The sequence below is a fragment of the Psychrobacter sp. 1Y1 genome, assembly GCF_051847395.2.
Lineage (GTDB): Bacteria > Pseudomonadota > Gammaproteobacteria > Pseudomonadales > Moraxellaceae > Psychrobacter.
The window spans coordinates 1,384,115-1,499,457 of the sequence record NZ_JBPYDF020000001.1; the positions used below are offsets into that span (position 1 = coordinate 1,384,115).

89 protein-coding genes and 2 pseudogenes (1 of these 91 cut by a window edge) are annotated in these 115,343 nt (G+C 43.2%); 52 read left to right on the top strand and 39 right to left on the bottom strand.

Going from position 1 to position 115,343, the window contains the following annotated elements; all coding sequences use genetic code 11:
* A protein-coding gene (locus ACS8FA_RS19870) for a DUF4377 domain-containing protein (protein WP_439264999.1) crosses the window boundary here: on the top strand, window positions 1-151 show its end. Its footprint begins 251 nt before the window's first position; only the last 151 of its 402 coding nucleotides appear in the window; its start codon lies beyond the left edge, outside the window; its stop codon occupies window positions 149-151.
* A 100-nt stretch (window positions 152-251) separates the two neighbouring features.
* Window positions 252-1,901, top strand: a complete 1,650-nt coding sequence (gene sthA / locus ACS8FA_RS19875) for a Si-specific NAD(P)(+) transhydrogenase (protein ID WP_057759390.1) — start codon at window positions 252-254, stop codon at window positions 1,899-1,901.
* Between the two features lie 93 nt (window positions 1,902-1,994).
* Here sthA and ACS8FA_RS19880 read toward each other — a convergent pair whose 3' ends face one another.
* The 5 genes from ACS8FA_RS19880 to ACS8FA_RS19900 form a co-directional block, all read right to left on the bottom strand.
* On the bottom strand, window positions 1,995-3,185 hold the full coding sequence (locus ACS8FA_RS19880) for an ABC transporter permease (RefSeq protein ID WP_439264997.1): 1,191 nt from the start codon (window positions 3,183-3,185) through the stop codon (window positions 1,995-1,997).
* The gene (locus tag ACS8FA_RS19885) at window positions 3,185-4,492 is read right to left on the bottom strand and encodes an ABC transporter permease (RefSeq protein WP_439264995.1); all 1,308 of its coding nucleotides are present in this window, start codon (window positions 4,490-4,492) and stop codon (window positions 3,185-3,187) included. The genes ACS8FA_RS19880 and ACS8FA_RS19885 overlap by 1 nt, the downstream gene beginning before the upstream one ends.
* 3 nt (window positions 4,493-4,495) lie before the next feature.
* A complete protein-coding gene (locus ACS8FA_RS19890; RefSeq protein ID WP_439264993.1) occupies window positions 4,496-5,695 on the bottom strand; it encodes an HlyD family secretion protein in 1,200 nt (399 codons plus the stop codon).
* Window positions 5,696-5,743: 48 nt separating this feature from the next.
* Window positions 5,744-6,610, bottom strand: coding sequence for a YihY/virulence factor BrkB family protein (locus ACS8FA_RS19895; protein WP_439264991.1), 867 nt, complete (start codon window positions 6,608-6,610; stop codon window positions 5,744-5,746).
* 102 nt (window positions 6,611-6,712) lie between these two features.
* The gene (locus tag ACS8FA_RS19900; protein WP_439264989.1) at window positions 6,713-8,371 is read right to left on the bottom strand and encodes a TolC family protein; all 1,659 of its coding nucleotides are present in this window, start codon (window positions 8,369-8,371) and stop codon (window positions 6,713-6,715) included.
* 542 nt (window positions 8,372-8,913) lie between these two features.
* Between ACS8FA_RS19900 and glpK the strand changes: the two genes are divergently transcribed.
* The 4 genes from glpK (at window position 8,914) to ACS8FA_RS19920 (ending at window position 13,510) form a co-directional block, all read left to right on the top strand.
* Window positions 8,914-10,524 carry a glycerol kinase GlpK gene (gene glpK, locus ACS8FA_RS19905; RefSeq protein WP_439264987.1) on the top strand — a complete coding sequence of 537 codons (1,611 nt, stop codon included), beginning with the start codon at window positions 8,914-8,916 and terminating at the stop codon, window positions 10,522-10,524.
* A gap of 254 nt (window positions 10,525-10,778) precedes the next feature.
* Entirely contained in the window at window positions 10,779-11,291 is a 513-nt protein-coding gene (locus tag ACS8FA_RS19910; RefSeq protein WP_057759401.1) for a hypothetical protein, read from the top strand.
* A 266-nt stretch (window positions 11,292-11,557) separates the two neighbouring features.
* Entirely contained in the window at window positions 11,558-12,580 is a 1,023-nt protein-coding gene (locus ACS8FA_RS19915; RefSeq protein WP_439264985.1) for an endonuclease/exonuclease/phosphatase family protein, read from the top strand.
* A 237-nt stretch (window positions 12,581-12,817) separates the two neighbouring features.
* On the top strand, window positions 12,818-13,510 hold the full coding sequence (locus tag ACS8FA_RS19920; protein ID WP_057759404.1) for a TetR/AcrR family transcriptional regulator: 693 nt from the start codon (window positions 12,818-12,820) through the stop codon (window positions 13,508-13,510).
* Window positions 13,511-13,626: 116 nt separating this feature from the next.
* Here the strand turns inward: ACS8FA_RS19920 and ACS8FA_RS19925 are convergent, their stop codons facing one another.
* From ACS8FA_RS19925 to ACS8FA_RS19945, 5 genes are all read right to left on the bottom strand, one after another.
* Entirely contained in the window at window positions 13,627-14,403 is a 777-nt protein-coding gene (locus ACS8FA_RS19925) for a hypothetical protein (protein WP_439264983.1), read from the bottom strand.
* Window positions 14,404-14,558: 155 nt separating this feature from the next.
* On the bottom strand, window positions 14,559-19,874 hold the full coding sequence (locus tag ACS8FA_RS19930; RefSeq protein ID WP_439264981.1) for a hypothetical protein: 5,316 nt from the start codon (window positions 19,872-19,874) through the stop codon (window positions 14,559-14,561).
* Between the two features lie 151 nt (window positions 19,875-20,025).
* Window positions 20,026-22,065, bottom strand: coding sequence for a hypothetical protein (locus ACS8FA_RS19935; protein ID WP_439264980.1), 2,040 nt, complete (start codon window positions 22,063-22,065; stop codon window positions 20,026-20,028).
* A gap of 66 nt (window positions 22,066-22,131) precedes the next feature.
* On the bottom strand, window positions 22,132-22,596 hold the full coding sequence (locus ACS8FA_RS19940) for a hypothetical protein (protein ID WP_439264978.1): 465 nt from the start codon (window positions 22,594-22,596) through the stop codon (window positions 22,132-22,134).
* Window positions 22,597-22,866: 270 nt separating this feature from the next.
* Window positions 22,867-24,858 (bottom strand): hypothetical protein, encoded by a 1,992-nt coding sequence (locus ACS8FA_RS19945; RefSeq protein WP_439264976.1) that lies wholly within the window; start codon window positions 24,856-24,858, stop codon window positions 22,867-22,869.
* Window positions 24,859-25,511: 653 nt separating this feature from the next.
* On the opposite strand from ACS8FA_RS19945, the gene aceE reads away from it, so the two are divergent.
* Complete coding sequence (aceE, locus tag ACS8FA_RS19950; RefSeq protein WP_102094735.1) at window positions 25,512-28,322, top strand: pyruvate dehydrogenase (acetyl-transferring), homodimeric type; 2,811 nt, start codon at window positions 25,512-25,514, stop codon at window positions 28,320-28,322.
* 28 nt (window positions 28,323-28,350) lie between these two features.
* Window positions 28,351-30,069 carry a 2-oxo acid dehydrogenase subunit E2 gene (locus ACS8FA_RS19955; RefSeq protein ID WP_439264973.1) on the top strand — a complete coding sequence of 573 codons (1,719 nt, stop codon included), beginning with the start codon at window positions 28,351-28,353 and terminating at the stop codon, window positions 30,067-30,069.
* A 196-nt stretch (window positions 30,070-30,265) separates the two neighbouring features.
* Here the strand turns inward: ACS8FA_RS19955 and ACS8FA_RS19960 are convergent, their stop codons facing one another.
* Window positions 30,266-30,907 carry an OmpW/AlkL family protein gene (locus ACS8FA_RS19960; RefSeq protein ID WP_341608998.1) on the bottom strand — a complete coding sequence of 214 codons (642 nt, stop codon included), beginning with the start codon at window positions 30,905-30,907 and terminating at the stop codon, window positions 30,266-30,268.
* Window positions 30,908-31,597: 690 nt separating this feature from the next.
* On the opposite strand from ACS8FA_RS19960, the gene ACS8FA_RS19965 reads away from it, so the two are divergent.
* Window positions 31,598-32,581: an ion transporter gene (locus ACS8FA_RS19965; RefSeq protein ID WP_101205420.1), complete on the top strand. Its 984-nt coding sequence runs from the start codon at window positions 31,598-31,600 to the stop codon at window positions 32,579-32,581.
* Window positions 32,582-32,708: 127 nt separating this feature from the next.
* Here the strand turns inward: ACS8FA_RS19965 and ACS8FA_RS19970 are convergent, their stop codons facing one another.
* The 3 genes from ACS8FA_RS19970 to ACS8FA_RS19980 all read right to left on the bottom strand — a co-directional run bounded on the left by ACS8FA_RS19970 (window position 32,709) and on the right by ACS8FA_RS19980 (window position 37,664).
* Window positions 32,709-33,356 carry a TerD family protein gene (locus ACS8FA_RS19970; protein ID WP_439264971.1) on the bottom strand — a complete coding sequence of 216 codons (648 nt, stop codon included), beginning with the start codon at window positions 33,354-33,356 and terminating at the stop codon, window positions 32,709-32,711.
* A gap of 97 nt (window positions 33,357-33,453) precedes the next feature.
* Complete coding sequence (locus tag ACS8FA_RS19975) at window positions 33,454-34,596, bottom strand: helix-turn-helix transcriptional regulator (RefSeq protein ID WP_439264969.1); 1,143 nt, start codon at window positions 34,594-34,596, stop codon at window positions 33,454-33,456.
* 227 nt (window positions 34,597-34,823) lie between these two features.
* Window positions 34,824-37,664, bottom strand: coding sequence for an AAA family ATPase (locus ACS8FA_RS19980; RefSeq protein ID WP_439264967.1), 2,841 nt, complete (start codon window positions 37,662-37,664; stop codon window positions 34,824-34,826).
* 357 nt (window positions 37,665-38,021) lie between these two features.
* Between ACS8FA_RS19980 and rsmG the strand changes: the two genes are divergently transcribed.
* The 10 genes from rsmG (at window position 38,022) to ACS8FA_RS20030 (ending at window position 48,023) form a co-directional block, all read left to right on the top strand.
* A complete protein-coding gene (rsmG, locus tag ACS8FA_RS19985; RefSeq protein WP_439264966.1) occupies window positions 38,022-38,738 on the top strand; it encodes a 16S rRNA (guanine(527)-N(7))-methyltransferase RsmG in 717 nt (238 codons plus the stop codon).
* 238 nt (window positions 38,739-38,976) lie between these two features.
* Window positions 38,977-39,756 (top strand): ParA family protein, encoded by a 780-nt coding sequence (locus ACS8FA_RS19990; RefSeq protein ID WP_439264964.1) that lies wholly within the window; start codon window positions 38,977-38,979, stop codon window positions 39,754-39,756.
* Between the two features lie 158 nt (window positions 39,757-39,914).
* Complete coding sequence (locus ACS8FA_RS19995; RefSeq protein WP_439264962.1) at window positions 39,915-41,084, top strand: ParB/RepB/Spo0J family partition protein; 1,170 nt, start codon at window positions 39,915-39,917, stop codon at window positions 41,082-41,084.
* A gap of 100 nt (window positions 41,085-41,184) precedes the next feature.
* Window positions 41,185-41,910: a MotA/TolQ/ExbB proton channel family protein gene (locus ACS8FA_RS20000; protein WP_439264960.1), complete on the top strand. Its 726-nt coding sequence runs from the start codon at window positions 41,185-41,187 to the stop codon at window positions 41,908-41,910.
* Window positions 41,911-41,975: 65 nt separating this feature from the next.
* Window positions 41,976-42,407, top strand: coding sequence for an ExbD/TolR family protein (locus ACS8FA_RS20005; RefSeq protein WP_057759437.1), 432 nt, complete (start codon window positions 41,976-41,978; stop codon window positions 42,405-42,407).
* A 141-nt stretch (window positions 42,408-42,548) separates the two neighbouring features.
* A complete protein-coding gene (gene msbA, locus ACS8FA_RS20010; RefSeq protein ID WP_439265014.1) occupies window positions 42,549-44,270 on the top strand; it encodes a lipid A export permease/ATP-binding protein MsbA in 1,722 nt (573 codons plus the stop codon).
* 66 nt (window positions 44,271-44,336) lie between these two features.
* A complete protein-coding gene (lpxK, locus tag ACS8FA_RS20015) occupies window positions 44,337-45,467 on the top strand; it encodes a tetraacyldisaccharide 4'-kinase (RefSeq protein WP_439264959.1) in 1,131 nt (376 codons plus the stop codon).
* 49 nt (window positions 45,468-45,516) lie between these two features.
* The gene (kdsB, locus tag ACS8FA_RS20020) at window positions 45,517-46,329 is read left to right on the top strand and encodes a 3-deoxy-manno-octulosonate cytidylyltransferase (RefSeq protein ID WP_439264957.1); all 813 of its coding nucleotides are present in this window, start codon (window positions 45,517-45,519) and stop codon (window positions 46,327-46,329) included.
* Window positions 46,330-46,433: 104 nt separating this feature from the next.
* Complete coding sequence (locus ACS8FA_RS20025) at window positions 46,434-47,564, top strand: DNA polymerase III delta subunit-related protein (protein WP_424510071.1); 1,131 nt, start codon at window positions 46,434-46,436, stop codon at window positions 47,562-47,564.
* 111 nt (window positions 47,565-47,675) lie between these two features.
* Entirely contained in the window at window positions 47,676-48,023 is a 348-nt protein-coding gene (locus tag ACS8FA_RS20030) for a PilZ domain-containing protein (protein WP_101205408.1), read from the top strand.
* A gap of 143 nt (window positions 48,024-48,166) precedes the next feature.
* On the opposite strand, the gene ppk2 is transcribed toward ACS8FA_RS20030, so the two are convergent.
* Window positions 48,167-49,246 (bottom strand): polyphosphate kinase 2, encoded by a 1,080-nt coding sequence (gene ppk2, locus ACS8FA_RS20035; RefSeq protein ID WP_404692351.1) that lies wholly within the window; start codon window positions 49,244-49,246, stop codon window positions 48,167-48,169.
* Between the two features lie 185 nt (window positions 49,247-49,431).
* On the bottom strand, window positions 49,432-50,946 hold the full coding sequence (locus ACS8FA_RS20040; protein ID WP_101205407.1) for an acetyl-CoA C-acetyltransferase: 1,515 nt from the start codon (window positions 50,944-50,946) through the stop codon (window positions 49,432-49,434).
* 548 nt (window positions 50,947-51,494) lie between these two features.
* On the opposite strand from ACS8FA_RS20040, the gene ACS8FA_RS20045 reads away from it, so the two are divergent.
* The 4 genes from ACS8FA_RS20045 (at window position 51,495) to ACS8FA_RS20060 (ending at window position 56,418) form a co-directional block, all read left to right on the top strand.
* Complete coding sequence (locus ACS8FA_RS20045) at window positions 51,495-52,895, top strand: 3-oxoacyl-ACP reductase (protein ID WP_165597289.1); 1,401 nt, start codon at window positions 51,495-51,497, stop codon at window positions 52,893-52,895.
* Window positions 52,896-53,219: 324 nt separating this feature from the next.
* Entirely contained in the window at window positions 53,220-54,128 is a 909-nt protein-coding gene (locus ACS8FA_RS20050; RefSeq protein ID WP_439264953.1) for a MaoC family dehydratase, read from the top strand.
* A 129-nt stretch (window positions 54,129-54,257) separates the two neighbouring features.
* Window positions 54,258-54,782, top strand: coding sequence for a protein tyrosine phosphatase family protein (locus ACS8FA_RS20055; RefSeq protein WP_439265012.1), 525 nt, complete (start codon window positions 54,258-54,260; stop codon window positions 54,780-54,782).
* 211 nt (window positions 54,783-54,993) lie between these two features.
* Window positions 54,994-56,418, top strand: a complete 1,425-nt coding sequence (locus ACS8FA_RS20060) for a serine hydrolase domain-containing protein (protein ID WP_439264952.1) — start codon at window positions 54,994-54,996, stop codon at window positions 56,416-56,418.
* 55 nt (window positions 56,419-56,473) lie between these two features.
* Here the strand turns inward: ACS8FA_RS20060 and ACS8FA_RS20065 are convergent, their stop codons facing one another.
* The 3 genes from ACS8FA_RS20065 to ACS8FA_RS20075 form a co-directional block, all read right to left on the bottom strand.
* Complete coding sequence (locus ACS8FA_RS20065) at window positions 56,474-57,721, bottom strand: cation:proton antiporter (RefSeq protein ID WP_296207835.1); 1,248 nt, start codon at window positions 57,719-57,721, stop codon at window positions 56,474-56,476.
* A 248-nt stretch (window positions 57,722-57,969) separates the two neighbouring features.
* Window positions 57,970-59,856 (bottom strand): dihydroxy-acid dehydratase, encoded by a 1,887-nt coding sequence (gene ilvD, locus ACS8FA_RS20070; RefSeq protein ID WP_102094755.1) that lies wholly within the window; start codon window positions 59,854-59,856, stop codon window positions 57,970-57,972.
* A 207-nt stretch (window positions 59,857-60,063) separates the two neighbouring features.
* On the bottom strand, window positions 60,064-60,819 hold the full coding sequence (locus ACS8FA_RS20075) for a hypothetical protein (protein WP_439264949.1): 756 nt from the start codon (window positions 60,817-60,819) through the stop codon (window positions 60,064-60,066).
* Between the two features lie 241 nt (window positions 60,820-61,060).
* Between ACS8FA_RS20075 and ACS8FA_RS20080 the strand changes: the two genes are divergently transcribed.
* The 3 genes from ACS8FA_RS20080 to dusB all read left to right on the top strand — a co-directional run bounded on the left by ACS8FA_RS20080 (window position 61,061) and on the right by dusB (window position 65,013).
* Window positions 61,061-61,501, top strand: a complete 441-nt coding sequence (locus tag ACS8FA_RS20080) for an HIT family protein (RefSeq protein WP_102077970.1) — start codon at window positions 61,061-61,063, stop codon at window positions 61,499-61,501.
* A 310-nt stretch (window positions 61,502-61,811) separates the two neighbouring features.
* Window positions 61,812-63,857 (top strand): BCCT family transporter, encoded by a 2,046-nt coding sequence (locus ACS8FA_RS20085; protein ID WP_101205399.1) that lies wholly within the window; start codon window positions 61,812-61,814, stop codon window positions 63,855-63,857.
* A 121-nt stretch (window positions 63,858-63,978) separates the two neighbouring features.
* On the top strand, window positions 63,979-65,013 hold the full coding sequence (gene dusB, locus ACS8FA_RS20090) for a tRNA dihydrouridine synthase DusB (RefSeq protein ID WP_439264947.1): 1,035 nt from the start codon (window positions 63,979-63,981) through the stop codon (window positions 65,011-65,013).
* 89 nt (window positions 65,014-65,102) lie between these two features.
* Here dusB and ACS8FA_RS20095 read toward each other — a convergent pair whose 3' ends face one another.
* Entirely contained in the window at window positions 65,103-65,504 is a 402-nt protein-coding gene (locus ACS8FA_RS20095) for a DUF1622 domain-containing protein (RefSeq protein ID WP_335731914.1), read from the bottom strand.
* A 235-nt stretch (window positions 65,505-65,739) separates the two neighbouring features.
* Between ACS8FA_RS20095 and ACS8FA_RS20100 the strand changes: the two genes are divergently transcribed.
* The 5 genes from ACS8FA_RS20100 (at window position 65,740) to ACS8FA_RS20120 (ending at window position 70,604) form a co-directional block, all read left to right on the top strand.
* Window positions 65,740-66,627 carry an SDR family NAD(P)-dependent oxidoreductase gene (locus ACS8FA_RS20100; RefSeq protein ID WP_057759469.1) on the top strand — a complete coding sequence of 296 codons (888 nt, stop codon included), beginning with the start codon at window positions 65,740-65,742 and terminating at the stop codon, window positions 66,625-66,627.
* Window positions 66,628-66,936: 309 nt separating this feature from the next.
* Window positions 66,937-67,974, top strand: coding sequence for a DUF1852 domain-containing protein (locus ACS8FA_RS20105; RefSeq protein ID WP_439264945.1), 1,038 nt, complete (start codon window positions 66,937-66,939; stop codon window positions 67,972-67,974).
* A gap of 54 nt (window positions 67,975-68,028) precedes the next feature.
* Window positions 68,029-69,057 carry a methionine synthase gene (locus ACS8FA_RS20110; protein ID WP_201572630.1) on the top strand — a complete coding sequence of 343 codons (1,029 nt, stop codon included), beginning with the start codon at window positions 68,029-68,031 and terminating at the stop codon, window positions 69,055-69,057.
* A 102-nt stretch (window positions 69,058-69,159) separates the two neighbouring features.
* Window positions 69,160-69,675, top strand: a complete 516-nt coding sequence (locus tag ACS8FA_RS20115; protein ID WP_439264943.1) for a flavin reductase — start codon at window positions 69,160-69,162, stop codon at window positions 69,673-69,675.
* A gap of 113 nt (window positions 69,676-69,788) precedes the next feature.
* Complete coding sequence (locus ACS8FA_RS20120) at window positions 69,789-70,604, top strand: sulfite exporter TauE/SafE family protein (protein WP_439264941.1); 816 nt, start codon at window positions 69,789-69,791, stop codon at window positions 70,602-70,604.
* Between the two features lie 147 nt (window positions 70,605-70,751).
* Here the strand turns inward: ACS8FA_RS20120 and ACS8FA_RS20125 are convergent, their stop codons facing one another.
* From ACS8FA_RS20125 to lipB, 3 genes are all read right to left on the bottom strand, one after another.
* On the bottom strand, window positions 70,752-71,216 hold the full coding sequence (locus ACS8FA_RS20125; RefSeq protein ID WP_102090957.1) for a hypothetical protein: 465 nt from the start codon (window positions 71,214-71,216) through the stop codon (window positions 70,752-70,754).
* A gap of 157 nt (window positions 71,217-71,373) precedes the next feature.
* Window positions 71,374-71,904 (bottom strand): inorganic diphosphatase, encoded by a 531-nt coding sequence (locus ACS8FA_RS20130; protein ID WP_057759479.1) that lies wholly within the window; start codon window positions 71,902-71,904, stop codon window positions 71,374-71,376.
* A gap of 194 nt (window positions 71,905-72,098) precedes the next feature.
* Complete coding sequence (gene lipB / locus ACS8FA_RS20135; RefSeq protein ID WP_439264939.1) at window positions 72,099-72,929, bottom strand: lipoyl(octanoyl) transferase LipB; 831 nt, start codon at window positions 72,927-72,929, stop codon at window positions 72,099-72,101.
* Window positions 72,930-73,335: 406 nt separating this feature from the next.
* Here lipB and ACS8FA_RS20140 point away from each other — a divergent pair, with 406 nt between their 5' ends.
* From ACS8FA_RS20140 to pncB, 4 genes are all read left to right on the top strand, one after another.
* Window positions 73,336-74,820 (top strand): coniferyl aldehyde dehydrogenase, encoded by a 1,485-nt coding sequence (locus ACS8FA_RS20140; protein WP_439264937.1) that lies wholly within the window; start codon window positions 73,336-73,338, stop codon window positions 74,818-74,820.
* A 452-nt stretch (window positions 74,821-75,272) separates the two neighbouring features.
* On the top strand, window positions 75,273-77,201 hold the full coding sequence (locus ACS8FA_RS20145) for a glycine betaine ABC transporter substrate-binding protein (RefSeq protein ID WP_439264935.1): 1,929 nt from the start codon (window positions 75,273-75,275) through the stop codon (window positions 77,199-77,201).
* A gap of 85 nt (window positions 77,202-77,286) precedes the next feature.
* Window positions 77,287-78,198, top strand: a complete 912-nt coding sequence (locus ACS8FA_RS20150; RefSeq protein WP_439264934.1) for an ATP-binding cassette domain-containing protein — start codon at window positions 77,287-77,289, stop codon at window positions 78,196-78,198.
* A gap of 271 nt (window positions 78,199-78,469) precedes the next feature.
* A complete protein-coding gene (gene pncB, locus ACS8FA_RS20155) occupies window positions 78,470-79,696 on the top strand; it encodes a nicotinate phosphoribosyltransferase (RefSeq protein WP_439264932.1) in 1,227 nt (408 codons plus the stop codon).
* Window positions 79,697-79,790: 94 nt separating this feature from the next.
* Here pncB and xseB read toward each other — a convergent pair whose 3' ends face one another.
* From xseB to ACS8FA_RS20170, 3 genes are all read right to left on the bottom strand, one after another.
* On the bottom strand, window positions 79,791-80,036 hold the full coding sequence (gene xseB / locus ACS8FA_RS20160; protein ID WP_101205385.1) for an exodeoxyribonuclease VII small subunit: 246 nt from the start codon (window positions 80,034-80,036) through the stop codon (window positions 79,791-79,793).
* A 58-nt stretch (window positions 80,037-80,094) separates the two neighbouring features.
* Window positions 80,095-81,627 (bottom strand): exodeoxyribonuclease VII large subunit, encoded by a 1,533-nt coding sequence (xseA, locus tag ACS8FA_RS20165; RefSeq protein ID WP_439264931.1) that lies wholly within the window; start codon window positions 81,625-81,627, stop codon window positions 80,095-80,097.
* A gap of 370 nt (window positions 81,628-81,997) precedes the next feature.
* Window positions 81,998-82,366, bottom strand: coding sequence for a hypothetical protein (locus ACS8FA_RS20170; RefSeq protein ID WP_165597309.1), 369 nt, complete (start codon window positions 82,364-82,366; stop codon window positions 81,998-82,000).
* Window positions 82,367-82,668: 302 nt separating this feature from the next.
* Here ACS8FA_RS20170 and ACS8FA_RS20175 point away from each other — a divergent pair, with 302 nt between their 5' ends.
* The 11 genes from ACS8FA_RS20175 to purF all read left to right on the top strand — a co-directional run bounded on the left by ACS8FA_RS20175 (window position 82,669) and on the right by purF (window position 93,503).
* Complete coding sequence (locus ACS8FA_RS20175; RefSeq protein ID WP_439264928.1) at window positions 82,669-83,319, top strand: alpha/beta hydrolase; 651 nt, start codon at window positions 82,669-82,671, stop codon at window positions 83,317-83,319.
* 142 nt (window positions 83,320-83,461) lie between these two features.
* Complete coding sequence (zapE, locus tag ACS8FA_RS20180; protein ID WP_439264926.1) at window positions 83,462-84,562, top strand: cell division protein ZapE; 1,101 nt, start codon at window positions 83,462-83,464, stop codon at window positions 84,560-84,562.
* A gap of 121 nt (window positions 84,563-84,683) precedes the next feature.
* A complete protein-coding gene (locus tag ACS8FA_RS20185) occupies window positions 84,684-85,352 on the top strand; it encodes a nitroreductase family protein (RefSeq protein ID WP_439264924.1) in 669 nt (222 codons plus the stop codon).
* Between the two features lie 126 nt (window positions 85,353-85,478).
* Window positions 85,479-86,771 carry an NAD(P)H-dependent glycerol-3-phosphate dehydrogenase gene (locus tag ACS8FA_RS20190; protein ID WP_439264922.1) on the top strand — a complete coding sequence of 431 codons (1,293 nt, stop codon included), beginning with the start codon at window positions 85,479-85,481 and terminating at the stop codon, window positions 86,769-86,771.
* A gap of 57 nt (window positions 86,772-86,828) precedes the next feature.
* A complete protein-coding gene (locus tag ACS8FA_RS20195) occupies window positions 86,829-87,287 on the top strand; it encodes a SixA phosphatase family protein (protein WP_379544112.1) in 459 nt (152 codons plus the stop codon).
* A 189-nt stretch (window positions 87,288-87,476) separates the two neighbouring features.
* Complete coding sequence (gspL, locus tag ACS8FA_RS20200) at window positions 87,477-88,748, top strand: type II secretion system protein GspL (protein ID WP_439264920.1); 1,272 nt, start codon at window positions 87,477-87,479, stop codon at window positions 88,746-88,748.
* A gap of 32 nt (window positions 88,749-88,780) precedes the next feature.
* Complete coding sequence (locus ACS8FA_RS20205; RefSeq protein ID WP_439264918.1) at window positions 88,781-89,350, top strand: type II secretion system protein M; 570 nt, start codon at window positions 88,781-88,783, stop codon at window positions 89,348-89,350.
* A gap of 255 nt (window positions 89,351-89,605) precedes the next feature.
* Entirely contained in the window at window positions 89,606-90,019 is a 414-nt protein-coding gene (locus tag ACS8FA_RS20210; RefSeq protein ID WP_439264917.1) for a DUF4870 family protein, read from the top strand.
* Window positions 90,020-90,168: 149 nt separating this feature from the next.
* A complete protein-coding gene (locus ACS8FA_RS20215; protein ID WP_201572601.1) occupies window positions 90,169-91,203 on the top strand; it encodes a quinone-dependent dihydroorotate dehydrogenase in 1,035 nt (344 codons plus the stop codon).
* Window positions 91,204-91,233: 30 nt separating this feature from the next.
* Window positions 91,234-91,731 carry a CvpA family protein gene (locus ACS8FA_RS20220; protein WP_057759516.1) on the top strand — a complete coding sequence of 166 codons (498 nt, stop codon included), beginning with the start codon at window positions 91,234-91,236 and terminating at the stop codon, window positions 91,729-91,731.
* Between the two features lie 236 nt (window positions 91,732-91,967).
* A complete protein-coding gene (gene purF / locus ACS8FA_RS20225; protein ID WP_201566719.1) occupies window positions 91,968-93,503 on the top strand; it encodes an amidophosphoribosyltransferase in 1,536 nt (511 codons plus the stop codon).
* A 119-nt stretch (window positions 93,504-93,622) separates the two neighbouring features.
* Here the strand turns inward: purF and ACS8FA_RS20230 are convergent, their stop codons facing one another.
* The 6 genes from ACS8FA_RS20230 to yajC all read right to left on the bottom strand — a co-directional run bounded on the left by ACS8FA_RS20230 (window position 93,623) and on the right by yajC (window position 100,368).
* Window positions 93,623-93,982 (bottom strand): AzlD domain-containing protein, encoded by a 360-nt coding sequence (locus tag ACS8FA_RS20230; RefSeq protein ID WP_420230446.1) that lies wholly within the window; start codon window positions 93,980-93,982, stop codon window positions 93,623-93,625.
* On the bottom strand, window positions 93,972-94,703 hold the full coding sequence (locus ACS8FA_RS20235; protein WP_439264913.1) for an AzlC family ABC transporter permease: 732 nt from the start codon (window positions 94,701-94,703) through the stop codon (window positions 93,972-93,974). The genes ACS8FA_RS20230 and ACS8FA_RS20235 overlap by 11 nt, the downstream gene beginning before the upstream one ends.
* Window positions 94,704-94,858: 155 nt before the next feature.
* Complete coding sequence (locus tag ACS8FA_RS20240) at window positions 94,859-96,265, bottom strand: MATE family efflux transporter (protein ID WP_439264911.1); 1,407 nt, start codon at window positions 96,263-96,265, stop codon at window positions 94,859-94,861.
* A 231-nt stretch (window positions 96,266-96,496) separates the two neighbouring features.
* Window positions 96,497-97,759: a protein translocase subunit SecF gene (gene secF / locus ACS8FA_RS20245; RefSeq protein WP_439264909.1), complete on the bottom strand. Its 1,263-nt coding sequence runs from the start codon at window positions 97,757-97,759 to the stop codon at window positions 96,497-96,499.
* Window positions 97,760-97,768: 9 nt separating this feature from the next.
* Window positions 97,769-99,646 (bottom strand): protein translocase subunit SecD, encoded by a 1,878-nt coding sequence (secD, locus tag ACS8FA_RS20250; protein WP_101205370.1) that lies wholly within the window; start codon window positions 99,644-99,646, stop codon window positions 97,769-97,771.
* A gap of 392 nt (window positions 99,647-100,038) precedes the next feature.
* A complete protein-coding gene (gene yajC / locus ACS8FA_RS20255; protein ID WP_057759529.1) occupies window positions 100,039-100,368 on the bottom strand; it encodes a preprotein translocase subunit YajC in 330 nt (109 codons plus the stop codon).
* A 547-nt stretch (window positions 100,369-100,915) separates the two neighbouring features.
* Between yajC and ACS8FA_RS20260 the strand changes: the two genes are divergently transcribed.
* From ACS8FA_RS20260 to ACS8FA_RS20270, 3 genes are all read left to right on the top strand, one after another.
* Entirely contained in the window at window positions 100,916-102,214 is a 1,299-nt protein-coding gene (locus tag ACS8FA_RS20260) for a CNNM domain-containing protein (protein WP_439265010.1), read from the top strand.
* Window positions 102,215-102,592: 378 nt separating this feature from the next.
* Window positions 102,593-103,087 carry a hypothetical protein gene (locus tag ACS8FA_RS20265; RefSeq protein WP_101205368.1) on the top strand — a complete coding sequence of 165 codons (495 nt, stop codon included), beginning with the start codon at window positions 102,593-102,595 and terminating at the stop codon, window positions 103,085-103,087.
* A 246-nt stretch (window positions 103,088-103,333) separates the two neighbouring features.
* Window positions 103,334-106,324, top strand: coding sequence for a LysM peptidoglycan-binding domain-containing protein (locus ACS8FA_RS20270; RefSeq protein WP_439264906.1), 2,991 nt, complete (start codon window positions 103,334-103,336; stop codon window positions 106,322-106,324).
* A 164-nt stretch (window positions 106,325-106,488) separates the two neighbouring features.
* On the opposite strand, the gene ACS8FA_RS20275 is transcribed toward ACS8FA_RS20270, so the two are convergent.
* Window positions 106,489-107,697 carry a transglycosylase SLT domain-containing protein gene (locus ACS8FA_RS20275; protein WP_160020845.1) on the bottom strand — a complete coding sequence of 403 codons (1,209 nt, stop codon included), beginning with the start codon at window positions 107,695-107,697 and terminating at the stop codon, window positions 106,489-106,491.
* Window positions 107,698-108,640: 943 nt separating this feature from the next.
* Window positions 108,641-108,991: pseudogene (locus tag ACS8FA_RS20280) on the bottom strand (IS1595 family transposase); the annotation flags it as partial.
* A 62-nt stretch (window positions 108,992-109,053) separates the two neighbouring features.
* On the opposite strand from ACS8FA_RS20280, the gene ACS8FA_RS20285 reads away from it, so the two are divergent.
* Together ACS8FA_RS20285 and ACS8FA_RS20290 are read left to right on the top strand one after the other, a co-directional pair.
* Complete coding sequence (locus ACS8FA_RS20285; protein ID WP_075103765.1) at window positions 109,054-109,359, top strand: IS630 transposase-related protein; 306 nt, start codon at window positions 109,054-109,056, stop codon at window positions 109,357-109,359.
* Window positions 109,334-109,897: a transposase gene (locus ACS8FA_RS20290; protein ID WP_522901989.1), complete on the top strand. Its 564-nt coding sequence runs from the start codon at window positions 109,334-109,336 to the stop codon at window positions 109,895-109,897. Before ACS8FA_RS20285 ends, ACS8FA_RS20290 begins: the two co-directional genes overlap by 26 nt.
* A 4-nt stretch (window positions 109,898-109,901) precedes the next feature.
* Here the strand turns inward: ACS8FA_RS20290 and ACS8FA_RS20295 are convergent.
* Both ACS8FA_RS20295 and ACS8FA_RS20300 read right to left on the bottom strand, forming a co-directional pair.
* Window positions 109,902-110,210 (bottom strand): annotated as a pseudogene (locus ACS8FA_RS20295) (transposase); the annotation flags it as partial.
* Between the two features lie 216 nt (window positions 110,211-110,426).
* The gene (locus ACS8FA_RS20300) at window positions 110,427-111,251 is read right to left on the bottom strand and encodes a Nif3-like dinuclear metal center hexameric protein (protein WP_439267242.1); all 825 of its coding nucleotides are present in this window, start codon (window positions 111,249-111,251) and stop codon (window positions 110,427-110,429) included.
* Between the two features lie 380 nt (window positions 111,252-111,631).
* Here ACS8FA_RS20300 and ACS8FA_RS20305 point away from each other — a divergent pair, with 380 nt between their 5' ends.
* The gene (locus ACS8FA_RS20305; RefSeq protein WP_439267240.1) at window positions 111,632-112,957 is read left to right on the top strand and encodes a S1C family serine protease; all 1,326 of its coding nucleotides are present in this window, start codon (window positions 111,632-111,634) and stop codon (window positions 112,955-112,957) included.
* 187 nt (window positions 112,958-113,144) lie between these two features.
* Here ACS8FA_RS20305 and yfaE read toward each other — a convergent pair whose 3' ends face one another.
* The 3 genes from yfaE to ACS8FA_RS20320 all read right to left on the bottom strand — a co-directional run bounded on the left by yfaE (window position 113,145) and on the right by ACS8FA_RS20320 (window position 115,173).
* The gene (yfaE, locus tag ACS8FA_RS20310; RefSeq protein ID WP_057759542.1) at window positions 113,145-113,414 is read right to left on the bottom strand and encodes a class I ribonucleotide reductase maintenance protein YfaE; all 270 of its coding nucleotides are present in this window, start codon (window positions 113,412-113,414) and stop codon (window positions 113,145-113,147) included.
* A 156-nt stretch (window positions 113,415-113,570) separates the two neighbouring features.
* Window positions 113,571-114,704 carry a class Ia ribonucleoside-diphosphate reductase subunit beta gene (nrdB, locus tag ACS8FA_RS20315; RefSeq protein ID WP_439267238.1) on the bottom strand — a complete coding sequence of 378 codons (1,134 nt, stop codon included), beginning with the start codon at window positions 114,702-114,704 and terminating at the stop codon, window positions 113,571-113,573.
* Window positions 114,705-114,801: 97 nt separating this feature from the next.
* A complete protein-coding gene (locus ACS8FA_RS20320; RefSeq protein WP_439267236.1) occupies window positions 114,802-115,173 on the bottom strand; it encodes a hypothetical protein in 372 nt (123 codons plus the stop codon).
* Window positions 115,174-115,343: the final 170 nt, after the last annotated feature.

Genomic DNA, 115,343 nt, shown 5'->3' on the forward strand with positions numbered 1-115,343 from the left:
TCCTTATGACTGGATCGACGATTTCAAACCAACCCTTGGTACAGAGTACATTATTAGCGCCCGCCCGCAGATTGATGAAGGACAACAGAGCACCACTGGTCACTGGACATTGCAAAACATACTGTCACAACGTATGGTGGGCATGCCTTAGTAGGGCGGTATTCATTTATCTACATGATACAAACTCATCTACATATTGATTCATTTATATCTCAAACATTTACTCGATAAATAAATATAAAGAGGACATCATGGTAAGTAAAAGTGCAAGCGACGAGACCAACGATACTGGTAAAGATATTCATACCGAAGTATCAAATAAATCTAGCGGACACGTGCCAAGCCCTGAACATACCGAAGGTAAGAACAAAAAAGAAAAGATAGAGCAGACTCACGAGCAAGTGACTGATGATGTCATGCATCATCCTGACTTAGTGAATCCGCTTGATGACACACGAATCGATATTAAATCTGGTTTTACCAAAGACTCTCGCCGTCTAAAAAGTGACGATCACGAATATGAGTATGATGCCGTTGTTTTGGGGGCGGGACCTGCTGGTGAAGCCGCTGCTATGAAATTGACTAAGTCTGGTAAAAGAGTTGTCGTCGTCGATCCGCGTGATCAAGTAGGGGGTAACTCTACTCACGTCGGTACGATTCCAAGTAAAGCACTGCGCCAATCTGTATTCAACTTGATTAACTTCCGCCGCGATCCAATGTTTACCAAGGCGATGGAATATAAGCAAGTACCGCTAAATGAAGTACTGGCCAAGGCGCGTCAAGTTATCCGTCGTCAAGTCAGTACCCACACACGTTTTTATGAGCGCAACCGTATCGAAGTCATCCAAGGCTGGGCAAGTTTCATTGACGCTCATACGCTACGTATTGAAGTCGATGAAAATGTGTACGAAACCATCACTTTCAATAAAGCCATCATTACTGTCGGTAGTCGTCCTTACCGTCCTGAGATTTTAGACTTTAACCATCCACGCGTTTTTGACTCTGACAAAATCTTGCAAATGGATTATGTGGTCAAAAAAATCATCATTTATGGTGCAGGGGTTATTGGCTGTGAGTATGCGTCTATCTTTACTGGTCTTGGCTACAAAGTTGATCTAATCAATAACCAAGATCAATTGCTTAATTACTTAGACAGCGAAATCAGTGATGCCATCGCGCATGACTTTAGACAGTTCGGTGTGCTTATCCGTAGTAACGAAGAGATTGATCATCTTGAGACTCATGATGATTATGTAGTCTTGCACCTAAAGAGCGGCAAGCGCATCAAATCTGATGCCATTCTTTGGTCAAATGGTCGCTCAGGTAATACAGAAGGCCTGAATTTAGAAGCTATTGGGCTAAAAGCAAACGGCCGTGGTCAGCTAAAAGTAGATGATACTTACTGTACGGACGTCGACAATATCTATGCTGCTGGCGACGTAATCGGTTGGCCGTCACTAGCCTCTGCCGCCTACGACCAAGGTCGCTGTGCCGCTGCCTTTATGGTTGGTGATAGTGATGCTGAGCCAGTATCTAGTGTACCGACGGGTATCTATACAATTCCTGAAATCTCTTGTATCGGTAAGACAGAGCAAGAGCTCACGGATGAAAAAGTTCCGTATGAAGTGGGTCAGGCGTTCTTTAAGCATTTGGCACGTGCCCAAATTATCGGTGAACGTTCGGGCGTATTAAAGATATTGTTCCATCGTGATACCTTAGAAATTCTAGGCATCCATTGCTACGGTAACCACGCTTCAGAGATTATCCATATCGGTCAAGCCGTGATGAAGTGTAAGAGCAACAATACGCTTGAGTACTTTGTAAATACGACTTTCAACTATCCAACGATGGCAGAAGCATATCGTGTGGCGGCATTGAATGGTTTGAACCGAGTGTTTTAAACCATTGTCTATTTATATCGTATAAATAAAAAGAGCGCCTACTATTATTAGTAGGCGTTTTTTTATGCTCATAGACTTCATTAATTTGAAGATTTATAAGTAGGCTTTTCGCTGCGGAATACGCTTGCGTAAAAATAGCAATAAAACAAAATAGAGCAACCATAAGCCAGCCAACGCATAAAATCCTACAGCGACTTGAGAAACACTGGCACCCATTTGGTTAAGCTGCACAGAGGTATTGATTGCAGGCGTGGTCGGTACCAGCCAACGTATGACTTGTAGTACTTGAGGCAATTGGTCAGCTGGCCAGGGATAGCCGCTTAAGAAGAATATCGGTAAGGAGATAAAAATTAATATCTGCATACTGCGCTCACGCTGCCGGAACCATAATCCGAGCACGCAGCCGAGCGTTGCGACTGTCGGACAAAATAGTGCCAAAAACAGCAGCGTACCAAGCATGTTTTGTCCACGTGGATAATGATGTAGCTCAAACGCCCACCCATAATAAAAGCAGCCAACGATAAAACTAAGTGAGCTTAGCGCTCCGATACGTCCTAGCCAGCCACGTATACTGGTACTGTGACGGCGCTGCTCATACCATGTGCCAATCAGCATCGCAGTCGCCATTAAAAGTGTCTGCTGTAAAATGATAACAGAGACAGCTGGTACGACATAAGCACCATAGCCTTCGGTTTGGTTATACAATGGCATAATCCGTAGCGGTACAGCTTGCGTGTTCTGCGCTGCGGTAGATGCATAAGCGCCTTTCGCAATGCTTTTCTTTACCTTGATGCCTGCCGATACCGTACCTACTGCTTGAGAGAATCCTAATTGGACGTTTTTATTTAAAATAAAATAACCACCATTACCCAGTACACTGACGTGTGCTTGCTCTCCGGACTGAACTTGTTCTTCAAGACCAGTTGGAATCACCATATAGCCTGCAATTTGATCTGACCATATGGCTTCTTCGGCAGCCTGCTCATTGATAAATCGTTCAGTATCTAGGTATGGGCTAGCACTCGCATAGCGTACGAGAGTACGCGATAAGTTGCTGTTGTCATGATCAATGATACCTACTGGCACATGATTGACTACCTCAGAAGAGTAAGGCCAAGGATAGAAAAACCCATAGATAATAGGGGCAATAATTAACATCAAAAGTACGCCTTTGTCGCCAAAGACGTCTTTGAAGGTTTGAATAAAACTGTTCCAAAAACTTTGTGATGCCGGAGTGTCGGTTAAATTAGCTTCTGAGTGTGTATTATTTGATTGTGCAGACATTAGCGTGCTCCCCAACGTTCAGGATGCGCCAATGCGCGTTTGGTTAATAGTGCCGCAAGTAATAGCGCTATTATGACCGCAAGCATGAGGCCATAAACGATAGGTAGAGAGATGGCGATCGGTGCTTGCATTTGTAACTGTGCAATATGGAGCTTTAAATAATGCGTTAGCGGCAGGGCATTCGACCAATATTGCGCGCTATCACTAATCGCAATATAAGGAAAAGTAACACCGGCAAAGGCGTAAGAAGGTGCTGAAATAAATCCAGTAGTCGATAGACCCATACGTAATGAGAAAGAATTCAAAGTAAAAATAGCACCCAGCCAAAACGACAATACCATTAGGCACAGAAACCCAGCATAGACTGCCATAAGAGACATGATGTTGATATTCTGATTGGACGTTGCCAGCCACAATATCAACGCTGACCACAAGCTATAAGCCAGTATTGGCCAAAGGTATTTACCCAATAGACCAAATACCAAAACTGATAGGCTGACCGAATGGGGCATTTTTGCATTCGATGATGTTTTGTTATTGCTGCTATCTTGTTTGGTTGATAGCGAAGATGACGTTTTTGAGGCTTTAGATAAGGTTAGATTAGGCTTTCCTGTATCAATAAAACGGTACCAGCGACCGATATTCTTATCACGTAACTCGCGGCCAATCGTGGTTGCGCCAATGACCATTGCCAGTATATGTAATAAGGCAGGTATGACGGTCGATGCCAAAAACTGCTGATAATTGGTCGCAGCATTGAATAAGCTAATACGCTGCACACTGATAGGCGCGTAAGCCGTCATCGCTTGTGATGGTGCTACGCCTTGTTTGACCAATCGTTTGATCTCTACACCTGCGGATAATGTACTAGCGACCGCTTGGACACCTGCCTGAATAATACCAGAGTGCGTACCGTACTGTGCATTGACTTGTAGAGTCAACGGAGCAGGCTGGCTCGATAATATATTACGAGAAAAGTCCTCTGGGATAATGACGACAGCGTAAATATCGCGCTGTAAAATCGCAGCCTCTGCATCCGCTTGGGAGTAATAAAGCTGTCTGACCGTCAAAGTAGGACTGGCCTCTAAGTAACGGACGGCCGTATTGGCAACAGCGCTGTTGTCTTGATCGATGACTCCGATAGGCAAATCGGTAATTTGAGTCTGTGAAAATATCCACCATATTAGCAGCACCGTTGCCAGTGGTATCCATACCACCATGCTAAAGTCCCAATGATTTTTTGCCAAAAAACGGCGCTCGTAGGCTGCACTGCGTAAAAAAGCCTCACTTAACTTAGTCAAGTGCATGGCTTACTCTTGGTTCTGATTGACAGGGGTAGGGTTGATACGTACGACCACACTCATGCCTGAGCGGATACGAGCGTCAGGCTTAGATGGTCGTGCCTTTACCTCAAAAGTACGCACATCAAAACCATCATCGTTATTGGTCGGACGCCAAGTGGCAAAGTCTGATAAGGTCGATGTCGCATAGACGGTAAACTGTTTTGTATAAGGCTTATCCGCTGATGACAGCGCTGGAATAGTACCGGTAAATGTTTGACCAATAGCAAATTGATTTAAATAAGACTCAGTGACGTTAAGTACTACCCATTGGTCGTTGGTATCCACCAACGTCAGGAGCGGAACCCCTTGACCGATGACTTCTCCAGCACTCACGATGACATTGTCAACGATACCAGCGATAGGACTTCTTAGGTTCGCTTCCTCTTTTGCTACTAGCGCTTCATCGAGTTTTGCATCGACCTGTGCGACTTGTGCAGTGGCCGCTGACTTATCTTCAGTACGTGCGCCTTCTAATGCCAGATCATACTGTAAGCGGGCTGCTTCAGTTTGGTCTTGAGTAGCAAGATATTGCGCATACGCCTCATCGCGCTTTTGTCGCGCCATCAATCCTTCTTCGTAAAGGCGATTGACACGTTGGTAAGTATTTTCTGCCAAGTCAGACGCGGCTTTATTGGCTTGCCAAGCGGCTTTTGCTTGGGCGATTTCTTGCGGGCGCGCACCATTTTCTGCTTTATCTAATTGGCTTTGCGCGATTTGCTTACCAGCACGTGCTTGATTAATCTTGGCATTAATCTCAGGCGAATCCATCTCAACCAGTTGCTGACCTGCCGTTACCGTATCACCCTCTGTTACCATAATCTGGGCAATACGCCCTGGTACTTTTGCAGCGATAGACGTTTGCTGCATCTGCATTTGTCCTTGCAGCGTAATAACTTCTGGCTCGCTATGCGCGTTACTTTTGTATAAGCCGTACGCAATCGTACCAAGGACAATCAGTATGAATAGTGCAAGTAATCCTTTTTTCATACGTGCAGATTTGTCAGTTTTAGAGGCGTCACGATTATAAGCAGGTGTCGGTTGCTCTGGTTCAATATCAGACGCGTCTTCTACAGGATCGACTGAATTTTGTGTATCTTGAGAGGTCACTGACTCGGTTGCATCAGCTGATTTATTTGAGTCGTCTGATTCGCGTGGTAATTCTGTCATGACAATGAGATTCCTAAAGCAACAAAGTTGAAAATAAAGGGTTTATTACTAGTACACTCGAAACGCATAAGGCTTGGCGTTGTCTATGGTTTCAGAATTAAAAATAGCACCAAGGGCGACGATAAATGCTGAATAATAGAGCCATAGCATAATGACCACGGCAGCTGAAAGCGCGCCAAACTCAGCACTATAATTATTAAAATTTTGCACATAAATTGAAAACAAGATGGACAATATAATCCATAAAACCGTTGCTAACGCAGCGCCCGGCATCAATTTTTTGAGGGCAACAGCATCACGATTTGGGGCTAGACGATAAAGACCTAAAAAGCTTAAGAATATGATACCCGTCAATATTGGCCACCTGCTCCAAAGCGCAATCGTCTTAGCTATCTGAGGGAAAGGAAAGTAGGCGGCTCCCAAAGGAATAATCGCGATAGAAGAGACCGCGATAATCAATACGACTACTGCTGCAAAGGTCAAACCAACTGCGCGAATCGTGCTTTGTACAAAACTACGCTCCTGAGTTATATGAAACGCAAGATTAATAAGAATAATTAAAGATTTGATACCTTTGGAGCCCGCATAAAGTGCGAGCAAGGACGATATAAGCAAGCTGAAAGTCAGGGCAGACGTAGTCGTAGAAACCAATTCGCTCAGACGGGAGTTGAGCACTTCATATACTGTATCAGGTATAAATTGACTCAGAAGCGAGATTTGCTCTTGCATCTCGGCAGGAGAAAACGCAAGACCATAAAGTAGGACAAACACAGCCATCACTGGAAAAATTGATAAGAATCCAAAGAAACCTACGCTTGCGCAATGCGCCCAAACATTAGAGTTATTGGCAATACGCCACGTTTCTAGTAACGTCTGTAGCCAGTTTTTTATCAATTTAGAGGTCAATTTTTTCATAAAAGCAGCTGTTCATAAGAGGGTTGGTAATAGTATTTTCGATGTCGGCTTTATGGTAATACAAAGCGTTTATCAGCACGACTTATGGTTTATCACATCACATCATTGCTCAGTATATAAAGTAGGCAATTGAATGTCAGCGGCGTTGAGATAAGCATTAAAAGCAAGTGGCGTACCACAGCTTTGCATAAGGGCAGCCAGTGACTGTACATAGTCATTAGCAGCTTGTGCTTGTTCAGTACGTGCTTTGAGCGATTGCGTCTGTGCCTGCACCACGTCAACGGTAGTATTTACACCTTCTTGTAATCCTAAGCGACGTAGTCGTAATACTTCTGCTGCCAAATCAACATTACTTTGTAATGCTTGATAGCGTGATTGAGCATTATTGACATCGTGCCAGTTTTTTTCTACCAGTAGCAATAAATTGTCACTAACTTCAATCTCAGAGAGATCGGCCTGACGTATTTTGGCACTACTGGATGCTAGCGATGCGGCTTTATCGAGTCCGCCCCATAGTTTCCAACTGGCAGATATACCAGCGACCCAGCTTGGATCTTTCTCTACCTGACCATAACCGTATAGTAATACCGTAGGTTTGTAGCCCGTATCTGATAGCGCATGTAACTGCTGAGCCTGTGCCCGCTTGGCTGCAACTTTTTGCAGTCCGGGATGGTTGTTTAGTGCCAAGTCCTGAAAATAGCTCACATCTGGTAGAGGGCGACTAGAGACAAACAATGGCGTGGTCGGTTTAATACGGTAGTCGGTACGTAGTAGACGCTGTAGCGCAATCATGGCTAGGCGCGCGTCATTATTCGCATTGACGGATTCACTCTTGGCATCCGCAAGCGCTGACTGTGCTTCTAGTCTATCGACACGTGAGATAAAACCTTCTTCAAACAGACGCTCGGCCATATGGTCGGTTTGCTGCAATGTATCGTAAGCGTCTTCTCGTAAGTAAGCGGCGATAATCGCTAACTGTGCCTTAAAATAACGCTCAATTAACGTATTATAAAGCTCATTTTTATCCAGTACGCTATCAGCCATCGCTTCTTGCGTACGTGCATCCGAGGCGCCAGTCAATGCGTCTGTACGCCCAGCAGTATAAATAGGCCAAACGACACCAAGACCTGCGCCCGACGTAGAGCCTGATCGCTTGAGATTGTAAGAGTCGGGAATACGCTCACCGACCAGCTCACCAAAGTCTGGTAAGTCTGCTGTAGGAGGGACTATGTTATCTACGCCATTGTTTACTTCGTTGACGATACCGCTTCTGAGAGAAGATAAATCTATATCCTCATCTAAATGATAGGCACTGGCAGATACTCGAGCAAATACGAGTGGATTGTCGATAGTTCTGAGTGCGTCAGTTTGGTATTCGCTAGCAGCAATCGCTGCTTGATTGGCAGCAATTTTAGGTGATACTTGTACCAGAAGCTTCTGCGCTTGCTCTAAGCTCAAAAAGCTTGAGACGTCTAGTGCGTAGCTGTTATCTACTGCTTTATGTGTAATAGGGTCAACAAGCGTAGACAATGCCTGCGACTCAACGTTTTGAGGGTTTGGTACTGTATGAAAAGGCGCCACAGTTGGTTTATCATTATCAGTTGGACTATCAGCATCTATGATTTGTGTCACAGCCACTGGTGTAACATCATCTGACACTTCTATACTGTCAGCGTCAGTGCTCGCGTAAGTCATGACAGGCACGCTCATGACTGCAGCTGTCATCATAGCAGTCGGTAGCGCTGATAAAATGAATTTCATAAGTCACATAAGCCATTAATTAGAATGTAAGGTATTATAAAATAAGGAACAGCACCGATAGGTTTCATTGCTCAGGATATAAAGTTGCTGAACTATTATAGACTATTTGCCAGCTAGCGAAAAAATGATGCTTAAATAAATCATTCATACTCTAATATAAAAATATGTCTATATTAAAAGCGCTAACAAGCGGTCATTCGTCATAAGAGGTACACTGTAGAGCCACAATGGTGACGGGTCAATGCTCAGTATTTTGCCGTTTTCTATTGTGCGACCAGTAGCGGTATGATAGAGGTTGGATTTAATTTTTAAATATCTGTTTATAAATAACAACATAGCCAACAAGACGTTTTCAATTCAAGCAATTTATTTTTAGTTAGATTTTGTTTTTAATCTCATTATGAAAGCATTTAGGCAGTAATTAACAAATAAAAAATGCTCAATAAGCCTCAGTCAATCAGTAGCAATTAATAAGTAGCCGTCAATGAATAGTCACTAAATGGCTATTAAGTAGAATAAATAATATTAGTAGAGGGTGTGTCATGGCAGGGTATATTTTAGCGTTGGATCAAGGGACCACGTCAAGTCGAGCGATATTGTACGATGATCATGCGCGTCCTATCAAAATGGTACAACAGCCAACGACGCTGCAAACACCAAGAGCTGGATTCGTTGAACAAGATGCACAGCAGATCTGGCAAACTCAGATTAGCTGTGCACACGATGTTATTAATCGGGCAGGACTGCTTGCCACTGACGTTACCAGTATCGCGATTACCAATCAGCGCGAGTCTATTGTGATGTGGGATAAGCAAACTGGCAAGCCACTGGCTCCCGCCATCATTTGGCAAGACAGGCGTACCGCAAATTACTGTAAGACGCTCGCTGCTGAAAGCGCTAGCAATAGTATGAATGACCCTGTGCATCAAGGCGTTGATAGCGTCAACATGGCACATGAAGTTCAGCGTATTACAGGCCTGCGTTTAGATCCGTATTTTAGTGCCAGTAAGATTGCTTGGTTGCTCGAAAATAATCCTAAGCTGAGTGTGCGAGCCAGCAAAGGTGAGATAGCAGTCGGTACGATTGATAGTTGGCTGATTTATAAGCTCACAGGTGGGGAGCATGTCATTGATGTGACCAATGCTTCTCGCACATTGTTATTTGATATCCATAAGCTGGCGTGGTCAGAGGCACTCTGTGACCGATTTGCTATACCTATGCATATATTGCCTAAAGTACTATCGTCCGACGGTGATTTTGGCAAAACCAAAAAAGGTCTGTTTGCAAAGCAAATACCCATTCAAGCAGTATTGGGTGATCAGCAAGCAGCGCTCTTTGGACAAGGTTGCCTTGATGCAGGTATGGCCAAAAACACTTACGGTACAGGCTGTTTTATGCTAATGAATATTGGCCAACAGCCAAAGTTGAGTGAGCATAAGCTACTAACCACCATCGCATGGCAACGTAAAACGTCACCAATTCGTCCAGACAATTTATCATTTGACCAAATCGTACAGTCAGGCAAACGCATGCTACAGCCGCCCAAAAAGGAAGTCACTTATGCCCTAGAGGGCAGTGTATTTATGGCAGGGGCTATCGTTCAATGGCTGCGTGATAATTTGGGTATGATTCAGCAGAGTAGTGATGTCGAGGACCTAGCCCGTCAAGTAGACAGTAGCGAAGATGTCGTTCTATTACCTGCTTTTACTGGACTGGGCGCGCCTTACTGGCGTTCGGATATCAGTGCTAGCATTACTGGTATGAGCCGCGGCACTACTAAGGCACATATTGCACGCGCTGCATTGGAGGCCGTTGCTTATCAAACCTATGATGTGCTTATCGCTATGCAAAAGGACAGCCCTCATCCTTTGACTGAGCTGAGAGTAGATGGCGGCGCTGCAAATAATGATTTACTCATGCAGTTCCAAGCAGATTTGTTAGGTGTTCCAGTATTACGTCCTAGAGATACAGAGATTACGGCAAAGGGCGCAGCACTCCTCGCAGGACTGAAAACTGGGCTATATGACGAATCGACCATGAAAGCTTCATGGCAGGTAGATCGCGTGTTTGAACCAAGTATGTCGACTGATACTCGTGAGCGACATCTTGTTAAATGGCAACAGGCTATCAAAAGGTCCCTGATGCCGTTATAAAATTGATTTACTTAGTAAATTTATTGTGATCGTACATTTATAATTACTCAAAGTATGAGGCTGCCGTACACAAGTGTGATAAAGATACAGGCTGTAACGCAAGATAATCGCAACACGGACACAGTTTACAAAATCGGCCTATCTGTCTTTACCTATAAATTTTTATACTTCAATTGGATTTAGTAAGACCGCTAGTTTTTAGCAGATAAATAATTCAATAAATAATAAATAATAAATAATTTAAGGACAATACTATGAGTAACCATGATGCTATCGATCGCAGTGAAGTAAAACATATGTCAAAAGAGACAAAAGAAGATTTAAACGCAGACATTATTACCGGTGAGCCAGGCTCGCATCCAGTAGGTACAGGTATCGGCGGTGTAGGCGGTGCAGCAGCAGGTGCAGCTATCGGCACAATGGCAGGTCCACTAGGTACGCTAATTGGTGGTGCTATCGGTGCTATCGTTGGTGGCGGCGCAGGTCATGCAGCAGCTGAAGCCATTGATCCAACTCACGAAGAAGCGTACTGGCGTGCAGAGTACGCAAATGCAGATTATCATAGAGAAGAATACGATTTCGACCGTGACTTGCATCCAGCATATGCAGTTGGTTATGCGAACCGTGCTCGTTATCCAGTAGATGCTCGTTTTGAAGATCATGAAGCAGATTTAGAGCGTTCATGGCACGAAGTAAAAGGCGAGTCTCGTATGGAATGGAACGAAGCGCGTCAAGCATCACGTGATGCATGGAACCGCGTATCATAAGAAATTTTAGGTAACTAATAGAATGGTTAGGCAAACATCTTGGCAGCCAATGCATTTAGTAATTAGCTAACATTAGAGGTTGCTATACCATTACCTAAAATAGATTGATTGTATGTCTAGTTCTATTACTAAATCTACTTATCAACATTTATGCTATTTTAAAACTTCCAAGGCTTAACTTTGGGAGTTTTTTTAGGCATAAAATTTGCAGCGTATACACATACGTGAATATTATGTACTATAATAATGAGAACGATGGGGAATATATGAGTAATAACACTGAAGGCAATAAACAGTTTTATATCGCAACGGCAAACTTGCTGAACTTTGCGAACCCTAATCGAACTTATTATGAAAATGCGCCAGCTTATAACGATAAAGCCTATGAACATAAGCTGCGAGGTCTTACAGATTTATTGGCTAAAGCGCATGCTGACATTATCGCAGTACAAGAGGTTTGGGATAGTGATGCATTAGAAGCGCTGGCTGTTTCACTAGGTTTCAAGCCCGAGCATGCGGTCATTCCACTTGCTAGTAATGATAGCGCTAGTATATACACCAAAGGCATGGGTGCACAGAATACACCTGCTGTCGGTATTATCAGCCGATTTGAGCAGTTAGAAACCAGTTTGCTAAAAGATATAGCACCAAAAGCCATTATTGATGTACCTGATATTGGTCCTTATCAACGCTTCAACCGTCCTCCATTAGTGTTACGTGTTGACGCGTACGGGCAGCCCATTACAATTATTACAGCGCACCTAAAAAGCAAACGTGCTTTTTTCTTACGCGACGAAAATGGTGACCTATTAGAAGACATGGACGATCCGAATATTCGAGTTCGCGCCAAGCTTCGTAGTTTATGTATGCGCGCGGCAGAAGCGGCCTCTATCCGTATGTCTATTATAGAGCGATTGCAACATACCCGTGAACCATTGATTCTATTGGGCGATATGAATGATGTTACAGGTAGCGTGACTACTCAGTTGATGACAGAAACTGGGGAGGTTAATTACGATAAAAGTATGCGTGATGTTGCACTTTTTGATGCTGCTCGTATTCAAGCACGGTATGGTTGGATGAAAGATGTCGCATACACCCATATATATCAAGGTATTCCAGAAGTTATCGATCAGCTATTTGTCTCTGAAGAGTTTTTGCCTGATAGTAAGTTTTCACTTGGTCATGTTGAACGAGTCGATTATTTTAATGATCATTTGAAATGGGACTATGACGATAGAGTGACCGATCATGGTATTATAAGGGCGAAAATAAAACTCAATGATTAACTTTATAAAATTAGACGGTTAGCTCTATTAAATTGCTGATCGTAGTATTATTTTTTAACCTATTCATGTCCCTTGCTTGATAATGTGCAAGCGTTTATGATGCCTCTGCATTGAACATAGTAGTGACCATACAGGCTTTATATTTTAGCCAACAGTTAACCATTCTTTATCTAAGGATAATTACTATTCAATGAAGATGTTATTTATAAAATAGGGCGTAACATTAAGAGATTCACAATGAGTGATAACAAAGACGAAAAGATTGAAGATGTGTTGGTAGATTCGGAATTGGCAAAAAAGCTTGTACCTAATAAGTTTAAGTTTACTAGCCAACAAGGCCGTGCACGTCGTCAAAAACTATTGGCTGGTGCCAAAAAATTGAGCGAAACACATGCTATTAACGATATTACGTTAGCAGCTGTGTGTGAAGAAGCAGGCATACCAAGAGCGTCTGCTTACCATTTTTTCCCTAATATTGAAGCAATATTTTTAGCATTGCGTTTTTTGAATGCGATTGAAATATTAGAGATGGTAGAGACGGTCGATATTGGCAACTATGATAGATGGCAAGGGTATCTAACGGCGCTTATCGATCGTTGTATTACGATATTCCATAACGATGAGACAAAAGCCAAGCTTATCTATGACACTAATACACCTGATTTTGAAGGTGACAGCTTTGGTGAAGATATGGATCATCAAATCGTTGATCTGGTCTATAAGCGCTTGTCAGAGCGTTATGAGATGCCAAACTTCCATGATATTCAAGATACCTTGCTGATTGCTTATAGCATCGTAAATGCTATCTTTACGTTGTCTTATCGCCGTCATCAGAGTATTACTGAAGAGTATATCCAAGAAGCAAATACAGCATTTATTGCTTATTTACGTTGTTACCTACCAGAAAAGTTGCCACGTAAAAACCGCTAATTGAGCTTACTTTAAACATAAAAAAGCCGACAAATAGGTCGGCTTTTTTATGTTTAGTTTTTAGTATAGGACTGGAAATAATACAGATTAATATCTCTAATAAAACAGCGACTATTCTAACGGTTAGACGTCAAATCTTGTCCACGGCAAGTATCATCGCTCGCATCTAAAGGCGAGTACTGCTTATGATAACTGACTATTGACTTCTCTAGCGCTACATTGGTCTGTGAGTCATTTGCATTGACGTAAGCTTCGCGGGCTTGTTCAAGCCAGCGATCGGCCATACGAAAATGCATACCAGATTCGCGCCAGCCTCGCGCACATTGATTGGTTGCTGCCCAAATTAAAGCCACTTCACTAAATGCCATCTCACGTGGTGCTGATGTTATGCCATCGCCGTCTTTAAGCGCGCTTAAAGTTGCCCATAGATCAGGACGCATTAAAGCAGAGGTAGACGGAATATCTTGATACAGGCTCAAGTCTTGTACCGTATCATTATCTAGCGCTTGCAATATAGGCTCTGCCATTTCTAACGCAACTTGACCCGCGGATGAGCGGCTATTCATACTGTCTTGATGAATGGCATAGTTCAACCACGCTTGCGCTTTATAAGCGAAATACTGTTGATCTGCTGTCTTGTCTTTCTGTTGATAAGGTTTTGACTGCGTGACCATGCAATTTAACAGGCGCTGTTGTTCGCTTTGATATCTATAAGAGCGTGCTTGAGTCTGACTATCATCGCGGCAATATTCACCCATGCTAGTTGAGTGAGCCACTTGGACAGTCTCACTCTTAGCTAAAGCTGGCTGCATAAAGGTTAACGAAAATAAAGCTGATAATGTAACGCATACTGAGCGCTTGAAAGGTGCTGCATTGATGGCTGAATCAAACATGGTGTAAACCTTATGTTAAGGTAATAAACGTTGGTATTATTTACCATTACTAGGGCTGACTTAGTTGTTTATCGAATGACAAAATAACTCATCATAAGACAAGCATGATACTGTCATAAGATTGTACTTACGACAGTATCATTAGTATCAAATAATTAAAATGCAGAATTGCTGCTTAGACGTTGGTTCTTACGTGGGTCTTCACGTTTAAATAAGTCTTCATCGAACTTAAAGCGCAATCTAAAGTAAGCACCTTGCTGAGTACTGTCGTCATAAGCAATATCTTCATCTTCAAAGCCCATGAAGTTATAACCAAGTGATAACCAAAGGTTGGTCATTGGGCTATAACCCACTTCTGCACCAAGCATATAAGCTAAGTCATTTGCCTGATCATTCCAGTAAGTACCTGCTTGCAATCCAATATCCCAGCGCTCACTAATATCATAAAGACCGCGGCCATAAACAGCGTGAGCCGTGTTATTGCTGGTTAAGCTGTCTGCTTCGTATTCTGTATACTTACCAGCATAACGTCCAGACAACGTCAACGGACGCGTAGGATGGTAATTACCATTCCATGACCAAACCATGGTGTCTTTTTGATAAGCGTCATCGCCAGTATTATTATCATCCAAACGATATTCGAATTTTGCAAGCATATCTAACTGATTGCTATCGTAGTCACGATACGCAGCACCTAGCTGAAAACGATTGATAGTGCGATCACCGTCACTATAGTCAGTGCGTGAATAGATGTCTTTAGCTAAGAAGGTAACCTCATCGGTATAGCGATAGGCGATACCAGCACTACCAAGTAGCGTATCACTTGTTTCACCCCAACGTTTTTCAAAACGTCCTGATGCCTTATAGTTCTCTTTGGCAAGATATTCAACACCGATACCTGCCGCTGTTGCAGTGTTGCTTTCTTCACCTTCCAGAGACTCGACACGCTCAAATAAAGTATTTAAAGTTAGACCTTCTTGAACATACCACTTGTTTTTTAGACCAATGGCTGCTTCTGCTTCGCGTGCACTGATGGCATCGCGCATACGGTATTCGCTATAAACCTTACCATCTTTCATGTAAGTCGCGTCAAAACCAACAGTGGTACGTTGACGCTCATCTGTATCATCAAGACCATAAGTGCCAGATAGGCTATTAATCAAATCATGACGTGCGTATAGTCGTCCTAGATTTCCGAGCGGTGTCTCACCACCAATAGAAGTCGCATTACGTGAGCTGTTTTCGATATCTTGCTCATACTCTGCAAATACCAAGCTATCATTCAACTTAGGTAGACGAGAGGTAATACGAGCACGAACAGTCGTGCCTTCAATATCTTCTTCAGCGTTACTAACACTGCTTAACGCTGACTGATTGATAATGTCATCATTAAACAAAGTGTCGTCTGTAATATCTACAACGTCTGTCGCGGCTTGAGTATTACGTGAGGCAGCAGTCGCATCTTGTTTGTAATAACGAACCCCAATTTCACCAACGATGTTTTCGCTTAAACGATGCTCAACGCTTGCTTGCACGCCTTCGCGGCTAGCGTCAGTAGTATGCTCTTCTGTGCGTATACCTTCTAACTTAAGAGCAGTTTTCTTATCATTTAGAGTATGAGTAACCTCTACACCAGATTCAGTACGTCCAGCAGTAAGCGGTGATGCACCAGTGACAAAACCTTCATCAGCATCATTATAATAAGCTTTGGCAAGCGTATTTTTCTTATTATCAAAATCAAGCTCAATACGTAGTGCGTTACCTTCAACATCACTATCAGTCAATTCTGTCGCGTTGATTTGATTACTTGACTGAAAATTTGGATTCTCAGCTTTGTTCATCGCATATTCTGCGACTAGCTTTAGCTTATCATTGAATTTAACAACACTATTAACACTAACCAACTCTTCTTTGTTCAGTGGGTCATCGCTATTTACATAGCTACCACCGATGGCGACTTTATCCGTCAGTTGCTGCTTCGCGGCAATACCACCGACGAAGTAATCTTCACCGCCTTCATCTACCTCTACCGTGACACGGATATAGATAGGATTGCCCTCGATGTCTTGACTAGCAATCGGTGCCGTCAAGAATAAGCTGCGGCTGATAGGGTCAATCTCATAATCAGCAAAGCGAGTAAGCGTCTCACGATTGATAATCAACCCAGGGTTGTTGGCGTCACGAGTAATAACTTCAACCGTTTCAGAGTTTTCTAATACCGCATCGAAGTTCTCAGCCAATGGATATGGGCCTGAAATACCCAAACCGCGAGTCTCATTTACACGTTGGCTAGTACTGGTCTCTGCTAAAAAGGCAGTAACACGAGTATTGCTATCTTCAAATTGAGCTTTTAGACCAGTTAATGTACGGTTATATTGACCAAGTTTGATACCTTCGTCATCATCAATCTGAGTTTTCAAATCACCATACATAGCGAACGAGCGACCTTTATCAAGGCGCACATAGAGCTTGCTGGTTGACTGCGCGTCAAAACCTTTGGCTGAAGAGTCGCCGTAGACCGGATAGTACTCACCAGGCTCGATATCACGGAACAGGCGCTCGCCTTTTTTATCGCTGTCATAAGCGAGCGTTAATAAATAATCACCACGTACTTTGCCTTTTAGGAACATAGCGGCGCGGCCTGAAGCGGCATAATCGTCATTACCTGATATCTCATGAAGCTCTTCTTCAAAAGCGCCTTGAGCGTCAGTGATTTGACCGCCATCAAAGTCTTTAAGCGAGATCGCACCTTCGACAATACCGACCGCGATCAGCGGACGTAGCTGCGCGGTAAACTGTAGCGGAATCACTTGTTTTCTGCTACCGGTATCGATGACCAGCTCGCCTTTACCCGGTACGCTTGGCGCGGTGACGGGTATCAGTAGCTCACCACCATTGACGGTAATCTGGGTGCCTGCCGCTTCTTTACTACCGTCTTTTAGGTTGATACGGCCGATATTGGTATCGATAGTAATCGGCGTAGAGGCGACATAAGGACGACCATCACGATCCTTTAGGCTGATGACGATTTGATATTCACTCATGCCATCGGCTGGGACTAAGCTATCTTGAGTACGATAGTCAATCGCTTGCAAGCTATCTGGCGTCAAGACGTTGATCGTCTGCTCAGAGATGACTTTGCCATTGACGTCAGTCGCCACGCCGCGCAAGGTGTTGCTGCCGCGCTTCAAATCAACCGCGTAATAGTCAAAAGCAGTTACTTTTTGCTTTTCTTGCTCGGCGGTTTTACCGATTTGCTGCTCTGATACGGCTTTGCCATTAGCATAAAGGGTAAAGCTGCTGCCTAGTGGCGCTTGTACTTGTACCATTTGCTTATAGCTGCTGAGCTGCTGGCCTTCGCTTAGATTAATAAAGGCAACATCGTTAGTCGCAACCTCTTTTAGAAACTCTTCGAGTACTTTTTCTTTCGGTTGGGCGATAGTATTGACTTTTAGGTCGATACGTTCGTTAGCTGGACTGACCATCTCATTGACGATAGCTGAATCACATTGGATACCTTGATCTAGCGCGTCGTTAGACTTACAGCCGCTGGCATCGACGTTGTCATCGTAATCGCGATCGTAGATAGGCTCTAGATCTAGCTTGCTCTTAATCGCTTGCTCAAGCGCGTTATTTTTTGCGCTGATAGACTTACTACGAGCGATGAGCTCTTCGTTTAGACGATCAGTGCTATCACCCATACCGCCGACGATACCGAAATCGGCACGGTGTAGCTCACCGTATTTTAAGTCAACAAAACGGCTACCGGCGTCACCTGCATTGCGATTGCTTTGGGTGACGAGTTCGGTGTCTCTAGGTATGGTTGTGCGGTCGACTTTTAACACGTGCGTCTTAGCACTGACGCCATAGAAGTTATATTTACCTTCAGGGTCGGTGACGATGAAGTTACCGTTTTCCATATAGATGCGCACGCCTGCGACGCCAAGCTCGCCGTCTTCTTTTTGCTGGATGCCGTCACGGTTGATATCGTGGTAGACCTTACCGATGATGATACCATCAGTATTCATAACACCGCGGCTGACTTCGATGGGCCACTGTGCCTCTATTGAAGTCAGTACTGATCCACCAGTTTCAGAGTTGAGACCCTGTGCGATGGCGCGGTTAATACCGTCGCCACCTAAGGCAGAAGAGCCAATCAAGACACGATAGGTGACTGTTTTGCTTTCATTAACTGCCAGATCACCCAAACCTAAGATTTGATACTTGCCTTCTGCTGTGAAGTCATCTGTTTTAGCGTTATCAACACGCAAGCTACCAGCCACATAGTCAAAGCCACGTGGCATCGCGTCTTTTAACTCAACATCATAAGCAGTAGATTTACCATCGTTCTTGATATTAATCGTATAGTTGACATAGTCACCTAGCTCAGCAGTTTTCACATCACCTTCTTTGGTGACCTGTAGCGTAGGGGAGGTATCGTTTATGACGATGGTTGTGCTGAGATCTCGGTCAATTTTATTGAGATCAGACGCGCTAGGTTGCTCATCCAATCCGACAGAGGGGGCAATACATGCGTCTAGGGTAGCCGTCAGCGTGTCGCCTTCTAGCGTCTGAATAATGGCATCATTAATTGCATTTGCATTATTTTGCGTAGGGGCGTCTAAGCGATATTTACCCGTGTTCACACCGGTTTCGATAGCTTTTAGTGAATAAGTGTCACCAGTTCCAACTGGTGGATTGGCTGACTTGATGGTGACCCATACTTGGTCTTTCTCATCGCTTTGCAGGTTACATTGTGCAAAGCTGGTTTCGAGATAGACGTTTTTGCCAATTTGTGAAGAGGTTGGCTCACTATCGAAAGCTTCGTTTTTGAAACCGATATCTGGTTTGACAATGACCAAGCTGTCAGTGGCTATGACTTCTTTTAGTGATGGATCCTCGGTGACCACAGCACCAAGCTGAATCTCGGCAGTATCACCGTCCTGAGCGTTGGCGTCAGACAGTGCTTGGACAATGAGCTGAATGCTCTCACTCTGTCCTAGCTTGATTTGGGTGCTTAAGTTATCAAGTAACAACTGCTGATCATCACCATCGACGATACCGTTATTATTTAGGTCTTGATAGACTTTGATATTGGACAATGTGTCAGGCACGGTCAAAGTCAAATCGATAGTCTGATCGCTATAACTGGTATTCTTTAGGACGTTGACCCAGTTTACGGTGGTACTAGGCTCTACCGTTTGAGTGGCAGGCTGAGTCAGTTCGATGCCATACTCAGGTAGTGCAGATGCTTTGACTTGGACTTTATTAGAGTCAGACTTTAGAGTGAGATTTGTTTGGTTGTTGACGGTGTAGCTGGCATTTGCGACGTTGTCGATCAGCCGTAGCACTGATTGAGAGGCTGCTTGTGCAGTATTCGATTGCATAAGCAACATGGCCAATGTCAGCGTAGAAATCTTCGCTGTACATCCTGCAGTACGTTTGAACGCTGTCATAGTAGGCTTAGTCATAAGTTGCTTATCCAATAAAACATAAATGATGGACTAAATGGAATGCCTCTAACTTAACCAAGATAAATAGCGTTAAGTTAGAGGATGTCTATAAGCGTCAAGTGACACTTATAGAGTTCAAAAAGGTAGAATTTGAGCTACTTTTGAGCTACTAAGGGTTCACTTTAACCGCAAAGGTCAAGTTGGCTGAAGCACCAGATGCAAGAGTACCCAGATTCGTGGTGACTGCTGCATCGCCTTCAGAGTCAGTACCTAGACCTGCAGTAGAATTTGTTGAGCTTGTAGCATCAGTGTCGCCAGTATAGGTCGCTTGAGTGCCCCAATTACTGGTTTTATCCGATACCACAACATTATTTATAGCCGTATTGCTGACATTGGTAAACGTATTGGTTGCGGTGATTTGATAGTAGATACAATCGCCTGGTTGAGCTGTAAAGGTAGCAGTCGTACTTGAGCCTAATGCACCTTCATAAGTACCGATATTGCCTGTACACTGAATTTGTAAGGCGGCTTGCTTAAGTAGCGTAAGGCCTTTAATAGTTGTAGTATTTTGAGCCGTATCACTAGAAGCGTCTGTACCTGTAGAGGTCACTGTCAACACGTTAGTATCTGAGTCATCAAGATTGGTGTTGTCACCAACAGAGTCAACAGTGTAACGAATTACAACCGCCTCGTTTGGTGCTAGAATCACGGTATCAGGAAGTTTATATTGACCCGTTTTAGCATCAACAACCTCTAGAGGCTGTTCAACGTTATTGCTATCGACATAGACGGGATTAATAACATCAAGTGGCGTATCACCATTAGGATCGGTAATGGTGATGTTTATTGGACGAGTAGTACCGCCTTCGTTTGCATTACCTGCGTTCTCGATAGTATGACTGTATCCTACAGAACCTTCGACAGGGACTTCTTTAGTAACACCAGGGGTGATCGTCAAGCTACGGTCAACGAAGGTAATGGTTGATGAAGTATCTTGTCCATCAGTACCTGCTCCATTAGCATCATCAGGGACTTTAGGCGTATCAATATCGTCATCAGTACTATCAGAGATATCAAAGTTGCCTTCAGGATTTGGAATTGAAGCATCAAAGTTATCATAAAGAGTGACATTGTTAGTTGCAGTACCCGCTGTGCTTAAGATATCTTCATCAACAGTAACCTCAAATACAACAGAAATACTTTCGCCAACATTTAGTTGAGGTAGAGTACCTTGAAGAGTCTGACGCCCAACTGCTTCAGTTATTGTAAGAGCGCTATCAGGGATAGCAGCACCGCCAAACCTAACTGTTCCTGGCTTGAGCGTCATACCAGCAGGTAAAATATCTCTAAAGACAACATTGGTTGCATTTGCGCTATAGTCAGTATCAACGTTTTCTACAGTAATAGTATAGGTAATGTCATTATTATCAGCATTTAGATTTAAACTAGTACAAGGAGTATTACCTTCACACGTTGCTGATTTCGTAATAGCAAACACTGGTAGTCTAACTAGGGTTTGGTTTTGGTTTGTTAGGGTTGGTGTACCTGTTATCACGCTACTAGTGGCAGTAATATTACCTTCACCAGTATCACCGCCATCTTGATCTGCGTCTGTTGGTGCGTTATAGCTCAGCTCAGCTACCAAACCTGGCAGTAGAGTTAATTCATCATTAGTGGTGGTCAATGTACCAGTCGCCGTAGTACCGGAAACACTATAATTGGTATTCGGGTTCAGGGTTTGTAGTTCTGCTAGCTGCTCAGTAGTCAGTCCACTAACATCGATTGAGTAGCTAACATTTGCAGAATCAAATGTATAATCAGGAGTACCACCAATACTAGTGTCAGTTGCATTTGTGGCGATAGTATAAGTATCGGTAATATTACCCTCGTTGGTCAATAAGTGAGTAAATAGCGTCGAACCACCTGGTGTCGCTTCTTGATTGATCGCAGTGTCAGGACCACTATCACCATCAGTAATATTTACTAGTGAGAAGTTAGGCGTTTCGTTAACATTAACGATAACTTCATTAGATTTTACTGGAAGCTGGGTAACACCACCAACGCTATAGTTTGCTGTTGCAGTGTTAGTGATAGCGACACCATTCTGAACTCCATTATCTGTTTTAGCCGCCATAGCGCCAGTCGAGACGCCCATCAGCGCAGCCACACCGACAGCAAGCAAACTATAATTAAAAGTATTTGATTTCATGTAATGCTCCAGAATTAAGATTAGAAATTGAAACGTTAAAAGCGTGAAGGTTTAATGTCTATTGAACTAATTAACGGTGGTATTAAGAGCAACGGCAGCTGACTTCTTAGCTGGTAGCAACTTAATATTCCAACGCAGAGTGCGGTATTCAGAATATGGAATCTTGACCATATTGCCATCGACTTTACGCATCAGCGGCATATCAGCATAATTCTTACCATCAGTGCTAGCTTGTGCGCTTGCAGGCATCGCATCACCAGTAAATGTCATGTTGGCAGGGATAGGTAACGTTACCATCAAATCATTAATATCTTTATTAATAGTATTGGTATAATTCGCTTTATACTGAATCACAGTACCTGCTGGTGCAGTACGTACTGGTGTATAGACCGTTTTACCTTCCGCATTCTTTATGACTTGATTAGCTGTTAGTTCCATTTTTAGGGCGTCTTCAGCATGTGCTATATTTAGTAAAGAGCTAGAAGCTATAGTGGCCAATAGAACATTGCGTAGAATTTTGAAACGTTTCATATAAAATCCTTTCTTATATCATTGCTATCATTGGGATGTTGATGCTTTGGGCTACAGTGAAACTGTCTATAATTTGATATCAGGATCGTCTGTAAAAAGCGCACATCTTCCCTTTAAGCTATTGTCACGTAACCGATACAAATATTCATTATAAAGACGACAAATGGTAATTCGAGGTAGCTAAACGGTAAAAGGCCCTGTCTAGGTAGACAGGGCCTTTTCTGGTTAGAAAGAAGATTAGTAATACTTTAGAGATGCAAGAAATAATAGCTACTGAGTGTCCATAGTCGTGCCATATTTAGTATTAAAATATAGCGTGGCTTTGGTAGGAGTTGATCCAGTAGGTTTGTTTAAGTTAAACAGCTCAGAGGTAATAGTACCTGTCGGTAGAGTTGTGCCAGTATAGAGAGAAGTAGGATCTCCTTTAGGAACTGGCAAAGCGAAAACAGAGGTTACCAAGTTGGTTTGCGACTTTACCTGTAATTGATCGTTGATTTGAATATCTTTCAAATCAACATGACCTCGATTATAAGCTTCAATTCTATAAGCAATACATTTTCCGGGTTCTATGTCTTTTATTTCTGCAATACTAAATGCAGGGGTTTGAGAAGGTGTACCAGTAGTACCGTTAAAGTTTGTATTGATATTACAATTATGGACATATTGCGATTTAATAAGCACTAAAGAGGCGTTATTCGCTTTCACCTCACCAAAATCTAAATTGTCATATATGTATGTGCCATTAGTAAGTGTTACTTCTCTAGTATTAGCAGTGCTATCTACACTATAATCCCATGAGGTTGGCTCGGTTTCCACTAAGCAGGCTCTGGTTGGCAATGCATCTGGTTGAACAGTAAAACTGTATTTACCTGCACTTGATACTGTTTGTGGGTTAGCTGAGCTTGTAACAACTTTAGTGCCGTTACAGTTTGTTAAAGTAACTTGTAACGCACTGTCAGATATTCCAGACTCATTGCTATCTAAGATGCCATTAAAGTAAGCACTATTTGCAGTAAAAGTGCTAGTAATATTCCGTTCAGTAGACTCTGCAGCAGTAATGCCGCCATTATCGTTGAAGACGATGCCTGAGAATGTATATTGAGACGGTGTGTTAGTAACGTTACAAGTGATTTCATCACCGTAGCTTACATTATTTATCGCAAACGTGCGACGCGTACCAGCCTCGTTAATTGACATCTCGCCACTGCTAAAGACCACATCAGTACCAGTGGTTGCGTTTGAACAAACATAAGTGGTCTGGTAGTCAAGTAAGTTACCATTTATGATGTGCTCAGAGACCGTATAGTTAACGCCCTCGGTCAGGGTAGTGACTGTGGTTGTGTTGTCAGTGACTACATCATTAGATCCAGTCGTTGTAAAAGCTTCTACAAAGTCATTATTATCCGTGCGCCGCAGTTCGATACGGAACTGATCATCACCTTCCACGCGGCTACCATCTAACAGTTTGTTCACGATAATCTTCGGTGGTGCAAGGCAAAAATAGAAATCTGAATAGCCAACAGAGTGTGTACTAGTTAGACCCCTATCACTTCTAGTATTGCGATGCTTGAGAACTACAGGAGAATTGGCTGTACTGTAGGGCCATGTTGCGTCAATATTACATTCATTCACAGAACAGTTTCTTCCTGCGCGGCCTGTCACTTTACTATTATTAGTAATTTCATGAAAGTAAGGAAAATATGTTAACCGACCGTTATTAAATGCTTCAGCTTCTTCTATATAAGGAATTTGGTTAGAACTTCCAGTTGAGTCTAAGTCCTGTATTTTGTAACCAATCTTACTCACAGAACGATCTACTTGAACTGTTAAACTGTGATTGGTTTTAACGGTCGTAGAAATATGCGATAAGGTGATGGCTGAAGACGTAACACCATTTAAAGAATCATAAAAGGGTGATTTACTTCGCCCATTACCAAGATATATATCTTCTATATCTGAAAATGAAATCGTAAATACTTTACTGCCTGAGTTTTCATTAAAGGTAAAAGTACGTAATTCCTCTCCACTCTTCCAAGATGATAAACTTGGAGCTGTACTAGCATTATTTGCGATATTGTATTTTTTATGACCCGAAGGGCAGCTTTCCGCACTAAAATCATTAGGTGTAGCAAAAGGGTTAGCAACTGCAAAATTGCTAACCAATAACAGTATCACAAAGCCCATCAGGCTCAGTAGTTGGTATAGATAGCTACCAGAGGTACGTGAACTGACTAAATCTAAAAAGTGTTGAGCTTTATGCATGGCACCATTTCCAATAATTAGAATGTGTGAAAAAGTATGAAAAAAAACGTTACCAAAAAATACTTCTCCTACAATATTATTACAGATTGACTACATATTAGCATCCAATAGACGACAGTCGGTAGTTTTCACGGTTCCGATGGCAACACCTTAGTGATATTTAAATAGGGATTTCACAAAACACTTAAAATTTTTTCATTAGAAAGAGTAAGGCACGCCAGAATTATGTGCATCTGTGCCTAAGAGGTGTTATCGATAGCGTATATGTGTCCAATGGCGTATTAAGTTTACGGCAAGCCTATAATTATTTACCTAACAACTAATCATTATTTATTTAAAAAATACTTGTTATTTCATCATTTCTCTACAGCCATAAACAACTTAACCGTAAACGCTTATAATGGAATGTCATAGTCAAATAATGATTAAACGAATAGCTATAGCATTATGACGATTTGGCAGGTGTGTTGATTTGATACACTTGTCGATATGAGTAATACTATTTTTATAATCAAGCTGTATATCATCGCATAAATCAAAGGAATGCTTGGACATAGCAGGGACGTGGCAAGTAAACCAATACCTCATCACATATTATTTAACAAAGCTCTGCCTGATAGACAGGCATGACTGATATAAAAGGACTAACAAGAATGAATTATTATAAGGATGCTGATAGCACCGAAACCCAAGAGTGGCTGGCAGCCTTTGAATCTGTGGTCAAACACGCAGACAAGGATCGTGCTCAGTTTCTCCTAAAAGCCTTATACAATATGGCAGTTCAAGAAGGACTGCCGTTCAACAGACTAGACACTGCGTACGTCAATAGTATCGCTGTTGAAGACGAGCCAATGTACCCAGGCGATCTAGGCATGGAGCGTAAGATACGTGCGCTAATTCGTTATAACGCACTTGCCATGGTCATGCGTGCCAATAAAAACGACGATGATCTAGGTGGTCACTTAGCGACATTCGCCTCTAGTGCAACACTTTATGAAACAGGTTTTAACCATTTCTTCCGCGCCGCTAGCGATCATTTCGGTGGCGACATGATTTATTATCAAGGTCACTCAGCCCCAGGTATCTATGCACGTTCTTATCTAGAAGGTCGTTTGACCGAAGATCAGCTCGATAACTTCCGCCGTGAAGTAGGCGGCAAAGGTCTATCAAGCTATCCGCATCCATATCTCATGCCGGATTATTGGCAGTTCCCAACCGTATCAATGGGACTTGGTCCAATCATGTCTATCTATCACGCCCATGTACATCGTTATATGGAAAACCGTGGCTTGCTAGAAAAAGAAGGCCGTAAGATTTGGACATTCTTGGGTGATGGTGAGACTGATGAGCCAGAAAGCTTAGGTGCAATTTCTCTCGCTGGCCGTGAGAAGTTGGACAATCTAATATGGGTAGTTAACTGTAACTTGCAGCGTCTTGATGGTCCAGTCCGTGGTAACGGTAAAATCATTCAAGAGCTAGAGTCAGTATTCCGCGGCGCAGGCTGGCGAGTCATCAAAGTCATTTGGGGCGGTAACTGGGATTCATTACTTGGTAAAGATCATACAGGCGTGCTTAAACAACGTATGGAAGAAGTGGTGGATGGCGAGTATCAGTTATACGAAGCGCGTACGCCTGAATTTACTCGCAAAGAATTCTTTGGTAAATATCCAGAGTTAGAAGAAATGGCAGATGCGTTGACTGACGAAGAAATCTCACGTCTAAACCGTGGTGGCCATGATCCAGTTAAAGTTTACGCTGCCTTTAGCGAAGCGATGAAAACCAAAGGCCAACCAACGGTTATTTTAGTCAAAACCGTTAAAGGTTATGGTTTGTCTACCCAAACGCAAGCCGTTAATAAATCGCATCAGGTCAAAAAGCTTGATCAAGAAGCGTTGATGTATTTCCGTGATCGTTTTGATTTGCCATTTACTGATGAGCAGTTAGAGACTCTACCGTTCTACCGACCTGAAGAAGGTTCGGCGGAGATGAAGTATCTTAAAGGTCGTCGTGAGTCGTTAGGTGGTCATCTGCCAAACCGTCGTAGTGGTCACATCCCACTGAATATCCCTGAACTATCAATGTTTGATCGGGTATTAAAAGGCAGCAATGGTAAAGAGCAGTCTACGACGATGGTATTTGTACGCTTACTATCTGCGATGCTTAAAAACAAAGACATCCAAGATCGCGTCGTACCAATTGTACCTGATGAAGCGCGTACGTTTGGTCTAGAAGGTATGTTCCGTCAATTGGGTATTTACTCGGCTGTTGGTCAAAAATATACGCCAGAAGACAGTGAAGCGTTGATGGGCTATAAAGAGGCTATCGATGGTCACATGTTAGAAGAAGGTATCAACGAAGCAGGCGCAATGAGTACTTGGATTGCATTGGCAACCAGTTATTCTGTGAACGCATTACCGATGATTCCGATGTATATCTATTACTCAATGTTTGGTTTCCAACGTGTGGGTGATTTGGCTTGGGCGGCAGGTGATTGTCAAGCACAAGGCTTCTTATTAGGCGCAACTGCTGGTCGTACGACACTTAATGGCGAAGGCTTACAGCATCAAGATGGTCATTCACAAATTCTGTTCAATGTCGTGCCAAACTGTGTCAGCTATGATCCTTGCTTTGGTTATGAGCTAGCTGTGGTCATGCATGACGGTTTACGCCGTATGTATGGTGAAGGCGAGCGCGTTTACTATTACTTGACGTTGATGAACGAAAACTACGAGCAACCTGCTATGCCAGAAGGTGCCGAAGAAGGTATCAAACGTGGTATGTACTTGCTTGAAGACAATGGTTCAACACAGGTACAGCTATTAGGCTCTGGTGTTATCTTACGCGAAGTACAAAAAGCGTCACAGATACTAAAAGACGAGTTCAATATTACGTCTAACGTCTGGAGCGTAACCAGCTTTAACGAGCTGACTCGTGACGGTATGGTTTGTGATGACTACAATCGTCTACATCCAATGGACGAAGAGAAAGTGCCTTGGGTTACTGAGCAATTAGCACCGCACGAAGGTATCGTGGTTGCAGCGACAGATTATATGCGTAACTACTCAGAGCAGATTCGTGCTTGGTTACCAGACAACCGTCCTTACACGACTCTAGGTACCGATGGCTATGGCCGTTCTGATACGCGCGAAAACCTACGTAGTTTCTTCAACGTTGATGCTGCGCATATCGTTGTGGCAACGCTTAAACGTCTAGCCGATGAAGGCGAAGTTGAGATGCGTTTGGTTAAAGACGCGATTTCAAGCTTAGGTATCGATGTGGATCATCCACCTGCATGGCAACAGCAGTCTTACTATGATCAGTCTCCAGATGCACCAGCGCCAGGTAACGTAAATCCAAATCCTGTACCTGAATTTATCGCTGAAGACGATGATGAAATCAGTAATGAAGGCCGTGCTGAAGATCAAGCAGATGCAAACGTACTTGATGATAAAGATGTCAAATAATAATAACCATAAGACGAGGAAATAAATCATGGACATTAAAGCCCCCGATTTAGGTGTTGATAGCGCCGAAGTCAGCGAGATTATGGTAGAAGTTGGTGATGTCATCGCAAAAGACGACAACATCGTATTATTAGAATCTGACAAAGCATCAGTTGAAGTACCAAGCTCTGCTGCTGGTAAAGTGACTAAGATTAGTATTGCTATCGGTGATCAAGTCAGCGAAGGTATGGTACTAATTGAGCTTGAAAGCGCAGATGACAGCGCAGAAAGCAATGATAATGCTGCTGCTGAAGAGCAAGAAGCGAACAGCACAGAAGATGTTAAACCAGAATCGAAACCTGAGCCTGCTGCAACTGAGTCAAAGCAATCAGAGTCTACTGCCAAGCCAGCCACTAATGCTGGTAAAGCAACTACTCATGCGCTACCTGATTTAGGTGTCGATGAAGCACAAGTTTCTGAAATCATGGTTAGCGTTGGTGATACTGTTAGCGCTGAGCAGTCGATTTTGCTAATCGAATCAGATAAAGCATCGGTTGAAGTACCAGCGCCAGTTGCCGGCAAGATTGAGAAAATCTTGGTCGAAGCAGGTGATATGGTTGCTAATGGTCAGGACTTTATCGTTATCATGGCAAGTGGTACAGGTGATGCTAGTGATAGTGAACCTGAAGCGCCTAAGCCACAAGAGTCAGCCCCTGCCAAAACAGAAGATAAACCAGCTACTAAAACCACTGGTGAGCCAAAACAAGCTGCCAAACCGACCAATACTGATACAGCTGCTAGCAAAACAGAGGGTAAGTTAACTGAAGCACAGGTCAATGAAAAATTGGTTGATGTGTATGCAGGTCCTGCCGTTCGCAAACTAGCGCGTCAGTTAGGCGTTGATATCACAAAAGTGAATGGTTCAGCTCTAAACGATCGCATTCTAAAAGAAGACTTGTTTGCACATGTTAAGAGCAGTCTAACCAAGCAGAAAGCGGCACCTGTGAGCAGTAATCCTGTTAGCTCAGGTCTACCGAAACTGCCTGACATGAGTAACGCGGAGATCTGGGGTGAGACAGAAACACAAGACCTCAGCCGCTTGCAGAAAGTCTCGATACCACAGCTCAACTACAATACTTTGCTACCGCAAGTAACGCAGTTCGATTTGTCTGATATCACTGAGACTGAAAAACTACGCGGTGAGCTAAAAGGTGGTATGAAAGCTGAAGGTGTTGGCTTCACTATCTTGGCATTTGTGGTTAAAGCTACTGCTTATGCGTTGACCCAACATCCACGATTCAATAGTCATTTGAGCGATGACAATACTCAGGTTATATTGCGCAAAAGCGTCAATATGGGTATTGCTGTGGCAACAGATGATGGTCTTATCGTACCGGTTATCAAAAACGTACAAGATAAAGGTCTGAAGCAAATTGCGATTGAGATCGGCGAGCTTGCTGTAAAAGCTCGTGATAAGAAGCTCAGTACCAAAGATTTGCAAGGGGCAAGCTTTACTATATCGAGCCAAGGTAACTTGGGTGGTACGGCATTTACGCCATTAGTTAACTGGCCACAGGTTGGTATTTTAGGTGTCTCTGAAGCAAGTATGCAGCCACGTTGGGATGCTAAAAAACAAAGCTTTGAGCCACGTTTGATGCTGCCACTGTCTTTGTCTTATGACCACCGTGTGATTAATGGCGCAGACGCTGCTGTATTTACTCGTTATATCGCAACGCTATTGGCAGATCCACGTCGTATCTTGATCTAAAGCTAGCTAGCAATTAGAAAAGACTGCCTACGGGTGGTCTTTTTTTATGGAGATTATTTGTTCTTACAGGTTATTAGCTATTTTTATAAGTAATTGCCTAGTAGTTAGAGTAGAAAAACGGTAGTAGCCGTAATTAATAAGCACAAAAAAGCCAGCTATTAAGCTGGCTCTTATTACGCATGGTATCTTTACTAATTTAGAACTGTTTAACGAATGCTACGCCATATACCCAAGGGCTGATATCAACTTCACCAATATCATCACCGTTTAGGCTTGCATCTGTTTTAATGTCCATATAACGGGCATCAATACGGAAAGATTCGGTAGGAGCAAAAGGAATATCAATACCAACATGACCAGCTACACCAACGCTATCATCAAGTTCTAAATCATAGTCACCAGCGAGAGGAATATAAACCTTTTCTTCAAAGAAAGTAGTGTAGTTCACACCAACACCAACAAAAGGCTTCACATTCATAGGCAGATCATAGCCATCGAAGTGATACTGTACAGATAGAGTAGGTGGTAGATGCTGTGTTTTCGCATCAATAGTAGTGTCACCAGCTTTTAGGGTAATGTCATGATGGAACGGAATAGCAGCTAGTAACTCAACACCAACGTTGTTAGCGATAAAGTACTCACCACTGATAGTTGGACGTACATCGCCATCAACATCAACTTCAAAGTTGCCTAAGCCAGTAGATACTGTACCGTTGTCACTTTTAGGATCAACATAATGTGCGCCAGCAGCAACAGACCAAGTACCAGCAGGGACTGCAAAAGCAGTTGTCATTGTAAGTGCAGTAGCAGTTGCTAAAACTAGGGATTGTAGTTTCATCATTTCATTCCTTAACGTAATAAAAAATTATCAGCAGTTTGCTAATGAGGGATGGCATTAGCTACTGATACATAATGTTATGATTAAAGTTTAATCTGTAACATTTAATGTCTATTATAATACGAAAATCATTATTACTGGTAAGGTTTTGAATGTAAATTAGCAATGTTTCTGCAATAAATTACATTTACGTGTAATTCAATTGTCTACAGTCTATAATTAAACACAGCAAAAGCTGCTTTTTAAGTAAGTGTCATTGACGTAAGTCGGTATCTCTTATTTACGATTCAACAAGAGGTGCAATATATAATGCTTGGTTATTGCAGTAATTCGCCTCTACGCTGTCAAAATGCGCGCAATACAAAGTTATTGAACCAAGTGGATTCTTGTTGTCCGAAATGTCACTTACATTTAATACCAGCTCAAGATATAAGTCAGCAGCTTCGTAGTTACGAGCAATTCTTGAGGTTCTCTATGCTATTGATTGTGTTTATACTGTTGGTATCAATCTATATTTATTATTTATATTTTGTTTAGTCAGCTGATAATATCAATACCCAATACACCAGTGTTTATCAGAAAATCTATTAAGTGAGAATGCGGATTATTGTGAATAAGCCTTGCAAGTAGTTTATGATAGTTGCTTAATTTTATTAATACTAAATCGGTATACCACTATATAGGGCTGGCATGTTATTCCAATCTATACGGCGCTTGCGTCATTTTGTTTATGATATTTTACAAAATGAAGAACATGACACGTTATTTAGCCGTTACGTCGATTACTTTCTCATATTTTTGATCATGACTAACGTAGCCGCTGTGATAGCGGAGTCTGTCGATCAATGGTATTACCCTTATCAAGATTACTTCACCTTATTTGAAAACTTTTCTATCGTTGTTTTTTCTGTTGAGTACTTATTGCGTTTGTGGAGTGTCGCTGAAGCCAAGCCTGACAATACGACGTGGAAACAGCGTTGGGATTGGATTAGAAGCCCATCAGCGTTGATTGATTTAGTAGCCATCGTGCCAGCATTTTTGAATTTCTTTGTCAACATTGATTTGCGTTTCTTACGTATTTTACGCTTGTTTCGAATCCTAAAATTAACTCGTTATTTTGCTTCCATGCGTATTTTGCTAGTCGTGATTAGTAAAGAGAGAGGCTCATTTCAGGCTGTTATCTTTATTCTTATCATTATGATTGTGACCGCCTCTAGCGGTATTTATCTGGTAGAGAACCACGCACAGCCAGACGAGTTTGAGTCCATACCTAAAGCGATGTGGTGGGCTGTGGTGACACTGACAACAGTAGGCTACGGAGATGTCACGCCAATTACTAATGCGGGCAAAATATTGGGGGCGGTCATTACGATATTGGGCGTTGGTCTCGCAGCCCTACCGGCTGGTATTCTAGCGACAGGACTAGCAAATGAGTTGGCCCAGCGCCGTGAAGAGCTTGAACAGCATTTTCGTGAGCAGCTCATTGATAGCGATTTTGATCTGGTACAGAATCAGATGATGATTGATAAAATTCGTCGAGAGCTGGGTTTAGATAAAGAGCAGGCACAAAATATCGTCTTACAGGTACTTCGAGAGCAAGAGCTTGAACGGCGTGAGAAAGAAGTTGAGACGCGCCAAAAGAACTTCTGTCCGCATTGCGGTGAAGTTTTATAGGCCAGTGTAAAATGTTTTAGAACAGATAGGTTTTTAGCAATTAATTACAATTAATATTTTGACCATAAAAAGAAGTCTTATGTTTGGATAGCATAAGACCTCTTTTATATGCGATGACCAGTTGCTCTTATATTCCCTGAGGAATAGGCAATGCACGTGCTAACTCATGAGCTACTTCTTGTGCTGCATCTGCTAGACTTTCTGCAGTGAGTGGTAAGTTTTGCAATGTTAAGTGCCAATCATCAACAGATCGACGCAAATGGGCTACCCATAGCGTGGTGCAGTCGCGTGGGAGCTGCTTAAGGTTGACTTCGAAACAACGGTTTCCTTCATCGTCACTTAGATGAATTTCGCCTTTCTTGACTCTAGAAAACGAATGGCCATGGTATGAGTTAGCAATTAAGCCAATATGAGTAATATGAGCAGGAATTTTTTCGAGTTCCAATCTGATTTGCTCTTGATCAAGCGGAGCAAGATACATGGCTTGTTCGCCGCGATCCTTACCATTTAAGCTGTCTCCTTGATGCTTGACCGACTCAGCTCTATCTCGTAATTGCTTAAACCAAACGATGTCACTGATGACACAATTATCATCATATAATACGCAAGCCAAATCAATATCCATCGCGCTTTGATTCTTTTTGAAGCGCTTAAACATGCCTTTCGGCTCAATTTTGGTAAATTCATAATTGAGCGCAAAGAACAATGTTCCTGCGTCTAGTCCCAGTCCTCGTAAATTATCTGACAACAGTGGTGATGGGGCAGTGGTCGACATAACTTTCCTTTTTTATTCTTAGTTTTTAACCGTTATCTAGATCTGGTGCTTGCTTACATAAGGTGTGCGGATGTTAGCCTATCTCAGGTCAGTGATGTCACTCACTGATTGCTGCCGAAGACTTATCTAATACTGCTTGATAGAGTAGCTCAGGCTTAGCGTCTAATAACCCGTTACCAAATCCACGTAGCCACCAGACCAGCTGTGAGGTTAAGTTAATAGTGGCTCTTACAGTAAGGGTGTTATCTTCATTTAGCGTCACGGTTTGATCGTCATTAAGCTTACTTTCAGTCATACTTTTACCTGCTTGCCTAGTAAACCTAAGCTCAACAGCAGTATTTTTGCCACGCTCGTCCAATTCGCCAAATAGTGGGTGGCTAAAGCCCATGCTACCTTCATCTAAGTACGTATCAAGTTGAAAATTCTCCGGTGTTTTTGCAGCGGTTTCGAGAATTTCAACACTATCAAAACGATGTAAGGCAAAGGTGCGAATGGTGGCTTCTGGATCGTCGGTACGAGTTGCCAGTAGATAGATAATCACGCCACGCTGGATAATTGCGATTGGATTTAGGATGTATTCGCTGGCTTGTAATTTGTTGCTACGAGTATAACAAGCATGAATCTGCAACTGATAAAATAGCGCGTGGTAAATATTGTCTTTACTATCCAAATCTATATCTGGTGCAATAAGCGGCTGGGTGGCAGGCTCGATACGCACTCTGTCTATCCAAGAGTGGGTTACTTTGCTGTTTTTCAGCTGTCGCCGTGCTAAGTCAAACCAAGGAAATAATTCATCTAAAATAACAGGTGGCAGTAACTGGGTCAGATTGGCCTCGACCATATTAAAAGCAACCGCTTGTGATAAATTCATATGCGGCAAACTTTGTAATGGTGCGTCCTCTTTCCAGCGCCAACCTTGGGGGTTGGCATTGTTTTTTTCGATAGGGAAGCGTTTGGCAAGGGCATTCAAATCACGTTGGACAGTACGTAGGCTGATATCAAAGCCTGCCATCATCAGCTGCTCATAAATATGCGTGGTGCCTACCCAGCGATTGCGCTGTAGTTGTGATAGTACCTGCCATTGACGTGCAGTCGTTGCCGCACCATGCCGATTGTCACTAATATTGGCGGCATTGGCCTCTTTTGAGGTGCCAGTGTCTACAGCTGCAAGCGCACCTGCCTGCTCACTAGGATTGGACTGAGCTTGGATGTTATCAGCATCAGTAGGATGTACAGTCATTAAGAGATACCCTTTATGAAGTTACAAGTCGGTTTCTGGCACGATATTGCTCGATCAGGAACCGTTAATCATCGCAGAAAAGCAGCGTAGCGTCTAGCGACGTTCATGCATGCGTATGTTTATTTGAAGGTTGCTATTCGATGGTTACTGTTCGATCTAGCCATAGATATAACAATGAATCTAGTCGAACAGCAATGTGCGTACGTATCGGTAGTACCGTTTAAATTTTAATTGCCATCCTCATCGACAGCTGTTGTCTCGCTATCGTTTAGGGTGTCATCAATAGGCTTAGCATCGCTTTGCTTGTTACTTTCCTCGCTGCATTTCTCATTACTTCTCTCATCTTTACGCTTTTCTTTTATTCTCTTACCTTCTTTCTTTTGACGTTTTTCTTTACGCTTTTTCTTCGCTTTCTTTTTGGACTTTTCATCATCGATGTCATCAGTGTTTTCCTGGTTTTCATCCCACAGCATCAGACGGCTTAATACTTTGCCAAATAAAGTATCTTTACGATAACGGCCTTTCTTATTCATGGTGTCGATGGGCAAGCCAGTCATCAGCGTCAGGGCCTCACTTAGAGTATAGACGCCATAGATATGAAATTTGCCTCTATTTACCGCATCGATAATGTCGTCACGTAGCATCAGTTGTTTGACATTGGCCATCGGAATGACAACGCCTTGATCGCCTGTTAGCTCTTGCTCGCGGCAAGCGTCGAAGAAACCTGCGATTTTGGCATTGATGCCACCAACTGCTTGTACTTCGCCTAGCTGGTTCATAGATCCAGTAATCGCGAGAGACTGATTGATGGGGACGTTTGCTAATGCGGATAGCAATGCACAGCCTTCGCTCACAGTAGCACTATCGCCATCGATTTGTGCGTAGCTTTGCTCGAACGCCAGTGAGGCACTAAAATTCAGTGCATGATGCTGACTAAATAACGCTCGCAAATAGCTGGTCATAATCAGCATGCCTTTGGCGTGTAAACTACCGCCCAAGTCTACATCACGCTCAATATCAAGAATTTCACCTGTGCCAATATTGGGCTGAATGACCGCAGTAAGCCGTGCTGGCATGCCAAACTCACTATCAGCATAACTGACCACAGTAAGCGCATTAACTTGTCCGATAGCATTGCCTTGCGTCTGGATCAGCTGTTGGCCGTTTTTCAGCTCATCCCAGTACAGATCGCGCAAATATCCTGAACGCTCATCCATATCATCGATTGCTTGAGTGACATGATCTGCCGTTACCATATCATCGCTATTTAAACGCGCGTGACGGTTTGATTCATGCAATAGTTTAATCAATAAGTCACTGTGTAGGCTCAAACGGTCTTGCTCTTCAGCTTGCAAGCTTAAATGCTCAAGTAGCGTGGCCTGCGCACTACTATCAAACGGGTAAAGGTTGGCGTAGTCAATGATATCAGCCATTTTTGCGACCAATGCCAATTCATGCTCAATGGTACGAGGCACATCGTCATGAAAGTCAGCTCGGACTTTGAATACCGCATCAAATTCAGGCTCAAGCTCTAGCAGCTCGTAATATAAATCTGCTTCACCTAACAAGATAACTTTGATATCTAAATCAATAGGCGCTGGTGAGAGAGATAAGCTACCGGTTAGCGTCAGCATTTGCTCTAGACTAGACAGTTTTATTTTTCGTGATTGTAATGCGCGCTTTAAGCCCTGCCATGCATAAGGATGCTCAAGGACGTGGCTGGCTTCTAACAGTAAATAGCCGCCATTGGCGCGATGTAGAGCACCTGCACGAATCATACTCACGTCAGTGGTTACTGTGCCTAATTGGGTGATTTGCTCGACATGCCCCAATAAATTGAGATGGGTTGGCAAATCTTCAAAAACCACGGGTGCGCCACTGTCAGGTGTGTGACTGACAATAACATTGACCGCATAACGACTGGGCGTCGTAGCCAATACTGCCGTCACAAACTCTTCATCATCGCCATTAACGATACGCTCTACGTGAGTGACCATGTCATCAAATACAGCCTTGAGATATGCCACGACAAGTGGATGAGTCGCAAACTGCTCATAAATAGGAGTAAATAATGGCTGTAAAGCACGTTGGGCAATACTACGATGTAATGCCTCTATCTCATCGTTGGCTTCGTCTTCTAATTGCTCTAAAGCAATAGTCAATTGACTCAGGCGCTTTTGCATATGGTTTTTTTGTACAAAGTTATTCAGCTCAGCTTCATACTCATTATTGCCATATGTAGAATCTTGGTTTTCCTTACGCTCATTATTTTTTTCGCTCAAAATATTAACTTTTTCGCTATCATCGAGCTTTTCTGATTTTTTTTGATTGTTAGGTGTTTCTACCTGTTGGTTATCATCACTGTTGCTTTCTGTAGGCAGTTGACTAGGATGAACAAATACGGCTTTATTATCAAACGAGCGAAACGTCAATGCTAGGTCATATTGCTTGCCTTCAGCATTAAGCGCGTCATAGGCATGACTTTCTTTTTGATGAGTACTGTTTTTGATGGCTTCGATTTTGCTCTGGTATTGATCGCTACGAAAGCGTTGGCTTAAACGCTTTTTTGCTTGCTGCCATAAGTTATTAACTTGCTGTTGTAATAGCGAGGCTTGACCAGCTGGTAGACGTAGCGCCAATGGTGTGCGTGGATCGGTAAAGTTATGCACGTATACCCAATCATCAGGCGTCGGCGCGTCAGCAGCGATACGCGTCAAAAGACGACTAATCACAGTACGCTTACCCAAACCGTTCTCACCAGCGGCAAATACATGGTAGCCACTGGCTTTGATATCTAGCGCTGTATGTAATGCTTTAAGCGCGCGTTGTTGACCGAAGCCTACATCTAAGTCAGGCGCAGTGCGAGTATCTGTAGGCAATTCATCAGGGTCGCTATAGCGTTTTAATTGCTCAGCGGAAATGCGACAATTTTGCTGAACTTCTGTGAAGATAGGGTTTGGGGTATCAGGTGCTGTTTGCTTAGTATTTTTTGTATCGGTAGTAGGTACTACCATATTGTTAGCGTCTTTTGATACTTGCGATATAGGGGTGTAGGGTTGTTCTGTCATAGGCGTTTGAAAAATCATCTTAAAAAGTATTAAAGGAATATGAGAAGTGATTGGTTTTATCTAGTCATGCGTATTCTGAGTTTTTTATAATCAATCATGACATCTTACAAGATATAGTCACCTATTAGCGAAGTCATTAAGCGCAGTTTTGTATCATATTTAGACAAATGCCTGAGTAAAACTGGTAAAAAACGAATGAATTAATCAGCGAATTGGAGGCAATCAAAGCAGAATAACGCCTCATGATAAGCGTAGATAGTATAAGATGTCCCACATTGGCGCAATCTGCAACTATTCAATGGGCAGACTGCATGATAAAATAAACGGTTCACAAGTCAAAACTGGATAACTCGTTGTATGTCAGCTTCCGCTAAAAACTTTTCATCGTCTGCTAGTATGGGTAATATCAATATTGATCCGGCTGGTTTCGTAAAGCTTGGTTCGCAATTGCCAAAGTTGGCCAATATCTTGGCGCAAGCGATAAATGAGCTGGGTCTGTCGTTAAGTGAAACGCAGCAGCGCACGTTATTATTGTACTTAGACCAGCTTTTACTATGGAATAAGGCGTATAATCTGACCGCGATCACTGATCCAGAAGAAGCGCTGATCAAGCATGTGATAGATTGTCTGTCTATTATAACGCATTTACCTGCCGGATCGTTGCTAGATATCGGCACGGGAGCAGGGTTGCCGGCAGTTATTATTGCCATTTGTCAGCCTGAGCGTCAGTGTACTGCGCTTGATAGCAATCAGAAGAAAATTCGCTTTATTAAGCAAATCAGCAGCGAGCTTGGTTTGAGTAATATGCAGCCGATTGCATCGCGTATTGAAGCGCATGAAGCAAGCTATGCGGTGGTGACATCGCGAGCGTTCGCCAGTTTGATAGATTTTGTAGAAGTAGCGCAGCCGAGATTGGCAGATGGCGGCTTCTTATGTGCTATGAAAGGCAAAGTGCCGAGTGAGGAAGAGCTGCAAGCACTCGATAGTGATTGGCATATTAAAACTATTAAACTGACAGTGCCACGTTTGCACGACAGTCGTCATTTAATTGAAATGTCTGCCAAAGATAGCTAAGGTATAAACACTTCGCAGTCATGAAACAGGCACTGTTTTTTGTGAAACACAGTTTACGTCTGTATCTAAATGACATAGTATTTAAAAGCATTTAAAATGCTCGACCGCAAACTGAGCATTTTAGATCATAAATGGCTGATTTCTAAATACTGAGCGAGTGTCGCTGCACAAGATTGAACAAAAATAATCGTACCAACCGAGTCAAAAGTAATAGACCCTAATAAAATTGAGTGAGTGTATGGAAATCATAGCCATTGCGAATCAAAAAGGCGGTGTGGGTAAAACCACAACGGCAGTAAATTTGACCGCCAGCTTGGCCGCTAAACGCAAGCATGTACTGCTGATTGACTTAGACCCACAAGGTAATGCGACCAGTGGTACAGGTGTTGACAAAAACGAGTTAGATCTTACCATAGCGGACGTTTTGCTAGATGGTGTCGCGTTGTCTGAAGCAATTGTTACTAGTCCTGCAGGGTTCGATGTCATCGGTGCCAATCGCGATTTGGCTGGCATGGACATTACCTTAATGAGTAAGACAGATAGTCATGAGCTGTTCAAAACAGCGATGGCTGAATTGGTTAACGATCAGGTATCTACACAAAAACAGCCATACGATTATGTGATTATCGATTGTGCACCTAGTTTGAATCTACTGACGATTAATGCGTTGGTGGCTACGGACAGTGTGATTATCCCTATGCAGTGTGAGTATTATGCACTAGAAGGGTTGGCTGACTTATCACAAACGATTGATCGCCTAACAGAGTTGAACCCTAAGCTATATATTCGCGGTGTGGTCAGAACGCTATTTGATGCGCGTAACACGCTTGCCCGTGATGTCTCTACTGAGCTAGAAGCGCACTTTGGCGATATCATGTACAAGACTCATATTCCAAGAAATATTCGCTTGGCAGAAGCTCCTGCGCACGGCTTACCAGTTATTGCGTATGAGAGGTGGTCAAAAGGCGCACGCGCGTATCAAAAGCTGGCCGCTGAAGTGATGAAACAAAGCAACTAGTTTTTATCTAAAGTCTCTCACAAAGGATTTTTAGATAAAAAGCGTCACTGATCAGCACAGTGAATGAATAGCATAAGTATAGAACACTTAACATTGTATTTAGTAAGCCGCACCAGTAATCAATTGGCTTTTATTTTAGCGTTAGAGGATAGGTAATCATGGCGAAGAAAAGAGGGTTGGCTGCTAATCGGGGCTTAGATGCCTTATTAGGGTCAATCAAAAAAGAAAAGCAAATTACCGCCTCTGCCTTGCAAGACGACATGGTGGCGCGAGAAAATGCTGCGCCAGATATTAATGTGCCTGTAGAGACTAATGCGCCTGTAGATACTGTGTCTACGGATATAGCGCCTGATATCACTCCGACAAAAGCCAGTAAAAAATCATCTGCGAAGACTACTGATAACGATGCTGCTAGTGAGAATAGCACTCGCGCGCCACGTTCACCTCGTGCTACTAGCAAGGCGTCGCTCAACAAATCGCGTGGCAATAGTGCAGATACGAGCGCAACCGAAGACCAGATTAGCCTTGTGCAGATTGATGTCACACGCTTGCAAGCAGGTAAGTACCAGCCTCGTCGTGATATGAGTGAGACAGCACTTGCAGAATTGGCGTCTTCTATCGAGCAGCATGGCGTGATGCAGCCTATCGTTATCCGTCCACTGTTGGCAAATGAGGATAAGAGTGAAGCATTTGTCACTCACGAAATTATCGCTGGTGAACGCCGCTGGCGTGCAGCAAAAATGGCAGGAAAAGCGGTCATTCCCGCGATTGAGCGCGCCTTATCTGATGAGTTGGCAATTGCATTAGCACTGATTGAAAATATTCAGCGCGAAGACTTATCAGTGATTGAGCAGGCGGCAGCATTGCAGCGCTTTCATACGGAATTTGGTATGAGTCATGCCATGATCGCTGAAGTCGTCGGCAAGGCGCGTACGACAGTATCGAATCTACTCCGCTTAAATCAGCTGCATGATACAGTAAAAGACCATTTAGCCAACAGTGCGCTAGATATGGGTCATGCTCGTACACTTTTAGCATTGTCCTCTGAACAACAACCTATCATCGCGCAAAAGATTATCGATGGCGGTATGACCGTGCGAGAAGCAGAAAAATTGGTCAAATCCATCTTGCAGCCAGCGCCCAAAATCAATCGTGCTGAACAAGCGCAATCTCGTGATGTAGAGCGTTTAACCCAGAGATTAACAGACATGCTTGGTGCTGAAGTCAAACTAAAACATAAAAAAGATGGTCAAGGTAGTGTTGAGATATTTTTCCACAATCAAGACCAATTAGCTGCGTTGATCAAACATATAGAAGCTCAGGCTTAATAACGTTTGCGAGTTAGCTGTATCTATCCAAACGCTAAATCGCCTCTGTAATAATTATTTTGTAGTGATCGTTTTTGCAAAAATACGGAAGAGAGTGAGTATGTGGGAATTGGTAAAAGCAGGTGGCTGGCTAATGACACCTATCGTTGTTTGCTCTGTATTGGCTTTGGTTATTATCATTGAGCGTAGTCATACGCTGCAGTTTAACAAAGTCGCTCCTAGCAGGTTACGCGAACAGCTAATAACTCGTTTACGTGAAAATGGCGATATTGGCCGCACACAATTGATGAATGTAAAAGAAAAGACGGCGCTTGGCGATATCTTGGCAACGGGGTTGCTATATCGTCAGTATGGGCTAGAGTCGATGACGATGCACATGCAAAATCGTGCCAGCGTCCAAGTTCATCAGTTGGAAAAAAACATCAATATGTTAGGCACTATCGGTGCGATAGCTCCGTTACTTGGTCTATTAGGTACGGTACTAGGAATCATCTCTTCATTCTTAGCGATTACCGATGGCGCAATGCAAGATCCGACGATGCTAGCCGCTGGTGTATCACAGGCACTAATAACTACCGCTGCAGGTATGATTGTTGCTATCCCTGCGCTGGTTGCTTATCGTTATTTTCAGCGCCGTATCATTGATATTAATGCTCAGTTTGAGACTCAAGCAGGTCTTATGATTCAAGAGCTGTATGATTATCACTTGCTTGCTAGTACGCAGCCATCTACATCTTCTAGCCGTCTGTCAATAGAAGATAGTATTGTGCAAGAGCGTTCATTCGGTGCGTTGGATTCGGATAAGACTAGCATAGCGGCAGTGTAGTCAATGCGGTTTTAAAGAATAGATGTCTTGAGCCTATAAATGGTAGCTGAATTAAAGAGATTGATATGCGTTTTAGAAAACCAACGGTTGAACCACTTGAAATTAATCTAACACCGATGATTGATTGTTTACTGTTTTTGATTGTGTTTTTATTACTTGCTACCTCATTTAATCACTTTAGTCGTTTAAATATTATCCTTCCTGAAGCGGAAGGTGTCGCACTGACAGAACAAAACAACAGTATCGAAGTAGCTGTGCAAGAAGATGGTAGCTATTTGGTCAACGGCATTACACTTGCTAGTAGCAATGAGGCTGAACTGACCAGTATGTTGCAGCAAGAGGCGGGCAGCAATCGCGATATGCTATTTGTCATTGCAGCGGATGCCAATGCGACTCATCAGTCTGTGGTACGAGTGATGGATATCGCTGGAAAGCTCGGGTTTTTGAATTTAAACATTAGTACAGTGGTACCACTTGGCCAAACGCTGCCGCAATAACAGATATAGTCTTATCATCATAAAACTGTGTGACACACAGCCCATTCATACCATGATACCCAAATTGAGGCTTTTATGAGCCAAGCTTATTTACCTGACTCTAAAAAATCTTCTGCTAAAAATGCATCGGCAGTATCGCCCATTACGCCTAAGAGTAAGACACTATTACGCTTATTAAGGTATTTAAAGCCTTACTGGTGGGCATTGCTATTGACGGCTTTAGGTTTTGCGATTAATGCAGGGACAGAGATTTGGACTGCCAAGCTTCTGCAATATATTACTGATGCTATCAATCAGAATGATCGAAGCAAACAAACCTTATTTCCACTATTGATTATATTGCTATTCTTTGTGCGCGGGGTTGGTAGTTTTTTGGGTAACTATTACTCTGCATTGGTCTCACGCAACTTAGTCTATGAGCTACGTGTAGAAGTTTTCAATAAATTACTGCGCTTGCCTAGTTCATTTTATTTGGCCAATCCAGCCGGTACGATTTCATCGAAATTGATATTTGATGTTGAGCAAGTCACGGCTGCCAGTACAGACTCAATGAAGACCTTGCTGCGTGATGGTTTGACCGTTGTCGCGTTGATTGGTTTTTTGTTTTATAGCAATTGGCGTCTAACGCTTATTCTATTTGTGGTACTGCCACCAATACTATGGCTGGTGCGCATTGCATCAAAGCGCTATCTTAAGCTCTCAAAAGGTATCCAAGAGACGATGGGTAATGTCAGTCACATTACCAATGAAGTCATCGGCGGCTATCAAGTGGTCAAAAACTACGGTGGTCAATCATACGAGTCAGCACGTTTTGACAAAACATCCAAGAAAAACTTACGCCAAGGTATGAAGGTGGTTGTTACCAATAGTATTAATACGCCAGCCGTACAGCTGTTGATGGCGGTTGCGATGGCCGTTGTCGTCTGGCTTGCGTTGCGACCTGCAGTAATAGATGATATTTCAGCAGGTGAGTTCATCTCTTACATTGCAGCAGCAGGTTTATTGAGTAAGCCAGTACGTTCACTAACCGATATTAATCAGAAGCTGCAAAAAGGTCTGGCTGCCGGTGAGTCGATTTTTGCGCTACTTGATGAGCCAGAAGAAGAAGACACGGGCACAATCAGCAAAGCGCTATCAGGGCAAATGTCGTTAGATAATATCAGCTTGGTATATCCAGATTCGACGGTGGCTCTACGTGACTTTACCTTGAATATTAAAGCAGGCGAGACAGTTGCACTAGTAGGGCGAAGTGGCGCGGGCAAGTCCTCACTAGTCAATTTATTAACACGTACTCTAGAGACGTCTTCAGGGCAAATCACATTGGATGGTATGCCTATTGAAGATATTAAGTTAGAGAGTTTGCGTGCCCAGATTGCAATGGTGAACCAACAAGTAGTATTGTTTAATACTACCGTACTTAATAATATTGCTTACGGCAGCCTAGCTGACAAGACTCAAGCTGAAGTTGAGCGAGCAGCGAAAGAAGCTTTTGCTCATGATTTTATTATGAAAATGCCAAACGGCTATCAAAGCGAAATTGGTGCTGAAGGGTTGCAGTTATCTGGTGGTCAGCGTCAGCGATTATCTATTGCTCGTGCGCTGTTAAAGGATGCGCCGATTCTAATTTTAGATGAAGCCACTAGCGCGCTTGATAATGAGTCTGAGTATTATATCCAGCAAGCGCTCGATAATGTGATGAAAGACCGCACCACATTGGTTATTGCCCATCGACTGACGACTATCGAATCAGCGGATCGTATTGCTGTGATGGATGGCGGCCAGATTGTTGAGTTAGGAACGCACAATGAGCTAATGAAACTGCAAGGCCACTATGCGCAAATGTATGCTCGAGATTTCGAGTAGTCAATTTAGAAGTTTCCAGCCAATTTTCATGCAGCCATGAGCCAATAAGATAAGCGACATTGATTAATGAGTATTGAGACGACAATCACCCGCGCATGGCAACGTCAAGCTGTTTGGTTGTGGTTGTTGCTACCTATTAGTTGGTTATACGGTTTCATCACCTTCTTGCGTCGTCAAGCTTATAACGTCGGCCTATTATCAAGCTATCGGGCACCTATTCCCGTGATGGTCATTGGTAATATCAGTGTCGGCGGTAGTGGTAAGACGCCGCTGATTATTGCTCTGGTCAGCTATCTGCAAAAGAAAGGTATAAAAGTAGGGGTGATCAGTCGCGGGTATGGCGGTGATACGAGTCAAATGCCTGCATTGGTTAGTGCTACCAGTTTACCCCATGTAGTAGGGGATGAGCCGTGCTTGATTGCTCATATGACAGGCGCTGCTATGGCAGTGTGCCCCAATCGTCAGCAAGCGATTGCCATTCTGTTAAATGCAGCGCCTGATTTGCAATTGATTATTGCAGATGATGGTTTGCAGCATTATGCACTACAGCGTGATATCGAATGGATTGTGGTAGATGCCGCCCGTGGGTTTGGTAATAAGCAACTATTACCAACGGGTTTTTTGCGTGAGCCAGTGTCACGGTTAGAGGGTGCAAATGTTATCTATCATGAAAAACCAAATACGGATTTAACTCTGACTTCTAAAAGTGGTAGTAAGATACGGTCTGCTGATCGTTTGACCATGCATTTGCAAGCTGGTGAGTTACAGCGCCTATGGAATCCTACATTGAGCGCAGCAAAACTAAATAGTGTAAAGCCTCCTAATAACAGCCGCGTCCATGCTGTTAGTGGTATCGGCTATCCGCAGCGGTTTTTTGATACCTTAGAGTCCATTGGCTTTGAGGTCATAGGGCATCCTTACCCTGACCATTATGATTTTAGTTTGGCTGAGCTTTTGCAGTATGGTGATTATCCTATCATCGTAACCAGTAAAGATGCGGTAAAAATCAGCGCATTATTGGCAGACTATACAGCGACACAAGCACTCAGTGATGAGTATGTAGAACTTGTCAGTAGACTATGGATGTTGCCAGTGACGGCTGTATTATCAGAGAATAGTTATCATAATCTAGATGCGCAGCTAAAGGCGCTAGGGATTCGTAACGACCATGATATGAACACGTCAGCCTCATTATAAATATCAGCTAATATTTTAAATCGCCGTACCACTTTTATAGGAATACGCCATGTCGTTCGCCACCACACCTACCAAAACCCATATCGTGATTCCTGCACGTTTTAAGAGTACACGGCTACCTGGTAAGCCATTGCTAACTATTCATGGTAAGCCAATGATACTTTGGGTAGCAGAAAAAGCGCAGACAGCAAGTTTTGCCGATGACATGTGTATAGCGACTGATGATGAGCAAATCGCAAAAGTTTGCACCGATGCAGGTTTTGATGTGGTTATGACCAGTAGCGAGCATGCTTCAGGTACGGATCGTTTGGCAGAGGTAGCAGCTATCAAAGGTTGGGCTGACCACGATATTGTGGTGAATATGCAAGGCGATGAACCCCTTGTACCGCCCTTGCTTTTGGAGCAAGTACAGGCGCTTTTGGTAGCGGATGAGGATAGCGTGATGGCCACACTTTGTGAGCCTATCGATGACTATGATACGTTCCAGCGGCCATCGGTAGTAAAAGTGGTCAACCAATTTGCGAACAACTTACAGCGTGCGCTTTACTTTAGCCGCGCACCGATTCCTTGTGATCGTGATGTTGTATTGGCTGATAATAATCAGATGCAACCACCAAAGAACGCCTATCGCCATTTGGGTTTATACGCTTATCGTGTCAGTCTACTACAGCAGTTCGTAAACTGGCCACAAACGCCACTTGAGATACTTGAAAGCTTAGAGCAATTACGTGTTTTAGAAAACGGTCAGCATATCGCCATCGCAGAAGCTGGCTGTCAGTTACCAGCTGGCGTCGATACACAAGAAGATTTAGACCGTCTAAACGCGATGAGCTTAGATAACTTTCATAACTCTACTAAGTAATAGTCTGAGCAAAGTTGCGTGTGATTCTAAGTTTTCTACAACGCTAAAGTATTGTTGTCGTGGCTATACCTAAAGTACCTAATCAATGTGACAGAGCCATAACCATGAATAATTTGACAGGAAATATGGACGCACTAGATAACACAGACCGTATGTATTTTGCGCCACTATTGCCATGGCAAAAAGTATTGTGGTTACAGTTGACCGAGCGCGTACTTAAGCAGCAGTCTTTGCCGCATGCATTGCTCGCTGCTGGTATGCAAGGTATGGGTAAACGCGCCTTTGTATGGCGATTGGTCGCTTGGCTATTATGCCGTGAGCGTGGTACACACCCACTAGGTGCTTGTGAAGTATGTGAGAGCTGTCAATGGCTCAAGTCGGGAACTCATCCGAGCCTACAAGTATTACCACTCGTTAGTATGCCTATCAGTGCCGAGAGCGATGCGCTTCAAGAAAAATCAAGCAGTACAAAAGATAAAAAAGGCGCTAAAGCTACTAGCAATAGCGCTCTTAAAATCAAAGTAGATGATATTCGTGCCTTGCAGCCTTTTATTTATCAAGGCGGGCAAGGGATGCGCATCTGTGTATTAGATCACGCTGAAAAAATGACGGTGGCCGCTGCTAATGCGCTGCTTAAGACATTGGAAGAACCACAAGCGCAGGTGCATCTATTTTTGATTAGTGATACGCCTGCTCAACTATTGCCAACAATTAAGAGTCGTGTGCAACAGTTGGCACTACAGACAATTGAGCCGACTGTTGCTGTCGATTACGTGACGCAGGCGTTAGGTCATACGATTAATCGCGAAGCCGTCGGTACCGCTGCGATTGAGCAGTTGATACAACTGGCCAATGGTGCGCCGTTAGCTGCTATCGCTTTGGCGCAAGCATCATGGTATAGCAAGCGCAGCCTATGGCTGACCACATGGCAGGCGCTACGTAGTGGTAAACGTAGTGGTGTGGCGGCAAGTGATTATTGGCAAGGTCAGCTCAATATTAAAGAGTTTATACAGCTGTCTGAGCTGATGCTTCTTGATATACGCCGTGTCTGTTTGGGCCTTGTTGAACTACAAAAGGATGTCAATCTATCAACGATATTGGCGACTTATCAGCCTACTGATAGCGGGTTAGAGGCATTTGCCAACAGCGTACAGCAGACCAAAATTGCACTGCAACAAAATGTGCAAGAAAAATTTGCCTATGATAAGCTAATGCAAGAGTTGGCAAGCTTATAGAGCCATGCTTGAGCATTTAATTAGTGCTCGAAAATTCGCAATTGTTCTTAACTATATACTATCGATTATTTATATAAACATATTAAACCCAGTTGATGAAGGAAGCTGACTATGGCAATGCCAGGACGTGGCGGGATTTTAACCTGTCATTATGAAAGTATCGAAATGTTATATGCCAGCTATTTGTCATTTGTCAGTAATGGCGCTTTGTTTGTACCGTCTGACAAACCTCAGCAATTGGGTGATGAGGTGTTTATTGCTATCACCCTACCTAACTCTAGTGAACGCCTACCAATGAATGGTAAGGTGGTTTGGATTAACTCTAAGAGTCAAGGCAGTCGCCCAGCAGGGTTTGCTGTGCAAATTGGTAGTGATGTCTCTGGCCAAAGAATCAAGAATGAAGTTGAGCGCCTACTAGCAGGAAAAATAGATAGCTTGCAATCGACTTATACTATGTAGTATCTAGAAATCACACCTGTATCTTTGATGAGTTTGGCTGTGATTTTTAACTTATTAATATAAAAAAGCAGCCTTATTATTTAGTAAGGCTGCTTTTTTAGATCAAGTTTCTTTAAATTTTTATAGTAGTAGGCGCTAGTCGCTTAATAACGAGGCGGCACATACATATCATCGGGAATAGGTTCGCGGTAGTACTCATCATCGCGTTTGCGATTGGGTAACTCAATTTCGTCACGAGGCACTTCTTTGTAAGGGATTTGGTCGAGCAAATGGGCAATACAGTTCAGCCTAGCACGTTTTTTATTATTGCCTTCGACAACCCACCAGGGTGCTTCAGGAATATGAGTGCGCTCAAACATGGTTTCTTTCGCTTTGGTGTAATCTTCCCAGCGTCTGCGCGACTGTAGGTCCATTGGTGAGAGTTTCCACTGCTTAAGCGGATCATATATTCGGCTCATAAATCGTGCATGTTGCTCATCATCAGTGATAGAAAACCAGTATTTTACTAAGCGAATGCCTGAGCGTACGAGCATACGCTCAAACTCTGGTACTGATTGAAAAAATTCTTCATATTGCGCGTCAGTACAAAACCCCATAACACGCTCAACGCCTCCGCGGTTGTACCAACTACGGTCAAACAATACGATTTCGCCTGCTGCAGGCAAGTGGGCCACGTAACGTTGGAAGTACCACTGTGTTTGCTCACGCTCAGTGGGAGCCGGCAGGGCAGCTACCCTGCACACGCGTGGGTTTAATCGTTGGGTAATGCGTTTAATGGCACCACCTTTACCAGCAGAATCCCGCCCTTCAAAGATAACGACGATACGCTCACCGCGATCAACGACCCAATCTTGTAGTTTTATCAGTTCTCGCTGTAGTCGTACCAACTCTTGAAAGTAGGTGCGTCGATCCAGTTTTTCTTGCTCGCTCATCTCACGTCCGTTAAAACGAAAGTCACGTGCATAGTCATCTATTTCATTTTCTAGTTCTTCATCATATGTATCGATTAAGTCTTGGTGCATTTTTCGACGTAAATCATCATCAAGAATGTCTTTTTCGATGCGTTCAGTAAGAATGGCTTGTTCCTGATGGTACCGATCTATATCCTCCTCAGTCGTTAGAGATTGAAAATCAGCGGTTGCAAGCGGTTCTGTCATCACCAGTTTTTCAGAGCCAAAAATGACTTGCCTCATTTTTCTTAATAAAATTTTTGTCTTACCCATAAATATTACCTTTGTTTTGCGTATCGGCTTTTTTAAGAGGCTACTATCTAGGTCGTTTCTATCATAGCAAAGTACAGACAATAAAAAATGCCCTTTAAATAAATTAAAGGGCATTTTTTATTAATAGATATGTACTGATTAAAATAATAAGTCAGCGTATCTTTTTCACTTAAAAGTAACCAAGCTTATTTTTCTAGGATACAAGTCACACCTTGACCACCTGCTGCGCAGATAGAGATAAGTGCCCGGCCCGAACCTTTTTGATCCAATAATTTAGCAGCAGTAGCTAAAATACGACCACCAGTTGCTGCAAATGGATGACCTGCCGCTAGTGATGAACCGTTTACGTTTAATTTGCTGCGATCGATAGAACCTAGTGGTGCATCTAAGCCTAAGCGCTCTTCACAGAATTTCTCATCTTCCCAAGCAGCTAAGGTTGATAGTACTTGTGAAGCGAAGGCTTCATGAATCTCATAAAAGTCAAAGTCTTGTAGAGTCAGACCAGCGCGCTCAAGCATACGTGGTACCGCATAAGCTGGTGCCATTAGTAAGCCTTCTGTAGTGCCAGATTTACCGATAAAGTCTACTGCTGCGGTTTCTTGATGGACAATATAAGCCAATGGTTTTAGCCCGTGCTCTTTTGCCCACTCATCAGTACCTAGTAGTACACAAGAAGCACCATCAGTAAGCGGCGTAGAGTTGGCAGCTGTCATCGTTGGATTGGCATTTTTTCTACCAAATACTGGCTTTAACTTACCCAGTTTTTCTAATGTAGTATCTGGACGCAAGTTGTTATCACGAGTCAGGCCTTTATACGGCGTGATCAAGTCGTCAAAGAAACCTTCGTCATAAGCGCGTGCTAGGTTTTGATGGCTGTTAAATGCAAGCTCATCCTGCGCTTCACGGCTGATATTCCACTCAAGCGTGGTAATCGCTTGATGATCGCCCATTGATAAACCAGTGCGCGGCTCACCGTTTTGCGGTGAATCGATTAAGTCTTTTGGATTTAGACCCATTAACGCTTTTAGACGTTGTTTATTGTCTTTTGCTGCACCAAGTTTGATCAGTACTTTACGTAAGCCATCGCCGACAGCGATAGGAGCGTCAGAAGTAGTATCTACACCACCAGTGATTGCCGAATCGATCAGACCAAGTGCAATCTTGTTAGCAGAAGCAAAGGTCGCTTGTAAGCCAGTACCGCAAGCTTGTGAGATATCATAAGTTGGCGTATGTGGGTTTAGCGCGGTATTTAATGTGGCTTCACGAGTAAGGTTGATATCACGGCTAAGTTTCATGACTGCGCCAGATACCACTTCACCTACTGTTTCGCCTTGCAGGTTATAACGCTCAACTAAACCGTCCAATGCAGCTGTTAGCATATCTGTGTTGCTAACATCAGCGTATGATCCATTTGAGCGCGCGAATGGAATACGGTTACCACCTAAAATAGCAACACGGTTTAGGTTTGAAGCTGGTTTGCTCGCGCTGGCTTTTTTAGCTGGAGCAGGTTTTTTAGCAGCAGTGGTTTCCACTTTTTCATCGACCGCTTTTTTGCTAGCAGTTTCTTTAGCGCTAGTATCTTTAGTCGAGGTGCTTTTTGCAGCGTTTTCTTTTTTTGCTGTATCTGATTTTGTATCCGTTGCTTTAACAACTGTACTTTCAACAACAGGGCTATCTGGATGATTGTTTTTATTACTCATAATATTATCCTTAAAAAGTATGGGTAGAAGTAAAAAGTGATAGGTAATAATAAAAAATAGTTAAGTTATTTTATACAAGCAAATATTATCATTTATTACGCAGTACAGCTGTTTATCATAAGGCGTTTTTATTCACTTAATGTATCTCTTTAGCAAACTATGTGACGCTTGTATGAGGTCGGTAGTAGATTCATGACCATGACGCATCGCTCTAATAGACTGGCTAGTAAGAAATATTAGCATTGCATAACAGTACGTTTGATAATATATTGTTATCAATAATTAAGTATGCCATAACCTATAGGTCAGATTTTAACATGTTATAGTGGCGCTTAACGCTGCTAAAAACGACTGGCTTGTATACTGACTTGTTTACAGATTGTTGTAGACATTATCTGTTTTTGGACTTGTTTATAAGGGAAGTGTATAGTTAGGCTAGTTTTGAGGCGATTTACTAAATTTAAATAATTACGATGTCAATGTCTCTATATAATAGATTCATTGCATTTTTTATTATTATACGAATCATTAATTATAAGGATTATATTATGTCAGACCGTTATGGTGATTTTGTTCAATCTTCTATTGGCAAAAAAGTAGCAAAAAACTTAGGTTTGCCGATGCCAACGACGCTTGATCGTTTCGAAAGCGGTGAGCGTCTAGTGCGTGGTAGCGTATTGGTTGGCCGTGCTACTGGTGATGACAAGAGTGTCAGTGAGTCTGTTGCCCGTATCCTGTCAGACGTCCATGCCGAAGTATATGTAAACAGCAGTGATGATATCAAAGACGCACTTGCTGATGCAGGCGTTGAGGCAAAAGCTAACACGGGCGGCGATGATCAATTCAAAGTACTGCTTTTTGATGCCAGCAACATCAGCAATGCTGAACAGCTAAAAGAGCTTTATGAGTTTTTCCATACAGTTGCACGCCGCGTAGAAAAATCAGGTCGTGTGGTCGTGGTTGGTCGTACGCCAGAGAACATCACTGATATTGAATCTGCAATGGCTCAACGCTCGCTTGAAGGTTTTGTGAAATCAGTGGGTAAAGAGTTTAAGCGCGGTATCACAGCGCAGCTGATTTATGTTGAAGAAGGCGCAGAGCAAAACCTAGATTCAACCTTACGCTTTTTTACCTCAGCTCGTTCAGCTTATGTATCAGGACAAGTAGTACGTGTCAGTAAAGGCAGTTCAGTTGATGTCGACTGGAACCAGCCTTTGGGCGGCAAGACGATGCTAGTGACTGGCGCAAGTCGCGGTATTGGCGAAGCTATCGCTCGCGTATTGGCTCGTGAAGGGGCGCATGTTATCTGTCTAGATGTACCACAGCAGCAAGCTGACCTACAAAAAGTTGCTAGCGAAATCAGTGGTTCTGCTTTGACGGTAGATATCACTAGTGAAAACGCTGGTGCAGAAATCGCTGACGCTGCCCAAAAACGTGGTGGCCTAGATTCAATCATCCATAATGCTGGCGTGACTCGTGATAAGACATTGGCTAAGATGGATGAGAAAAAATGGAACATGGTCATTGATATCAACTTAGGCAGTATCGCTAGATTGAACCGCTACTTGTTGGACAATGACGTACTGAAAGAAAACGCACGTATCGTATGTGTGTCTTCAATTTCAGGTATCGCGGGCAACATGGGTCAGACCAACTATGCCACTTCTAAAGCTGGGGTAATTGGTTTGGTTAACGCAACTGCCAAGCAATTAGAAGACAATGCTAAAGGCATGACGATCAATGCAGTCGCTCCTGGTTTCATCGAAACCCAAATGACAGAAGCCATTCCATTTGCTATTCGTGAAGCTGGTCGCCGCATGAACTCAATGAGCCAAGGCGGCTTACCAGTAGATGTGGCTGAGACTATCGCATGGTTTGCTTCACCTGCGTCTGGCGGTCTAAATGGCAACACGGTTCGCGTCTGTGGTCAAAGCTTACTTGGTGCATAATGTTGATTAATTGACAGGTATATGTGAGAAATAAGGTACAGATAGAGACAGTAGTTGTATCATATGAGCTATTATTCCTCGTTTGTATCACATATGCTTACGAAATAATCTCTGATAAAGTGTAATAAAGCTGCCCAAGGGTGGCTTTTTTATGATAAAAACACAAGAACCAATAGCCAAACTATTTTTTGCTATTAAAGATACTCATGAGGTTGATTAAATTTAATGCTTATTAGATGATTTAATAGTAGGCTTTAGTCAATGACTGCAGATTGTCTTTATATACGTTAAAGAACTTGTTCAAGCCACACTTAGGATGTACTTATGTCAGACAAACATTATGATGCGTTGCCAAAAGCGCACACCACTTACGCCAATATTGTCAAAAGCTTATTGCCTATCGGTAATGGTGGCAAGGTCAGTAGAGACCAGTTGCCACAATCTACTTACTATGTAGATGACTTGCATATCGATCAAGAAAACCTAGACGACTATCGCAAAATTTGCGGTTTTGCTGATGATGGTAAAGTGCCAGCGACTTACTTCTCGGTATTGTCACAGACGCTGCAGATGAACATGATGGTCAAAGAGCCATTCCCATTTGCCATGCTAGGTCTTGTTCACGTTGATAATAGTGTTACCCAGTATCGCCCGATTGGAGAGCGTGAAACGGTAGCAATGTCGGTCACTTTTGATAACCTGCGTGATCATGCTCAAGGTCAGCAGTTTGACTTTGTCACTATCGTAAAGTCAGAAGATGAAGTCATCTGGGAAGGTACATCGACTTATTTATCACGTAGCAAGAAACCTAGCAGTAAAGATAAGAAGAGCGCTCCGCGTCCGGTCATGGTCAAGCCTGAAGTAAACGAAGCAGGTGTTCATAGCATTTTTGAAGTGCCAGAAGATATCGGTCGTCGTTATGCTTTTGTCTCAGGCGATTTTAACTTGATTCATTTGCATCCGCTATCAGCACGTGCGTTTGGTTTTCCTAAAGCGATTGCACATGGTATGTGGTCAAAGGCTAAGTGCCTTGCTCTGATGGGTGACTTGCCTGATACTTATACAATTGACGTCTCATTTAAGCTGCCTATCTTTTTGCCAGCTGAAGTAGAGCTTATTGCGCAGCCAATCGCTCAGCTTGAAAGTGTCGGCGATACCTGTGATTTTGGCTTATATAGCTCCAAAAACAGTAAGCCACATTTGGCGGGTGTCGTGACATTAAATAGCAAGTAGCAAGTATTGTACGACGTATCAGAACCTATATCTTAATAGCCATATTTAACCAACACGTTTATCATTATGACTGCACAAAACATGAATTCACAAAATAGCGCGATAAGTACGGATCAAGCTGACAGATCAATGACTATTGATACAGTAGCTGCTAATGACAACGCTGTCACTGATATCCCAAGTGATGACCATAGCGATTCTGACAATGGTGTTGATTTGTCCGCTGTCTTTGAGCCTTATTTTCGTCCGGATGCCAATACTATTGTGTGCGGCGCGTTAAATGAGGAAAAAGTCGCCGCCTTAGCAAAAGCTGGCGTTGAATTGGTGATTAATTTGCAGCCAGAGGATGAGTTAAGTTTTAATGAATCAGCCGCTGTTGAGCGCGCAGGAATGAGCTACGAGCACCTGCCTATTAATGGCGCTGAAGAGCTAAAGCAACTTAAAATATTGGCATTTGATAATATATTGCGTCAGTATCATGGTAAAAAGATGGCCATGCACTGTGGTTCAGGCAACAGGGTAGGGGCTGCCATTGCACTACGCGCAGGCTGGTTGCGTGGTCGCAAGATGGATACTGCTATGGAGCGTGGACGTAGTCACGGCTTGACCAAGCTTGAACAAGAAGTCCATAATCGCTTGCTAGTACCGCGTTAACTAGATTTGTGGCATTGAATATTAGTGCTGTCTTAGACGTGAGTAAACTCTAAAAGTATCATCGAAATAAATAATAAAAAAGGCGACCAATAGGTGGCCTTTTTTATTGGCTCACAATTCATTTATACTGGTTCGAATATTTTATATAGCTTGTGTATTACTATCATCTTAAAAATAGAATAATTTATATCACTGGAGCAAGGTAATAATAATGGATCATAATACAGAGAATTCTAATACACCCATAAACGCTGACTTTCAAAAAAGATTACAGCAATTACTGACAGATTTACAGCTTGATGATGCACCTGCTGGCGGGGCTGTGGCCGTGTATCAAGCAGGTCAATGCATTGCGCAAGCCAGTACAGGTATGGCGCGTCCCGATATGTCGTGGCTACCCGATACGTTGGCAATTAACTTTTCTACTGGTAAAGGGGTATTGGCAACGTTGGTTCATGTGCTGGTTTCGCAGCAACTGATCGAATATGACAAACCTATTGCCCATTATTGGCCAGAATTTGCTGCAAACGGCAAAGACCAAATTACGTTGCGACAAATCATGTCACATCAGGCTGATTTGTTTTCGATTCAAAGTATCGAGGTCGATAGCGAGACGGTACTTGATTGGGATACGATGCTGCGCCACATTGCAGCGATGCCTATTACCTCTCCCGAAGATGCGCCCAAATATGATAGCGCTTATAGTGCGTTGATCTATGGCTGGGTATTGGGCGGCGTAGTAGAGGCGGTCACAGATCTATCATTCGCTGAAGCACTGCGCCAGTATCTAACAGAGCCTCTGGGTATTGCCGACAGCTGCTATTTTGGTGTGCCAGATAGCAAAGTAGATCAGGTGGCAAAATTAGCCAAAGATTTTGAAGAAACAGAGGATACAAACTCCCATTTAAAATCGAGACGCCAAAAACCAACCTTAAAAGTAGACTCTCAAGAAACTTTACGTACTTATGAAAGCTTACCTAGTTATCATTACTGGCAACAGAAAATGCTAAATGACAAACGTGCAGCTGAGACGCAAAGTAGCCTAGATGACAGCCTAGATAGCTCTGATATTGATAACGTACAACATGTATTAAATACTGCGCGTATTAATAGCTTATATTTCAATACCAGTCAGCTTAATCTAAAAAACTATAAGGCGGCGCTGATACCTGCTGGCAAACATGCCCTTGATTATCATAACCGTCAAACATTACAGGCGGTCATTCCAGCGGCAAATGGTGTCGCTTCCGCTAAAGCACTGGCAACGATTTATGCAATGCTTGCTAATGGCGGTGTATGGCAAGGGAAAACACTGATCGATAGTGCTACTTTTAAGCAGTTATCTACTCCGCAGGTTGAGGGTTTAGATGCGGTTATGCCAGCGGCTATGAAATGGCGATTGGGCTACCATAGATTATTTAGCTTGTATGCTAACAACGATGATACGGATAAGAGAATGAGTTCTGATTTATCAGGATTTGGGCATATGGGATATAACGGATCGGTTGCTTGGTGCGACCCTGAGCGCCAACTGTCATTTGCTTTTATTCATAATTTTGATACCACTATGCTCAATGACGTTCGTCAGTTTGCGCTGACAGAAGCCGTCTTGAGCTGGGTAGAAGAGATACTTTAATAACGCCAACTTCAATCGCGAATTGATTCTGTTTCAAATATAAGCAGCATTAATGTTAATGCTGCTTATTTGGTGTCATTTTGAGCAATCTTGATGCGCTGAGACCGTGGATAAAGATAGAAGTCAAAATGACAATCGAACAAACAATCCATAATTTAAGCGCATCTTCATCCGCGAAGAAACCTTGATTGAGCGCATAGGACAGATAATATAAAGTACCAATACCGCGAATACCCAAAGCCGATATTGCATATTTTTCAGTATGAGGTAAGTTCAATCCTGATAAGGCAATAAATCCACCAATCGGTCGTATAAGTAGTAGGAAGGTAAAGCTGACGATATAGACACGCCATGTCAACTCGACACCTGCCTGCAACCCTTGACCAAGGAACATACCAAAGATAACCAGCACCAATGACATCAGTAAGCCTTCTGATTGCTCAGCGAAATCATGCAGTTTTTGGTGATAGGTATGCTCACACTCCGAGCGACGAAACGCAAATGCGGCCACAAATACAGCGATAAAGCCATAACTGTGTACATACTCTGCAAGACCATAGGCTAGTAGCGTCAACGCAATAACCACATAACCTTGCGAGATGGTAGTCTCACGGGTATGTTTAGAAAACACGATTTTGGCCAATAATTTACCAACTAATACACCCACCACTACGCCTGCGCCAATCTTCCACAAGACATCATGAGTAAACCACGACCATAGCATCTCGTAAGTAAAGGCTTTGCCTTCACTGAACGCTTCTGCAATCTTAATCGCTAGATATACAAACGGAAAAGCCAAACCATCGTTCAACCCGGCCTCTGATGTTAAGGTAAAGCGCGGTGTGTCTTCTCCTCCTGTATTGGGAGGTCCCACTTGAATGCTCGAAGCTAACACGGGATCAGTAGGTGCTAACACTGCACCCAACAGAATAGCAGCACCAAGGCTTAAGCCAAACGCGTAATACCCCAAGACTGCCATCGCAAAAATACCAATAGGCATGGTGATGAGTAGTAGCCTTACCGTTGGTCGCCACAATCGCCAAGACAACTCTGTATCGATTTTAATACCAGCACCAACCAATGAGACCAATACAACAATCTCAGTCAGTTTTTCGATGAGTAAACCGTTATCAAGTGGGTCTAAAAAGGATAAAGACGTCCACCAGTAGCCCATCATCAGACCGAAGCTGACTTGGAGCATCGGTAATGAGATAGAGGTGCGCTTAAAAATAACAGGAAACAAGGCCCCGAGCAAAAAGGCAATCCCGCAGATTAATAAGAATAAGTTATATTTTTCAATCATAAGGTGTACGCACGTCGTTATGTTTTAAGGGTCGATTTTAAGAGGGTAATTTTAGATATTGATGACAATTCACAGCAATGGTTGATAGTCAGTCACTGATACTCTTTATCATGACGCCAAAATAAAATAATTACCGCAAAAAATAGTTATCAAAACGACAGCTACGTTGTTTTTTGGTGAAAAAAAAGCCTGCATTACGCAGGCTTAATATTTTTATCAGTATGTCTGGAGTATTGATAGCTTACAGACTAGCGCTCCACTTGGCTCACGTCACGTACGGCACCAGTATCAGCACTGGTAGTCATAGCCGCATAAGCACGTAATGCTGGCGAGACATGACGGTCACGGTTGACAGGCTTCCATGCATCACGACCACGCGCTTCCATGGCTTCTCGGCGAGCAGCTAGGTCTGCATCACTCACTTGCATGTTGATGGTACGATTTGGGATATCGATATGAATGCTATCGCCTTCTTCAACCAAACCAATCGCCCCGCCTTCAGCAGCTTCTGGGCTAGCATGGCCAATTGATAGACCTGATGTACCACCAGAGAAGCGACCATCAGTCAGTAGGGCGCATTCTTTACCCAATCCTTTTGACTTCAGATAAGTCGTTGGGTATAGCATCTCTTGCATACCAGGGCCGCCTTTAGGACCTTCGTAGCGAATGATGACCACATCGCCTGCAACGATTTGATCAGCCAATACCGCAGCAACCGCATCATCTTGTGATTCAAATAGACGCGCGCGACCAGTAAAGGTCAAGATGCTTTCGTCGACGCCTGCGGTTTTGACCACACAGCCGCGCTCAGCGATATTACCATATAGTACGGCTAAGCCGCCATCTGTAGAGTAGGCGTGTTTGGCACTACGGATACAGCCTGACTCACGGTTGACGTCGAGGTTTGACCACTCTTTTGATTGTGAGAATGCTTCCGTGGTACGTACGCCACCAGGTGCTGCAAGGAAGCGTGCGCGAGCTTCATGGTTGTCAGGGTTCATGATGTCCCACTTACCGATCGCTTCTTTCATCGTTGCGCTATGAATAGTCGGCACGTCAGTTTTTAGTAACTCGGCGCGATCAAGCTCAGCGAGTAATGCAAAGACACCGCCAGCACGATGCACATCTTCCATATGGTATTTCTGTGAGGCAGGGGCTACTTTTGCCAGACAAGGTACACCGCGACTTAAACGGTCAATATCAGCCATCTTAAAATCGATCTCTGCTTCATTGGCCGCAGCAAGTAGATGCAAGATGGTATTGGTTGAACCACCCATAGCGATGTCTAAGCTCATGGCATTTTCAAAAGCAGCCTTGGTAGCGATAGAGCGTGGCAGCACAGAGTCATCATCTTGCTCATAACGACGCTTAGCAAGCGACACAATGGTACGACCCGCTTCTAAAAATAGCTCGCGACGCAATGAATGAGTAGCTAGTAGTGAGCCATTACCTGGTAAGGCTAAGCCTAAAGCTTCGGTCAAGCAGTTCATCGAGTTGGCTGTAAACATACCAGAGCATGAGCCACAAGTAGGGCAGGCTGAGGCTTCGATAGCAGCGACGTCTTCATCACTGATGCTATCATCAGCAGCGTCCATCATCGCATCGACAAGGTCAAGTTTGCGAACAGCACTGCTGTCACTACTATCGGTATTGTGGCTCTTACCAACGGTACTGGCTAAGATTTTGCCCGCTTCCATTGGGCCACCTGAGATAAAAACCACTGGTATGTTAAGGCGCATGGCGGCCATCAACATACCCGGAGTGATTTTGTCACAGTTAGAAATACAAACTAGCGCATCTGCACAATGAGCATTGACCATATATTCGACAGAATCAGCGATCAAATCACGGCTTGGTAGCGAGTACAACATACCGCTATGGCCCATCGCAATACCATCATCGACCGCAATGGTATTGAACTCTTTTGCAACGCCGCCTGCTTGCTCAATCTCACGGGCGACCAGTTGTCCAAGGTCTTTTAGATGCACATGGCCGGGTACAAACTGGGTAAAAGAGTTAGCAATCGCAATGATTGGCTTGCCAAAGTCGCCGTCAGTCATGCCGGTTGCACGCCATAATGCGCGCGCGCCTGCCATATTACGACCGCCGGTAGAGGTTTTTGAACGATAATCCATGTGATATTCCTTACAAATAGGCGGGGTTGTTAAAATGTGCACCCTCAGTTTTAATAGGGATAGTGTGCTTTTTATAGAGAGTGAGTACTAGTGAATAATACTAATTCGTTACCATACCATTAGATATGAATAACTAAAAACAATATGCTAATAACAGTGAATTAATAATCACAAGCGATGAGTAAAAAAAACAATTACTCAAAATAGCTACTCGATACGTTCTAATATGGCTTTGTCAAACCAAGGAAGATCGGCTTTGTCTGCTTCTAATTTCACAATAGTTGCAAGCGCATGAGTAGCCAGTAGCTGTTGATAATCACTACTAGCTTCAATCGTCAGCAATGATTCGGCAGGTAGTGCTTGCGTATTGGGGTTTTGCTCGTCAATACTAATTAATATTTGCTTATTATTTTTATAAAGGACGTCTACACGACCAAAAAACTGCCAGTCTTTAAAAGCGGCAATAATAGCGTCGGCAGTATCTTTGGTATATATCTGCTGCGTCTCTTTACCCGTATTGGTCCAGTGTAGCCGTACAGCCAACTGCAATGCCTCACTAAAGACTACCAACGAGCCGATAATTTTTACATGCCAAGGACTGGTCAGCAGCTCCTCGTCAATGCCAATTAATTTGGCAGCTTGATGAGCCGACATGGGTGTATTGAATTGAAGCAGTAACTCAGGAGTGAGCGGGTGCGTTTGTTTGATCGCATCATCTAAACTGTCATAGTGATACAAAAAATGCAGTGGCAAATCTTGCGTGACAATCTTCTTTATAATTTTACAATTGTGTATCTGCCAGCTGATGGCTTTATCAGTCAATGCTTCTGCTAATATGATAGCGTTCGGATCAATGGTTTGAGTACCACTTTCACTCTCAATATCAGAGTGTTCTTCCTTACTATCAAGGGTTGCAGCAGTGTTATCCATATCTGTTTGAGTTGGCAAAGTAGGCAAATCCATAAACATAGCGTTATTAAAATAGAGGGTTAATATAACATTTTAAGGGCATGACTCGCCAATAAATTAGTGAGCTAGCATGGTTGGAATATGGCTTGATATTTTTCAAATTCGGTTGTCATACTGACTTGTACTAAAGTTATATTTCGTCCACTATATGACAGATGCTTTTATCTATTTTGGATAGCTATTGAGCTATTGAGCTATTAATTAACTAATAATAAAACTCTTAAAGGAAAAAATAATGACTGAAGTAAATCAAAAGACTGCTTATGACGACAATAATATTTTTGCCAAAATGTTAGATGGTGATATTCCATATCACAAAGTATATGAAGATGATAAAACGCTGGCCTTTATGGATATCATGCCACAAGCAGAAGGCCATGTATTGGTCATACCAAAACAGAAAGCCGTTGATTTGGCGGATCTTGAGCCTGAATATGCTGCTGCGGTGCTAATGACGTCTAAGAAAGTCATGCAAGCTCAGCGCCAAGTATTTGAGCGTGAAGGCGTTATCCAAATGCAGTTGAATGGCTCACAAGCAGGTCAAACGGTCTTTCATTATCATGTGCATCTCATTCCATCAAGTATCCATGAATTGGGTCGTCATGCAGTGACCCAAGCAGATAATAGTGATTTGGCAGCTATTGCGCAGAAGTTGGCGGCAGTGATTGATGCATAGTTAGAAAACAGAGTGCTTCTGTTTAGGTACAATAAATATTGGTATTTACGAATTAGCGAGTATTCAAAGATTATAAATCACTAAAAAATATATATACAATCAAAAGGCAGCTAGCAAGCTGCCTTTTTTATTTTCTTGGTAATAGTCATGTAACATTCGTTAAAGTCATGTTACGAGTTGAACGCTTGTCTAGGGTTTTGGAAAAGAGTGTGATAATTATTATAACCATTCACACACATTTTCTAATCTTTGCCTTAATTAAAACTTTTCTATAAAAAGGCATCGTCAACTTTTGAGGATATTATTTTTCATGAGTAAATTACCTCGTTCGACTATTTTATTACCAGTCTTTGTACCTGCAGCAATTATTATGCTGCTATTGGTCATTGGTACGGCTATTAATCCTGAAGCAGCGGGTGCTCTGTTTAGTGATGTGCTTAGTTTTACGACTGAGACATTCGGCTGGTTTTATATGCTGGCAGTGGCACTGTTTTTGATGTTTATTATTGTACTGGCGTTTTCGTCTTATGGCAGTATCAAGCTGGGCCCTGATCATGCTGAGGCAGAGTACGGATTCCTTGAATGGTTTGCCATGCTGTTTTCGGCAGGTTACGGGATTGCGCTACTGTTTTATGGGGTAGCGGAACCAGTGATGCACTTTTCTAGTCCGCCAATGTCGGATCCGCAGACTATCGCCGCGGCAAAAGAGGCGATGCAAATTGCGTATTTTCATTGGGGTTTTCATATTTGGGCAATTTATGGTGTCGTTGGTTTATCACTAGCGTATTTTGCGTTTCGTCATGGTCTACCACTATCGATACGCTCGACGTTGTACCCGATTATTGGTGACAGGATTCATGGCCCTATCGGTCATACGGTTGATGTGTTTGCGATATTAGGTACGATGTTTGGTATTGCGACCAGTCTTGGCTTGTCGGTGTCGCAAATCAATGCGGGACTAAATTATTTACTGCCAGATATCATTCCAGTGAATACGACCGTACAGGTGATTGCCATTGCCTTAGTGACCGCCGCGGCATTGGTATCGGTGTTGGCAGGTATGGATAAGGGTGTAAAACGCTTATCTATTTTAAATATGTTATTGGCAACTGCGTTGATGCTGTTCGTATTTGTTGTCGGTCCGACCATTTTTATCTTGAATGCCTTTATGGAAAATACGGGTAGTTATTTAGGTAACATCGTTGAACGTACCTTTAGCTTGCAGGCATACGAGAATAGCAATTGGATCGGCAGCTGGACTTTATTTATTTTTGCATGGACGATTGCATGGGCACCTTTTGTAGGTCTGTTTATCGCCAAGATTAGCCGTGGTCGTACTATTCGTGAGTTCGTTTTGGGTGTGATGCTAGTACCGACTTTCTTTACGTTCTTCTGGTTTTCGGTGTTTGGTGATACCGCGCTACACATGATTATGGTCGATGGTTATACCTCATTAATCAGTGAAGTACAAAACAACCAAGCGATTGCTTTATTTAAACTGTTAGAGAATCTACCGTTTACTGAATTTGTGTCGTCGTTGACCATTTTATTGATTATTACCTTTTTTGTGACGTCATCGGATTCTGGCTCATTGGTAATCGACTCGCTAGCGGCAGGTGGTCGCAGTGATACACCATGGTGGCAGCGTAGCTTTTGGGTAGTGACTGAAGGTGCTGTCGCAGCAGTATTGCTACTTGCAGGTGGTTTAGAAGCCCTACAAACAGCAGCTATCGTTAGTGCGTTACCATTTGCGGTTATTATTCTTATTTCAATGTTTGGTATGTGGCGTGCGCTGCGTATCGAAGGACATCGTAATCAAAGCCTTGGTAATGACAACAGACTGCCGCCGCATTTACTCAAACCGTCTGCATGGCGCGAGCGTATTGATTATATGACCGACAAGCCAACGCGTGAAAAGGTTCTTAGCTATATCAAAGAAGTGGTTATGCCTTCGATGATGGAGGTGTCGTCTAAATTTGCAGAAACCGGCTGGACGACTGAGGTCAACTATGACGCGGTCAATAACCGAGCCGTATTAGAGCTACAGCGCGGTGACGATGTCGAGTTTTGGTACGAAGTTCGCTTATCTGAGCATGATGCGCCTGATTATTATACTGAAGACAGCGCAGATACTTTGCCACAAGAGCACCATCATCGCGCTGAGGTGTATCTACGCCGTGGTGGTCAGACCTATGACTTATACGGCTACAAATCTGAATCAGTGATTAATGACATCATTGATCAGTTTGAGAAGTATTTACATTTCCTCAATGTATCACCTGATAGTCTGCCGTGGCGCATGCAAGAGCATGATGATGACATCACGCTAGAGCAGGGCAGTGTGCTTGATAAATAATGCATGGGATTTATTAAAAACGAGTAATGCTTATGCAAGCTATTCACGTTAAGCGCTTGCAATAAACGCAGGAATCCTTAGAATAACGGCTTGTTTTCCTTACAAATCAAGCCGTTTTTTTATGTCTATTGATTCTCCCGTTTTATCTTCGTCCTCGACTTTGTCTGATCATCCGCTATTACAGCCATTAAATATCGGTGGCCTGACGATTGAAAACCGTTTGATGGTCGCACCGATGGCAGGCGTGACGGACAACCCTTTTCGCCGATTGTGCAAATCATTTGGTGCAGGTCATGCGGTCAGCGAGATGATCATCGCTGATACCGCTCTTTATGCACGCAAAAAATCCTTGTACCGTGCCAATTTTGACAATGAGATTGCGCCTATTTCGGCGCAGATAGCAGGTGCTGAGCCGGACAAACTGACTGAAGCGGCCCGTTATCAAATTGATAATGGTGCACAGATTATCGATATCAATATGGGCTGTCCGGCCAAAAAGGTCTGTCGTAAGCTGGCAGGCTCTGCATTGTTGCAAGACGAAGATTTGGTTGCACGATTGCTAGATGCCACGGTCAATGCGGTAAATGCACCTGTTACGCTAAAGACACGTCTGGGTTTTGAAAACGGTCGTGAAAACATCTTACGAGTCGCCAAGCGTGCTGAGCAGGCGGGCATTGCAGCGATTGCTATTCATGGACGTACGCGTGAAGACATGTACACAGGCAATGCACGCTATGAGCTGATACGCGAAGTCAAAGAAAGCATCAGTATTCCTGTCATTGCCAATGGAGATATCGATAGCGCACAAAAAGCCCAACACGTCTATGAAATGACAGGCTGTGATGCGGTGATGATTGGGCGTGCTGCACAAGGGCAACCATGGATATTTCGCGATATTGAGCACTTTTTGCGTACTGGCGAGCGTCTAGAGGCACCGAGCGTTAGTGAGATAAAAGAGATCGTACTGGCCCATTTGCAAGAGCTTTATGATTTTTATGGCGAGTACTCAGGCTGCCGCATCGCTCGCAAACATATCGCTTGGTATACGACAGGTATTCCAAACTCTAACGCCTTTAGACAGGCGATGTATGGCGAAGAAAGTACCGTTGGGCAATTCAAAGTGGTCGAGACTTTTTTGCAGGCGCACGAGCAGTAATTGCTTAAATCTTGTTTTATAAACTCGTGCTAGTTACTTTTCATAGTACTTTTTACATCTTGCCTTTTGATAGCGCTTTTATATATCAGCTATGCTTTATCAATGGGCACAGTATGATTATCAGTATCAGACTGTTTATCAGGCACAGGCTTTCTATTTTGCCAAGGGAATCGACCTTCTAATTCAACCTGTAGCGATAAGCTTAAAAAGGTTCGAATTAGTACGATAAAACCTAGTACCAGTACGCTGCGTAGCGATGGCTCGGTGACGACAGTAGCTACGATATCAGCGGCAATCAGTACTTCTAACCCTAATAGTATAGACTTGCCTACGGTCTGTCTGATCTCTACGTAAGTATCATTGTTGAAATGGCCAGACGCTCGAAAAGCTCTATATAAAGCAAGAAATAGCCCAAAAAACATAATGAGGACGCCAATGACTTCGATCATTTTGGCAATTAAGTCGATATAGTGAGTTAGTGTGTCTATCAAAGCAGGTACCCCTCATAATAGATTAGAAAAAAGCTTAGCACTTAACACTTGGTACTTAGCACTTAGTAATTAACAATAAGCTAAAAATGTATTTATAAATATTTATGTTGACGACGAAATTTGTAAAGATCCCGTCAGCTAACGCTCACTATGGTTTTGTTCACTCCATACGACATTTTTTTGCTATGCTATAACCGAATACCAATAACTATAGAATAAACGAAAAGGACTTTTTATGGCCAATCTCTCGAAAAAAGCAATCACCAAAGCCGTCAAAGGCAAGAATATTATCATTACAGGCGCTTCAAGTGGTATCGGCGAGCGTACGGCTTTTTTGCTCAGTGAATGCGGCGCGCATGTTATTTTGCTGGCCCGTACTGAAGATAAGCTAAAAATGGTCAAGGAAAATATTGAAACACTTGGCGGCGCGGCTAGCTACTATCCATGCGACCTTACCAATATGGATGAGATTGAAAAAACCAGTGAAAAGATTTTGGCTGACTTTAAACATGTCGATGTACTAGTCAACAATGCAGGACGTTCGATTCGCCGTTCAGTGCATGAGTCGGTCAACCGTTTTCATGACTTTGAACGTACCATGGAGATTAATTATTTTGGCGCGGTCAAAATCATTCTTGGTTTCTTGCCAACGATGATTGGTCGTCAAACCGGTCAAATCGTGAATATCTCATCAATTGGGGTATTGGCAAATAGTCCTCGCTTTTCAGCGTATGTCGCGTCAAAGGCGGCCTTAGATGCATTTAGTCGCTGTTTGGCTGCTGAAGTCAAAGGCGATAACATCAAAGTAACCAATATTTTTATGCCACTTGTGCGTACCCCAATGATTGCGCCAACCAAGCTATATCGTTATATGCCAGCACTGATGCCTGACGAAGCCGCGATGATGGTCGCAAAAGCCATCGTTCATAAGCCAAATAGTATTGCTAGTAATATGGGCAAATTTGCATCGGCGACTTATTCACTGGTACCAGCCTTTAACGTTGGTGTTCAGTCCATTGGTTATCGCATTTTCCCAAGTTCGACCGCTGCGCAAACGACTGATAGCAAGCCTAACCTTGCTCAGCGTGCCTTTGCCAAAATTCTTCCTGGTGAGCATCACTAGAATCGATTTGTTATCAGGCTCGAATTTGAAAAAAAAGATACTACGGTATCCTTTTTTTATGCCTTAAAAATATGCTTAAGCAGTATAAAAGCCTCTTCGCTGCCATTGTGTGAAGGGCTTAGTTGTACGTTAAATAAATCCTTAAAAATTCCGCTGTTAAATTTCCTTTATATATCTAAGTTTCAGGAAGATGAATAAAATTCATCTTATGTTTAAATTGTATCGTTTTTATTCATGTTTAGATTTCGGTATGATTCACCTCATACACAGATTTGGTTTTATCTCAGATAAATAAGGTAGCGGATCACCATGAGTAAAGAATTCAATTGTTCAATTAAGCACATTCGTTTTGACGAAAACTATCAGCCTGCAGATAGCACGCGTTTGACGACTAACTTTGCAAATTTGGCACGCGGCGAGCACCGTCAAGAGAACTTACGCAAAACGTTAACCATGATTAATAATCGATTCAATGCATTGGCGCATTGGGACAATCTGACAGCAGATCGTTATTCTGTTGAAGTTGATATTATCTCTGTCGATCTAGATGTTAAAGGCAATGGTCAGACGTTTCCTATTATCGAAACGCTAAAAACCACGATTGTGGATCATAAAGAAAACAAGCGTATCGACGGTATGGTTGGCAACAGTTTCTCCTCTTATGTGCGTGATTATGACTTTAGTATTGTGTTACCAGAGCATCGCGACAAAAACCTAGCATCCATAACGCCAGATAATTTTGGTGAGTTGCATGGAAAATTATTTCAATACTTATTGAATTCAGAAGCTTACAACGCTCATTTTCAAAAAAAACCTGTGATTTGCCTGAGCGTGTCAACCAGCAAGACTTACTATCGTACTGTTAATCAACATCCTGTATTGGGCATTGAGTACAAGCAAGATGAATACTCGTTGACCGACGACTATTTTCATAAAATGGGCTTAACGGTACGTTATTTTAAGCCTGAAGGTAGTGCCGCGCCGCTAGCATTTTATTTTGCAGGGGACTTGCTCAGTGATTACACCGATCTTGAGCTGATTAGTGCAATCAGTACTATGGAGACCTTTCAGAAGATCTACCGTCCTGAGATTTACAACGCCAATTCAAGCGCTGGTCAAGTGTATCAACCTAGCCTGAATTACCAAGACTATTCATTGACGCAAGTGGTCTATGACCGCGCCGAACGTAGTCAAATGGCAGTGACCCAGGGCAGGTTTACTGAGACGCATTTTATTAAGCCGTATCAAACAATCCTTGAGGAATGGGCTGCAAGTTATGATGTAACAGGCGATACTGCTCAAAAAGAAGCCGCTGATAAAGAAACGGCTAGCAAGCAAGCCGCTTAACTGAGCATTACTCATCAACATAATAAAAAATAAATTAATCAGAAGATAAATCGTATGAAACTACTATTACCGACGTCTACCGCTGGCAGCTTACCAAAACCGTCTTGGCTAGCAGAACCCGAGAAAATTTGGTCACCTTGGGCTTTAGAGGGCGAGCAGTTGCTTGAAGCCAAGCAAGATGCACTGCGTGTATCATTGCAAGAGCAGCAGCATGCAGGGATTGATATTGTCAGTGATGGCGAGCAGACCCGTCAGCATTTTGTGACTACGTTCATCGAACACCTTGATGGTGTCGACTTTGAGAAGCGTGAGACGGTCAAAATTCGTAATCGCTATGATGCGAGCGTGCCATCAGTCGTTGGTGCGGTGAGCCGTCCGAAGTCCGTGTTTGTTGATGATGCCAAGTTTTTACGCCAGCAAACTGATCAGCCAATCAAATGGGCGTTGCCAGGGCCGATGACGATGATTGATACGTTATATGACGGTCATTATAAAAGCCGTGAAAAATTGGCTTGGGAATTTGCTAAAATCCTGAACCAAGAGGCAAAAGAATTAGAAGCGGCTGGCGTCGATATTATCCAGTTTGATGAGCCCGCATTTAATGTGTTCTTTGATGATGTGAACGACTGGGGTATTGCAACTTTAGAGCGCGCCATTGAAGGCCTAAAATGTGAGACAGCTGTCCATATTTGCTACGGCTATGGCATCAAAGCCAATACCGATTGGAAAAAGACACTGGGTTCAGAGTGGCGCGAATACGAAAAAGCGTTCCCTAAATTGCAACAGTCGAAAATCGATATTGTCTCACTTGAGTGTCAAAACTCACGTGTACCTATGGATCTGATTGAATTGATTCGTGGTAAAAAAGTGATGGTCGGTGCCATTGATGTGGCAACCAACACTATCGAGACACCAGAAGAGGTAGCAGATACGCTACGCAAAGCGCTACAATTTGTCGATGCTGACAAGCTGTATCCTGCGACCAACTGCGGCATGGCACCTTTGTCTCGCCAAGTCGCACGTGGTAAGCTCGCGGCATTAAGCGCTGGTGCTCAAATCGTTCGTCAAGAACTGACTGCTTAGAGTTTTGCAAGGGAAATTCTATTTAAAGAATTTCCTTTGCAAAACTAAAATTGAAGCACAATTTTTTAACGTTATTTTTTAACGTTTCTCGGGATTGAAGCAATGATTAAAGATAGGATTGACGCGACCGACTTTAGAGATGCCATGTCTTTGCTAACGACTGCGGTCAATGTGGTGACCACATCAGGGGCGACCGGCATGCATGGGTTTACAGCATCGGCAGTATGTAGTGTTACAGACACACCGCCGACTTTGCTTGTCTGTATGAATCAAACGTCTCGGTCACATAGCTACTTTCTGGAAAATAAAATTTTAAGTGTCAATGTGTTAGGCGCGCAACATGAGCAGCTGTCCAATGCTTTTGCCTCTAAGCTGTGTTCAGAAGAACGGTTTGAATATGGTTCTTGGACACAATTACAAACAGGCGCTCCTGTATTGGAGGATGCCTTGGTCAGCTTTGATTGTGAGATTGAACAAATTCAAGAAGTTGGCACGCATAGCGTCTTTATGTGCCGCGTTGTCGCCATCAATCAGGCTGAGCCACAAGGCGGAACTGATGAAGGGTTGGTTTATTTTAATCGTGCCTATTCTAGAGTGGGGCAAGTAGAGCTTATTTAATCCAATACCTATTATCCAACACCTAAGCCTATGGGCTATTGCTCGTTCAATATTGAGCAGTCGTTTAACTATAATTATCATCTCATTAAATCTAAATAAGAAGTAACTATCCTGTGGAATTAATAACTTTTTTAATAATAGGGGCGCTAGCAGGATTTGCTGCAGGGCTATTTGGAGTAGGCGGTGGCACTATTATCGTACCACTGCTATTTATTGTCTTTACGCAAATGGGTTACAGTCCTGACAGTATTATGCACTTGGCCTTGGGTACTTCACTGGCAACCATTATTGTCACGTCCATAAGCTCGCTCATGGCGCATAATAAGAAAGGCGCAGTCATGTGGCCTGTCTTTAAAAATCTGACGCCAGGCTTAGCAATAGGCTGCTTTTTAGGAGCAGGGATCGCAGGGCAGATATCTGGTTTATATCTGCAGTTGATTGTTGGTGTGTTTTTGCTTTGGGTCGCTTATAAAATGTTTATGGGTGGTAAAAAGAAAGCAAATAGCGATGCTGGTAATGTTCATATAGCTTTGCCTTCAAAACCTAAGCAATTAGCAGCAGGGGCTGGTATCGGTATTGCTTCTGCTATTTTTGGGATTGGCGGTGGTAGCTTAACCGTACCTTACCTCACGCGTTACGGTGTGGTTATGCAAAAAGCCGTTGGAACCTCAGCCGCATGTGGATTGCCTATCGCGATTGCAGGTGCGCTAGGGTTTATGTTCTTTGGCATGCAAGCTCAAGTCGACGTGCCCAATACGATTGGCTTTGTTCACATCTATGCTTTTTTAGGCATTAGCATCATGAGCTTTTTCACGGCCAAGCTAGGCGCAAAAGTCGCTCACGCATTATCGCCGCAGTTGCTGAAAAAATGCTTTGCAGTACTGTTGACCGTCGTAGGCTGTTACTTTTTATATAAAGGGTTGCTATAAGTAGTTTTAGATTAGTGGACGCTGTGAAAGGATTCAAGGGCAGGTTTTCAATGAACTATTCGACTAGCTACATTCTTAAATTGTAGCTAGTCGGTATGTAGTTTTATAGGGAATATGTCGAACCAGTTTCTTATTTAGCTAAATTACTTAACCAAATACTCGCCATAATATCCAAAACATTCCTATCATTAAGACAGCGATCACGAGCAATCGTTTTAGCCAATAAGGCAATAGAGGTTTCTTATAGCCTAAGTCATTTAGCTGACTATCGACACCGTCTTGCAGCCCCTTAAACCCTTGACTCTGTTTGGTGGTTTTGACACGATTTTTTACCAATGGCCCAGGCTCGTCTTCTTCTTGCTCTCTATCAAAGCTGATGGCTTGATTTGGAATGCCTTGTTTACTAGCGATAGTATTGAGCTTCTGTTGTTGCTTTACTTTCAGCTGGGTCTCATAAGCATCAATTCTACTTTTGGCTTCATCCATACTGATGTTTTCGTCTGCCGCCAAAGTTTTGATGGCCATTACTAGGTTGTTTTTTTCGACCATCATAATGACGTCTCTTGGCAACTTGGTATTGACCGTTTTTGCGCTAGGGTCGGGGTTAAACATGACTGTCCTTATTACGGCATATAAGTGTAAATGAGTTATATGCTCATTATAACCATGTTAGATAAGCAATATTCAAGCAAAAAAATACCGCGGCCACTATGGTGACTGCGGTATTTTATTATTTATCGTTATCGGCATTTTTACCAATATTTGATAATTATAGATCTTTCCAGCGTTGTATAGACTCTTTGATAACTTCTTTCGCTTCTGCAACATCGCCCCAAGATTCAACAACCGTCGTACCAGCTTTTTTCAGGTCTTTATAATGACTGAAATGGAACTCTAATTGGTTGATCAACTGCTTTGGTAGGTCTTCTAAGCTGTTGTAAGCATTGCCTGTGTCACGGTCATCAGCAGGGACAACAACGATTTTGTCATCTACTTCGCCATCATCAACAAACTTCATCACACCGATAACTTTTGCTTTTAAGAAAATACCAGTCGGTAGTGGCTGCTCAGTCAATAGCAATACGTCAAGCTCATCGCCGTCTTCGTCAAGTGTTTGCGGGATGAAACCATAGTTACAAGGTTTAGCAAAAATCTGTGGGTCAATACGGTCAAGCTCAAATACTGCTAATTCGCGATTCCACTCAATTTTATGGCTGCTACCAGCTGGGATTTCTACTACTACGTTGATGATGCCGCCGTCTACATCGCCTGCGTCCAAAATTTTGTTAAAATCTGCCATAAAATGCTCCAATTTGCTTTTGTTTTAAATGTTTGAATAAGGGGTTGAGCTAGGGATACAGCAAGGATAGTTGCTGCGTCCGATTTGTACTGCATGCGATTATAGCAAGTTTGTACTGAATTTTCTCTTAATGCTTAAGTCTAAGCGTGCAAGATATTATGCAAAAAAAGATTATGCAAAAATAGGCTCAAAACTTACTTAGGGGCGATAGCTCGCAACTCAATCAGTCCAGCATGGCGCTTGGCGATGTTATCGATAAGTTTTTGAGTGACTGTCTCATAGCTGAATGAATCGCTCACTTGCTGTTCGGTTTGCTCTGTTTGCTCTGAATCTGTCTGCATGGCTACAAAATCAGACAGTCGCAACATCTGCATGCCGGCATAGCCACAAGGATTGATAGCGTTAAATGAGGACAGGTCACAATTTAAATTAATCGCAATACCATGGTAGCTAAAGCCATGCTTAATCTTAAAGCCTAGCGAGGCCATTTTGCCAAGCATAATCTTATTATCAAGAGAGTTGTCATCTGTAGAGGCGCTGTCATCTGTTGCAGCAGTATCTGCATATAAGTAGACACCAGGGGCATCACGGCGCGCATGAGCACTGATATTGTCGCTACTAGATGGTGAGCTACGCAAACAGTCATTGATGACGTCTTCTATCGCTTGCTCAGCATGGGAGACAAGATTGCGCACACTCCATTTGAGGCTGTCTAAATCAAACAACCAATAGAGCACTAACTGTCCATGACCGTGCCATGTCACCTGACCACCGCGATCGGTCTTGATGATAGGTGTATCAGTACGCTGTAATATGTGCTCTTCTTTACCTGCCTGTCCAAGCGTGTAGACATCGTTATGATCGACAATCCATAATTCATCAGGCGTACGCAGCCCTTGTTGTTTTTTTAGATCGATACGTTCGAGGGTGCGTGCTAGCATCGCATCGAGAGTAGGGACATAATCGGCGGCTGATAGAGATTTGCTGACAAGCGTATCATTGAGGGGTTGTGTGTCATTTTGCATGAGAGTATCTGTCTTATTATTATCAAGTTTAAAATAAATAATGCTCATCGGTAGTGTAGCAGTTTTGGCGACTATCGCCCAAAGATATATACTGTCGCAATGTCTGTAAATGGCGTAAATGCTAATAGAAAACAGCTAGTAATTGATGACGAAATAATAGGTATAGAACAGTGGCAAGTGGTTCATAGCGGTGCTGCTAGTACAGACGCAGTAGTCAACCAAAGGTGCTGTTCATTGCTCAGTCGATGCGCTACATTAAAGTGTAATGAATGGAATCTAATGAAATTTATAGTCAGAGTAGGTTATCAAAGAGTGCACCTGACTAGAAAGATAGAGCCTCTAACCCAATATAATGTAGTGACTACAAACCTTATGACTATTACTATGATTATGACAAGGAAGACAAATGACAGATAGCAACCAAAGCGCCCATGAGCAGGCAGTGACCGAGACAGGTTTTGCGCTGCAGCGTGTGCCTGAAGCCTTAAGTACGGCGACGACTATCGATGAGATGAAAGCGCAATTTTCACGCTTGCAAATGTTAAGCCGTACCCAGCCAATCAATGATTGGGGCACTCGTACGACGCAGCTAGACAATCTAGAAGTGATGCTCAGTGATAACCAAGAGAGTTTTGCAAAGGCGATTAGTGCAGATTTTGGCTATCGTAGCCAGTCAGAGACGCAGTTTGCTGAGTTGTTTCCTAGCTTTACCGGTATCAGCCATGCCAAAAAACACGGTAAAAAGTGGATGAAAGCACATCGTGCGCCGATCTCAGCGCTGTATATGCCAGCCCATAATGAAATTCAGCCTCAGCCATTGGGTGTGGTCGGTATTATGGTGCCTTGGAACTATCCGTTATTTTTAGCAATTGGCCCGATGATTGATGCAATCACTGCAGGCAACCGCATTATGGTCAAAATGAGTGAGGCTGCGCCGCAATTTGCTCAGACGTTTGCTGACGCCATTGCTCGTTATTTTTCCCCAGATATGATCTGTGTGGTGCTCGGTGAAGTTGAGATTGCTGCCGCCTTTAGTGAGCTACCATTTGACCATTTGCTATATACCGGATCGACTGCGGTGGGCAAAAAGGTCATGGCTGCCGCTGCGCCAAATCTAACACCAGTGACGCTTGAGCTTGGTGGTAAATCACCTGTAATCGTACTAGATGATGCCAATCTAGAGTCTGTTGTCAATCGAGTGATGATGGGTAAGACACTAAATGCTGGGCAGACGTGTATTGCGCCAGATTATGTCTTGATTCAGCGTCAATACCATGACCAGTTTATCCAACTCGCAAAAGAGTGGATGACCAAGCATTATCCTGATATCGAAGAAAACCCAGATTATTCTCGCATTATTAATGGTGAGCAGTTCAAACGGGTAAAAGGCTATCTAGATGCGCTAACAGGCGGCGAGTTACATGCGTTAACTGCCGTTGAATCTAATATAGAGACCCGTTTAATGCCGCCAGTCATCGTCAGCGAGCCTGAGCCTGACAGCGACCTCATGCAAAATGAGATTTTTGCCCCGATTTTGCCGCTGATGCATTATGAGACGCTTGATGATGCCATTTACTTTGTGAACTCGCGTCCACGGCCATTGGCACTATATGTGTTTAGTGACAATTACAGCAGTATCGAAAACGTGCGTAACAATACGGTCTCGGGTGGCTTATGTATCAACGAAGTTTTGATACATGTGGCTCAGCACGACTTGCCGTTTGGTGGCGTGGGTGACTCTGGTACTGGCGCATACCATGGTAAGGCCGGCTTTGAACGCCTCAGCCATATGAAGCCGATTTTTGTCCAAACCAAGCTCAATGGCCTGAATTTATTATTGCCGCCTTATGGTGGACTGTTTAAAAAGGCAATGGCGTTGTTCTTGAAATAACTGTCTTTAAGATAACCGCTTTTAAAATGACCGTTCTTAAAATAATTGTCTTTAGAGTAACTGTTTTTGAAGTAGACGTTTTATAGTAGCTATAGAAATTAATAGTGACCTTTTTAATCGATATCATGACCAATAGCATCTATCTAGATAGGTGCTATTTTTTTGTCTAAAATATGACTTCTCAAATATAGATTTCTCAAATTAAGAGCGACTTGTCATAAGAGCTTTATCAAAATTATCGTAAATTTATATACTGCGTTAATCGACAAATAAGCGTTTGTCATCACTTCTATAAATCGCTACACTTTGTAGTAAGTCTAAACAACAGTAGATAGTAGCTGAATGGTCTATGGCTAGCCTTGGTAAACATGATATAGACCTTTCAGCTGATTTTTAGTTCTATTGTTCTAATAGTGATTTCATGCCGATACAACATAATAATAGGAAAGAGTATGCGCCAATGGATTGCATTAAGCTTACTGTGGATGAGCGCGTTACTACTGCCTTTATCGGCGTCAGCGGCGTGTGAATCACCGATTAAATTTGGGGCGCTAACCTGGGAGAGTGGGCAGTTCACCTCCGGCGTACTCAGACATATCGTAGAAGATGGATACGGCTGCATAGTAGAGGACGTACCAGGAGCAGGGCCTGCACTTGATACGGCGCTCTCACAGAATGACATTCAGGTCATCGGGGAACAGTGGGTTGGCCGTTCGCCAATCATGGAAAAAGCCATTGAGCAGAATAAAGTAGCCATCATCGGCGATACGCTAAAAGGCGGTGCAACTCAAGGCTGGTATGTCCCGCGATACGTTTTGGAAGAAAACCCAGGACTACGCAGCTATCAAGATCTGCCTAAATATACGGAGCTATTTAAAGACCCTGAAGATCCTGGTAAATCTCGCTTTATGAACTGTCCCTCTGGTTGGACGTGTGAGATTTTTAACACACGTTTGCTAAAAACCACCGGTCTAGACAGTCTTTTTAACAACGCACACCCTGGTACAGGTGCTGCTCTCGATGCCGAAATTGCCTCCGCTTTCGAGCAGCATAAGCCACTGTTGTTTTACTACTGGCAACCCACTGGGCTAATGGCAAAATATGACCTTGCGCCATTAGAGTTCCCAGCTTATGAGGATGCTTGTTGGCAAAATCTGCTGCTCGCTGATGGTAAGATGGATTGTGTGTCAGGATTCCCAGTATCGCCGTTAGGTATTGCCGTTTCTACTCCATTTATAGAATCTAATCCTGAACTAGCAGCTGTCTTTGAAAAGGTGCAATTTACCTCTGATGAGCTAAACGGTGCTATCTTGGAGATGAGCGAAAGTAAACGCACTGGCGATGAGCAGGCCATGGTTTTTTTGCGTGACAACCCAGAGGTTTGGCAAGCATGGTTATCCGATGAGGCCGCTACCAATCTCGCTACCAAGTTAGGCCTTAGCTCAACGGGTGCTATCTCTAAAGAAGCAACTGCATCTAGTATCAATGCGTCAGCGCTCGCATCAAGCTTTCCTTCATGGTCGCTTGAGACCCCACTCAATAATGCCTTAGCAAACGTCGTCCAAAACTATGGTGATGTATTTCGTACTATTAGCACGATGACCCTTACTTATCTGCTACTACCTATTGAACGATTATTAACGGTTATCCCGCCTTGGCTGATTATTGCATTTGTGACTGTGCTTGGCTGGTTTGGTGTCCGCAAGATTTGGTTCGCGCTGGCATGTGGTGCAGGGCTATTTTTGATAGGTGCTTTTGGCTTATGGGGCGCACTGATCGATACTTTAGCGCTGCTTATCGTATCGGTACTGGTCACGGTCGTGATTGGTATTCCTATTGGTATTGCCATGTCAGGTAGCAAACTGCTACGCAAGATTGTGACGCCAGTGCTAGATATCATGCAGACCATGCCAAGTTTTGTATATCTCATACCAGTGCTAATGCTGTTTGGTATTGGTAAAGTGCCTGCGTTATTCGCGACCGTGATTTATGCGTTGCCACCCTTGATTCGTCTGACGACATTAGGGATTACGCAAGTTAATCATGAAATGGTCGAAGCAGGGCGCTCCTTTGGTAGTACCCACCTACAGCTACTTCTCTGGATTAAATTGCCACAAGCGCTGCCCAGTATTATGGCAGGTATCAATCAGGCTGTGATGATGTCACTTGCCATGGTGGTATTGGCTTCAATGATTGGTGCTCCTGGGCTTGGTGAAGATGTATTGCAATCTATCCAAACGCTCAATATCGGTCAAGGTCTACAAGCAGGTACGGCCATCGTTATCGTTGCCATTATCATTGACCGTATTACGCAAGCATTTGGTCAAGGTAAGCGTACCCGTCAAAAAACCATCGAAGCAGGCAGACGTCCGATTGGATAAAAAATTATCTAGTGGCATACGACTGAACCCATGGTAATCGACCGAAGCCATAATGATAAAAACCACGTGAATAGTGAGAGCACCGATGAATCATATCCAACTAAAAAATATCAGTAAGATTTATAATGCCAATAGTACGCAAGCACAGTCTGCATTGGCATTGCTGGCTGAGGGTATGGATAGCATCAAGGTAAAAGAGCAAACGGGCTATTCAGTTGGTCTTTATGATGTCAATCTAGATATCAAGGCAGGCGAGTTGCATTGCATCATGGGTCTGTCAGGCTCAGGAAAATCAACGCTGATACGCCATATTAATCGTTTGATAGATCCAACCAGTGGCGAGATATGGGTAGATACTGCTCTGAATAGAGAACATGCGACTCACACAACAGCTGATAGGCAATCAGCGACAGATAATGTAAGTACGGTAGTAGAAGAAAGCTCTGCTACGGCTATTAATATTTTAGCGCTCAACGATAAGCAGTTGCAGCATTATCGTCAGCAGACAGTCAGTATGGTTTTTCAGCATTTCGGCTTAGTGCCGCACATGACGGTCATACAAAATGTTGCTTATGGTCTGCGTGTCCGAAAGATGAGCGCAAACGAGCGACATGAAACGGCTCGACATTGGCTTAATGAAGTCGGTCTATCAAATTTGGAGAACAGCTACCCTGATGAACTCTCAGGTGGTATGCAGCAGCGCGTTGGTCTGGCTCGTGCTTTGGCAACGGATAACCCAATTTTACTAATGGACGAAGCGTTCTCTGCGCTTGATCCGCTCATTCGCGCTCAGCTGCAAGACCAACTACTCGAATTGCAAGATCGATTGAACAAAACCATTGTATTTATTACTCATGATATTGATGAAGCTGTCAAAGTAGGTCAGCGCATCAGTATGTTAAATGGTGGTCGACTCATACAAACGGGCACACCAAGCGAGTTGCGGCATAATCCTGCTGATGACTACGTCGAGCAGTTTATGAGTGCAAAAGCGTAAGCCGTGATAACCATTTATGGATAGATTTTCTGGATAAACTTATACAATGTTCTTATAAATGGTTTAAGTAATCGCAATCGTTTTATTGGGATTCACTGTCATTTTTCAGCAATCAAAAGTGAACTCTGAAATAAATACCAAACTTCGTTATACTGAACGGCTTATCGATGGCTCATAATGAATGAGCGTGTATTGTTTATCGTCCACATATGATGTCGCTTTGTCTATCAAATGACGTTTGTTTCTTATTTTGCACTTTTAAGGCCATAGCATGACCGTTTCTTATGCACCTATTATTACTTCATTGCTTGATAATGATTTGTACAAATTTACGATGTTACAAGCCATGCTGCATCAGTTCCCGCAAACCCATGGTGTTTATCGCTTTCGCTGCCGTAATAACAAAGATGCAGCCTATCCGTTGGCTGATATCCAAAAAGATCTAGAGCAGCAACTAGACAGCTTATGCGAATTGCGCTTTTTGCCAGATGAGCTAGAGTACTTACGTAGCTTACGCTTTATTCGCTCAGATTTCGTTGACTACCTAGAGCTGTTTAAGCTAAAACGCCGCTTCATTACGGTAAGTACAGACGATAAAGGTCGCCTGTTTATCGATATCGAAGGGCCGATGATTCAAGCGATGTTTTTCGAAGTATTTGTACTGGCTATTGTTAATGAGCTGTATTTTAATGCGCTATCTAATGACAGCGTGATTGAAGAAGGACAACGTCGCCTCGATGCAAAAGTAGCGCTATTACATCAGTATGCCGAAGAGCAAACCCAGTACGATCAGGATATGCCGCCATTTATCGTCGCTGATTTTGGCACGCGTAGACGCTTTAGTCGACGCTGGCAAGCACACGTAGTGGAGACGTTACATAAAGCCGAGCCAAAGATAGTTGGTGGTACATCAAACGTATATTTGGCCAAGCAATTAGGAATGACGCCAATAGGCACCATGGCGCACGAGTTTATGCAGGCGTTTCAAGCATTAGATGTGCGTCTGCGAGATTCACAAAAGGCCGCGCTTGAAGCATGGGTGCATGAGTACCGTGGCGACTTGGGTATTGCATTGACAGACGTGGTTGGAATGGATGCATTCTTACGTGATTTCGATTTATATTTTGCCAAGCTATTCGACGGTCTGCGTCATGATAGCGGCGACCCTTATATTTGGGGCGATAAGGCGATTGCCCATTATGAGAAGCTAAAAATAGATCCAAAAACCAAGATTCTAACTTTTAGCGATGGGTTAAATTTAGAGAAGGCGTGGGAGTTGCATCAATACTTTAAAGGTCGCATTAGAACTAGCTTTGGTATCGGCACCAATTTGACCAATGATATGGGCATTACGCCGATTAATATCGTGCTTAAATTGGTAGAGTGCAATGGTCAGCCAGTCGCTAAGCTGTCTGATAGCCCAGGCAAGACCATGATCAATAACGACACGTATCTTGCCTATCTGCGCCAAGTCTTTGAGGTTGATGAACCTGAGTAAACAGAATATCAAACTGTTGCGTTGCCAAATGTGCCAAATGAGATTGATGCGCTTGGTTTGTCCAAACAGCTGCTATCTAGTGGCTGTTTTTCGTTTAACTATCAACACTGCTGGTAGATTTTTCTTCGGCAAAGGCGGCGTCTAATGCTTGCTGTACAGCATTGATACGAGTCTCGCAAACGCGATAAGCGGCAATAGACTCTTCGACCGTTGTCATTAGATTATCAATATCAGGCTCATCCTGTTGCTGTAGTTCAGCTGCATTGGTTTTTAAGATATCGTAAGCCGCCTTAAAGGTTTTTGGGGCGGCTTTTTTGCGTCGGCGAGTAGGGGTTGTCATAAAATTTCCTAATTTTTAAAGATAAGTTGATGAGTAATCGTTAGATATTATTATGTGGTTAAGTTGGAGTGCCTGAAGTTTCTGTCGCTTCTTTATCCATAGTGACATCGATAATTTGCGCTTTTGCGTTGCCATCTTTTAAAATGATATTAACGGTTTGCTCAGGATACAGTTGGGTACTACTAGTGAGGGTTTGCTTGTTTTGAGCATCCGTGAGCATGGTATAGCCCTGCTTGAGTACGCGAGACGGTCGATGTAATAGCACAATATCACGTAGATGTTCGCTATCGCGCTGTGCTTGCACAATTTGCTGCTGTGCGTTTTGCATGATTGACTCTTGATAACTTCTGCTATTAATAGCGGCTTTTGCGAGCTGTTGATACGCTAAGGTTTGCGTTTGTGTATATCGCTCAACCGTCAGTCTGACTGCTTGCTTTACTTGGCGCTGGGCACTTTGTTGAATACTGCGCCATGCATAGTCACTGTCTTTTCGTAGAGCGGTTAGTTGGCCAATCGTTTGCGACTGTATTTGGCTTAATTGGCGTGCGGTTTGTTGCTCGGCAGTATTCAATTGACGCTGTGCCGCTTGCTTGATTTGAGCTTGATATTGTAGCGTCTGAGTGACGAGCTGGGCCAAGTGGCTATGGATAGCAGCAATCACCTTTGAGGGTGTATCAAAGCTAGTATGTGCCACTTCATCTAAGATGACCTTGTCACGCTCATGACCGATGCCCACCCAGACAGGGACAGGCTGCTCAGCAACCAAAGCTGCCAGCTCATAATCATTGAGATAAGCTAAGTCGCCAACCGCACCGCCGCCGCGAATAATAACCAACAAGTCTGGTAGACGCTGATAAGTATCGTAAAATTGCTGCTGGGCGCTAACGATGGCTTGGCGTATCTCGGCGGGTGCATGATTGCCCTGAAAAGTCGCATTATGATAGTGGAAGTGACATGCACCTGTACTGGCTAAGCGATCGGCATCTGCTTGAAAATCACCCAATCCGGCTGCCTTTTCAGGGGCGATGACCAGCACATGCTCAATATCAAAAGGGGCAGGTAGCTGCTGATTGAGATGTAATAACCCTTCACCTGTTAGGCGGTCAACCATTTCTGCATATTGCCGTGCTAAGTCGCCTAGTGTATAGCTGGGATCGATATCTTCAATGGTGATTGAAAAGCCGTACTGGGCATGGAACCCTGCCGATACTTTAAGGAGTACGGTCAAATCACGCTCAAGCGGCATACCCGTTGCACGTTCAAACTTAGCTAATACACGAGCAGCTTTAAAGCGCCAGAGATTGCCACGGCAGCTGGCGACCACTTTGCCGTCGTCATCTTTTTCTGCCAGTTCAAAGTAGTAATGACCACCTTTACTCGACAGATTACGAATTTCTGCTTTGACCCACACTCTATGATCAAAAGTTTGTTTGATGACCATCTCAACCGCTGATAAATAATCACTTAGGCGTAGAACCGTATCCTCTAGATGGTCTTCTTGCTCAGCGAGTTCTGCCTCTAGAGTGGCCAAATCTTTGGCAGGTGCTAATACTTTGGCCTGTTTAATATTTGAAAGATTGGGTTTGCGCATAATATTAGACCAAAGGTAATGAAAATATAAAGACTGACGAGGATGTGCTGAATACGATAGCGGATAGTTTAACTTAAAAAGTAGAGTACAAAAAGCGAAGCCAACAAGCTTTGATTGATATATTATCTATATCGCAGTTTGTTGGCTGTTTAATCAGAGAAAGATTGTATGTCACTTAATGTTAGCGATTAGATCGTAAACCTGTTTGCGTCTAAAAGAGATTGTCGTGTAGAGAAAAGTAGATGGATATTTTTAGCTAGATATAGTCGGTTCAAGATAATTCAGATACAAGGAAGGCAAGCGAAAGTGCTACAAATAGTAGACTGAGTGAGCCTGACACTGTATCTGATTTATATGGTATTGACGATATTTATTGGCAACGGAAGTTAATGGTGTATTCGTAATCATCGCTACGTGACAAATCTGGTGTACCCGTGCCAAATATCGAGCCGACGACAGCACCTACTTGACCAACCATACGGCCAGTACGCTCGTTTAAGATGCCATTATATTTTACATTATCATCAACGATAATTACTTGCTTGCTTCGACAGGTTTTTTGAGCACTATCAATTGCGTTTTGCTGTGCCTTGACTTTGGTATCAGCGATACCTGTTGTCTCATAGATAGAGTTGGCACGCTGAATCACTGGTGAAGAAGGCGTACTTTGACAGGCGCTCAAAGCAAGTACAGCCGCTAACGTTGCCGTCAAGCTGGCAGTTTTATTAAAAGTATTCATAAGTAATTCCTGATTTATATAAACAGAACGTCTTAGCTATAGGCAAAGCTTTATGAATGTAGCTTATCTAGATATTACCTGTCTAGACAGTTATTGTGTGCTGTATTACGGGTATATTGCCGATGAACCATGCACTAGATATAAACCAGTTTAAAACTTCAAGAACAGCAATATTGCAAAACTACAGACAACCGTTATTGACAAAAAATAAAACAAGTCGCATCCGTACACAGCAAATTACTTGAAATATAAATTGTATCTAGGATAATTGAGCCATTCATTTTTTATTAATAAGTAATACTATGCAATTAATTCCTGCTCCTGCTGGTGTGCTCGAGGTTGACGCACTGTGGCAAAATGACAATCCCAATGATCCAAATACAGACACGGTGGCGATGCTGTGTCATCCCAATCCGTTGTTTGATGGTACGATGAATAACAAAGTGGTCACCACCATGTATCGCTTTGCCCGTGATAATGGTATGCATGTGGTGCGCTTTAACTTTCGCGGCGTTGGTCAATCGACAGGCGAGCATGATTATGCGGAAGGTGAAGTGGTCGATGCAATGACCGTGCTACAATGGATTGCTGAACAAACCAATGCTCGAAAGCTATGGCTGGGTGGTTTTTCTTTTGGTGGTTATGTCACGGCACGCGTGGCTGAGCAAGTGCTTGAAGCCGCGCATATATGGGGATTGGGTGACTTTGAAGTAACGAAAATTGCCCTGATCGCACCATCAGTCGAAAAAAACGACAGTACTGATATTAGTTTGCCTGCGGATAGAACTTTTGAGATTTATGGTAATGCGGATGAAGTAATTGAACCTGATAATATGCAGGCATTTGCAGACCGATTAGGCATTGAAGTCAGCGTGGTCGATGGCGCGGGTCATTTCTTCCATGGTCGCTTATCAGAGCTCAAAGGCTTATTAGACAAGCATAGCTTTGGGTAGGATAGCTAATTTATTTGCTACCTAGCTCAGCTTGATAGCTTCTGCTTTGATATGGTTTAGCATGGCTTGCTTGGCAGCACCAGCATTATGCTAAATTGCCCTATTATTTTGATATTTATTTAATCCAACGATGAGTCGTATTATGAGTTTATCTCCATTGCAACGTTACGAGAAAGCCGTCAGTACAGATGAGTTTACTCGGGATGAGCAGCAATTTCAGGCCATGAGCTATCTTGATGAGATATACCATCAGCTCATCAATAGCGCACCGCAAAAGAAAGGTTTTTTTGGCTTTTTGAAATCTAAGCCAGTCGCGCCAACAGGCCTTTATATGTGGGGCGGTGTCGGCCGTGGTAAAACGTGGATGATGGATATGTTTTATGACTCGTTGACCATCGAGCGCAAGATGCGTCTACATTTCCATCATTTTATGCAGCGTGTCCATAGAGAGCTTAACAAACTACAAGGTGAGAGCGATCCGTTAGAGAAAGTCGCTGATATTATTTATAAAGAAGCAGTTATTATCTGTTTTGATGAGTTCTTTGTTTCTAATGTCTCTGATGCCATGATACTAGGCGATTTATTCACTATGCTGTTCAATCGTGGCATTACTTTGGTTGCTACTTCAAACATTGAGCCAGCTGGACTGTATAAAGATGGCTTACATCGTGACCGTTTTATGCCTGCCATTGCGGAAGTTGAGCGTCATACCACGGTCATGAATATCGACTCGGGAATTGATTATCGTCTGCGCGTATTGCAACAAGCTGAGCTATACGAAGCGCCGCTTACTAAGGCGAACTACCATTGGTTAGCCAACCGTTTTGCGAGCTTATCGAATAATCAGAAAATCAGCAAAGAGCCCATTATTATCAATGGACGAGAAGTAAAAATCAACGCTTGTACCGAAGATATCTTATTCTGTGACTTCCGTCATCTTTGTATGGCGCCGCGATCAGCCGCTGATTTTATTGAGCTTGCCAAACGCTTTAGCACCGTTTTAGTTGACTCCGTGCCAGCACTAGATGACGACTTGCGTGATCCAACGCGCCGCTTTATTTATCTCGTCGATGAGTTTTATGATCGCCGTGTGAAATTATTGGTACGTGCAGAGCAGCCGATTCTAGACTTGTATCAAGGAGAGAAGTTGGCGTTTGAGATTGAACGTACTCGTTCACGCTTGCTTGAGATGCAGTCAGAAGACTATCTACGCATGGACCACCGAGTCGAAGATGTTACGTAGTTTATTGCTGAGTTGAGACTGCCTACGTGTAGCTCTCAACTGCTCTATAGCGGTTAAAAAATAAGAAAATGATATTATAAATAATAAGTAGTGATAGATAATAATAAATAAGGATAAAACAATGACTACAACTGACAATGCTGATAATGAAAGCCAAGAAACTGAAGACAACAAACTGTCTATTAAGAATGTAGCAGCGAATGATATCTCATCTACCAGTGAAGAGCTGATAGGTTGGATCAATTCAAGACGCAGTATGGGCAATCTAGATGAGCCAGCACCAACGCGTGCGCAGATTGAATCTGCCATTGAGTGTGCGGCAACTGCGCCAGATCATAAAAAATTGCGTCCGTGGCGCTTCATCGTGACGCAAGGTGAGGCGCGCCATGAGTTAGGCCGTGCCTTGCTCGAAGCTGCCCAAGCAAAAGCCCTACAAGATGGCGAAGAGTTGTCTGAGAAAACCATCACTAAAACTCAAAATATGCCGCTGCGAGCGCCGCTAATCATAACGGCTGTGACTCAAATGCAAGAACACAAAAAAGTGCCACCTTTTGAGCAAATGCTAAGTGCAGGTGCTGCTGTACAAAATCTAATCTTGGCATTAAAAGCTCAAGGGTTTAGTACCGTTTGGCGCACTGGGCTGCTGTGTAATGAGCCTGCAGTAAAAGCGTATTTCGGAGTGGGTGCAGATGATTATGTGACCGCTTTTGTTTATACTGGCACAAGTCCAAAGGATGAGTCCAAACGCAAACCTATCGATATCGAACCGCTAGTTCGCTTCGAGTCGTAATGTAGCTCAGTGCTGTCTATTAATAAGATTATAATTGCACAAAGTTGTAATTCAAAGATAATAAGGCCAGTCGCTGAGCACGATAGATTCTATTGATAATACGTCAGTCAACACGGATAAAAGAACATGACAAGCCCTAACAATAGTAATAAAAACAATACCAGTGCTAATAATGAGACGGACAAAGAGTCGTCTGAAAAGCAGAATGGTATGCTTGCAGGTATTCTTGAGCGAGCAACCAAGTCAGGTCTTGGCCGTAAAAAGTCAAACCCTAGTCCTGTTGAATCAGCTGTGGCAAAGGATATGGCAGACATTCATAGCAATCCTACCAAGCTACGTTTGGCGTTTTTAGGTGGTGGTAGCTTTGGTACGGCAATGGCAGATTTAGCGGCCCGTAATGGCTGTGATACCACGCTGTGGGTACGTAATAAACGTACCGTAAAAGCGATGGCGAAAACACAGACCAATAAAAAGTATCTACCAGGCTATAAGCTTGATGATCGACTGAAATACAGCCATGATTTGGCGGCAAGCGTCAAAGATAAAGATATTATTTTTATCGCTGTGCCAGGTTTGGCCTTTCGCGAAACGCTAAAAAATATCGCGCCTTTTATCAGCGGTCAGTCTATTGTGTCGTTGACTAAAGGTATGGAAAAAGATACCTTTGCGATGATGAGTGATATCATCAAAGAAGTGTTGCCAGAAGTAAATTTTGGCGTCATGTCAGGGCCGAACCTCGCTATCGAAATCATGAAAAACATGCCGTCTGCTACGGTTATCGCAAGTGAGTCGGAGCCATTGCGTCATGCCGTGCAAGCAGCGTTACACAGTGCCTTCTTTAGAGTATTTGCTAGTGATGATATACGCGGCGTCGAGCTTGGCGGCGCGCTAAAAAACATCTACGCAATTGCCATGGGTATGGCGGCAGCTTATGAAGTAGGTGAAAATACTAAAGCGATGATTCTTACTCGTGCTTTGGCAGAAATGAGTCGTTTTGGTGTTGAAGAAGGCGCCAATCCGCTCACTTTCTTGGGCTTATCTGGCGTAGGCGATTTATATGCTACTTGTAGCTCAGAGCTAAGTCGTAACTATCGTATCGGTAATATGCTCGGTCGTGGTATGAGCATTGATGCCGCGGTCAAAAAGCTTGGCCAAACTGCTGAAGGGGTAAATACTATTCAGCAAGTTCATGAAAAAGCGACCAAAGCGGGTATCTATATGCCAATTACCCATGCGCTCTATGCAGTCATTTATGAAGACAAGGCCGCTCTAGGCGTTGCGCTACATCTAATGGAAGCTGGGTTCCGTAGCGATGTTGAGTTTGTCATGGCGCATGATCATAGCAATGCAGCACTTACCGCTCATATGAAAACCTCGGGCAGTAATACCAAAAGCAAAGACAGCGATGCTGATAAGTAAGATATATTACTAGAAGACAATATCAAGAGAGTCGAACTTAGCGCTCCAAGGAAGGTTATGAAAATTATATTAGTACGTCATGGTCAAGCAGAAGACGAAACACGTCCAGATAGCGCGCGTCAGCTGACGGACTTTGGTCAGCAGCAGGCAGCACAAACGGCAGAATATGTGACCACTCACTATAGCCCAGATCGTTTTGTGGTCAGCCCTTATACGAGAGCACAGCAAACTTTATCTGCGTTCCAGTCGCGAGCGCCGCAAGTCGCCTCATCTGTGCAGGACAATATCACGCCTTCGGATGATGCGCGCCAAGCTCTGATAGATATTGCCAATATTGAAGCTGAGTGTTTGGTCGTTGTTTGTCATATGTCTATCGTCGCCTATATCGCGGGATTGCTGACAGGCGATTATCCTGAGTCGTTCTCTCTAGCAGAAGCCAGAGTGTTTGACATGGAGTTTGTGATGACTGGCATGGCAACGGAAGTTGATCGTTTTGTTCCTGACCAGCCTTATTAGACTAGACATTCTAATATTTTGCTTAGAAACGATTTGCTAGAGCAGAATTGATTAGATATGACGGATTTGAAGTGGTATTTGCGAGAAGCATGCTAGTTATTAATCGTATAAAATCATCCATTTCTTTCAAAAACCGCATAAACCTTAACGATATTTTGATAACTGCAGCAATAATTGAGGACACGTTTAGTGTTACATGTTTGGTTACGAGCGCAGCATAGCCCGCTAGCTGTTTGGCACGAAGATGTACAGCAATGGCAAATGGTTGACGGTTGGCAACAGCTGCAAACAATCTATGGTAACTATAAGTCCAATAGCCAAAAGGCACTTTGTCTATATTTTCCATCAAGTCACGCATTACAAGTGGATACGGCGCTCAATGCTGCTCAGCTTAAACAGCTGGGTAATAGCGGCAAGCAATATTTATTTGAAGAAACTTCATTAACGCCTGTTGAGCAATTAAACATCCGTCAATTGAGCCATGCTGATACGACGCAACTGTACGCACTGGTACAAAACGATATTGAGGCATGGCAACAAAGCGCGCAGCTAGCCAGTATGAATATAGTAGCGTTACTGCCAGATTTTTTATTGTTGCCACCGCCAAAAGAGGGCGCAGGTCAGCAAGTGACTCTTTATCAAGATTCGCAGACTATGCTGCTGCGCCAATCATTGCGTCAAGGTATGGCCGTCAGCTATTTACCACTAATGTTTGAGCGTTTCCCGCATTTAAGTGAGGTAATGGTGTTGCCTTCTATTGAGGCAGCTATTGACGTATCGCTTGACTCGCTAGATTCCTCATCGACGCTAGAGTTAGCGGCGCAAACTAAAGCGTTGATCGCTGATCATCAGCTATTGCTGACGACCCTGCCTACAGTACCTAAGCCAATTGACAGTCCTGAACGTCACGCGCTTAATTTCTTTATGAAATCTACTGACTCACAACTATCACCATATTTGCGAGTGGCTATGATGGTTGCGCTATCAGCGTTAGTGCTGCAAATGGCAACCGATGGTGTGCAGTGGTACAAGTATAATGAAGCAACCGCAGCAACCAAGGCTGCAATTGCGGCACAGTATCAGTCTTGGTTCGCCGATGAGCCACTGAGTACGCGCACCAAACTGCAAGTACAGCTGCAACCAAAACTGCGTAGCGATAGCCAAGCGCCTGCATCGCATATGGCCGCACTGTCACGCATATCACCATTAATTAAACAGTCTTCATTGCATGCACAGTCATTGGTAATGCAGCCATCAGCGCTCAGCTTTACCTTGATTGCTCCAGATCGCGGTAGTCTTGATAAATTCACAAGCACACTGGTAGCACAAGGCTTAAATGCCAAACTTGCGCAAGTGAATAGTAATGAGCAAGGTCAGTTTAGTGGTCAAGTCACTGTCAATGTGATAGAAAATAATATTGCAGAAAACAGCGACATGGCAAACAATGCGGCAGCGTCGTAACTCATCAAGGTATTGGTAATAAAGGTCAAAACATGAAACGATTACAACGCCGACCCAAATACAGTGCAGCTGTCTCTACAACCAGTACTAAAACACATGCATTTTCAGAGCGTGTGAGCAGTTATCAAAATGGATTAACGACGCGTTGGCATCGGCTGCCTGCACGTGATCAGTTGGCATTGGCTGTATTGTCAGTGTTTTTACTATTGTTTATCGGTGGCTACGGTGGTTATAGTGTTCATCAAGCAGCCACTGAGAGTAAGCGCGGCTATCAGGAACAAGTAGCAGACTATTTCTGGTTACGTGCTCAAGCAGGTAATATCGATAATAAGGTATCAAGTGCGGCTACCACGGTTAATGGAGAGGCTGATATGCCACCTGCCAGTCGTATTAACGCGTTGTTGAGTGGTTCTGGCATTGCAGATGCTCAAGTGGTTGCAGCTGGTGATTTAGTACAATTGAGCTTTACGCATCCGAGCCAAGCAGTGGTCAGTACGGCACTTGGCAAACTTGAACAACAAGGTTGGCAGTTCACGCAATTGTCTATGCAGCAGGATACAACTAACAAATCTATTCAGGTACAGGCGACAGTCGCTTTGTAGAATGCGTCACACAGATGCTTAACTCTCAGTCATTTTTATACCATCGCATTTTGTGCTTAATTTCAAAATAGGGCTTTATCCTTGCTATCATTGAAAAGCCACTCATCTAGCACCATTAAATGTGTATTAGCCAAACACATAACAACCATAAACAATCGCTCGATAGCCAATCCGAGCAGCAGTCACATCACTAAACTGAGTCTACCCATAGCGATTAATGAGCACAAATACGACCTGTAAGGAAAAAATAATATAATGAGTGACAGACTGAGAAACGACACGCAGCGTTCTTTGACTACTTATAATCACATCACTTATTTTCTATATGTGATCAGTTACTTTACGGCAGGTCTACTGTGGATTGTGCCGATTGTCATGAACTATGCCAAACGTCACGATGCTGATGGAACATGGCTGGCCACGCACTTTGATTGGCAGATTAAGACTTTTTGGTACAGTATTGTTTGGTTTGTCATTGGTATTATTATCATTACCTTTGCGTTGGGCGGCTTTGGCGTTAGCGTGTTGGCAGATAGTGGCAACATTGCTATCGATTCGGTATTGTTGGCAGGGGTGGGTTTACTTATTATGACCTTTACCTTTATCTGGCATTTATATCGTATCATTCGTGGCTGGATTGCGTTGACCGATGGTCGTCCTGTGCCCTAATAGCGATTAATCTGTATTTACTACAGTGCGAATATAGAAATTTACCGCATGAAACTTTGCTCTTATTTCTGTTAAGCTGATATAATCGCTGCGCCTGATTTCATTCGCATTATTCATTCACTTTTTTTCGAGCAGGGTCTGTCATTACTATGTCTTATGCCTTACTTCGTCCTTTTTTGTTTAATCTGGATCCCGAGCACGCCCATGAGATGACGCTGTCTTTATTGGATAAAGCGCACAAAGCGCGTGTGCTAGGCTTGGCATATGGTCAGTCGATGCAACCCACGGATTGCATGGGATTGCAGTTTGCTAATCCCGTTGGTTTGGCGGCAGGGCTGGACAAAAACGGTGACTATATCGATGCACTCGCAGAGCTGGGCTTTGGTTTTATCGAAGTAGGGACAGTGACACCAAGACCGCAAGTAGGCAACGATAAGCCAAGACTGTTCAGAATCAAGCAAGCAGATGCGATTATCAATCGTATGGGCTTTAACAATGAAGGTATCGATTATCTGATCGATAATGTCAAACGCTGCAAGTATAAAGGTAATATCGGTATCAACATTGGTAAAAACGCTGATACGCCAGTAGAGCAAGCTGCCGATGATTATGTCTATTGTTTAGAGCGCGCCTATCCGCATGCCTCATATATCACGGTCAATATCTCATCGCCGAATACTAAGAATTTACGTGATTTGCAAAGCGGCGAGGCCCTAACTCGTTTGATGGACACCATCAAGAACCGTCACAGTCAACTGGCCAATGAATATGGTTTTTATGTGCCACTGGTGCTGAAAGTTGCTCCTGATTTAGAGCCTCTGCAAGTGGATTATATCTCACAGCAGCTAATAGATTTTGAGATTGATGGTTTGATTGCGACCAATACAACACTAAGCCGCATAGGTGTCGAAGACTTGCGTGATGGCGACCAAATGGGCGGCTTATCTGGTCGTCCTGTGAGTCATATTAGTACCCAGATTTTGCAACAATTCTCTGATCAGTTAGATGGTAAAGTCGCTTTGATAGGCGTGGGTGGTATCGATAGTGGTGCCAAAGCCGTCAAAAAAATCGAAGCAGGCGCAGACATGGTACAGCTCTATACGGGGCTTATTTATCGTGGTCCTGGACTGGTGCAGTCTTGCATTCAGGCAATCGGTGGCTATTACGATGCCATGGAAAGTTAATCCAATAAATAAGGTAATAAGGCGTAGAGCATGAGTGGTTTAGATATTGTGATTGCTATTGTTGTCTTGATTGGCTTATGGCGCGGCTTTCAAGTAGGACTGATTAAAACAGCAATAGGCTTGGTAGGTTGGTTTATCGCCCTTATCGCTGCTACTAGGCTGGCAGGAGTAGTGTCGCCCCAATTGACGGGTATCGTACAAAATCCTGTACTACAGATGGCAATGGCTTTTTTATTGGTAGTGATTGCGATCTTGGCAATCATGCATCTGATGGCGTTTGTATTCTCAGGCGTGCTCAAAACCTTACGTTTGGGCGTCTTGGACAAAATGGCGGGAGGCGTATTGGGTGCTGCCAAAAACGTACTAATGGTCTTGGTTGTATTGAGCGTCAGTGCGCCATTGCTAGTACAGATGCCGCAGTGGCAAACCTCCGTACTAGCGCCTGAGCTAATGCCATATGCACCGATGGGTAAGGCTCTAGTATCGGACGTATTAGGCATGGCGTGGGATCAGGTCAATCAGTCGTAATTGTTTAATTGCCTATTATTTTATCTAACTGTCCATTATTTTACTTCTTTTTATACTTCTAAATGTTTGCACGTGTCACTGATAATCAAAAACAGATTATCGAAAAATCTCGTTAAGTTTCTTACAGTATCATCAGGTTAGCGGCGTGCGACAGTAAATGATTTTAGTAATATACTGTCGTTAAGTTTGCCGTTATTGTCGTACTAATGTATGAGTCAAAATAGGATATAGCTATTATGTGTGGAGTCATTGGAGTTGCAGCTCACGAACCAGTCAATCAGATTCTTTATGACGGTTTGACGATGCTACAGCATCGCGGGCAAGATGCAGCAGGTATTGTCACTTTGCAAGATGGGCGACTCTATCTACGTAAAGAAAATGGCATGGTACGTGACGTATTTATGAATCGTCATATGATGAAACTGGTTGGTAAGTTTGGTATCGGTCACGTTCGTTACCCGACAGCTGGTACTTCTAGCAGCGCTGAAGCTCAGCCGTTTTATGTTAACTCACCATATGGTATTACCCTTGCGCATAATGGTAACTTGACCAATGCTGAGAGTTTGGCCAAATCTTTGTACATCGAAGATCGTCGCCACCTTAATACTGACTCAGATTCTGAAGTACTGTTAAACGTATTGGCACATGAGATGCAGAATCTAGGCAAAACACATCCAACGGCTGATGATATTTTTGAAGCAGTAAAAGCCGTCTATAAACGCTGTGAAGGCGCTTACGGCGTTGTAGCTCTGATCACGGGTCATGGCTTACTGGCATTCCGCGATCCAAATGGTATCCGTCCACTTATCTTTGGTAAGCGTATGGCACCGAATGGCGGCACTGAGTATATGGTTGCCTCTGAATCAGTTGCATTGACAGGTTCTGGCTTTACTATCGTTCGTGACGTAAAACCAGGCGAAGCGATCTTTATCGATTTGAACCATAAGCTGCATACGCATCAGTGCGTCGAGCAAAAAGAATACACGCCTTGTATCTTTGAATATGTTTACTTTGCTCGTCCAGATTCAATTATGGACAATATCTCAGTTTATAAATCACGCCTACGTATGGGTGAAAAACTGGCAGATAAAATCCTAGCTGAATGGGGTGAGAATCATGATATCGATGTGGTCATTCCAATTCCAGATACCTCGCGTACTTCAGCGATGGAGCTGGCGCTAAAAATGAACGTCAAGTACCGTGAAGGGTTTATGAAAAACCGCTACATCGGTCGTACGTTTATTATGCCAGGTCAGCAGCAACGCAAAAAATCAGTTCGCCAGAAACTAAGTGCTGTGCCGCTAGAGTTCAAAGGCAAAAACGTGCTGTTGGTTGATGATTCTATCGTTCGTGGAACGACTTGTCATGAAATCATTCAAATGGCACGAGATGCTGGTGCTAATAAAGTGTTTTTTGCCAGTGCTGCGCCACCAGTGAAATTTCCAAACGTATACGGCATTGATATGCCCGTACGTAGCGAGCTTATTGCTTCAGGTAATAGTGTTGAAGAAGTGCGTGATATCATCGGCGCTGATCGTTTGATTTTCCAAGATTTGGATGATTTGATTGACGCAGTAAAAGACACCAAACACAGCCGAGTGGAAGGTTTTGATTGTGCGGTATTTAACGGCTGCTACATCACTGGTCAGATCAATGAAGCGTATCTTGATCACTTGCAAGAGCAGCGTAATGATACTGCCAAAACTGGTAAAAAAGGCGTACAAATAGTGGCTGATACCCCAGTTGATATGATGGGTGTAGAAGAACTTTAAGTAGTATTGAAGTCATTATTTTCAGATAACAAAAAGCTAGATTCTATTTAGAATCTAGCTTTTTTATGTTTAAGGTATAGCTAAGAGTACTGACGTTTATATAAATGGTCAAAACAGTTTTAGCCTAAGAAGCTGTTAAATAACCAAAACAGACCATTGATTGCTGCGATACCAACAACCATACTGACCAAAAGCTGACGGCTGATATGATAGATAAACAATACCAAAATAAGTGCACCGACTTGTGCCATTAATAGATGTAATTCGGTATCGCTGAAAGCAACAGTCGTCGATATGTCTTGATAGGAGAGGCTAGTCAAAATAAGCAGCACCATCACTGATAATGGCAAACTCTCATTTAATCGGTGTAGCCAAGGTGTATCGAGTAGCTTTCTAGGTATCAGTGCGGGTAGCGCACGAGTGATAAAGGTCACAGCTGCCATGGCAAGCGTGGCAAAAATAAGATAACTACTGGTCATAAGAGTCTCCCGTCTTTTGACGCTCTATCCAAAACCCACGTACCAAAATCATAAACATGCAGATAGTGATGGCTACTAGTAGCAACCAGTCACTGGTAAATAGCGAAGCAATGATTAAGCCAAGCATGGCAATACCAATCGGGAAGTAGCGTTTGATACTTTGAAATTGCTCATACGCGAGAATTGCAAACAGACAAACCAAAGCAAAATCTAAATTTGGCACCAAATCACTGAGCGTACTGCCAATCATGACGCCAACCGTACTCGCCAGTACCCACCAGCTTTGGTTAAATAGGCTGATAGGAAGTATCAGCGCTCGTCGCGACTCATTTGGCAAGCTGGTCATGATCGAAAAAGTCTCATCAGTCAAAGCGAACAGACAATACGTCTTGGCCAGCTTATTTTTCGGTAAATACTGTAATAACGGCATACCATAGAATACATGACGTAGATTAATCGCAGCAATATTGGTGGCGATATTACCAATTGGTAGGCCCGCGCTCAGCATTGGCAGACAAGCATACTGAGCTGCACCAGCATAGAGAACGATACTGAGCATAATCGTTGCCCATATCGGGATACCTGCTACCTGTGCGAGTACACCAAAGGCAATACCGGCAGGCAAATAGCCCATAGCAACTGGCAAGCTTTTCTTAAAGCCCTCAGCCCAGTGGTAACGGTTTTCATGTTGATGGCTTAATTCATTTGAATGAGTATTCACATAACATCCTAAATTTTTCTTATGATATTTTTATAAATCTATCGATATAAAAATTATTGATTCAAACGGTATTGCTGCAAAATTAAAAAGTGAAAGACGAGCTTAATAAAAACGTTCTATCGAAAATTGATAGAGCAAACATAATATAAAATTAACTAAGCTTCAGGTTGTAGTTTCTCATAACTGCCAGTCTGATTGGCACGGTACAAAAACCCGCCTAGAATGACTAGTCTTAATAGTAATAGACACCACACGCTAAGCCAAATACCAGTCATATCCCATTGCTGATAGAGCAACCAGCTCAACGGAAAGAAAATAGCAGCCAGTATCAGCGCCGCATTACGGATCACGCTACCAGCCGTTAAACCAAAAAATATTCCATCTAACCAATAGGCTCCAACGCCGACAAGAGGCAACAACACGGCATATAAATGGTAATCATAGGCGAGGGTAAACACTGACTCAATATTGGTCATAAATCCCAAATACGTAGGCATCGCAAGCCACCAGATGGCGCTTAACATGATAGCAAGACCATAACTAACCACGCCTGTACGCTTTATAATAATACGAAAACGTGGCCAGTCACGTCGCCCTGCGGCTTGCCCACTTAGCGTTTCAGCAGAGACAGCGACGCCGTCCAGAGCGAAGGCAGATATGCTTAATACTTGCAATAAAATAGCATTGGCAGCCAGTATGACATCACCGCTTTGGGCAGATAGGCGAGTAATCCAAGCAAAGCTTAGCGTTAAGATAAGCGTACGTACAAAGATATCTTTGTTTAAAGAAAATAGCCTAAGCATCTTACCTTTCGTAAAATACTGACGATCTGCTTTAAATAATACAGACCACGATATTTTTAAATGTTGGCGGCTCAACCACAGTGCCATCAGTATTCCAAACCAAAATGCAATAGTCGTTCCCAGTGCAACACCAGCTAATCCCATTTGCATTGCAAATACAAAAAACAAGGTCAGTACGATATTAAGTACGGCAATAAAGCCCTGTTGATAAAGCATATAACGGGTCTTACCTTGTCCTGCAAACCAACCAATAAATGCAAAATTCATCAGCTCTGCGATCACGCCCCAAAAGCGTACGTCTAAGTAGGTCTTCGCTGCGCGTCCACTCTCAGGATTGGCTGATAGTGCTTGTAAGCCAAAATCAATCAGCCAGGGCTTTGCCAGTAGCAATATTGCTCCGATAACAAACGCCAATAGTAACGCGCGCTGTAAGATAGACAGCAAAGGCGTGGGCACTGATACGGCCGATGTATTGCTAGTATTATTCGCCAGTTGTCCCAATGCCTGCGCAGCAAGCCCAGATGATGCATACTGCAAAAAGTTAAAGCTAACAAGCAATAACGACAGCAACTGTATGGCTAGACCCATACCAGCAAGTTTCGCCGTGTTATTCATATTGCCTACAATGGCCGTATCAATCACGCTTTGCAATGGCATAGCCAAATTAGCCAGCAGTACAGGCAATGCAATCGCGACAATACGTTTATAGCTTGTATCAATAGGTGGCATCGCGTGAGAAGTTGCGGAATTAGCTGACATGGGTAACTCGTTTATACGTGAACGATAAAGAGGTGTGTTCGTTATATGATAATAAAATTGTAAGGCAGTACATTTAATATAAGAGACAAAATAGCTATAAAGACAAAAGCACCTAGACTCATTATTCATGAGTCAGGTGCTCTTATTTAAACGTTGTAGCTGTATAATCAGTAATTATATAGAGTGTGATACCACGCTATTTCAACGTATTAATCCATCTAATATACCTTACTAAACGTTGTCTTGCTCAAACATTTTTGGATCGTTGAAAGTAACGATTTCTTCTTCAAACTCTGGTTTTACTTTTACGATAAAGTCATCACGCGATAGACCCATGCGCAGCGGAATCGAGCTGGCAATATAAGTCGATGAGTAAGTACCCGCAAGCAAACCAATAAACAGAGCTACTGAGAACCAGTATAGTCCATCACCGCCCAAGAAGAGCATAGCTAGTACGACCAATAGAACAGTTGAGATGGTCATAATCGTACGGCGTAGCGTCTCGGTCAATGACAAATCAATCGTCTGTTCTGGCGTAATTCCGCGAACACGGCGGAAGTTTTCACGGATACGGTCATAGACAACGATGGTATCGTTCAATGAATAACCAATCAATGCCAATACCGCAGCCAATACCGTCAGGTCAAATGGGAAACCGAATAGTGCAAATACACCGATGGTTACGACGGCATCATGGAACAGTGACAGTACAGCACCTAGAGACAATTTGAACTGGAATCGTAGGGCAACATAGCCGAGCATACAAACCAGTGCCAACACCAATGCCATGACTGAGTTTAGATAAACCTCATTACCAACTTGGCTACCAATGATATTTACGTTGCTAATCGTAGCGGTATTGCTAGGTAGTGCCAATGCTTGCGTCAGATTTGCGCTTAGTCCATCGACGTTATCAGACTGAGGGGGTAGACGTACCAATAGCTCTTCACGCGTACCTAGATACTGTACAACCGCATCATCAAAGCCATTGTCTGCTAGTGCTTGTACAACAGCAACTTGCTCAACAGGCTGCTCATAACGAACATCAGCAGAGACACCACCAGTAAAATCAAGACCTAAGTTCAGACCATTTACCGCGATAGCAATGATACTACCGATCACCATAAACAAAGATAGTAGTGCCATCGGCTTTTCTATCTTCATAAATGGAATGATACGTTGGTTGCCAACTGCCTTGATGCCACCTTCAGCGACAGCTGCTGCATCATCAGCGGCGTCACCTGATATTACGTCAGAATCAACAGCGGTAGACAGTGCTTGACTGTCTTTGGCATTTTGACCTTTACCACCGCGACGACTAGAGCTTTTACCTGACTTTGTGGTAATAGGGTTATTGGTTTTAGTATTGCTACCTTTACCATCACGACGCGGTTTGTTACGGCGACGCGTACTTGCATTAGTCGTCTCACCGTTTGAGCCATTTCGATCAGGATTATTCTGCTGTTCTAAAGGGTTGTTATTATCAATCGCCATAATATTCTCCTAACCGATGCTCAGACTTTTGATGGATTTACGCTTACCATAAGCAATTTGTACCAGTGCACGTGTCACCAAAATTGCAGTGAATAGCGAGCTGACAATACCAATAGCTAGCGTAATCGCAAAGCCTTTAATCGGACCAGTACCAATCGCAAATAGGATAAACGCGACCAATAAGGTTGTAATGTTGGCATCAAAAATACTGCTAAATGCGCGATCAAAACCTGCCACGATGGCTGATTTTGGCCGGACACCATTGGCAATCTCTTCTCGTATTCGCTCAAAGATCAGTACGTTGGCATCAACCGCCATACCGATGGTCAAAACGATACCTGCGATACCAGGTAGGGTAAGTGATGAACCCAAAATTGACATAATGGCAATGATAATAATAACGTTAACGGCTAGCGCAACGTTGGCAATCACACCAAACAAGCGATAGAAGATAATCATAAACGCGAAGACTAGTAGATAGCCGACCTGCGTAGAGAACAACCCTTTATCAATGTTTTCTTGACCAAGTGAAGGACCAATAGTGCGCTCTTCTACGAAGTACATCGGTGCAGCAAGTGCACCTGAGCGCAGTAGTAGCGCAAGCTCAGCTGCTTCAGCACTACTATCTAGACCAGTAATACGGAATGATGAACCCAGTACCGCTTGAATGTTGGCGCGGTTGATGACCTTTGTTTCAGCGTAAGGTGTGCGTACTTCAGTTGTCTCACCGGTTGCTGGATCTTCTTCGTAAGTGATTCTTTGTTTGTTTTCAATGAACAATACAGCCATCTGTTGACCAACAGCTGTACGTGTGGCGTTCTGCATGAGCTTGCCGCCAGCACTGTCCAAGGTAATACTTACTTCAGGTAGACCACTTTCATCCAAGCCAGTTTGCGCGTTGGTTACTTTGTCCCCAGTGACGATCGCTTGACGATCTAACAGTACAGGAGGACCATCAAGAGTTTCGAATGGGAATGCTTCTGTGCCTGCTGGAGGTATGCCGCCAGTATAGGTATCAGCATCTTCTGCTACCATACGGAACTCAAGGTTTGCAGTACGACCAAGTACACGTTTCGCTTCAGCAGTATCTTGTACACCAGGTAGCTCAACGACGATACGGCTAGCACCTTGCGACTGTACCAAAGCTTCGGTAACACCCAGCTCAGCAATACGATTACGTAAAGTCGTTAAGTTCTGGTTTACCGCGTAGCTATTGATTTCGTCAAGTGTTGCATCGTTATACGATAAGACCAATGCAGGACCTTGATCATCAATAGAAGACTGCAAGTTAAACGTATTGCTCATTGAGCCTTGTAATACGTTCTGTGCACGGTTACGAGTATCAGTATCAGCAAAATGCAATACCACGCCGCGATCTTCGGTTTTGATACCTTTGATTGCTACTCGCTCAGCACGTAGCTCACGTCGCATATCGCGACTGGCACTGGTCAAACGCTGTTCAAGCGCCTTGTCCATATCGACTTCGAGTACAAAGCGTACACCACCACGTAAATCGAGACCAAGCTTCATCGGTCTTGCACCAATATCGCGTAGCCACTGCGGGGTAGTCTGTGCTAGGTTAAGGGCAACGACATAGTCTTCGCCCAAGTTTTGACGTAGCACTTCTTGCGCTTTTAGCTGATCGACTGGGTTGTTGAGGCGTACCAGCGCGCTGTTACCCTCAAACGTACCATCGTGGTTATCTAGACCTGCCTCTTCGAGTAAGCTTTGAGACTCGGTTAAGATACCTTCAGATAGCTGAGTTCCTGCGGCTGCGCTCGTAATCTGCACAGCAGGTTCGTCAGGGTAAAGGTTGGGGGCAGCATATAGACCGGCAACGAGTAGCACGACGGCAATTAGTAAGTATTTCCAAGCGGGATATTGCATAATCACTTCTTTAAGTTGATAAACGACTGGCGACGTAGGCCACAAGTTAGCAGATGGGAAGTTAGCGATAGCAACGGTCGAGTGCTATGTTCAGCAGCCGTCATCATGCACCATTGCGATCATCCGCGATGATAGTAACGCATAAAACAGTAAAGCAAATAATACAGATGTCTGTTTATCTGGTCACCTAAAATCATAGGGCTAGATTGGATAAAGATAGGACATCTAAACAGTAAGCTTAATTTATATAGCAATTTTACCTTACTGCGTTAATAGCGAAAAATGACCGTAAATCATATACGGTCATTTTTTAGTCATTACATTCATTAATGTGACGACTATCGAATGTTCACTAATAAATTTTCACTAATAAAAGCTAGTGAACATTCTCATTAGACGCTTTCGATCGTGCCAGCAGGCAATACTGAAATAACAGAAGCACGTTGTACTTTCACGTCAGTATTGTTGTTTAGGCTCACAACGGCATAGTCGCCTTCGATTGCTTTGATACGACCCATTAAACCACCAGCGAAAATAATTTCACTACCCACGGTTAATGCGTTAACCATGGCACGGTGTTCTTTGGTACGCTTAGACTGCGGGCGAATGACCAAGAAGTAAAAAATCGCAAAAAACGCAACAGGCAGTAGAATCTGACCGAATAGACCTGCAGCACCTGCAGTCTCTGGTGCAGCATGGGCAGCTTGAATAAATAAGCTCATAATATCTCTCAGTAAGTCATAGACAATAATAAAATTAGACGCATAGTAACAAAAAATCCCAGACTTGGTAACTGTTAATCATAGGCTGAGCGTGTTTTTCTTAGCGTAAGGCATACTATCAGCCAATGGGTAGGACAACAATGTTTTTACTATATTCAGATAATCTATATAAAGCCTCAGGCTAAATAGCTGTCATGAATTGGCTAGTAAAGATGTCGTCATACAACCGTTAATAGTAGGGCAATAAAAGTCATCAAAAAACAAAAACTTAAAAATGGTGACTTATTGTGAAATGGTATCATCAATGCTACTATCAAATGGCAATGATTGCATGGATTTAGTATGCTACATATTGAACCATATTACGGCTTATTGAAGCATAGTATGGCTTTGAAATAGCGATTAAATCAGCTTTGAGTAACTATTTATACGATAGACAGATGTCTTTTATTACTTTGTTAAAGATAATCTAAAAATCAATATAAATTGCTCATGACATTATCTTCCTTTTACTCTTTTTAGGTTACCTAACTTGTTCACCACTTTTATGTTTGTACCTCGTTTATGTCGTCCGCGCGCTCATCGTAAAGACGCATCTGCAGAACCTCCCCCGAGAATGACTACTAGTTCTCGATTTGGTTATACTTCTTTTTCAGCACTATCTGCATTAGCAATCTTTATGCTACCGCAGGCAGTGTGGGCAGCTGGTGCTGTATCAACATCCAGCGAGGCGGCAGCACCAACTGCGCTTAGCGTTTCTTTATTGATATTTTTTGTCTTACTCGCTATTGGCGTTTCTTTTGTCTGTTCATTAGCAGAGTCTGTTTTGCTGAGCATGACGCCATCGTTTATTGCGGATGTACAAGAAACCAGTCCCAAAAAAGCAGAAATGCTTAAAAGCCTGAAAGTGGACAATATTGACCAGTCACTAGCCGCTATTTTAACGTTAAATACCGTTGCCCATACACTTGGCTCTATCGGTGCGGGTGCACAGGCTACGATCGTCTTTGGTAGTGCGTGGTTTGGTCTGTTTTCTGCCCTCATGACGCTTGCTATCTTATTCTTGTCTGAAATTATCCCAAAAACACTAGGTACAGTTTACTGGCGTCAGCTAAGTGGTTTGGTTGCTTATTTTGTTCGTGGCATCATCATGCTGCTATACCCATTAATCTGGTTCTCAGAGCGTCTGACAAAACTATTGGTACGTGGTAAAGAACCGCAAACATTTAGCCGCCGCGAATTTGCTGCTCTTGCTAGTATCGGTGAAGAGTCGGGACAAATTGATCCACTTGAATCGCGTATCATTCGTAACTTGCTCGCGTTTGGCGCGATTAAAGTCGAAGATATCATGACACCGCGCTCGGTGATGCTCGCATTTGAAGAGAACAAAACCGTCGCTGAGCTATTGGTTGATCGTCCAAAGCTGACGTTTTCTCGCTTGCCAATCTATGATGGTGATTTGGATAACATTACAGGCTTTGTCCTAAAAACGGACATGCTACTGGCTAAAGTTAATCATGCTATGCACAAGCCGTTGACGCAATTTCAGCGCGACATCACTTTTGTCTTCTCTAAGATGAAGCTGTTTGACTTGTTAGAGTTGATGCTAAAAAACCGTATTCATATTGCGATTACAGTCGGCGAATATGGTGAAGTTAAAGGCTTGGTCACGTTAGAAGATGTGTTTGAGACATTGTTAGGTCTTGAGATTGTTGATGAGATAGACCGCGTCGAAGACATGCAGGCCTTGGCTCGTCAGATGATGGATAGACGGGTAGAGCGTTTGGGCATGAAGCTCAGCGATGATGAGCAGTATGAAGACAGTAATAACGAACCTAAGTCTTAACGAAATCTTAACTATGCCCTAATGAAGCCAAACTCTAACGTTGATAACTTAACCATAGTATTGATGGTTCTAAAGATTGATGGTTTAACAATGGTCAGCTCATTATGGGCTGACTATCAAACTAGAGCCACGAAGCATCTAACCGTTTGAACTAGGATTTATAGCATAAAATGTTAAGAACATTTGATTTGATAGCTTGGGTTTTTATTCGCAATAATTACACAGGGTGTCACATGGCTGTGAGAATTCGATGATAGGCTCGGCATATGATATGAGTATATAGATATATCTATACAGATACACTGCCAAAATAAATGATAAAAGAGCGTTAATCGTCAATATATGACACTAACGAAAAAAATATCGCTAAGGATTATCATGAAAAAATTATTGGGAAATAGGCTATTAGCTCTATTGGTGAAAAGCGCCAGCATCACTGCAATCGTAGCAGTAGCCAGCACCATCAGTATCAATGCACAAGCAGCAACTATGACCGAAGATTTGGTACAGAACTATGCCGCCGCAATGAAAGCATCAGCGAATAGCCAGAGCATCAATCAGGTATCGCGCCTTGTGTCAGATGACGCGCTTATTTCTTTATCTAGAAAGGGAAAGTCTACCAGTCTAGACAAAGATGCCTATTTAAAGCTGCTTCAAAACAGCTGGAATGATACGTCCAATTATCGCTATGATATTTCGGTAGATAATGTGGTGATTACTGGTTCACAAGCCAAAGCCAATGTGACGACCAATGAAAGCTGGGTAAAAAATGGTCAGCAAGTATCATTTGTTACCACATCTCGTGTGACCTTGACCTTATCTACTGGTAATGCAGTGCTCTTGCGTGCAGTGTCTCAGGTGGCTATTAATTAAGTCATCATCGAGCAAGTAAGACTCAAAAATACAATAGGTAGCATAAACAATAGCTGATTGAGCTAGCTGCGATTTCGACCTATAAAAAGTCTTAGCTGGCTAACAATAGTCATTACTTAGTTTTATAGGCTACTTGAGCGTCTATGATTATCTTTTATATTAGGCTAGTCTTTGCTTTACATTGCATACTATACTATCCATCAACTTTATCTTATTAATTTCTGTCGTTAGGAAACCTCCAATATCATGTCTACTGTGCTATCACACTCTCGCTCATTTATTGCGTTGCCATTGACGCTTGCGGTATCCACTTTACTGATTAGTGCGTGTAGCAATACATCAGCGGTAAAAAACAAAGGTGCGACCAATAGCTCATCTGTCATTACCAAAAGTCCTGCCAGTCAAGGGGCTAATACAGGTAGTGCAGACTACTCAACTGCGTTTTTGGATGCAGAGAGTTTGGATGAGTTGGCTGACTTGTTAGAAGCTACTGACATGACCATGGTAGAAGGTAACCAGCTTGCTATTCAGCAATATGGTGATTTGTGGAATCGTCTACGCGCAGGCTACCGCATGAATGGTGGTAAGCCAATCTATAATCAGCGCATTGAAGGTCAAAAAAGCTGGTTTACTAGTAGACAGGATTATCTCAATCGCCTAACTGCACGTGCCAGTCGCTATATCTATCATACGGTACGAGAGGCAGAGCGTCGCAATATTCCAACAGAGCTTGCTTTGTTACCAGTTATCGAAAGCTCTTATGATCCAAGTGGTACGAGTAGTGCAGCAGCTGCGGGATTATGGCAATTTATCCCAAGTACAGGCCGTATCTATGGCTTGAACCAAAGCAGTACTTATGATGGTCGTCGCGATGTGATCGAATCGACACGTGCTGCCTATGACTTTTTGACAGCACTGCACAACCAGTTTGGTAGTTGGGAGCTAGCATTGGCTGCTTATAACGCTGGACCTGGCCGTGTACAAAAAGCAATTGATGCCAACGCAGCGCGCGGACTGCCAACAGATTACTGGTCACTTCAATTACCGACTGAAACGATGAACTATGTGCCGCGTTTCTTAGCTGTAGCCGAAATCGTCGCTAAGCCTGAGCAGTATGGTGTGTATCTACCAGCTATCGCTAACCGTCAGCATTTCCGTAGTGTACCTGTTAACTATGGTGTGAGCTTGGCAGAAGTATCGCAGTTAACTGGAGTCAGCTATGATGAGCTAGAGCGTCTAAACACTGCACTGACATCAGGCCGCGTTGATTCTTCAGGTCCACAGCGTGTCATCATTCCTAACGACGTCAGCCTCAATGCTGATGCCAAATTAAGTGGGCTCAGAGGTAACGGTACAGGCAATGTACTCGCCTCAAACAACGCAGGTAGCTCAAGCACGACAGCGACTACGCCAAGCTATAATAACAAACCCTATACTGCCTCATCACTGCCATCTACTGGTAGCGCATTGGCTGATTATGCCGCTAGCGCAAGTGTACCTCAGCAGACTACCAGCTACATCTCACCATCTGCGACGCCAACTAGCAGCTCGGTATACAGTGGCAATTCTTCAGCTCGTACTGAGCCACCACTGACCACAGCAGAGACTAACAAAATCAATGCTGAGCTTAAGAGCAGTAACAGTCTACCGACTACCTCAGCTCAGATTACTCAGAACAATACGATTGTCCAAGAGCCACCGCTTAGCAAAGAAGAGCGTGATTTCATCGCCAATCAAATCCGGAGAAATACCTCTGAGACCAATGTTATCAATGCTGATGGCAACATTAATCTATCAGCCGTACAAACACAGCAGTCTATCTTAGAAGCGAGTGGTGCAGAGAAGAAACTTAGCTTTGCTAAAACCTCGGTAAGTAAGCCAAAACCTCAAGGCACTCGTACCACTTATACGGTCAAACGTGGCGATACGCTCTCGAACATTGCGAGTCGAGCAGGGGTTAGCTGGCGTGATATCGCAGAATGGAACCAGATAGATGCCAGTGCCAATTTGCTCTCTGGCAGTACGTTATATCTATATAATGCCAAGACTATCGAGCCATTGAGTACTGCTAATAACGCCGCCGCTAGTCAGCCTGACAGTTACGTCGTACAAGGCGGTGATACGCTTATCGGTACGGCCAATCGTTTTGGCTTATCGGTCACTCAGCTAGCCAGCTACAATAATCTGAGCAGCCGTGCTGATTTGCTCAGAGGTCAAAAATTATGGCTCATACCGGGTAAAGTGACTGCACCTGCGACGACACCTGCAGCGCCTTCTACCAAGCCAAGTAAATCAAGCACTGCGACCAAAAACTATAAAGTAAAAGCAGGGGACGGATTAATTGCATTGGCACGTCAATTCAATGTGTCGACAGATACTTTAGCCAGTCTCAACGGTATCAACAGCACAAGTTCGCTATATGTTGGTCAGACGCTTAAAGTGCCAGCCAGTGTTGATTTCGATGCTACAAGTACGACAAGTGCTAGTAGTAGTAACAGCTCAAGCTCGGTCGCGACCACCAACTACAAAGTAAAATCAGGTGATACGCTGATTGGTATTGCGAACAGCATCGGAGTGAGTGCAACGGAGCTGGCTGCAGTAAATAGCAATTTTGATGCAAAGGCTCGCTTGCAACGTGGTCAAACGATTAAAGTTCCTGCTACTAAAGAGTTGGTTGACCGTCAGCTGAATGACAAAGCGGTCAGCTACAAAGTAAAATCAGGTGATACGCTAACGGGTGTCGCTAAACGTTACAATATTGGCTTAAGTGATTTGGCATCAGCGAATAACTTGAATACCAACTCGAATCTGATATTGGGCCGTACTATTACCATCCCTGCTAGCGGCAGTGTGGCAAGCGCATCTAGTAGCAGCCAAAGCAGCAGCTCTGCTAGTAGCAGCAGTAGTAGCTCAGCAAGTAGTGGTACGAAATTAGGTAATACTGAAAGCTACAAAGTTAAATCTGGCGATGGCCTAATTGCTCTAGCACGTCAGTTTGGCATATCGGTAGAGGATTTGGCAGCGACCAATGATCTAGCGACCAATGCACAACTACAACGCGGCCAAACGCTTAAAGTACCAAAAGCGACAGTAAGCTACACGGTTGGCTCGGGTGATAGCTTGATTGGTTTAGCACGCAAATATGGTGTCTCAACACAAGAGCTGGCTGATATGAACAATATCGCCGCTGATACGATGTTGCAGCGTGGTCAGCGTCTGACAGTTCCAAATCGTTAATGAATAAGATATTAATGGATACCGTTTACATAAGGCGTCATTAATATTAATCATTAATCGTATCGCACAAAAAAGCTGCTCTTTATAAGAGCAGCTTTTTTTATTTAACAAGAATAAATAACTGTGAAAGTTTAGCTTGCAAATTGCCTAGTAATATTTACAGACTAGACAGTCTGAGTTTTAATAGTCTCAAGATAGCTTCTGATGTTACTGACATAGTGCATGGCTTGACCATAGCGGCTATTCGACGCTCTATTGTCTGCTAAATAAGCATAGACATTCGCCCAGCTCTTATCATCGATACCTTGAGCTCGTAGTTCACGTTGGATTCTTTTTACCGCATTGGGACCCATGTTATAACCTGCAAGGGCAAACCAGATACGGTCAGTTTTTGGCACATCAGAGAAATCTGCTTTCACTTGCTCTAGATAGCGTGCACCGCCACCAATGCTTTGGTAAGGATCGACACGGTCTGAGACGCCCATCGCTTTTGCAGTGTTATTGGTCAGCATCATTAACCCGCGTACGCCAGTCGGCGACACAGCATTGGCATCAAGGTGTGACTCTTGATAACCCATCGCGACCAGAAGTTCCCAATCGTGATTGTAATTACGTGCTTGCTCTTCAAACGAAGACTGATAGTCCGGTAACTTTTCTGTCAACGTTCTCTGGAAGTGATCCTGACTATAGGCATCTTTAAGCAAGTTTTGATTGTAGAACGCGGCAAGTTTTTGTGTGTTTTGTAGCTTAATGCTATCGCACAAAAAGTAACTGGCCTTTCTTGATAGTGGATCATTGGATGAGCTAAACGTCCAACTTACCTTAGGATGTAGACCGTTCTTAGTCAGACTAGAATCGTAACCACAGCTGACATTGATTGACGATAAATTTAGCTGGCTCTTCAGCTTGGTGCTAGCCGTAGTCAATGCCATGTCAGCGTTGCCGGTTCTTAGTGCTTTTAGCGCGGCTTCTTCACTGGCGTAGGCTTTTAGATTGATATCGACACCGAGCTCGTCGGCATAAGTGCGCACCAGATCAAAACCAAAACCATGTTGGAAGCCATCGGTAGCAAAGTAAGTGCTATCGCCAGGCACCGCAGCAATGGTCAAGGTGTTTTCCAGCATGACGTTGTCATAAGCTGGTACCGATGTGTTCATGGTCGTCAAACTCTCAGCGGGCAACGAGAGTAGAGCGATGCTAGAGATTTGTGCCAGCTTCTTGGTTCTGGCAAAATGATTAGACGCAATAGGGGTAACGGATGAAACGATGTTACTTTTGGTGTTCAGTAGGCGTTTAGATGGACGCAGTAAATAAGAAATACGGCGTTTGGCCCCTTGCGCAGATACTTTTACACGATAAGTAATACGCTGCATGGATGTCTCCTGATTTTAGCCATCCTTCTTACCGCAAAAACACGAATAAATATATGTGCATAATATTGACATATATCGATATAGTATCTTAAATAGAGTGGCATTTTTAATAGGATAAATGCCGCTCTATCTTGTTTGACTATAGCGCCACTAGCGTACTCTCTCTAAGAGTTAGTGGGATAGTTTGTCGTCAGCCAGCTATCAATATGTCATAAAAGCGTTCTAAACAGTGTTTATAAGTACTGGTTTAAAATACTGAACGCACAACAACGCGAAGGATATAAATCAGATGATTCCTTCATCGATAACTAAATATGGCTAGTGGCCAAACAACTATATATCAAACATAGGTAAGGTCATGATTAAGTTATTGAGACAAAGACATAGCTTGAAACATTGATGTAAGGTTTTGCCAATGAGGCAAATACATTCATCTGTTTTAACTATGCTAACTTTGATGGCTGGCTATACTTTGAATCACTAATATTAAGTTACTAGTAATAGAATAGCTGGCTACTAAAGTTGTTTGTCCAGCGATGAGGGTAAGCAAAATAACCAGAAGTGATAGTTTATAGCTGTCTATCAAATTGACTATGTCATACCGTCATCGCGACACCAAAAATAAAAAAATACCATGCTGCTAACATATATAGTGCAAACATAGTATTTCAATGGGTAGCGGTTTAAAATCTTATCGCCGATATAGCATCATAAAGTCTTAAACAACTACCAGCATTATTTTGGTGCCATAACCGGAAGCTGTAATAATGGGAAGTTTCATGACAAAACGTTCTTTCTTACAGGTAGTAATATGCGGTTACTAATTGCATTATTCAAGTAGAGTTAAGAAAAAAGCGATAAAACTTAACAATTAAGATATAAACGGTTAATTTTCCAGCTATTTGGTACATAATAATCAAAAAGGGGCTGTAGTAGATAAGGATTAAATATCACACCATTTTCTCAAGGTTTTCAGCTGATTAGATGGTGAGCCATAGTTGAATCTAAACTCGCACTCTTTTAAAAACAAATGGAAGTTCTTCTTATTAATCCCATTATACTTTCTGAGTGTTCGTTTGGACTGATTCCAGAAGTTCTCAATGCCATTGATGTGATTGTTCTTACCGCAAATGAACTCTATAGAGTGATTGACTCTGAAATGTTTAAACTCACTCACATCTAATGCATTGTAACTTCGATAGCTATCCGTATAAACAAAGCTGTCAGGCTTGATTTTACGCTTAATAACAGGCATTAGGGTAGTCTGTTTGGTGTCTGCTACGACAATGGTATAGTCACCTGACCACAAAAATGTTATAAAATAAATCAACTAAACGATTACCACAATAAATAACCATGACTTACTCCCTAGATTATCGCAAACAAGTCTTAAAAAGCTTAGATGAGGGCATGACCTTTGCTGAAGCTGCTGTTTTCTATGATATCAGTCCAACGACTATCCAGAAGTGGAAAAAGCGTCTTCATAGTAAAACCACTCGATATATTAAGCCCTACAAAATAGAGGATGAAGCCTTAGCTCAAGATGTCAAAGACCACCCTGACGATTATCACTATGAGCGAGCACAGCGTTTTGATTGTAGCCCAACAGGCATCAGTAAAGCCTTAAAGCGTATTGGTGTTAGCAAAAAAAAAGACACTTGAGCATCCCAAAGCCTGTCCTGTGAAAAGAGCGACTTATCTAGCCAAGCTTAACCACTACATTGCTCAAGGCTTTGCTATTGTCTATATGGACGAAAGTGGGTTTGAGAGTGAAACGATGCGTCCTTGTGGTTATGCACCCATTGGTAGCCCCTGCATTGGCAGTTACAACTGGCAAGCCAAAGAGCGAACCAACGTCATTGGTGCGCTATATGGCAGAATGCTGTTTGCACTCGATTGCTTAAAGACCAACATCAATAAAGAGGTTTTCTATCACTGGTGCAAGTTCACGCTGATACCAAAGCTTAAGAAAAAATGTGTGATCGTTATGGATAATGCGACCTTTCATAAGCGCGTTCAAAAGCTGCTTAACAGGCATGGTCACAGGCTTCTATTTTTACCACCTTATAGTCCTGACTTAAATCCCATCGAGAAAAAATGGGCTCAAGTGAAGTTTTTGCGCCAAGGTTGGATGGAAAATGACTTATCTAAATTGTTTTATGATATTCATCCAAAACATAACTCTTTTGTAGTGCAGTGACTATATAAACCTTACCGTTTCGTTTTAGAATACCAAATACAGCGGTTTTACCAGCAGCCCCGCGACCTCTTTTGCCTTTGCGTACACCGCCAAAGTAACTTTCATCTAATTCGACCTCACCATCAAAAAGCTCATCAGCTTCTAATGAGAGATGGTAATCTATCACAAGTCTTATTTTATGATAAAAAAGTGCAGCAGTATTAGGCTGAATATCAAGCAAATCTGCGGCTGTTCTAGCAGTCACTTCAGCCGTAAAAAACTCTAACAGCCTTCGCTGTGCTTTTTTACTTAGTTTACAACGGGTTATCTTCATAAAAGTAGTCTAGCATAGTGCTTATCTACTACAGCCCCATCAAAAATAGAATAACAAAGTTCAAATAGTAGTAAAACTAGACTTTATGCTTATGCGTATGGTTTGACTGAAGCTGTTAGCAAGTCTAGTTTGACTTTTGAACTATCATTTTCTTTTTCTCTGCAAATTTTTCTCTATAAGTGACGACCGTTTAAAATAATATTTTAAGTGGCTAGTTTATGCTGGATTTTCGATATCGATAAAAGTAACTGGTAGACCAAATTTTTGAGCGACTATCTCTCCTAATGCCTGGATACCGCCACGCTCCGTTGCATGATGACCACAAGCAAAATAGTCAATTCCAAGCTCACGCGCGCTATGCGTAGTACGCTCAGATATCTCACCAGAGATAAACGCATCACAGCCCATGCTAGCCGCTTGCTCAATCATATCCTGCGCACCGCCTGTACATATACCCACACGTTCTATTAGTCTACCACTTGTCTGAGCAGAAGCGTCTGTATGATACTCAGCTGAAATATGTAATGGCGCGCGACCTAAAGCTTGAGTAATGGTGGCAATAAGATCGTCAGTACTTTGCGGTGTACAAGTAGCGATATTGCCCACAGGATGTGACTCGGAGGGATAGAGCGCACCAGTGATTGTCATGCCTAGCATGTCAGCAAGTTTTGCGTTGTTGCCAGAGATTGGGTGTGCATCAAGCGGTAGATGATAGCCAATCATAGAAATACCGTGTTGCATCAGCTTGCGCACGCGTCGACCTTTCATCCCAGTAAGAGGTGCGGGTTCGCCTTTCCAGAAGTATCCATGATGTACCATAATCGCATCGGCATTGTTAGCGATCGCAGCATCTATCAAGGCTTCACAAGCCGTGACACCAGTGACGATACGCTGAATCGGGCGTCCGCCATCGATTTGTAGACCATTTGGCGCATAGTCTTTAAACGCGCTGGTAGATAAGTAGTCGTCACAGAACTGTGTCAATGCCTGAGCGCTAATGCTTTGAGTATTGGATTCAGCTGTCGTATGATTTGCAGTCATTATGTTTTCCTGTCATCAATAAAATGTATGTCGTAAGGTGCTGTAGATTAACTAAGCAAAAATTATGTATTATCTGTCATGTTTGAGAGTGTTTGGTTTTGGACTTCTCGCTTTATGTTCAATTCTCGAAATGTTGAAGTGTCGAGCATCGTAAAAGCTATTTTAACATGCCGTTGTAAGCAAGCAGACAAGCTGGATAACTGAAATGGTACACGATACGTTACTATTTACTGGTATTGCGGTTATAATTTATATACGTGAGTCTGCCTAGCTGTATAGCATTTGACCATCTGATGAATGGGTCAACACTAGCTAAGCGGTCGCCATTATCTCACATCGTTTTTCACTGTCTGTTTGCAATAAATTTATAGAGGTTTTATATGTCGTCATCCCGGAACACCAACAACAAGGCGTCTTTATTAAAATGGTTACCTTGGGTCTTATTGCTGCTAGTGTTGGCAGCGTTTATCTGGTTGTTCACGAGTATGAAGTCGACGTCAGAGGCCACATGGGAGCCGCCAAGAACCCCGCCTGCGGAGCAGCAAGCAGCAGAGCCAGTGTCGGACACGCCAGCGCCTATCTCTTCTTATCATAATGCAGTGGCGCGTGCGTCGCAGTCTGTAGTCAATATCTATACGACGCAAACGATGACCGAGCATCCTTATATGGATGATCCCGTACTGCGCCGGTTTTTTGAGTATCATGGTGGCCCATCACAAGAGCAGGGCAATACCAATTTAGGCTCTGGTGTGATCGTATCAGAAGATGGCTATATCGTGACCAATGCCCACGTAATCGAAAAGGCCGATGAGATCACAGTCGCGTTCAATGATGGTCGTAAGAGCCGTGCCAGAATCATCGGTACAGATCCTGATAGTGATCTAGCTGTGATTAAGGTTGATATGACAGGGCTGACACCACTCGGCTTCCGCGAAGATCCAATTCGTGTGGGGGATTTGGCGCTAGCGATTGGTAATCCATTTGGTGTGGGTCAGACAGTGACGCAGGGGATTATCTCAGCGACTGGACGTACTGGACTGGGTGTTAATAAATTTGAAGACTTTATCCAGACTGATGCGGCGATTAATCCTGGTAATTCAGGCGGCGCACTGGTCGATGCTCATGGTGAGCTAGTCGGTATCAACACCGTTATATTCTCGCGCTCTGGTGGCTCGATGGGCATTGGCTTTGCGATTCCGACGGCACTGGTTGAGCAAGTAATGAATGCCTTGATTAAAGATGGCCGTGTCAGTCGTGGTTGGTTAGGTATCGAGATTCAGTCACAGCTACGTGACCCAACGCAGCTAGAGACATCAACAGGCGTAGAAGTACTAAACGTCATTGATAACAGTCCAGCGGCAAAAAGCGGTCTACGTGTCGGTGACATCGTCTTAACCATCGACGATGTCGAGATGACAGATGCCAATACCTTGATTCAGTATGTTGCTCGTAAGCCACCAAATACTGAACTGGATGCGCAGATATTACGTCAAGGTAAAAATGCCCAAGTAAAAATCACACTAGAAGAGCGTCCAGCGCAAGAGCCACTTGAGCGTCCTGTCGTACTACAAAATGACAGTATGGGCGGAATGGAGCAGCCAAACATTCAAGGTGATGAAGAAACGCCAATGATGTCAAAAGCAGAGCGTGATCGTATGCGCGAAGAGCTGATGAAACTGTTTGAACAAGATGCTGCGTCGCAGTAAGTTGTAGTTGTTCTTACCACCACTATGTGTTGGCTCATAATGTATATATGAGTCAGCACTTTTATTTAGCTGATAGCACAAAAAAGCGCGCTCCTTTAGATAAGGAGCGCGCTTTTTGTTGGAGCTGGTCTTTCTGAACTCAAAGACTAGCTTTGTTTACTGATAACCCTTCTTGCTTATAACCCTGCTATAACTTTTCAATAGGATCATGATTGATATAAATGACACCTTGCACACGGCAACAGCAGGGCAGGATTTCATCTTCTTCAATCATTGCCAGTGGGTCAAACGGATAATCGACCGTATGCGAGCTGGCAATACGTTTGACTCGGCAACTACCACAGTAGCCTTCGCGGCATTGATAGTTTACATCGTGTCCGGTGCGTAGCAGTCCATCTAGCAGACTCTCGTCATCGTGTAGATAGAACTGCTTTTTACTGGTCATTACCCAAGTCATCGTGAATCCTATTGGGATATGTCTGTGCTATTGCTATCCCTACTATTAACCCATAAGACGATTACAGCGGTAGAAATTTTATAGCTTCAAATCTCTACCGCTCAAGCCTTTATAATTCTAAGCTTTTGTAATTCAGACTTTTACAGCTCAAAGCTCTTATAATTCAAAGTCATCAAAATCACTGTCTGATAAGTCAGAGTCAATCTGACCAACCAAGTACGAGCTAATCTCAGTCTCTTGCGGTGCTACTTGCACATTGTCAGACGACAACCACGTATTAATCCACGGGATTGGGTTTGACTTTGAGTTCGGGAACGCTGCTGGCAAGCCAACAGTTTCCATACGTAAGTTAGTGATGTATTCGATATATTGGCACAGAATGTCTTTGTTTAGACCAATCATCGAGCCATCTTTGAACAGATAGCCTGCCCATTCTTTTTCTTGCTCAGCCGCCTTACGGAAGATTTCGATACTTTCTTCATAGCACTCTGCGGCAATCTCAACCATCTCAGGATCGTCACGACCGTTGCGCATGAGGTTCAGCATGTGCTGCGTGCCCGTCAAATGCAGCGCTTCATCACGAGCGATTAGCTTGATGATTTTGGCATTACCTTCCATCAATTTGCGCTCAGCAAAGGCAAACGAGCAAGCAAACGATACATAGAAACGAATAGCTTCTAAAACGTTGACCGCCATGATGCATAGGTACATTTGCTTTTTCAGTGATTTTAAATCAACCGTTACTTGCTCGCCATTGATGTTGTGCGTACCTGGACCGTACAGGCTATATAGCTGTGAGTTGCGGTACAGCTCATCATAGTACTGAGCGATATCAGAGGCACGGCCTAAGATGTGCTCGTTTTGCATAATGTCATCAAAGATAATATTTGGGTCATTGACGATATTGCGGATGATATGCGTATAGCTGCGTGAGTGAATGGTCTCAGAGAACGACCATGTCTCAATCCACGTCTCAAGCTCAGGAATAGACACCAGTGGCAATAGCACCACGTTTGGACTACGACCTTGGATCGAGTCGAGTAGGGTCTGATACTTGAGGTTGCTCAAAAATATATGCTGCTCATGCGAGGACAGATTGCTAAAGTCGATACGGTCGCGTGATACATCGACTTCTTCTGGACGCCAAAAGAACGACAGCTGCTTTTCAATCAATTGCTCAAAGATAGGGTGCTTTTGTTGGTCATAGCGCGCCACGTTGACGGGCTGACCAAAGAACATCGGCTCTTTTAGCGCATTGTTTGGCGTTTGAGAAAAAATCGAGTAAGTCATGAGACTGCCTTTATAATTGATACGGTTATTAATTTATAGGGGTTTGACTGGTTTTGATTTGATGTTATGACACTTTTTTGGATTATAGCGTTTTAGCTTAGAGGTTCTCTAGTGATATCTGTGACGACTCTTGCCCATCGTTCATATAGGCTTTGAATATTTCGCTCAGCTCACTATCATCTAGTGCTTCTAATTCATCGAGCGCGCTTTTGCGTAGGGTACTTACATCTGCATCGTCCGATAGTCTTTTTGTGTCTTTTTTGGTGGTTCTTGACGCTGGTTTTTTGGCTGCTTTTGTCACACTTTTTTTGGCGACCGTTGTCTTTGGTGCTTCATCCACACCTAACTGCTGACGCACCTCTGCAATATCAACCTCGACTTGTACGATATGCGAGCCACCATCGTTTAGGTCTGAAAATACGTTTGGGATAAACAAACCACCGTCTTTGATGATTGCGGTATATTGCACATGACCTCCGTCGTTTTAGTTCTATCTGTATGTTTTAATGATAACAGTAGCCAATCCCGCCTACCTCTTGTATCCGCCTAGTCATCGTCGTCAGCAGGATAGTTGCTACAGAATTTGCGAAAATGCAAATTCTCTTGCGCTCGGACGAAGCAGTGCTTCGTTATTTCCTC

What these genes read in the sequence shown, in the direction of transcription:
- sthA (WP_057759390.1), top strand. Translation starts at nt 252, where the DNA reads ATGGTAAGTAAAAGTGCAAGCGACGAGACCAACGATACTGGTAAAGAT.
- ACS8FA_RS19880 (WP_439264997.1), bottom strand. Translation starts at nt 3,185, where the DNA reads ATGTCTGCACAATCAAATAATACACACTCAGAAGCTAATTTAACCGAC.
- ACS8FA_RS19885 (WP_439264995.1), bottom strand. Translation starts at nt 4,492, where the DNA reads ATGCACTTGACTAAGTTAAGTGAGGCTTTTTTACGCAGTGCAGCCTAC.
- ACS8FA_RS19890 (WP_439264993.1), bottom strand. Translation starts at nt 5,695, where the DNA reads ATGACAGAATTACCACGCGAATCAGACGACTCAAATAAATCAGCTGAT.
- ACS8FA_RS19895 (WP_439264991.1), bottom strand. Translation starts at nt 6,610, where the DNA reads ATGAAAAAATTGACCTCTAAATTGATAAAAAACTGGCTACAGACGTTA.
- ACS8FA_RS19900 (WP_439264989.1), bottom strand. Translation starts at nt 8,371, where the DNA reads ATGAAATTCATTTTATCAGCGCTACCGACTGCTATGATGACAGCTGCA.
- glpK (WP_439264987.1), top strand. Translation starts at nt 8,914, where the DNA reads ATGGCAGGGTATATTTTAGCGTTGGATCAAGGGACCACGTCAAGTCGA.
- ACS8FA_RS19910 (WP_057759401.1), top strand. Translation starts at nt 10,779, where the DNA reads ATGAGTAACCATGATGCTATCGATCGCAGTGAAGTAAAACATATGTCA.
- ACS8FA_RS19915 (WP_439264985.1), top strand. Translation starts at nt 11,558, where the DNA reads ATGAGTAATAACACTGAAGGCAATAAACAGTTTTATATCGCAACGGCA.
- ACS8FA_RS19920 (WP_057759404.1), top strand. Translation starts at nt 12,818, where the DNA reads ATGAGTGATAACAAAGACGAAAAGATTGAAGATGTGTTGGTAGATTCG.
- ACS8FA_RS19925 (WP_439264983.1), bottom strand. Translation starts at nt 14,403, where the DNA reads ATGTTTGATTCAGCCATCAATGCAGCACCTTTCAAGCGCTCAGTATGC.
- ACS8FA_RS19930 (WP_439264981.1), bottom strand. Translation starts at nt 19,874, where the DNA reads ATGACTAAGCCTACTATGACAGCGTTCAAACGTACTGCAGGATGTACA.
- ACS8FA_RS19935 (WP_439264980.1), bottom strand. Translation starts at nt 22,065, where the DNA reads ATGAAATCAAATACTTTTAATTATAGTTTGCTTGCTGTCGGTGTGGCT.
- ACS8FA_RS19940 (WP_439264978.1), bottom strand. Translation starts at nt 22,596, where the DNA reads ATGAAACGTTTCAAAATTCTACGCAATGTTCTATTGGCCACTATAGCT.
- ACS8FA_RS19945 (WP_439264976.1), bottom strand. Translation starts at nt 24,858, where the DNA reads ATGCATAAAGCTCAACACTTTTTAGATTTAGTCAGTTCACGTACCTCT.
- aceE (WP_102094735.1), top strand. Translation starts at nt 25,512, where the DNA reads ATGAATTATTATAAGGATGCTGATAGCACCGAAACCCAAGAGTGGCTG.
- ACS8FA_RS19955 (WP_439264973.1), top strand. Translation starts at nt 28,351, where the DNA reads ATGGACATTAAAGCCCCCGATTTAGGTGTTGATAGCGCCGAAGTCAGC.
- ACS8FA_RS19960 (WP_341608998.1), bottom strand. Translation starts at nt 30,907, where the DNA reads ATGAAACTACAATCCCTAGTTTTAGCAACTGCTACTGCACTTACAATG.
- ACS8FA_RS19965 (WP_101205420.1), top strand. Translation starts at nt 31,598, where the DNA reads ATGTTATTCCAATCTATACGGCGCTTGCGTCATTTTGTTTATGATATT.
- ACS8FA_RS19970 (WP_439264971.1), bottom strand. Translation starts at nt 33,356, where the DNA reads ATGTCGACCACTGCCCCATCACCACTGTTGTCAGATAATTTACGAGGA.
- ACS8FA_RS19975 (WP_439264969.1), bottom strand. Translation starts at nt 34,596, where the DNA reads ATGACTGTACATCCTACTGATGCTGATAACATCCAAGCTCAGTCCAAT.
- ACS8FA_RS19980 (WP_439264967.1), bottom strand. Translation starts at nt 37,664, where the DNA reads ATGACAGAACAACCCTACACCCCTATATCGCAAGTATCAAAAGACGCT.
- rsmG (WP_439264966.1), top strand. Translation starts at nt 38,022, where the DNA reads ATGTCAGCTTCCGCTAAAAACTTTTCATCGTCTGCTAGTATGGGTAAT.
- ACS8FA_RS19990 (WP_439264964.1), top strand. Translation starts at nt 38,977, where the DNA reads ATGGAAATCATAGCCATTGCGAATCAAAAAGGCGGTGTGGGTAAAACC.
- ACS8FA_RS19995 (WP_439264962.1), top strand. Translation starts at nt 39,915, where the DNA reads ATGGCGAAGAAAAGAGGGTTGGCTGCTAATCGGGGCTTAGATGCCTTA.
- ACS8FA_RS20000 (WP_439264960.1), top strand. Translation starts at nt 41,185, where the DNA reads ATGTGGGAATTGGTAAAAGCAGGTGGCTGGCTAATGACACCTATCGTT.
- ACS8FA_RS20005 (WP_057759437.1), top strand. Translation starts at nt 41,976, where the DNA reads ATGCGTTTTAGAAAACCAACGGTTGAACCACTTGAAATTAATCTAACA.
- lpxK (WP_439264959.1), top strand. Translation starts at nt 44,337, where the DNA reads ATGAGTATTGAGACGACAATCACCCGCGCATGGCAACGTCAAGCTGTT.
- kdsB (WP_439264957.1), top strand. Translation starts at nt 45,517, where the DNA reads ATGTCGTTCGCCACCACACCTACCAAAACCCATATCGTGATTCCTGCA.
- ACS8FA_RS20025 (WP_424510071.1), top strand. Translation starts at nt 46,434, where the DNA reads ATGAATAATTTGACAGGAAATATGGACGCACTAGATAACACAGACCGT.
- ACS8FA_RS20030 (WP_101205408.1), top strand. Translation starts at nt 47,676, where the DNA reads ATGGCAATGCCAGGACGTGGCGGGATTTTAACCTGTCATTATGAAAGT.
- ppk2 (WP_404692351.1), bottom strand. Translation starts at nt 49,246, where the DNA reads ATGGGTAAGACAAAAATTTTATTAAGAAAAATGAGGCAAGTCATTTTT.
- ACS8FA_RS20040 (WP_101205407.1), bottom strand. Translation starts at nt 50,946, where the DNA reads ATGAGTAATAAAAACAATCATCCAGATAGCCCTGTTGTTGAAAGTACA.
- ACS8FA_RS20045 (WP_165597289.1), top strand. Translation starts at nt 51,495, where the DNA reads ATGTCAGACCGTTATGGTGATTTTGTTCAATCTTCTATTGGCAAAAAA.
- ACS8FA_RS20050 (WP_439264953.1), top strand. Translation starts at nt 53,220, where the DNA reads ATGTCAGACAAACATTATGATGCGTTGCCAAAAGCGCACACCACTTAC.
- ACS8FA_RS20055 (WP_439265012.1), top strand. Translation starts at nt 54,258, where the DNA reads ATGACTATTGATACAGTAGCTGCTAATGACAACGCTGTCACTGATATC.
- ACS8FA_RS20060 (WP_439264952.1), top strand. Translation starts at nt 54,994, where the DNA reads ATGGATCATAATACAGAGAATTCTAATACACCCATAAACGCTGACTTT.
- ACS8FA_RS20065 (WP_296207835.1), bottom strand. Translation starts at nt 57,721, where the DNA reads ATGATTGAAAAATATAACTTATTCTTATTAATCTGCGGGATTGCCTTT.
- ilvD (WP_102094755.1), bottom strand. Translation starts at nt 59,856, where the DNA reads ATGGATTATCGTTCAAAAACCTCTACCGGCGGTCGTAATATGGCAGGC.
- ACS8FA_RS20075 (WP_439264949.1), bottom strand. Translation starts at nt 60,819, where the DNA reads ATGGATTTGCCTACTTTGCCAACTCAAACAGATATGGATAACACTGCT.
- ACS8FA_RS20080 (WP_102077970.1), top strand. Translation starts at nt 61,061, where the DNA reads ATGACTGAAGTAAATCAAAAGACTGCTTATGACGACAATAATATTTTT.
- ACS8FA_RS20085 (WP_101205399.1), top strand. Translation starts at nt 61,812, where the DNA reads ATGAGTAAATTACCTCGTTCGACTATTTTATTACCAGTCTTTGTACCT.
- dusB (WP_439264947.1), top strand. Translation starts at nt 63,979, where the DNA reads ATGTCTATTGATTCTCCCGTTTTATCTTCGTCCTCGACTTTGTCTGAT.
- ACS8FA_RS20100 (WP_057759469.1), top strand. Translation starts at nt 65,740, where the DNA reads ATGGCCAATCTCTCGAAAAAAGCAATCACCAAAGCCGTCAAAGGCAAG.
- ACS8FA_RS20105 (WP_439264945.1), top strand. Translation starts at nt 66,937, where the DNA reads ATGAGTAAAGAATTCAATTGTTCAATTAAGCACATTCGTTTTGACGAA.
- ACS8FA_RS20110 (WP_201572630.1), top strand. Translation starts at nt 68,029, where the DNA reads ATGAAACTACTATTACCGACGTCTACCGCTGGCAGCTTACCAAAACCG.
- ACS8FA_RS20115 (WP_439264943.1), top strand. Translation starts at nt 69,160, where the DNA reads ATGATTAAAGATAGGATTGACGCGACCGACTTTAGAGATGCCATGTCT.
- ACS8FA_RS20125 (WP_102090957.1), bottom strand. Translation starts at nt 71,216, where the DNA reads ATGTTTAACCCCGACCCTAGCGCAAAAACGGTCAATACCAAGTTGCCA.
- ACS8FA_RS20130 (WP_057759479.1), bottom strand. Translation starts at nt 71,904, where the DNA reads ATGGCAGATTTTAACAAAATTTTGGACGCAGGCGATGTAGACGGCGGC.
- lipB (WP_439264939.1), bottom strand. Translation starts at nt 72,929, where the DNA reads ATGCAAAATGACACACAACCCCTCAATGATACGCTTGTCAGCAAATCT.
- ACS8FA_RS20140 (WP_439264937.1), top strand. Translation starts at nt 73,336, where the DNA reads ATGACAGATAGCAACCAAAGCGCCCATGAGCAGGCAGTGACCGAGACA.
- ACS8FA_RS20145 (WP_439264935.1), top strand. Translation starts at nt 75,273, where the DNA reads ATGCGCCAATGGATTGCATTAAGCTTACTGTGGATGAGCGCGTTACTA.
- ACS8FA_RS20150 (WP_439264934.1), top strand. Translation starts at nt 77,287, where the DNA reads ATGAATCATATCCAACTAAAAAATATCAGTAAGATTTATAATGCCAAT.
- pncB (WP_439264932.1), top strand. Translation starts at nt 78,470, where the DNA reads ATGACCGTTTCTTATGCACCTATTATTACTTCATTGCTTGATAATGAT.
- xseB (WP_101205385.1), bottom strand. Translation starts at nt 80,036, where the DNA reads ATGACAACCCCTACTCGCCGACGCAAAAAAGCCGCCCCAAAAACCTTT.
- xseA (WP_439264931.1), bottom strand. Translation starts at nt 81,627, where the DNA reads ATGCGCAAACCCAATCTTTCAAATATTAAACAGGCCAAAGTATTAGCA.
- ACS8FA_RS20170 (WP_165597309.1), bottom strand. Translation starts at nt 82,366, where the DNA reads ATGAATACTTTTAATAAAACTGCCAGCTTGACGGCAACGTTAGCGGCT.
- ACS8FA_RS20175 (WP_439264928.1), top strand. Translation starts at nt 82,669, where the DNA reads ATGCAATTAATTCCTGCTCCTGCTGGTGTGCTCGAGGTTGACGCACTG.
- zapE (WP_439264926.1), top strand. Translation starts at nt 83,462, where the DNA reads ATGAGTTTATCTCCATTGCAACGTTACGAGAAAGCCGTCAGTACAGAT.
- ACS8FA_RS20185 (WP_439264924.1), top strand. Translation starts at nt 84,684, where the DNA reads ATGACTACAACTGACAATGCTGATAATGAAAGCCAAGAAACTGAAGAC.
- ACS8FA_RS20190 (WP_439264922.1), top strand. Translation starts at nt 85,479, where the DNA reads ATGACAAGCCCTAACAATAGTAATAAAAACAATACCAGTGCTAATAAT.
- ACS8FA_RS20195 (WP_379544112.1), top strand. Translation starts at nt 86,829, where the DNA reads ATGAAAATTATATTAGTACGTCATGGTCAAGCAGAAGACGAAACACGT.
- ACS8FA_RS20205 (WP_439264918.1), top strand. Translation starts at nt 88,781, where the DNA reads ATGAAACGATTACAACGCCGACCCAAATACAGTGCAGCTGTCTCTACA.
- ACS8FA_RS20210 (WP_439264917.1), top strand. Translation starts at nt 89,606, where the DNA reads ATGAGTGACAGACTGAGAAACGACACGCAGCGTTCTTTGACTACTTAT.
- ACS8FA_RS20215 (WP_201572601.1), top strand. Translation starts at nt 90,169, where the DNA reads ATGTCTTATGCCTTACTTCGTCCTTTTTTGTTTAATCTGGATCCCGAG.
- ACS8FA_RS20220 (WP_057759516.1), top strand. Translation starts at nt 91,234, where the DNA reads ATGAGTGGTTTAGATATTGTGATTGCTATTGTTGTCTTGATTGGCTTA.
- purF (WP_201566719.1), top strand. Translation starts at nt 91,968, where the DNA reads ATGTGTGGAGTCATTGGAGTTGCAGCTCACGAACCAGTCAATCAGATT.
- ACS8FA_RS20230 (WP_420230446.1), bottom strand. Translation starts at nt 93,982, where the DNA reads ATGACCAGTAGTTATCTTATTTTTGCCACGCTTGCCATGGCAGCTGTG.
- ACS8FA_RS20240 (WP_439264911.1), bottom strand. Translation starts at nt 96,265, where the DNA reads ATGTCAGCTAATTCCGCAACTTCTCACGCGATGCCACCTATTGATACA.
- secF (WP_439264909.1), bottom strand. Translation starts at nt 97,759, where the DNA reads ATGGCGATTGATAATAACAACCCTTTAGAACAGCAGAATAATCCTGAT.
- secD (WP_101205370.1), bottom strand. Translation starts at nt 99,646, where the DNA reads ATGCAATATCCCGCTTGGAAATACTTACTAATTGCCGTCGTGCTACTC.
- yajC (WP_057759529.1), bottom strand. Translation starts at nt 100,368, where the DNA reads ATGAGCTTATTTATTCAAGCTGCCCATGCTGCACCAGAGACTGCAGGT.
- ACS8FA_RS20260 (WP_439265010.1), top strand. Translation starts at nt 100,916, where the DNA reads ATGTTTGTACCTCGTTTATGTCGTCCGCGCGCTCATCGTAAAGACGCA.
- ACS8FA_RS20265 (WP_101205368.1), top strand. Translation starts at nt 102,593, where the DNA reads ATGAAAAAATTATTGGGAAATAGGCTATTAGCTCTATTGGTGAAAAGC.
- ACS8FA_RS20270 (WP_439264906.1), top strand. Translation starts at nt 103,334, where the DNA reads ATGTCTACTGTGCTATCACACTCTCGCTCATTTATTGCGTTGCCATTG.
- ACS8FA_RS20275 (WP_160020845.1), bottom strand. Translation starts at nt 107,697, where the DNA reads ATGCAGCGTATTACTTATCGTGTAAAAGTATCTGCGCAAGGGGCCAAA.
- ACS8FA_RS20285 (WP_075103765.1), top strand. Translation starts at nt 109,054, where the DNA reads ATGACTTACTCCCTAGATTATCGCAAACAAGTCTTAAAAAGCTTAGAT.
- ACS8FA_RS20300 (WP_439267242.1), bottom strand. Translation starts at nt 111,251, where the DNA reads ATGACTGCAAATCATACGACAGCTGAATCCAATACTCAAAGCATTAGC.
- ACS8FA_RS20305 (WP_439267240.1), top strand. Translation starts at nt 111,632, where the DNA reads ATGTCGTCATCCCGGAACACCAACAACAAGGCGTCTTTATTAAAATGG.
- yfaE (WP_057759542.1), bottom strand. Translation starts at nt 113,414, where the DNA reads ATGACTTGGGTAATGACCAGTAAAAAGCAGTTCTATCTACACGATGAC.
- nrdB (WP_439267238.1), bottom strand. Translation starts at nt 114,704, where the DNA reads ATGACTTACTCGATTTTTTCTCAAACGCCAAACAATGCGCTAAAAGAG.